Genomic DNA, 110,773 nt, shown 5'->3' with positions numbered 1-110,773 from the left:
CCTGCAGAAACAGGGCGTCACCGACCCGAAGGAGCTCGACGTCAAGGCCAACCAGGCCGGGGCGAAGGAGCTGATCCAGACTGTCGAGAAGCTCACCGGCTCGACCATCGACAACTATGCCGCGGTGAACCTGCTCGGCTTCAGCGACATCACCAAGGCCATCGGCGGCGTCGACGTCTGCCTGAACAACAACGTCAAGGACGAGTACTCCGGCGCGAACTTCACCAAGGGCCAGCACACGATCTCCGGCGTCGAGGCGCTCGAGTTCGTCCGCCAGCGCCACGGCCTGCCGCGCGGCGACCTCGACCGCGTGGTCCGGCAGCAGGTGTTCATGGCGGGCATGGCCCGCAAGGTGCTCTCGGCAGGCACGCTGACCAACCCGTCGAAGCTCAACGACCTCATCGAGGCGATCAAGAAGTCGGTCGTGCTCAACCAGAACTGGGACATCTTCGGGTTCGCCCAGCAGATGAAGGGCCTGACCGGCGGCCAGCTCGAGTTCCGCACCATCCCGGTGAAGAACGTCGAGTACAAGACGCCCGAGGACGGGGTCGCCATCCAGGTCGACCCGGCCGAGGTGAAGCAGTTCGTGCAGGGACTGGCAGGGCCGCCGCCGGGCCAGCAGTCGCCGACGGCGCAGCAGGCCGACACGAACGCCAACAAGGCGACCACGGTCGACGTCCGCAACGCCTCCGGCCGCACGGGCCTCGCGGCGAGCGTCGCCAAGACCCTCGAAGGCAAGGGCTTCACCTCCGGCGAGACGTCGAACGCGACCTCGCGCAAGACGACGGTGATCTGGGTGCCCAAGGGCGGCAAGGACGCCGGCCAGGCCGTCGCGGACGCGCTCGGCGGCTCGCCGACGATCCAGGAGGACAAGAGCGTCCAGTCCGGGCACGTGACGGTGTTCCTCGGCGCCGACTACCAGGGGCCCAGCTCGAACGCCAGTGGTGCCGGCGCGGCCACGGGTCCGACGTCGCAGGCCGCCGCGCCGCCGCCGGACACCGAAGAGGACAAGCCCATCACCGCCGAGGGCGTGCCCTGCGTCAACTGAGCCGGTCGGCCACCTGCCGTTAACCCGTTCGGCCTAACTCGCGCAATAGGTATCAAAGACATGCCCGAAATCGCGTAAGGGCCGGGCCCCAGCGCACTTACATACACGTGAGGGTGCACCTGCACGGGAATTATCACGCCCGTGCGGGGGCCGCGGGAGCGCACGGCAGGGGACATTGATGTGCTGATCGACGCTGAGGAGTACCAGCGGATCCTCGGAGACGAGCTCCGCAAGCTCCGGCGCAGCCGAGGATGGACGCGCAAGGAGCTGAACCAGCACCTGCAGAGCGAGATCTCGCTCCAGACGCTGGCCACCTACGAACTGGGCACCCGGCAGTGTTCCGTGGTGCGCCTGGTCGAGCTCTGCGTGGCGATGGACGAGCTCCCCCAGGACCTGCTGGCGAAGGTGCACCGCCGCGTGTTCGTCGACGAGCCCGGCCGCGTCCGCGTCGACCTGCGCAAGATCGTGGCCGACGCCCCCGCCGACCTCCTCCCGCTGCGCCGCTGGGCCGAGGACCGGCTCCGGCAGGCCGGCGAGCACGAGGCCGCCGAGATCGCCCTCGACCTGCCCGCGCTGGAACGCATGGCCGAGCTGTGCGGGCTGCCGACCGTCGACCTGATCGCGCGCCTGCGCCGCTACGTTTCCCGCTGACCGCGGGCCCTCACCGGCTCCCGCCACCGGTGAGGGCCCGCCCCGGCCCGGGTCAGCCGACCAGAAAGTCCTCGCGCCGCACCTTCCGCGTCTCCAGCCAGTACCGCCAGGTGAAGCCGGGCCAGATCGTGCGGTTGACGCCCTTGGCGTCCAGGTACCAGCTCTTGCAGCCGCCGCGGGTCCAGATGCCCCGCGCCAGCTTGCGCTGGATCCGTTCGTTGAACCGCTCCTGCACCTCGGGCTTCGGCTCGATGGCCCGCCCGCGGGCCAGCCGCAGCGCCTCGGCGATGTAGGAGATCTGCGCCTCGATCATGAACACGACGGAGTTGTGCCCGAGGCCGGTGTTCGGGCCGAGCAGGAAGAACAGGTTCGGGAAGCCGGCGACGGTGATCCCGAGGTGCGTCCGCATGCCCTCGGTCGCCCACTCCTTGCCGAGGTTGCGCCCGTCGCGGCCGACGATCTCCAGGTCGTCGAAGGCGTCGGTGACGTGGAAGCCGGTGCCGTAGATGATCACGTCCGCCGGGTGCTCGACCCCGGCGGCGTCGACGACGCCGTGTTCGCGGACCTCCCGCACGCCGCCGGTCACGACGTCGACGTTGTCCCGCGCCAGCGCCGGGTAGTAGTCGTTGGAGATGAGCACGCGCTTGCAGCCCATGGTGTAGTCCGGGGTGACCTTGCGCCGCAGCTGCGGGTCCTTGATCGCGCGGTCGATGGTGCGCCGGGCCAGCCGCTGGCCGAGCTTCATCACCCACGGCTGCCCGTTGAAGCCGATCGCGCGGGCTTCGAGCAGCCAGTACAGCAGTGACCGGTAGGCGCGCTGGGCCGGCGGGAACGCCCGGAACAGCGTGCGGGTCCGCCCGGACATCTCGTGGTCGGCCTTGGGCATGACCCACGGCGGCGTCCGCTGGAACAGCGTCAGCCGCTCGACGTCCGTGACGATCTCGGGCACGAACTGGATCGCGCTGGCGCCGGTGCCGATCACCGCGACCTTCTTGCCGGTGAGGTCGACGTCGTGGCGCCAGCGTGCCGAGTGGAACGCCGGGCCGCGGAAGTCCTCGATCCCGGGCAGGTCCGGGATCAGCGGCAGGTGCAGGGCGCCGACCCCGGCGACCAGCGCGTCCGCCACGAACTCGTCGCCGCCCCTCGTGGCGACGTGCCAGCGGTTCTCCTCGGCGTCCCAGCGGGCGCCGGTCATCTCCTGGCCGAACCGGATGAACCGGCGCAGGTCGTGCTTGTCGGCGACTTCGCGCAGGTAGCGCCAGATCTCCGGCTGCGGCGAATAGGCCCGCGACCAGCCCGGGTTCTGCTCGAAGGAGAACGAGTACATGTGCGACGGGATGTCGCAGGCGCACCCGGGGTAGGTGTTGTCCCGCCAGGTGCCGCCGACGTCGTGCGCCTTCTCGAGGATGACGAAGTCGTCCCGGCCCTCCTTGCGCAGCTGGATCGCCATCCCGAGACCGGAGAACCCGGTCCCGACGATGACGACGCCGGTCTCCTCGCCCATGACGCCTCCCGGTTCCTGTTACTCGTCGTCCAGCTTACTCAGAGTAGGTTACTACCGGTAGAGTGTTGCCCGTGACCACCGCCAAGCGCAAGCGCATGCCCCGGGCCGAGCGGGAACGGCAGATGATCGAGGTCGCCGAGCAGGTGTTTTCGGCACGCGGCTACGCGGCGGCGTCCATGGACGAGATCGCCGAGCTGGTGGGCGTCTCGAAGCCGATGCTCTACGAGTACTTCAACTCGAAGGAAGGCCTGCTCCTGGCCTGCATCCGGCAGTCGCGGGCGGTGCTGCGCGAGGTCACCGAGCAGGCGACGGTCGGGGCGGCAGACGCCGAGGACGCGCTGCGGCGCGGCCTGCTGGCCTTCTTCGTCTTCATCCGGGAGCGGCGCCAGGCGTGGTCGCTGCTGCGGCACGAGATGGCGCTGATCGGCACGCCCGCCGCCGACGAGGTCGAGGAGACCCGCCGCCAGCAGACCGACCTGATCGCCGCGCTGATGAGCGGCCACTTCGACAGCGAGGACGACCTGCGGGCCGAAGCCGCTGCGGAATTCGTGGTCGGCGCGTGCGAACGCCTCGCAATCTGGTGCGAGCGGCACGAGGAAGTGAGCCCCGAGACAGCCACCGAGTACGCGATGGACGTGCTGTGGAGCGGCCTGCGTGCCCGCGCACGGACGCATTAGGCCATTCGGTCGTTACTCAGCGCTGTCGTGTCTTGTGACACAGAGTTGCTCTACGGTATCGAGGACACGGTAGAAAGTGTGCTGGACTTTCGCGACCGGAGGAGGGGCGCGGGAACCACGTCACGAAAACGCGGTGGCCGAGTCACGGTTGTGTAAGGATGCTGGTGAGGGAGAGGGGCGTGAGGCAGATGGTGGAAACGATCACGGCGACGTACGTCCAGGAAGACGCCGACTGGGCGATCACGGTCAGCGGCCGTGGCAAGGAGCTGACCGCCCGGGCACCCGGCATCATCGCGGCGCGCGACCGGGCCGACCAGCTGGTCGAGCAACTCGCCGACGGCGCGAAGACGACGGTGGTGCACCTGCTCAACGGCAGTGCGCTGGACTTCACCAGCGCATACATGAGTGCCCGGCTGACGCTGCCGAAGCTCCCGCCGCTCGAGGTCCCGCCGCCCGGCAGCGTGCCGAAGCAGCAGACCCCGGCCACGGCGGAGAAGAAGCCGCAGCTGCCGCCGAGCAAGCAGCTCCCCAAGGAGGTCGAGGACCGCAAGGCCCCGGCCGAGCCGGCGCCCGCCGCGGAGAGCAAGGCGCCGGCCAAGCAGGCCTGAGCGCTACTTGAGGAGCTTGCGCACCAGCAGGACGAACACGAGCACGCCCGCGCCGATCAGCGGGTACTTGACCTTGGGGTTGTCCAGCTTGGCGCGCACGCCGTCCTTCGCCGCGTCCGCAAGCTTCTTCGGGTCGGCCTTGACGGTCAGCTGGTCGAGCGTCGCCGCCAGGGCCGTCCTGGCCTGCTCGATCTCACGCTCGATCGTCTCGGGATCGCGGGCCACGTGTCCTCCTCGCCGGCAAGGGACTTGCAGGCCCCAACTTAGTCGACCGCCCCGCCGCCGCCGCACGGGCCACGCCGCACGCTAGGCTTCCGGGTACTGGGGGCCCGTAGCCCAATTGGCAGAGGCACATGGTTTAGGTCCATGCCAGTGAGAGTTCGAGTCTCTCCGGGCCCACTCAGCCGCCGTCGCACAGGCATCGCTCACACGCCTCGACGAAGACACGCACGGCGTGACGTTCCTCCCCCGCCCGCCACACGACCGCGAGTTCGGCGGGTGCCAGGCCGGTGACCGGGCGGCAGACGATGTCGTCCCGCTGGTAGATCTGCGCGTTGCCCGCGGAAAGCAGTGCCACGCCGAGGCCGGAGCCGACGGCTTCGAGGGATTCCTCGGCGGTTTCGGCCTCGGCGACGACCCGCGCCGGCGCCGGGCTCCGGTCGTTTCCCAGCCAGAACTCGCGAAGCGGCCCGGCCGAGCGCGGCAGCGCGATGAACGGCTCCCCCGCCAGCTCGCTCAACGGAACCGCTTCGCGCGTGGCGAGCCGGTGACCGGCGGGCAGCGCGACCCACCGGTCTTCGGTGGCGACGACCTTGCGCGGGAACCCTTCCGGGACCGGCAGCCAGGCGACGGCGACGTCGACCTCGCCGCTGTCGAGCCCCACCGTCGGGTCGCTCCACGCGATCTGCCGGAACAGCAGCCGCCACTGCGGCAGTGCGGTCGCCATGGCCGCGGTGACCCGGGGGAGGAGACCGCGGCCGATCCGGGTGTGGAAGCCGACCGTCAAGGTCCTTCGCTCGGCCGCGGCCGCGTCGGCGAGCGCCCGCTGCGCGGCCTCCCACTGGCCGATGACCTGCCGGGCCTGCGGCAGCAGCGCCGCGCCCGCGGCCGTCAGTGCGACCGTGCGATGGTCGCGGTCGAAGAGCGCGACCCGCAACACCGTCTCCAGCCGGCGGATCTGCTTGCTCAGCGACGGCTGGGCGATGAACAGGCGGACGGCCGCCTTGGTGAAACTCAGCTCCTCCGCCACCGCGACGAAGTACCGCAGGTCCCGGACATGGACATCCATAGCCACAGGCTATGACCACAGGTCTTGGACGCCACCCGCCGGACCACCGGACGATGAACCCGATCAGCGAGTCACGGCGAAGGGCACCAGGGATGGAACTGGGAGTATTCGGACTGAACGCCAAGGCCACCCTCGGCCCGGCCGAGACGGTCCGGCTGGCGCGGCTGGCCGAGGACCTCGGCTATGCGTCGTGGTGGGTGGGCGAGCACGTGGTGCTCCCAAGTCCCCGGGTGCCGGAGTCGCCGATGGACCCGGCGGACCCGATCCTCGACCCGCTGGTGCACCTGTCCTACGTCGCGGCCGTCACGCGGCGGCTGGAACTCGGAACCGGGATCGTGATCCTGCCGCAGCGCAACCCCCTCGTCCTCGCCAAGCAGGCGGCGAGCCTGGACGTGCTGAGCGGCGGCCGCCTGCTGCTCGGGGTGGGTGCCGGGTACCTGGAACCCGAAATGCGCGCGGTCGGGGTGGCGATGGCCGACCGGGGCAGGCGCACCGACGAATACCTCGACGCCATGACCGCGTTGTGGACCGAACCGGCTCCCGCCTACCAGGGCCGGTTCGTCTCCTTCCGCGACGTGGACGCCCATCCGCGCCCGGCGCGGCCGCGGATCGTGGTCGGCGGGCACAGCCCCGCCGCGTTCCGCCGCGCGGTCGCCCGCGGTCACGGCTGGTTCGGCAACGGCACCCTCGAGGACCTGACCCGCCACCTCGCCGGGCTCCGGCGGGCCGCGGACGAGGTCGAGCGCCCGCCGCGGCTGGGCAGGTTGGAGATCACCTTCATGCCGCTCGACCCGGTGGTGGTCCAGCCACGCGACGCCGCGCGGTACGCCGAGCTCGGCGTGGACCGCCTCCTGGTCTACCCGCTGCCGCTGGAGGATCCGGCGGACGTCGCCCGGTTCCTGGAACGCCACGCCACCCTGCGGCCGTGAGCGGCGCTCAGTGCGTTTCGACGGTGACGTGCGGCGCCAGCGCCCGGAGGAAGTCGGCCGCGTCGAACATCTCGCCCGCCGGCGCGAGGCCCTTGACCAGGGTCCGTCCGGACAGGATCCGCTCGACCGCCTCCACCGCCAGCGGTGCCGTCACCGCGTAGATGTCCTTGCCGCGGGCGGTGATCCGGCGTTCCCCGCCGCCCGCGCGGACCACGACGTCCACCACGAACGTCTCCGCGGCGTCCCGTTTGCCGCCTGCCCTCAGGTCGGTGACCGCGTCGACCGTCATGTACGTCGTCACGTCGCGGACCTGCAGGTGGCGCGGGATCGTGATGATGTCGGCCATCGAGAACTCGCCGAAGACCGCGCGGGTGCCCAGCGGCTCCGGGAACTCCCAGTCCAGCGTCGGCAGGGCGTCGTCGCGGTACTCCAGGCGGCCGCCCGCGTAGCGGATGCGCTTGCTGCCCCGGCGTTCCCGGGACACCTCGCCCGAGGCGAGGGTGCCCGCCGTCGGGCGCCAGCCGCTCAGGCCGTACGCGATGTGCACCTCGTCGGCCGACGTCCGGCCGTCCAGCGCCGCCGTCGCCAGGAGGTCGCCCAGGCCGCCGAAGAACGCCATCGCGGGCACCACCACCGTGTCGGTGGTCAGCTCGAAGGTGTCCAGGTTGGCTTCCAGCTCGGCGGCGACGTCCACGTACGGGACGCCCGCGCGGACGGCCGCCTCGATCACCGGTTGGGCCGTCGCGGCGAACGGGCCCGCGCAGTTGATCACCGCCGCCACGCCGTCGAAGGCGCGGTCGAGTGCCGCCGGGTCGTCGACCGGCGCCGGGCGCCCGCCCGGCAGCTTCGCCGCGTCGCGGCCGGAAAGGACCGGGGTGAACCCGCGTTCGCGCAGCTCGCCGACCACGAAGCGGCCGGTGTGTCCGTAAGCGCCGTAAACCAGTACCGAAGTCATGCGGCAATCCTGACGACCGTCCCGCCCCGGCGACAGTGTCCGGAACGACGTGATCCGTACACTTCCGGACATGCACACTGTCGCGCTCGCCGCCACCGACGGGATGCTCGCCTTCGAGCTGACCATCGCCACCGAGGTCTTCGGCGAGAACCCGCGGTACGACTTCGCCGTGTGCGGCGACCACGCCGTCCGGGTCGGCCGGTTCCTGCTGGAGCCGGACCACGGGCTCGACCGGCTCGCGAGCGCGGGCACCGTGCTCGTGCCGGGCTGGGCCGACGTCGACGCCGATCCGCCCGCCGAGCTGGTCGACGCGGTGCGCACGGCCCACGCGCGGGGTGCGCGGGTGGCGTCGCTCTGCACGGGAGCGTTCGTCCTGGCCGCCGCGGGCCTGCTGGACGGCCTGCGCGCGACCACCCACTGGGCGCACACCGACGTCCTCGCCGCCCGCTACCCGCGGGTGACGGTCGACCCGGACGTCCTCTACGTCGACAACGGCAGCGTGCTGACCTCCGCGGGCAAGGCGGCCGCGATGGACCTGTGCCTGCACCTGGTCCGCGCCGACCACGGCCCGTCGGTCGCCAACGCGGCCGCGCGCCGGCTGGTCGTCCCGCCGCACCGGGCAGGCGGCCAGGCCCAGTTCGTCACCACCCCGGTCCCGGCGCGGGACGACCACCCGCTGGCCGCGCTGCTGCCGTGGATCACCGAACGGCTCGACCAGCCGCTGACGGTCGAGGATCTCGCCCGCGAAGCGAAGATGAGCTCCCGCCACCTTGGCCGTCACTTCCGCGCGGTGACCGGCACGACGCCCCTGCAGTGGCTGCTGACCCAGCGCATCCGCCGCGCACAGGAACTGCTGGAGAACACCGACGCGGGCATCGACGTCATCGCAGGCTCGGTCGGCATGGGCACCGCGACGACGTTGCGGCGCCACTTCAGCCGCGCGGTCGGCGTCCCGCCGGACACCTACCGCCGCACCTTCCGCGGCCGGTAGTTCCGATCCGTTCAAGACCGGCGGCCGGGCGGGCTGCCACGCTGGCCGCATGGCTGTGCACCTTTCCGCGGCGGCGTCCTTCATGGCGACCCACGCCCGCCTTCTCGACCGTCGCCGCTTCGAGCTGCTTCGCGGCGAAACCGACGTCAGTGCGGTACTCGCCGCCGTCGACGGATACCGCAATCCCGACGGCGGCTACGGCTGGGGCCTCGAACCGGACCTGCGGGCGCCGGAAAGCCAGCCCGGTGGTGCCCTCCACGCCTTCGAGGTGTTCGAGGAGATCGCGCCGGAGACGAGCCCGCACGCGGGCCGCCTGTGCGACTGGCTGGCGTCGGTGTCCACATCGGACGGTGGCCTGCCCTTCGCACTGCCCGTGGCGGATTCCGCCGGCTGCGCGCCCTTCTGGGTGCAGGCCGATCCCGCGGCGGCCACGCTGCAGAGCACCGCGTTCGCCACGAGCGTGGCGCTGCGCGTCGCGCGGCACGACCGGGCGGTCCGCGAACACCCGTGGACGGCGGCCGCGACGCAGTACTGCTTCCGTGCCATCCGCGAGCTTTCCTCGGCACCGCACGCGATCGCGCTGTCGTTCGCGGTGCGGTTCGCCGACGCGGCCTGCGACTTCCACGCGGAAGCGCCCGCGCTGCTGGACCACCTGGCCGCCTTTGTCCCGGCCGACGGCCTGGTCCCGGTCGAGGGCGGTTCGGACGGCGAAACGCTGCGCGCCCTGGACTTCGCGCCGCTGCCGGACCGTCCGGCGCGCGCGTTGTTCACCGGCAGCGTGATCGACGCCGAACTGCGCCGGCTCGCGGACGGGCAGCAGGACGACGGGGGCTGGCGGGTGGATTTCGCGAGCTTCTCCCCCGCCGCGGCCCTCGACTGGCGGGGCTACGCCACGGTCCGTGCGGTGGCGATCCTGCAGCGCCACGGCCTCGCCTGAAGCTCTACACGGGAGATACCGAGGTTCACTCGACCGTGGGGTATCGACGTTGCTTCGGGTGAGGACGCACCGGTGTCCCGCTGCCGCCGAACGGCCGAACCCGGCGGACGGCTTCCCCCGGCCGTCACGCGGCTTCCGGCGGCCCCGGCCGAACCCGTACTGTGACGGAGGAAGCCGGTTCCCGGAGGTGAAGCATGTCGTCGCGCAACCCGTTGCGCTGGGTCGCCCGCTGGGCCGACTGGTTCGAGGAACGCGGCGTGTACGTGCCGGGGGAAGAGAGCCGCGCGGTCGACCCGGTCCGCGATTTCGGCTGGTTGATGGCCGCGTGGGTGGCCGGGGTGGCGATCTTCATCCTGTTGTTCGCGCTCGCGGTTTAAGTGGCATGTCGGCAGTGATTGTCACCAGCCGTGCCGTTCCGGTCACGGATTGGCCACGGGGTGGCACCAGGTCCGCGACAACCCGCGGTCGCGCCTCGTAACCGCGCGCGATCACGGCCAGAGTGGAGCGGGTTCGCCCGGCAATCCCCCGTTGCCGACGGCACCCGACCCGCCGACTGGAGTACCCGCGATGGCGCTCGCGCGCACGTGCAAGATCATGTTCACCACAGGACTGCTTTCCCTGGCGGTGGCGTGCGGGGTCCCCGCGGCACACGACGGCACGGCGGCACTCGGCGCGGCGGGCTCGCCCGCGGGCGCCGGAGCGACGGCCGCACCGGCGGGCAACGACCTGGAGTTCGGCGCCGACCACCGGTTCGCCACGGGCCTGACGATCTCGGTCGGCGCCCCCACGTCGTTCCGTCCCAGCCCGGCGGCGTACCCGCAGAGCCCCCGCGGCGCGGCCTTCGACGTCCAGCTGACCAACGACGGTTCGACGACGTACAAGCTGTCGGGCCTGGCGGTCACCGCCACCTCCGGCGGGAACCCGGTCCAGCAGGTGGTGGACACGGCGCAGGGCTTCACCGGCATCACCGACGCGGGCAAGGACGTGCTGCCAGGCCGCTCGGTCCACCTGACGCTGGCGTTCGCGGTGCCGAAGGAGCAGACGCAGCTCCGGCTGCAGATCCGCCCGAGCGCGAACGACGCCACGGTGGTCACCTACTGCGGTCCCGCCTGAGCCGCCGCGGTTAGGCTCGGGCCATGACCGAGCGCCTTTCCCCCGGTGACCCTGCCCCGGACTTCACCCTGCCCGACAGCGAGGGCAAGGAGGTGTCCCTGAGCGACTTCCGCGGCCAGTCGGTGGTGGTGTACTTCTACCCGGCGGCGAGCACCCCGGGCTGCACGAAGCAGGCCTGCGACTTCCGCGACAACCTGGCGGAGCTGAACGACGCGGGCTACCAGGTCGTCGGGATTTCCCCGGACACGCAGGCGAAGCTGGCCAAGTTCGTCTCGAACGAAGGCCTGACGTTCCCCCTCCTGGGCGACCCGGACAAGACGGTGATCTCGGCGTGGGGCGCGTATGGGGAGAAGAAGAACTACGGGAAGACCTACCTGGGCGTGATCCGGTCGACGTTCGTGGTCGACCCGGAGGGCAAGATCGCGCACGCCTGGTACAACGTCCGGGCGACCGGCCACGTGGCGAAGCTGATCCGCGACCTCGGCCTGGCTTCTTGACCTCGACCTTGGTGGAGATCAGAGCATGGGGTCATGGCTGATCTCACCCAGGGCGTGACCGAGCTGGTCCTCGAAGCCCGCGACCTGCAAGCCTCCGAACGCTTCTACACCCAGGTCCTCGGCCTCCCGGTGGTCCTCCGCTGGGAGGGCCCGGCCTGGAAACACCGCGAAGCCGTCTGGGTCCAGTCCGGCGACCGGACGCGCATCGGCCTCTGGAAGCCCACGACGGGCATCGCGAACGCCCGGCCGGGAGCCCACGTCCACTTCGCGATGACGGTCGCCGAGGAGGACTACGACGCCGCTGTCGCACGGGCGCGTGCGGAAGGCGCGCACGTCGACGAGGTCTACTTCGGCGACGATCCGGCCGCGCCCGGGCAGCGCAGTGCCTACCTCACCGATCCGGACGGCCACGTCGTCGAACTCTGGACCCGGGACGTCGCCACCCAGGTCGACGCCGGGCCGCCGCACGCCGTCACGCCGGACGTCCCCGGCCTCTAGCGTCCCGCGTCTGAGGTTCGTTGACAGTGGCTGGGCGATGCGCGTCGGCGCCGGACAACGCAGGCCGAAATCCGTCGTCGGTGGACGCGATGGCGTGGGCTGAAAGGCGCTTTCCTCGCATCTGACGAGACGAAAGGCCCGTTCGCTGCACCGGATGAGACGAAGGCGCCTTTCAGCCCACCGGAAGCTGATCTCGCCGCGACAGACCAGGCTCTAGGCCAGTTCCCGCAGAGCCGGGAGCAGGGCGCGCAGCGCCCGTCCGCGGTGCGACACCGCGTCCTTCTCCGCCGGCTCCATCTCCGCCGACGTCCTGGTCTCCCCGTCCGGCTGGAAGATCGGGTCGTACCCGAACCCGTTCGTCCCCCGGCGCGAGCGCACCAGGGTCCCGCGCCACTCACCGCGGACCACGGTCTCCTCGCCCGACGGCAGCACCAGCGCCGCCGCGCAGACGAACTGCGCACCGCGGCGCTCGTCCGGGACGTCGCGCAGCTGGCCCAGTACCAGGTCCAGGTTGGCTTCGTCGTCGCCGTGGCGGCCCGACCAGCGGGCCGACAGCACTCCCGGCATCCCGTTCAGTGCGTCGACCGCGATTCCCGAGTCGTCCGCGATGGCGGGCAGGCCCGTTGCCGCGACCGCGTCGCGGGCCTTCGCCACCGCGTTGCCTTCGAAGTCCGGGGCCGTCTCGGGTGCCTCCGGGAACGGCGGCACGTCCGCCAGACCCAGCACCTCGATGCCGGAAAGGCCTTCCGCCGCAACGATCCGCCGCAGCTCGTCCAGCTTCTTCGCGTTGCGCGTCGCCAGGAGCAGCTTCGTCACTTCGAGCCCTTCTTCTTGTCCGGACGCGGTTCCGGCAGCTCGCCGGGGTACGGCAGCGCCAGCGCCTCGTTCTGCAGCCGGGTCAGTTCCGCGCAGCCCGCCAGTGCCATGTCCAGCATCGTGTCCAAAGTGGACCGGGCGAACGTCGCACCCTCGCCGGTGCCCTGGACCTCGATCAGCGTGCCCGCGTCGGTGGCCACCACGTTCATGTCGACCTCGGCGCGCGAGTCCTCTTCGTACGGCAGGTCCAGCCGCACGCGGCCGTCCACCACGCCGACGCTCACCGCGGCCACCGACGACGACAGCGGCTGCGGGTCGTTGAGCCGGTTCGCCGCGCCCAGCCACGTGATCGCGTCCGCCAGCGCCACGTAGCCGCCGGTCACCGCCGCCGTGCGGGTGCCGCCGTCGGCCTGGATGACGTCGCAGTCGATGACGATCGTGTTCTCGCCCAGCGCCGCCAGGTCGATGCAGGCCCGCAGCGACCGGCCGATCAGCCGCGAGATCTCGTGCGTGCGGCCGCCGATCCGGCCCTTGACCGACTCGCGGTCACTGCGGGTGTTGGTCGCCGACGGCAGCATCGCGTACTCGGCCGTCACCCAGCCGAGGCCCGAGCCGGCCCGCCAGCGCGGCACCCCTTCGGTGACGCTCGCCGCGCACAGCACCCGCGTGTTGCCGAATTCGATCAGCACCGAGCCCGCCGGCCACTGCTGGAACCCCCGGGTGATCTTGATGTCACGGAGCTGGTCGTCGTTCCTGCCATCTTTTCGAGCCACGGGAGCACTCTAGGACCGGCCACCCGGACCGCCGCCACCGCGTCACACCCACAGTAATTCAGCGCACGTTGACTTAGCTCGACCCCGGGTGCAGAATTCATCACACGATGAATTGAGGTGGGGACGATGGTCAAGCGGGTCCTGAAGGTCCTGGGTGTCGCGGCAGTGGGCGTGCTCGCCGTCCTGACCCTGCGCGACAAGCTGCCGGCGCCGTCCGACGTCCTCACCGCGCTACGCGGCGGCGACACCGGCTGGCTGCTGGCCGGCGCGCTCGCCGAGTTCGCCTCGATGGCCATGTTCGCCCGCCAGCAGCGCCGCCTGCTCATCGCCTTCGGCGTGCGGCTGCCCCGCCACCGCGCGCTCGCGCTCTCCTACAGCCGCTCCGCGATCTCGATCAGCCTGCCCGCCGGGTCGGCGGTGTCGGCCGCCTACGCCTTCCGGCAGTTCCGCGCGGGCGGCGCCGACCGCGCGGCCGCGACGTCGGTCATGGTGCTCTCCGGCCTGCTGTCCTTCGCCGGGCTGGCCCTGCTGTACGTCACCGGCGGCCTGCTGCGCCTCGGCGTGGCCCCGGCGGCCGCCGTGCTGCTCGCGGCCGCCGCGGGGGCCTGGGTACTGAGCCGCCGCCCGCCGCGCCCGCGGAAGGTCCACAAGGGACGCCTGGCGCCGCTGTTCGACGCTCTCGCCACCGCACGCGACGTCGCCCCGCGGCACTGGACGCTCGCCCTCGCCGCGGCCGCCGCGAACTGGCTCACCGACCTGCTCTGCCTGGCCGCCGCGGCCCGCGGGTTCGGCCTGCCGCTGAGCCTCGCCCAGCTCGCCGGCGTCTACCTGACCGTCCAGGTCATCCGCCAGATCCCGCTCACTCCGGGCGGGATCGGCGTGATCGAGGCGAGCCTGCTGGCCGGGCTGGTCTCGGCGGGCGCCGCGCACCCGGCCGCCGCGGCCGCCGTGCTCGCCTACCGGCTGCTGTCCTGCTGGCTGATCCTGCCGCTCGGCCTGGTCAGCTGGCTGGTGCTGCGCCGCTCAGACGTCGTAGACGGCGCCCTGCTTGACGACCTCGGCCCCGGGGAAAGCCGCCGAGGCCTCGGCGAGGACCGCGCCCGCGTCCGTCCACGGCGCGATGTGCGTGAGCAGCAGCCGCCCGACACCGGCGTCGCGCGCCAGCTCGCCCGCCTGCTTCCCGGACAGGTGCACCCCGGCGGGCCGCTCCGCCGAGTCCGTCCAGGACGCCTCGGCCAGCAGCAGGTCGACGCCGTCGGCCAGCTCGTTGAGCGCCGGGCACGGCGCGCTGTCGCCGGTGAAGGCCAGGATCCGGCCGCCGTAGGAGATGCGCAGGCCGTACGCCGGGGTCGGGTGGTAGACCTCGGCCGCGACGATGTCGAACGGCCCGATCCGGAACGCCTCGGCCCGCAGCGGGTGGAACTCGTAGACGTCCGTGAGGTCCGTCATGGCCCGCTCGGTCTCGTTGGGCGCGTACGCGTTCGCCAGCCGGACCGGCGCGTCATGGGGCGCGTACAGCGGCAGCAGCCGCGGCCGCGCGGGGTACGGCGGCGCCGGATGGTAGCGCCGCAGGACGGTGAGCGCGCTGACGTCGGCGCAGTGGTCGGGATGCAGGTGCGTGAGCACGAGCGCGTCCAGGTCGAACGGGTCGGTCACGGCCTGCAGCTGCGCCAGGGTGCCGTTGCCGAGCTCGAGGCCGAGCAGGAAGCCCTCGGCCTCGACCAGGTAACCGGACGCCGCGGCGTTCGGCCCGGGGATGCTGCCGGAGCATCCGAGGATGGTCAGTCGCACGACGACACCCTAAGCGCACGCGGCGCCGATCACGCAGTGGTGGGAGCGAGGACACCCGGGGCGAAGCCCATGAACCGCTGCGCGAGCCGGGTGAACGGCTCGGCCGAGCCGGTGGCGAGGAACTCGTGCCGCGGCGGCGTGTCCCTGGTGGTCAGCAGATCCCGCTCGGTGAGCACGCGCACGACGTCCTTCGCGGTCTCCTCCGCGCTGCTCACCAGGGTCACCTCCTGGCCCATGACGATCTGCAGCACCCCCTGCAGCAGGGGGTAGTGGGTGCAGCCGAGCACGAGCGTGTCGACCTGGGCGTCCAGCAGCGGCTGGAGGTAGCCCTGCGCGAGCCCGAGCACCTGGCGCCCGGAGGTGATGCCGCGTTCGACGAAGTCCACGAACCGCGGGCAGGCGACGCTGGTGAGCGTGATGTCCGGCGCCGCGGCGAAGGCGTCTTCGTAGGCCCGCGACCGCACGGTGCCCTCGGTGCCGATCACGCCGACGCGGCCGGTGTGCGTGGCGACGACGGCGCGCCGCGCGGCGGGCAGGACGACCTCGATCACCGGGACGTCGTAGCGCTCGCGGGCGTCGCGCAGGCAGGCCGCGGACGCCGTGTTGCAGGCGATGACCAGCGCCTTCACGCCGCTTTCCACGATCTCGTCGAGCGCCGCGAGCGCGTAGCTGCGGGCGGTGGCGATCGGCAGCGGACCGTACGGGTTGTGCGCCGTGTCGCCGACGTAGCGGAGCTGCTCGGCGGGCAGCTGCTCGAGGATCGCCCGCGCGACCGTCAGCCCGCCGACGCCGGAATCGAACACGCCGATCGGGGCATCAGCGGGCGGAGACGTCACACCCCGAGGTTACCCGGCGCGGCGGGGACGGCTTTGCGGGACTTGCCCGTGCGGCTGGTCAGCCACGCCGCGAGGACGCCGGCCAGCGCACCGAAGACGTGCCCCTGCCACGAGACACCGGGGTTGCCCGGCAGCAGGCCGGCCAGCATGCCGCTCCACACGCCCAGCAGGACGACGGCGAGCAGGATCTGCCCGGCCGCGCGGTTGAAGATGCCGCGGACCAGCAGGTAGGCCAGCCAGCCGAAGGCCAGCCCGGACGCGCCGACGGTGACACCGTTCGCCGGCCCGATCAGCCACACGCCGAGCCCGGAAACCACCCAGATGATGGCCGTGACCAGGGCGAACCGGCCGATCCCCGCGGCCATCGCGAGGAAGGAGAACACCAGCACCGGCACCGTGTTCGCGAACAGGTGCGACCAGCCGGCGTGCAGCACCGGCGCGAACAGCACGCCGTCCAGCCCGGAGAGGGCGCGGGAGTGGATGCCGCCCTGGTCGAGGTCGCCGGGCAGGATCACGTCCACCAGCTCGACCAGGTAGAGCAGCAGCGTGAACGACAGCGAGACGAGGGCGGCCGCCTTCGGTTTCGGGGGCAGCACGCGCTTGGCGGCGTCGGTTTCCGGGGCGGGGATCGGTGTGCTCACGATTCGAGGCTACGTCGGGCACCGGGCGGCCCGCCTCGGGTGAAATCCCTGATCCGCGGGTTTTGTCGGGGGTCGCCGCTAACGTGCCGGGCATGGACGTCAACGGTTACCTCGCGCGGCTCGGCCTGGATCCCGAGCCGCCGGGACTGGAGGCGCTGCGGCGGCTGCACGCGGCGCACGTCGAACGCGTGCCGTACGAAGCACTGGAGATCCAGCTCGGGCGGCCGACCCCGCTCGAGCCGTCCGCCTCGCTGGCGCGGATCCTGCGGGGCCGCGGCGGGTACTGCTACCACCTGAACGGGGCGTTCTCGGCGTTGCTGGCGGCACTCGGCTACCAGGTCACCCGGCACGTGGGCGGCGTGCAGGGCAGTGCTGCGGACGCGCCGAACGTCGACGGCAACCACCTGGCGCTGACCGTCACCGGGCTGCCCGACTCCGCGGAGGCGTGGCTGGTGGACGCCGGGCTCGGCGACGGCCCGCACGAGCCGCTCCCCCTCCGGGAAGGCACCTACGTGCAGGGGCCGCACACCTACCGGCTCCGGCCGTCGGAGGTCGCGCCGGGCGGCTGGCGGTTCGAGCACGACCCCTCCGGCAGCTTCACCGGCATGGACTTCGCGCCCGGCGCCACGCAGCTGGCCGGCTTCGCGGCGAAGCACGAGTGGCTGTCGACGTCCCCGGAGTCGGGGTTCGTGCGGGTGTGCGTGATCCAACGGCGGGACGCGAACGGCGTGGACTGCCTGCGCGCGCTCACCCTGGACCGGCACGGCGTCAAGGAGCTGATCGAGTCACCCGGCGACTGGTGGGCGGCGGCGGGTGACGTGTTCGGCATCCCGGCAGCGCAGTTCACGGAGGAGGAACGCGAGCGGCTGTGGCGCCAGTGCGTCGCCCAGCACGAGGCTCACGTCGGCGAGAAGGGGAGCGAGGTGGTGCCCAGCGCGTAGTCCACCGCCGCTTCGGCGTGCAGGCGGGTCGTGGGGAACGTCGGCACCGGTGAGTCCTCTGCCCCGACGAGCAGCTCGATCTCCGTGCAGCCGTAGATGACCCCCTCGGCGCCCGCTTCGACCAGACGCGCGATCACGCCGCGGTAGGCCTCGCGGGATTCGGGCTTCACCACGCCGTGCACCAGCTCGTCGTAGATGATCCGGTGCACGAGGTCGCGGTCGCCGGCGTCCGGCACGAGCACGTCGAGCCCGTGCGCGGCGAGGCGGTCGCGGTAGAACGGCTGCCCCATGGTGAACCCGGTCCCGAGCAGGCCGATCCGGTGGACCCCGGCGGCCTTGACGGCCGCGGCGGTCGTGTCGCCCAGGTGCAGCAGCGGGATGCCGAGGCCGGCTTCGAGCCGGTCGGCGACCTTGTGCATGGTGTTGGTGCAGAGCACGACGAAGTCGGCACCGGCCGCTTCGAGCGCCTTGGCGGCGCGGTTCAGCTCGGCACCGGCGTCGTCCCAGCGGCCGCCGGCCTGCATGCGCTCGATGGCGGCGAAGTCGACGGAGTAGAGCACCGTGTGCGCGGAGTGGTACCCGCCGAGGACGGTCCGCACGCGTTCGTTGACGAGCCGGTAGTACTCGATGGACGACTCCCAGCTCATACCCCCCAGCAGTCCGATGACCTTCATGTCACCAGGATGCCTACGCCCAGAGCTGCCCGTCGAGCCGTTCGGCCGCCTCGTCCAGCGAGCCCGAGTAGGCGCCCGTGGACAGGTACTTCCACCCGGCGTCCGCGACGACGAAGGCGACGTCGGCCGGTTCGCCGCGGGCAGCGGCCTTCTCGGCCACCGCCAGTGCGGCGTGCAGCACCGCGCCCGTCGAGATGCCCGCGAAGATGCCTTCGTGCTCCAGCAGCTCACGGGTGCGCCGCAAAGCGTCGTACGCGCCCACCGAGTAACGCCCGTTGAGCACCGAAGCGTCGTACAGCTCCGGCACGAAGCCTTCGTCGAGGTTGCGCAGGCCGTAGACCAGCTCGCCGTAGCGCGGCTCGGCCGCGATGACCTGGACGTCCGGCTTCGCCTCGTGCAGGTACCGGCCGACGCCGACCAGCGTGCCGGTCGTGCCGAGGCCGCCGACGAAGTGCGTCAGCGTCGGCAGGTCCTTGAGCAGCTCGGGGCCGGTGCCGCGGTAGTGCGCGTCGGCGTTGGCCGGGTTGCCGTACTGGTAGAGCATCACCCAGTCCGGGTTCGCCTCGGCCAGCTCCTTCGCCCGCCGGACGGCCTCGTTCGAGCCGCCCGCGGCCGGGGAGAAGACGATCCGCGCGCCGTAGGCCTGCAGCAGCTGCTTGCGCTCGGTGGAGGTGTTCTCCGGCATCACGCAGACCAGCCCGTAGCCCTTGAGCTTGGCGGCCATGGCCAGCGAGATCCCGGTGTTGCCCGACGTCGGCTCCAGGATCGTGGAGCCGCGCCGCAGCTTGCCTTCGCGCTCGGCGGCTTCGATCATGGCCAGCGCGGGCCGGTCCTTGACCGAGCCGGTCGGGTTGCGGTCCTCCAGCTTCGCCCACAGGCGCACGTCGTGCGTCGGCGAGAGCCGGGGCAGCCCGACCAGCGGGGTGCCGCCGAGCGCGTCGAGCAGGGACTCGAAGCGAGCCATCGATCAGCCACCGGCCACGGCGGGGAGGATGGTCAGGGTGTCGCCGTCCTTGACCTCGGCCTCAAGCCCGCCGGCGAAGCGCACGTCCTCGTCGTTGACGTAGACGTTGATGAAGCGGTGCAGCTTCTCCTCCTTGACCAGGCGCGCCTTGATGCCGGCGTGCCGGGACTCGACGTCGTCGATGACCTCGAGCACGGTCGTGCCCTTCGCCTCGACGGACTTCTCGCCGCCGGTGTGGGTGCGCAGGATCGTCGGGATGGAGACGGTCACGGCCATGGGTTCTTACCTCCGGTGGGTTCTTACTCGCAGACGCCGGTGGCGCGGCGGTTTATTCCGAGCCGGTCAGTCGATGATCTCGACCGGCTCCTCGGTGATCACGGCGTCCACGATCCGGTACGACCGGAACTCGTGCACCTCGGGGTCGCGGGTGGAGACGAGCACGTAGTGCGCGTCGGGCTCGGCGGCGATGGACGCGTCGGTCCGCGACGGGTAGGCCTCGGTCGCGGTGTGCGAGTGGTAGATGACCACCGGCACCTCGCCGTTCGCGTCCAGTTCGCGGTAGAGCTTCAGCAGGTCACCCGAGTCGAATTCGTAGAACGTCGGCGAGCGGGCGGCGTTCAGCATGGGGATGAACCGCTCGGGCGAATCGGAGCCCTCGGGCCCGGCGATCACCCCGCACGCCTCGTCGGGGTGGTCACGGCGGGCGTGGGCGACGATCTCGTCGACGAGTTCACGGCGGATCCGGAGCACACCGACATCTTAGGTGGTGGACAAAGCCGGTCCAGATGCTGAGACATAGGCCTCACCAGCGCGTTTAGTCGAACGCCTCGGGCCACACGTCCCGGTAGGCCGGCACCCCGCCGGCCGTGGTCGCCGCCAGCAGGCCGTGCACCATCGCCCGCGCGAACACCCGTGCCGCCGCCGAGCACAGCGCGTCCAGCGCCGCCGGGCGGGCCGCCGCGCCGAACGGGCCGCTCGCGTCCGGCAGCTCACGCGCTCCCGTGGCCAGCGCGAACACCGTGTCGCCGTCGAACATCGTGTGCGCGGGCCGTACCGCCCGCGCGAGCCCGTCCTGCGCCGCGACGGCGAGCCGCCGCGCTTCGGCCTTCGACAGGGCCGCGTCGACCGCGACCACGCCGATCGTCGTGTTGAGGTCCGTCCGGCGGGACGGCAGGTCGGCGGGCCGTGAGGGCCACGTCACGCCGAAGTCGCCGTGGTCGGCCGCGTACGCCCGGCCGGTCGCGAGGTCCACGGCTTCGCCTGCCGCGTTGACCGCGGCCAGCGCGCCGACGGTGAACTCGCCGACGACCTCGCTCGCCGAGCCGATCCCGCCTTTCAGGGACCCCACAGCGGCACCCGCGCCGGCGCCGACCGTCCCCTGGGCGAAGGAGCCCGAAGCCGCTTCGCAGGCCGCGTAGCCGAAGGACGCGTCGGGCCGGTTGCCCCAGTCGCTGCGCGGCAGGTCGAACAGCACGGCCGCGGGCACGATCGGGACGACTTCGTGCGGCTCGGTCCCGACGGGAAAGCCCTGGTTGCGTTCGGCGAGCCAGCGCATCACGCCGTCGGCCGCGGCCAGGCCGTACGCGCTGCCGCCGGAGAGGCAGACGGCGTTGACCCGCTGCACGAGGTTCTCCGGTTCGAGGAGGTTCGTCTCGCGCGTCCCGGGCGCGCCGCCGCGCTGGTCGACCGCGCCGACCGCGCCTTCGGGCACCAGGACCACGGTCGTGCCGGTGGCCCACCCGTCGCCGACCCGCTCGTGGTGCCCGACCAGGACGCCGGGGACGTCGGTGATCATCCGGTCAGCGCCTGGATCAGCGTCTCCTGCACCCAGGTCAGCCAGTGGTAGACGCCGAGGTGCGGCGCCCGCGGGTCGTCCTCGGGCAGCTCGTCGGGCATGTCCTCGGTGACGTCGAGTGCGGTGCCCAGCGCCAGCCGGACGTCGTTGAGCGCGCCCAGCCAGGCGTCGGCCTGCTCCTCGGTCAGCCGGACGTGGCCGCCGTCGCGGGGCAGCGTGTCGAGCACGATCTTCGCCACGCCGACCTTGATGTCCAGCAGCTCCGGCTCGTGCAGCGAGCGCATCGCCGCGGCCGAGTCGATGTCCTCGCGCGAGGGGTTGTCCGGGTCGAGCTTGTGGAAGTCCGGGAGCAGCCGCGAGAGCACCGGGTCGTCGGGCGACTCGGTGGGCCCGGTGCGGATGCCGGTCAGCTCGGCCAGCTCGTCCTGCGGCGCCTCCTCGGCGCGCGCGGTGAGCATGTCCTCGAGCTGGCTGACCAGGCCACGCAGCACCGCCGCTTCCTGCTGCTCGAACCCCGCGTGGATCACCGCGCCCTTGCGCCGCCAACCGTTCACGAGGGCTGCTCCATGGTGGCCCACAGGCCCGCCGCGTGGAGTTTCGCCACGTCCGTCTCCACCTTCTCCTTGCTGCCGGACGACACGATCGCCTTGCCCTTGTGGTGCACGTCGAGCATCAGCTTCGTGGCGTGGTCGCGGCTGTAGCCGAACAGCTTCTGGAAGACGTACGTCACGTACGACATGAGGTTGACCGGGTCGTTCCAGACCACGGTCCGCCACGGGGTGTCCGAGTCGGCGACCTCGGCCCCGATCGGATCGACCTGCGTCTGTTCGGATGCGACAGGCGTGGACATGCACCCCATGGTGTCACGGAGGTGACGGGGTACGCCGCGCCAGGTCCGGCCATGTGGGTGAATAGGCTTACCCCATGGGTTCACCGGAGCAGGCCACGGCCAGCACTGCGCTGCTCACCGACCACTACGAGCTGACCATGCTGGGCAGCGCGCTCGCCGACGGGACGGCTGAGCGGCCCTGCGTGTTCGAAGTCTTCGCCAGGAGACTGCCGGACGGGCGGCGCTACGGCGTCGTCGCGGGCACGGCCCGGGTGCTCGACGCGATCGCGGACTTCCGCTTCACCGACGCCGAGCTGGCGCAGCTGGAAGCGACCGCGGTGGTCGACGACGCGACGCTGTCCTGGCTCGCGGACTACGAGTTCTCCGGGGACATCGACGGCTACCCGGAGGGCGAGCTGTACTTCCCCGGCTCGCCGATCCTCACGGTCAGCGGCTCGTTCGGCGAGTGCGTGCTGCTGGAGACGCTGGTGCTGTCGATCCTCAACCACGACAGCGCCGTCGCGTCCGCGGCCGCCCGGATGTCCGGCGCCGCGCACGGCCGCCCGATCATCGAGATGGGCGGGCGCCGCACGCACGAGTACGCCGCCGTCGCCGCCGCGCGCGCCGCCTACCTGGCGGGCTTCGCGACGACGTCCAACCTCGAAGCCGGGCGCCGCTACGGCATCCCGACCCGCGGCACCGTCGCGCACGCCTTCATGCTGCTGCACGACAGCGAGGAAGCGGCGTTCCGCGCGCAGGTCGGCAAGATGGGCGCGGACACGACGCTGCTGGTCGACACCTACGACATCACCAAGGGCATCGAAACCGCCGTCCGCGTCGCCGGGCCGGAGCTGGGCGCGATCCGGATCGACTCCGGCGACGTCGGCCCGCTGGCCCGCCGCGCCCGCGAGCAGCTGGACGCCCTCGGCGCGAAGGACACCCGGATCGTGGTCTCCGGCGACCTCGACGAGCACGCCATCGCGGCGCTGCGCGCGGAGCCGGTGGACGCGTACGGCGTCGGCACCTCGGTGGTCACCGGCTCGGGCGCGCCGACCGCCGGCATGGTCTACAAGCTGGTCGAGGTGGACGGCAGGCCGGTCGCCAAGCGCAGCGCGCACAAGGAGTCCCGCGGCGGCCGCAAGTCCGCGCTGCGGCGGCACCGCGGCACCGGCACGGCGGTGGAGGAGGTCGTCTGGACGGCGGCGGGTCCCGCGCCCGAGCCCGAGCCGAACGACCGGCCGCTGCAGATCCCGCTGATCCGCGCTGGCCGCCCGGTGCCGGACCTGCCTACGCTCGACGACGCGAGGCAGCGGCTGCGCCGCGGCCTGGTCAGCCTGCCGTGGGAGGGCCTCAAGCTCTCGCACGGCGAGCCCGCAATTCCCACTCTCTTCCTGTGAAACGGAGTTCGACCATGGGGACCGCGCTGATCGTGGTGGACGTGCAGAACGACTTCTGCGAAGGGGGTTCGCTCGGCCTGCCGGGCGGGGCCGCCGCGGCCGCCGCCATCTCCAAGCAGGCCGCCGAAGGCGGCTACAGCCACGTCGTGGCGACCCGGGACAACCACATCGACCCGGGTGACCACTTCAGCGAGACGCCCGACTTCAAGGACAGCTGGCCGCCGCACTGCGTGGCCGGCACGCCGGGCGCGTCGTTCCACCCCGCGCTCGACGTCGTCCCGATCGGCGAGGTGTTCTCCAAGGGCGAGTACAGCGCCGCGTACTCGGGCTTCGAGGGCGCGGCCCGCGACGGGAAGTCCCTGGAGGCGTGGTTGCGCGAACACGACGTGACCGACGTCGACGTCGTCGGCATCGCGACGGACTTCTGCGTCCGGGCGACGGCGCTGGACGCGGCGAAGGCCGGGTTCGGCGTGCGTGTGCTGCTGGACCTGACCGTCGGCGGCTCGCAGCCGACGGTCGACGCGACGCTGAAGGACTTCGACGAGGCGGGTGTCGCCTACACCGGCACCGCCGTCGTCGGGACGGCCGGATGAAGGACCTGCAGGCCGCGCTGGCGGAACACCGGCTGGTCGCGATCCTGCGCGCGGCCGACGCGACGCGGTTCGGCGACGCGGCGATGGTCCTGCACGCGGCGGGCGTCCGTCTCATCGAAGCGACGCTGACCACGCCGGGCGCCCCCGCGGCGATCACGGCCCTGCGCCTGGCGCTGGGCGACGACGCGCTGATCGGCGCGGGCAGCGTCCGCGAACCGTCCGATGTGGACAAAGCGGTGGACGCGGGCGCGGCGTACCTGGTCACGCCGACGGTCAACCCGGCGGTCCTGGAACGGGCGGCGGAACGGGAAACGCCGGTGCTCTGCGGCGCACTGACGCCGACGGAGATCGACCAGGCATGGCGCCTGGGCGCGGCGGCGGTGAAGGTGTTCCCGGCCGCGGCGGTGGGCGGCGTGGCCTACCTGCGCGCGGTACGGGCCCCCCTCCCGGACGTCCCGCTGGTCCCGACCGGCGGCGTCCACCTGGCGGACGTCGAGGCATACCTGAGGGCGGGCGCGATCGCGGTGGCGGCGGCAACACCGTTGCTGGGCGACGCCCTGTCCTCCGGCGGCAGCCTCCCGGACCTGGCCGCCCGGGCAGGCGAGTTCGTCGCGGCCGCCGCCCGCTTCGCCACCGCCTGACCCCGCCCTGCCCCTGCCCCTGGCTCCGGTCCTGGCCCAAGCGCCCCAAGGTGGCCTTGGTTGCGTTGACCGCACCCAAGGCCACCTTGGGTGCGTTCAACGCACCGAAGGCCACCTTGGGGCGCTTACGGCTTCCCGCCGAACGGGTCGCAGGCGGCCGTCCCCAGGTAGATGTCCCCGCTCGCCGGGCCGCCCTGCGGGAACAGCCTGATGTGCAGCGCGTGCGTCACGAGGCTGCCGTCCGGCGGGTCGGGCGTGACGGTCTCGTTGAGGGTCACCGTCGCCAGCGCCGTGCCCGCGGCGCCGCCCGGGATGACGATCCGGTGGTTCGGCGGGATCTGGTCCGGCACGGTGATGCCCTGCACGGCGCCGATCTCGACCTCGCCGAGGCTGCCGGTGTCGGTGGTGGCGCACTTCGCCGAGAACGTACGGACAGTGATCACCGGGCCGCCGTAGCGCTTGAGCACGGTGGCCTCGAAGCGGTGCCCGGCCGCCTGGGCGACCGACACCGCGCCGGAGCGCCCGCAGCCGGTGTCGCCCGCACCGAACGCGGCGATGTCGCCGGTCGTGCCGCCGGTGGTCCGCGCGCTGTAGGGGCCGTCGACCGTGCATTTCGCCAGTTCACCGGTGACGACGTGCTCGTTGTCGATGGTCACGTCCACCGAGCCGGAAGACGCCCATCCGGTGGACGTGACGGGCGCCGCGGCGGCCAGGAGCGGCGCGGCCAGCGTGGTCACCGCCAGCACCCGGTATGTCCTCTTCCTGGCGTTCCGCATGCACCGGCCTCCTCGGTTCCGTGACAGTTCGCAGTCACCCACTTCGTCATCGGCAGGTCCGGCGCCTTCCCTGATCGGGTCCACCCGGACGAGTGGCCGGTGAGGAACGCAACTCGAGCGGTCCGCGAGGCGGTAACGAGCGTTAACCTCGATCGTCGCGAGTATCCGTCCTGGGAGGTTTCGTGTCTTCGCTGTCCTTCGCCGCCAAGCGGCCCGTGCTGGCCGACCTGGTGCCCGGCTCGCTCGTCCGCGACATCGCGCTGGTCGCGGGCGGTGCCGTGCTCACCGGCGCCGCCGCGCAGCTGACCATCCCGGTGCCGGGCAGCCCGGTGCCGATGACCGGCCAGACGTTCGCCGCGCTGCTGGTGGGCGCGTCGCTCGGCATGTCGCGCGGTGCCGCGTCCATGCTGGTCTACCTGCTGGTCGGCGCGGCCGGCGTGCCGTGGTTCCAGCACGGCACCGCGGGCCTGTCCGGCGCGAGCGCGGGCTACATCGTCGGGTTCGTCTTCGCCGGTGCCCTGGTCGGCGCCCTCGCCGGCCGCGGCGGCGACCGGACGCCGCTGCGCACCGCGGGCACGATGGTGCTCGGCAACGTGGTGATCTACGCGTTCGGCGTGCCGTGGCTGATGGCCGCGACCGGCTTCGACCTGGCCACGGCGTTCGCCAAGGGCGTCACGCCGTTCCTGATCGGCGACGCGCTCAAGATCGTGGTGGCCGCGGGCCTGCTGCCGCTGACCTGGAAGCTGGTCTCCGGCCGCCGTTCCGAGGACTGACGTGCGCTGAAGGGCACCTTCCTTGCATCCGATGCAAGGAAGGTGCCCTTCGGCACGCGGCGCGAGTGGCCCGTTCGCGGCGGATCACCGATCTCTGTCGGGGGTGGCGGCTAATGTGTGTCGCTGTGCCCGCCCGAACTGATTTCCCCGGCGTCCTCGAACTCCTCACCCACGCAGTGGAGTCCGTCGGCGGTGCCGAACGCCCAGGGCAGGTCAAGATGGCCGACGCCGTCGGCCGCGCCATCCGCACCGGTGAGCACCTGGCCGTCCAGGCAGGCACCGGCACCGGCAAGTCGCTGGCCTACCTCGTGCCCGCGATCCGCCACGCCGTCGAGAAGGAAGCCACCGTCGTGGTCTCCACGGCGACGATCGCGCTGCAGCGCCAGCTGGTCGACCGCGACCTCCCGCGCCTGGCGAAGGCGCTGAAGAAGCCGCTGGGCCGCGAACCGACGTTCGCGATCCTCAAGGGCCGCCGCAACTACATGTGCCTGCACCGGCTGGATTCCGGCGCGCCGGACGAGCCGGAGGACGCCCAGCTCTTCGACCCGTTCGCGGTGTCGCGGCTGGGCAAGGAGGTCACGCGGCTGCGGGAGTGGGCCTCGGACACCGAAACCGGCGACCGCGACGAGCTCGTCCCCGGCGTCTCCGACCAGGCGTGGCGCCAGGTCTCGGTGACGGCGAAGGAATGTCTCGGCGCTTCGCGCTGCCCGATCGGCACGGACTGCTTCGCCGAGAAGGCCCGCGCCGAGGCCGGCCGCGCCGACGTCATCGTCACCAACCACGCGCTGCTGGCGATCGACGCGCTGCAGGGCTACCAGGTGCTGCCGGACCACGACGTGGTGATCATCGACGAGGCGCACGACCTGGTCGACCGGGTCACCTCGGTCGCCACCGGCGAGCTGACCAGCGCGATGTGCGCCGCGGCCGCGCGCCGCTGCGGCAAGCTCATCGACGCCGACATCGCCGACCGCCTGCTGGAGGCGGGCGACGGGCTGGCGCTGATCGTCGACGACCTGCCGCCGGGCCGGATGGACGAGCTGCCCCGGCCGCTCAAGGGCGCGATCCCGGCGATCCGCGACGCCGCGCACGCGTGCATCACGGCGCTGGGCTCCGACCGCAAGGAGGACGTCGAGGAGGCCACCGCGCGCAAGCTGGCGCGGTCGCTGCTCGACGAGGTGCACGACACCGCGGTCCGGCTGCTGGAGGCGTTCGACGACGACCAGGCGCACCAGCGCGACGTCGTCTGGCTCTCGGGCGACAAGTTCTCGTCGAAACCGCGGCCGCCGGCGCTGAAGGTGGCGCCGCTGGGCGTCGCGGGGCTGCTGCGCGAGCGCGTGTTCAACCAGCACACGACGATCCTGACGTCGGCGACGCTGACCCTCGGCGGCACGTTCGACACCATGGCGCGCCAGTGGGGCCTCCCGCCGGGCGCGGCCCGCGTCGAGCAGGCCCCCGGCGCGGCGACGGAGAAGGAAGTGCCGTCGGACGACTCGGGCCCGAAGTGGACCGGGCTGGACGTCGGCTCGCCGTTCGACCACCGGCGCAACGGCATCCTGTACCTGGCCAAGCACCTGCCGCCGCCGGGCCGCGACGGCCTCACGCCGTCCACAATGGACGAACTGGCCGAGCTGATCGAGGCCGCGGGCGGGCGCACGCTCGGGTTGTTCTCCTCGATGCGCGCGGCCAAGCAGGCCACCGAGGAGATGCGCGAGCGGCTGGACTTCCCGATCCTGTGCCAGGGCGACGACGCGACGTCGCTGCTGGTCCAGAAGTTCTCCGAAGACGTCCGCACGTGCCTGTTCGGCACGCTGAGCCTGTGGCAAGGCGTCGACGTCCCCGGGCCGTCGCTGCAGCTGGTGGTGGTCGACCGGATCCCGTTCCCGCGCCCGGACGACCCGGTGTCCTCGGCACGGCAGCGCGCGGTGGAAGCCCGCGGCGGCAACGGGTTCCTCACCGTGGCGGCCACGCACGCGGCGCTGCTGCTGGCACAGGGCACCGGGCGGCTGCACCGTGCGGTCACCGACCGCGGCGTGGTCGCGGTGCTGGATTCGCGGCTGGCGAACGCCCGCTACGGCGGATTCCTCCGTGCGTCGCTGCCGCCGTTCTGGCCGACGATGGACCCGAAGGTGGTGCGGGACGCGCTGCGCCGGCTCGACGCAGCCGCGCCCGCGTGACGCGGTCCACCGCCGCGCCCGGTACGGTGAACCCACCGAAGCAGCAAGGGAGCACCGGTTGACCCAGGATTCGTCCAGCGCCCAGTCCCGGACCGTCAGCGTCGACGACACCGGAGTTCGGCGGCGGCTCGCGGACGGCAGCGAAGAGGCCGTCACGTGGTCGGAGCTGTCGTCGGTGATGGTGAGGGTCATCCCCGACGGCCCGTGGAACGAGGACGTCTTCTTCATGCTCGTCGGCAGCGACGGCAAGGGCACCGCGGTCCCGAGCGGCGACCCGGCGGCCGACGCGCTGATCGAGCGCCTGCAGTCGTTGCCGGGCTTCGACAACGAAAAGTTCATCGAGGCCATGACGACCGACGCCGACCAGGCCTACGTGGTCTGGGAATCCGGCAAGAACTAGGACCGGGGAAAGGTCTCCGTCACGGGGATCCCCTTCTTGAGCGTCCGGCTCACCGTGCAGAGCCGGTCGATCGCGCGGTCCACGGCACCGGCCAGCGCTTCCCGCTGATCCGCCGTCAAAGCCGCCACGTCGACGTCGAAAGCGACGTGGACGGCGTCCAGCTCCGAAGCGCCTTCACGCCGGTCGGCGCTCACGGTGACGCGGAACTTCGCGTCGTCGCCGATCCGCCGCGTGATCAGCTCTTCCGCGGTCACCGCGCTGCAGCCCGCCGCGGCGATCTGCAGCAGCTCGGCGGGCGAGAAGGCCCCTTCGGCGCCCTTGCGGCCCAGCCGGACCTCCGCGCCGCGCTCGTTGCGTCCGACGAACGCGTGCTCGCCCGTGCGTTCCACTTCCAGTGTCATGCCCGCTCCAACCGGCTCAGCAGGACGCTTGTTCCGGCGCCCACTGCGCGAGAACCGTGATCGTGCCCGGGTCGACCTCGGTGAACCCGGCGTCCCGCACCGCGATGACGCGGTCGCGCCGCCACGCGCCCTCGGGGTCGTCGCCCGGGTGCAGTTCCTTCCACTGCACGGGGGTGGCCGTGCGCACCGCGACCCGGAACCCCTGCGCCGCCCAGCCGTCCCGCTCGGCGTCGCCCAGCAGCGCGGCGAGGATCATCGTCGCGTGGCCGACCTGCGCGGCGGCCTTGCCGACGGTCATCGGCACGTGCGGGTTGAGCAGCAGCAGCGGGACACCGTCCGGCACCGGGCCCGGCTCGTCGGGCGGCAGTTCGCTGCCGGAGATCTGCAGCCGTGCGACCTCCTTGGGCGTCTCGGTGACCAGGCCCGGCACCAGTGCCCGCGCCTCGGCACCGTCGATCTCGACGGTGATGCCAGGCAGGTCCTGGACGGCCGCCCAGTGCGCGCCCCGCGCCCGTCGCGCGACCTTCCGGATGCGGTTGTCGAGCCACGCGTGCATCGGCTCGGCCCACTCGCCACCGGGCTGGGCGCGCTCGTCGAGGCAGACTGCCAGCGCGGCCGCCGCCGCGGCCTCCAGCAGCGGCGTGCGGCCCGGCGGCTCGGCCCGTTCGATGCGCAGGATGACCGGCATCGCCCGGACTTCCTCCGGGAGCTCGTCGGAGGTGTCGGAGGTGTCTTCGGCCGGGAGCCCGAGCCAGAACGCGTAGCGGGCACCCAGGGGGTCGAGAACGCTGCTCACGGACGCATCAGCTCGAGCCCGTCGGCGGCGTCGGCCGCTTCGACCTCACCGCGGGTGAGACCGAGCACGAACAGCACGGCGTCGAGGTACGGGTGCGACAACGCGGTGTCGGCGACCTCGCGCAGCGCGGGCTTGGCGTTGAACGCGACCCCCATGCCGGCAGCCGACAGCATGTCGATGTCGTTGGCGCCGTCCCCGACCGCCACGCACTGCTCCAGCGGGATGTCGTACTCGGCGGCGAAGCGGCGAAGCACCTTCGCCTTGCCCGCGCGGTCGACGACGTCGCCGACGACCTTGCCGGTGAGCTTGCCGTCCACGATCTCCAGCTCGTTCGCCACCGCGAAGTCGAGCCCGAGTTCCGCCACGAGACCGTTGATGACCTGCGTGAACCCGCCCGACACCACGCCGGTGCGGAAACCCATCCGCTTGAGCGTGCGGATCGTCGTGCGGGCGCCAGGGGTCAGCTCGATCGACGCGGCGACCTCGTCGATCGCCGACGCGGGCAGCCCGGCCAGCAGCGCGACCCGCCGCTCCAGCGACTCGGTGAAGTTCAGCTCGCCGCGCATGGCGGCCTCGGTGATCTCGCGGATCTCCGGCTCCACCCCGGCGTGGGCGCCGAGCATCTCGATGACCTCGCCCTGGATCAGCGTCGAGTCGACGTCGAACACGACCAGCCGCTTCGCCCGGCGCATGATGCCCGCGCGCTCCACGGCGATGTCGATGCCGGCCTCGACCGCGGCGTCGGCGAGGATCGAGCGCAGTGCGGCGTCGGCCTCGGGGGTGTCCTGGTCGACCGAGACGTACAGTTCGAGCCCGGTCACGGGGTAGTCGGCGACGCTGCGGATCGCGTCGATGTTGGCGCCCAGCGACGCCAGGCGACGCGCGACCTCCGAGAAGCCCCGCGCGGTGACCGGGCGGCCCAGGATGACCAGCACGTGGGAGGAGTCGCGGCGGCCGAGCGCGAACGGGTCGTCCCCGATCGCGCTGCCGATCTTGACCTCGACCTGCATGCCGACGGACGCCATCGCCTGCTCGACCGCCTCCTGCAGGCCCTCGGGGTCGCGGTAGACCCCGGCGAGCACGCCGAGCACCAGCTGCCCGCGGATGACCACCTGCTCGACGTCGAGCACGTCGACGTCGTGCCTGGTCAGCACGGCGAACAGCACGGACGAGACGCCCGGCTTGTCGGGGCCGGTCGTCGTGATCAGGACGGGAGTCTGGGTCACTGGTCATCCCTCGTTCGGCAACGCTGCACGGTCAGTCTGCCGGTCCGGGCGCGGACACAAGTAGAGCGCGTGCCCGGCTTCACAAAAGCCGGGCACGCGCTCACTCGTTCAGGTACCTACTTGTCGCCCTGCTCGCTGGCGTTGTCGTTGGAGTGGTCTCCGGGGATCACCGCTTCGGTGAGCAGCTGCGACGGCGCCGCGTGGCTGTTGACCTTCTGCTTGCCGAAGAAGCCGATCTCGCCTTCGGCGTGGATGCGCTCGATCATGTGCGGGTAGTGCAGCTCGAACGCGGGCCGCTCGGAGCGGATCCGGGGCAGCTCGGTGAAGTTGTGCCGCGGCGGCGGGCAGGAGGTCGCCCACTCGAGCGAGTTGCCGTAGCCCCACGGGTCGTCCACCGTGACGATCTCGCCGTACCGGTAGCTCTTGAAGACGTTCCAGATGAACGGCAGCGTCGAGGCACCGAGGATGTACGCGCCGATCGTGGAGATCGTGTTCAGCGTCGTGAAGCCGTCGCTGGTCAGGTAGTCCGCGTACCGCCGCGGCATGCCCTCGGCACCCAGCCAGTGCTGGACGAGGAACGTGCCGTGGAAGCCGATGAACGTGGTCCAGAAGTGCCACTTGCCGAGCTTCTCGTCCATCATCCGGCCGGTGATCTTCGGGAACCAGAAGTAGATGCCGGCGAAGGTGGCGAACACGATCGTGCCGTAGAGCACGTAGTGGAAGTGCGCGACGACGAAGTAGCTGTCCGACACGTGGAAGTCGATCGCGGGCGCGGCCAGCAAGATACCGGTCAGGCCGCCGAAGAGGAACGTGACGATGAAGCCCATCGAGAAGATCATCGGCGTCTCGAAGGACAGCTGGCCCTTCCACATCGTGCCGATCCAGTTGAAGAACTTGATGCCGGTCGGGACGGCGATCAGGAACGTCATGAAGGAGAAGAACGGCAGCAGCACGGCGCCGGTGGCGTACATGTGGTGCGCCCACACCGCGACCGACAGGGCCGCGATGGCCAGGGTCGCCCAGACCAGGCTCTTGTAGCCGAAGAGCGGCTTGCGGCTGAACACCGGGAAGATCTCCGACACGATGCCGAAGAACGGCAGCGCGACGATGTACACCTCGGGGTGGCCGAAGAACCAGAACAGGTGCTGCCAGAGGATCACGCCGCCGTTTTCGGGGTCGAACACGTGCGCCCCGAGGTGCCGGTCCGCCAGCAGGCCCATCAGGGCCGCGGTCAGGATCGGGAAGGCGAGCAGGACCAGGATGCTGGTGACCAGGATGTTCCAGGTGAAGATCGGCATCCGGTACATCGTCATGCCCGGCGCGCGCAGGCAGACCACGGTGGTGATCATGTTGACCGCGCCGAGGATGGTGCCGAGACCACCGATCACCAGGCCGGAGATCCACAGGTCCGCGCCGACGCCCGGCGAGTGGATGGCGTCCGACAGCGGGGTGTAGGCGAACCAGCCGAAGTCGGCGGCGCCACCCGGGGTCAGGAAGCCGGACATCACGATCAGGCCGCCGAAGAGGTACAGCCAGTACGAGAACGCGTTCAGCCGCGGGAAGGCGACGTCCGGCGAGCCGATCTGCAGCGGCAGGATGAAGTTCGCGAAGCCGAACAGGATCGGGGTCGCGTACAGCAGCAGCATCACCGTGCCGTGCATGGTGAACAGCTGGTTGTACTGCTCCTGGGACAGGAACTGCTGCCCGGGCCGCGCCAGCTCGGTGCGGATCAGCATGGCCATCGCGCCGCCCGCCATGAAGAAGGCGAACGACGTGACCAGGTACATGATCCCGATCTGCTTGTGGTCCGTCGTGCGGAACAACCGCAGCAGGTACGAACCCTTAACCGACTCGCGCGCGGGGTACGGGCGCGTGGCGATCGGCTTGGGGGCTACGGCCGTCACTCCTGCCTCCAACAATCGAACCTTGTGGTGGTCATCGTCCGGCCACCGGGGCCCGGGAACGGGCCGGTCCGGCGGCTTAGGGGGATCGTAGCCCTCGCTACCGACAGTCGCGCGCACCGGCTGGCAAGATCGGGGCCCGGCCGGCGGGCACACCGGCGCGGGCCCGCGCGGTGACCTCCGCCAGGCCACCGCGCCGAGGCGGGTGAACGCGCTGGTGAGACCGATCCAGGAGCCGACGAGACGCCCACCGCGCGGGGGTGGCGGCACCCGGCGACGGCGGCGGCCGGACCGCTCGCGCGGGCCGTTCACCGACCGTGGTGTGCGCGGCGTCTCATCCGCGGTGAATTCCCCGGCCGGGCCGCGTTTCGCAGGGCGACGGCCGGTCACGCTCCGGCAGCGGCGGCCCGGTCCTACTCCCCGTGCGTCGCCGGGTACCAGGACAGGATCGCCTCGACCACGCCCGCGGGGTCTTCGAGCGGGGTCAGGTGCCCGGCGCCGGGCAGCACCACGAGCGTCGCGCCGTCCAGCACCCCGGCCAGCTCGCTCGCCGCCGCCACCGGGGTGATCGGGTCCTCCTCGCCGACGATGACCAGCGCGGGGACGCCGCAGCCGCGCAGCAGGTCGAGCGAATCGGGCCGGGTCCGCAGGGCCAGCGCCGTCCACGCGACGCCGCCGGGCGGCTGCGATTCGATGATCTCCCGCACGGTTTCGACGATCTCGGGACGCTGCTCCCGGGTCGAGGCCGCCAGCAGGTTCGGCAGGTTGGCCTCCGCCAGCCACCCCGCGATGCCCTCCCGCTCGACACGGGCCGCGACGTCGAGCCGGGTCTGGGCGGCCTCGGGCGTGTCGGGGCTGCCCTTGGTGTCGATCAGCACCAGCCCGCCGACGCGCTCCGGCGCCAGCCGCAGCACGGCCATCGCGAGGTATCCGCCCATCGAGCAGCCGCCGAGCACCACGCGGTCCAGCCCGAGCTTGTCGAGCAGCGCGACGACGTCACGCGCGGCGTCCTCGAGGCTCGGTTCGCGCGGCGACTCCGGCAGCGGCGAGCGGCCGAGCCCACGCTGGTCCGGCGTGATCACCCGAAGGTGTGAAGCCAGAGGTTCGCGTACCGCGTCCCACATGCGGGAATCCAGGGGAAAGGCGTGGAGGAGGACCAGCGGCAGTTCGGTCATGCCCGCCATTTTGTCGGACCCCCCGGCTAGCTTCGGCGGCGTGTTCACCGACATCGAAACCGGCCGGCTGCTGCTGCGTCCGCTCCACGAGGCGGACCGGCAGGCGATGGTCGACATCCACACGGACCCGCGCACCAACCGCTTCCACCCCGACCCACCCGACGTCCCGCGGGCGTCGGCGATGTTCTCGGCCTGGCTCACGCACTGGGCCGAGCACGGCTTCGGCTACCCCGCGGTGGTCGAACGCGGCGGCACGGAGGTGATCGGCACGTGCGGCGTGCGGCTGCGCGAGTTCCACGGCGAGAAGGTGCTGAACCTCGGCTACCGGTTCCGGCCGTCGGCGTGGGGCAAGGGCTACGCGGTCGAGGCCGGGCAGGCGGTACTGGAGTGGTGCGCCCGCGAGCTGCCGTCCCTGCCGGTGCTGGCGAGCGTGAACGTGGCGAACAAGCCGTCGCTGCGGGTGGCGGAGCGGCTCGGCTTCACCGAGTACACGGAGGAGCTGTACGAGGGCGCGATGTCCCGGCACTACCGGCGCTGAGCGCCGGGTGCTGTTTGACAACTCCAGAGTGAAGAGTCACCAGCGGCGGTGCGGCCGCCGCCGGGCGCGGGCGTCCCAGCAGGCACGGTGCCAGTGCCTGCGGTCGGCGACCGAGCCGGTCTCGTCGGCGGGCCAGACGACGACGTGCGGCGTCCCCGGCCGGATCTCGTGGTCACAGCCGGGACAGCGGTAGACCTTGGTGGCCTGCGCCCCCGGCACGGTCCGCACCAGCCAGTCCCCGTCGGCCCCGGACTCGGCACGCGCCCAGCCGGTCGCGGCACCCAGGTCACGCTCGGGCGGCCCGCCGTCCGAGCGGCGGCCGGGACGGTTACGTCGTGGCACGCCCGAAACGGTATCGCCACCCCACCCGCCCCCGCCGTCCCTCCAACCCACCAGCCTCCCACCACCCGCCCCACCCCGCGATGCCCCGCCAATCACGCGAGATGCCCCTCCAATCACGCGAGATGCCTGTCCAGTCACGCGTGATGCCCCTCCAATCACGCGAGTCGTGCGCCCAGGTACGCGAGTCGACCCTCCAGTCACGCGAGTCGACCCTCCAGACACGCGAGCCGACCCTCCAGACACGCGAGCCGACCCTCCAGGCACGCGAGCCGACCCTCCAGGCACGCGAGCCGACCGCCCAGGCACACGAGTCGACCGTCCAATCACGCGTGATGCCCGCCGGTGCTCAGGCCGCCCGGTCCGCCACCCGGTCCCCGGCCTGCAGCCGGTGGACGATCCCGTCGTATCCGAGCCCGGCCCAGCCCAGCCGGTCCAGGGTCCGGCCGGTCCGGCGGAAGTCCTCGCCGCCGAGCACGGACATGATCGTGATGGCGGCGTCGACCATCGGCGTGGCGACGCCCGCGCACCGCGCGAGTGCCTGCAGCGGCACGAGCGTGGAGCGGATGTCCTCGGTCAGGATGCGGTGGTCGAGGCTGGTCGGCGCCGCGATCGTCCGGTACGGCTTCACGGTCCGCAGCGCGTCCAGCAGCGTTGTGGCCGGGCAGCCGTAGTAGCGGTCGAGGAGTTCGGTCATGGGCAGCAGCCGAGCACCGTAGGCCCTGGCCACGGCGGCGAACTCGGCTTCGGTGCGCTCCAGCAGGGCGATCGTGCGCGGGGAAACGCCTTCGACGTAGAAGAGCAGCTCCTCCGCCCGATCGATGGGGCCGAGGTTGGCGAGCGCGATCGGCACGTGGGCGACCGCGCCGAAGTCGTGCAGCCCGCGCTCCACCGGGTTGCGGGCGATCTCCAGCATCGGGAACCACTCGCGCAGGAGCCCGGCGCGGCGGCCGACGGCGGCCGACGTGCTGCCGGAGACCAGGTTCCAGCCCTTGACGCCCAGCACGTTCACCCCGCCGGTCCCGGACGGCCGGGCGGCGAACAGCGCGTCGGTCTCCACGACGTCGACCTCGGGCGCTCCGGCGGCGGCGAGCGCGTGGGCGAACTCGACGCTCCCGCAGAGCTTGCTCGAGAACAGCACCACGACCTGCCCGGCGGTCAGGTGCGGCGCAAGCCGGGCGGCGACCTCCGGATAGGCGGTGGTCACGGTGGCGACCAGCACGACGGCGCGGCCCGCCAGCCCGGCCGGGTCCGCGGTCACCTCCCGCAGCGGGAAGCGCCCGTCGAGCACCCCGTGGGCGGCGATCTCCCGGTGGCGCACGATGTCCGCGACGGCTCGCAGGTCGCGCGTGTAGAGGTGCACGGGCAGCTCCCGCGCGGCGAGGTAGGCGGCCACGGCCCGTCCCTCGCCGCCCGCCCCGACGACCCCGATCCCGTCCAGCACGCTCATTCCCACTCCCGTCAGTCCGTCCGCAGTGGACAGGTCGGCACCGGGCGGCGGAAAGTTCCCGGGCGGGCCCGGGTCAGCCCTGGACGAGCGCCAGCGGAACGAGCTGCTCGGCGGTGGTGAGCGAGCCGTGCTGGCCGATCAGCGACGTCTCGACGGCCTCCGCGAGCCCGCGCACCATCCCGAACCGGCCGCGGGCCGCGGCGACGACGTCACCGATGCGCGGCAGCACCCGGTCGCTCACGGTGTGCCCGAACCAGCCCTCCGCGACGGCTTCCTCCCGGGACCGCACCCACGCGCGCTCACCCAGCACCGACCGCCAGGCCGCGAGGACATCCGCGGCCGCGCCCGGCTCGGTGTAGACGTGCCGGGCCCGGACTTCGCCCCCGAACGTCCGGACGCCCTCCAGCAGCTCCGGCGCGTCTTCGAGGTCGAGCTTGTCGTCGACGGTCACCATCCCGTGGTCGGCCACCACGGCGAGCAGCGCACCGGGTGGCAGACCGTCCACAAGGGACTCGACGAGCCGGTCGACCTGCCGCAGCTGCAGGCGCCAGGCGGTCGATCCAGGACCGTAGACGTGCCCGACGAGGTCGAGTTCGCTGTGGTAGGCGTAGCAGAACGCCTTCCCTTCGAGCACGGACAACGTCCGCGCGGCGAGGTCGCCCAGCGCGTGCACGCCGGCGTAGCGCGCTCCGCTCTGGGTAGCCCGGGTCAGTGCCGTGTCGGCGAACTTGGCGGCCGACACGACCGCGGCGTCGATCCCCGCCGCGGCGGCCCGCTCGAACGTCGTCGGCAGCGGCTGCACCTCGCGGGGCGGCAGGGCGCCGCGGAGATCGCCGCCGTCGTCATGGCTGCACCACCGAAGCGCGTTGAGCACGCCCGTGCCCGGCATCTCGAAGGTGTAGCCGACCATCCCGTGCTCCCCCGAGGCAAGCCCGGTCCCGATCGCGGCCACCCCGGCGGCGGTCGTCGACGGGAACCCGACCCGCAGGGGTTCCCGGACGAGCGCGGTCAGCACCGGGGCATCCGCGGCGTGCTCGGTGAGCAGTTCCCAGCCGAGCCCGTCGACAAGCAGCACGCCGGCACTGCGTGCCTCGGGCAGTGACAGCGAGTTGACGCAGCCGGGCACCCCGAGCACGGCGAGCAGGGACGGGACGACCTGGCCGAGGTGCGAGACATCGGCAAGCAAAGGCGGCTGCACGCGCCCAGCTTCCCACTGGGGCAGCGGCGGTACGGACAAGGCCGGGACTGGCACGGCAGCGGCACGGGCTGCCACAGCAGCGGCACGGGCAAGCCCGGGGCTGGCGTGGCGGCCGGATCCGGCGATAATCACCGCATGCCGACCTACGCCTACCGTTGCCGCGAGTGCACCGAGACCTTCGAGCTCCTGCGCCCGATGAGCGAATCGAGTGCGCCGGCTTCCTGCCCGGAGGGGCACACCGACACCGTCAAGCTGCTCACCACCGTTGCCCTCACCGGGGCCGCGGGTGGTCCCGCGGCCCCGGCCGGCGGTGGGGGCGGCTGCTGCGGTGGCGGCTGCTGCGGCTGATTCAGCTCGCCTTCAGCGCCTGCTCCAGGTCGGCCCACAGGTCCTCGACGTCTTCGAGGCCGACCGACATGCGGATCAGCTGGTCTGAGACGCCGGCGTCGTGGCGGTCGCCCTCGTCGACGATGCGGTGGCTGATCGAACCCGGGTGCTGGATCAGCGTGTCGACGCTGCCCAGGCTGACCGCCGGCGTGATCAGGCGGACCGCGCCGATGAGGGCGTGCGGGTCGCCGTCGATCTCGAACGCCACCAGCGGCCCGCCCAGCTTGGGGTAGTGGACGGCCGTCACCGCCGGGTGGTCCGCCAGGCGGGCGGCCAGGACCGACGCCGTCGCGGACGCCGCGTTGACGCGCAACGGCAGCGTGGACAGCCCGCGCAGCAACAGGTATCCGGCGAGCGGGTGGAGGACGCCGCCGGTGGCGAAGCGGATCTGGCGCAGACGGGCGGCTTCCTCCGCGTCACACGCGACGATCCCTCCCATCACGTCGCCGTGGCCGCCGAGGAACTTCGTTGCGCTGTGCAGGACCATCCGGGCGCCGTGGCGGCCGGGGCGCTGCAGCACCGGTGTGGCGAACGTGTTGTCCACGGCCAGCGGCACGTCCCCGCACGCGGCGGCCAGCTCGGCGATGTCCACCTCGGCGAGCGTCGGGTTGGCCGGCGTCTCCACGAACACCAGCCCGGTGTCCGGGCGCAGGGCGGCGGCGACGGCGTCCGGCGCGGCCCAGGTGACCTCCGTGCCCAGCAGGCCGGACTCGAGCAGGTGGTCGCTGCAGCCGTAGAGCGGGCGGACCGCGACCACGTGCCGTTTCCCTTGCGCCACCGCGGAAAGCAGGCAGGCCGAGACGGCGGCCATGCCACTGGCGAACGCGACGCCGTGGTCGAAACCCTCCAGCTCGGCGAGTGCGCGCTCGAACCGCTCCACAGTCGGGTTGCTCACCCGGCCGTAGATCGGCGGGCCGTCGAGCTCGGCGCCCGCCGCGAAGTCGTCGATCCGGGCGGCTTCGGCGGCGCTGTCACGGGACGGGTAGGTCGTGGACAGGTCGAGCGGAGCGGCGTGCACGCCCAGGTCCGTGAGGTCGTCACGGCCGGCGTGGACGGCTCGGGTGCGCAGCGAGGAAGTCATGCCAGCATGGTCGACGTTTCCCCGGATCGGGGGCAACAGGCTCGGATATCATTCGGCGATGTCCGCTTCCGTCGAACTGAGTCCGGTCGATCTGCAGATTCTGCGGCTCCTCCAGAACGATGCCCGGATCACGAACAAGGACCTGGCGGCGGCCGTCGGCCTCGCGCCGTCGACGTGTCTCGACCGCGTGGCACGGCTGCGGGAGACCGGGGTCATCACCGGGCAGCACGCGTCGGTCGACGCGGCCAAGCTGGGACGGCCGCTGGAGGCGTTCCTGTTCGTCCAGGTCCGCCCGCACCGGCGGCCGCTGGTGGACGCGTTCGTCGAGCACCTGCTGTCCCTGCCGGAGGTCCGGGCGGTCTACCACCTGACCGGCCCGGACGACTTCCTCGCCCACGTGGCGACCAGCTCCGCCGGCGAGCTGCAGCGCCTGGTCCTCGACGAGCTGACCGCGCGCGACGAAGTCGCCCGCGTCCACACGAACCTCGTGTTCCAGCACTGGAGCGGCGGCCCGCTGCTGCCGCCCGGCGCCTGACGTCACAACGTGGCGAGCCAGCGGCGGGTCTCGCGCGGGGACGTCAGCCGGACGACCGCCGGGCCGGGCGGCTCCGCGGCCCACGCCCGGATGCGGGCCCGCTTGGCCGCGAACGACGTGAAGTGCCAGCGGATGATCGAGTCGGCGGAGAACATCTGGCGGAACGACTCGACGTTGCCGTTGCAGATGCGCTCGCGGGTCACCACGCGGACCAGCGTCCGGCGCACCAGGCGGCTCAGCGAAAGCCAGCGTGGGTAGTCCAGGCCCACGACCAGCTGCGTGCGGGGCAGCACGATGTCCTGCCACTTGCTGTAGACGGCGTCGAGGACCCAGCGCTCCTGCGCGCACACCTCGGCGACCAGGCGGCGCTGCTCGTCGTCGGGGGTGCCGACCCAGCCCGGCTGCCAGCCGATGTCGTCGGCGGAGTGAAACGGCAGGCCGGTCCGGGCGGCGATGGCCCTGGCGAGCGTCGACTTGCCCGAGCCGGTCACGCCGACGATCACGATGCGGTCAGGCGCCGAGGTCACGTGCCGGCTCCTGCGGCCCGCGGTAGGGCAGCGTCTGGCTGTACACCAGGTTCGTGGTCGTGCTGCCGAACTGGGCCAGCTCGTCCACCGTCTGCTCCAGGTGGGCCATGGACGCGGCCGCGATCTTGAGCGTGTAGCAGTCGTCGCCGGTGGTGCGCAGGCATTCCAGGATCTCGGTGCGCTCGGCGAGCAGCTTGTGCAACGGCTCGTGGCGGCTGCCCGGGTACTTCAGGCGGACGACGGCGAGCACCGGGTAGCCGGTCTTGCCGAGGTCCACTTCCGCGCGGTAGCCGGTGATCACCCCGGCGGCCTCCAGCCGCCGGAGCCGTTCGGTCGCCGCGGACGCGCTGAGGTTGACCCGGCGGCCCAGCTCGGTGAGCGGCACGCGGGCGTCGTGCTGGAGCTCGCCGAGAATGGCCCAGTCCGTCGGGTCGAGACTCTCGGTCATCTGCCGAAGATACCGTGGAATCCACGGCGGAAGCGGCCGAACGCCGTGATCGTTCCCTTCCGATCAAAGCCGCGGCGTCGATAGCCTTTCCGGGTGAAGATCGGCGTGAACGTCCCCAACTTCGGCCCCGGCACGGACCCCGGTGTGCTGCGCGCCTGGGCGCAGACGGTGGAAGGTCTCGGCTTCGACCTGCTGATGGTGTCCGACCACGTCGCGATCACCCCGGACGTCGCCGGCCAGTACCCGGCACCGTTCTACGAGCCGTTCACGACGCTGTCGTGGCTCGCGGGCGTCACCCACCGGGTGCGGCTGGGCACCACCGTGCTGGTGGTGCCGTACCGGCATCCGCTGCTGGTCGCGCGGATGGCGGCGAACCTCGACGCGCTCAGCGGCGGACGGCTGGTGCTCGGCGGGGGCGTCGGCTGGGCGAAACAGGAATTCGACGCGCTCGGCGTGCCCTTCGCGCAGCGCGGGAAGCTCACCACCGAATACCTGCGGGCGATCCGCGCGGCCTGGGCCGACCGCGGCGACTACCGCGCGGGGCCGATCCCGCTCTGGCTCGGCGGGCACAGCGAGGCCGGGCTGCGGCGGGCCGTCGAGCTGGGCGACGCGTGGCACCCGCTGCGGCTGACGCTCGCCGGGTTCCGGGAAGGGCTGGCCCGGCTGGAAAAGCTGGCAGGCGACCGGCCGGTGCCCGCTTTCGCGCCGCGGATCCTGCTGCGGGTCACCGAAACGCCGGTGACCGGCCCGGAGCGGCTGGCCGGCGAAGGCACCCTCGGCCAGGTCCTCGACGATCTGGCTCAGCTGCGGGATCTGGGCGCGGACACCGTCGTGCTCGACCCGTTCGACTCGGACCCGGCCGAAACCCTCCACCCGGAGGCGGCGTGGCGGGACCTCGCGGCCGTTGCCGCTTCCTGGAAGGAGAACCGGTGAACGACACCGAAGAAACCCTGCTGCGCCGGGCGATCGAGCTGGCCCGTGAGGCGCGCGAGGAGTACGGCAACCCACCGTTCGGCTCACTGCTGGCCGACGCCGACGGCAACATCCTCGCCGAGGACCGCAACACCTCGCTCACGGACAACGACATCACCGCGCACCCGGAGCTGAAGCTCGCCCGCTGGGCGGCGCAGAACCTGGACTCCGAAACCGCGGCGGCGACGACGATGTTCACCAGCACGCAGCCGTGCGGGATGTGCACCGGCGCGATCGAGCGGTCCGGGCTGGGGCGGGTGGTGTACGCGCTGTCGACCGAGCAGTTCCTCACGCTGCGCCCGCCGATCACCTGGGGCGGCTACAAGCTGGACGGCCCGGCGCTGTTCGACGAGGCACGCGTGCCGGTGGAGGGGTACTACACGTGACCGGCTACACCGTGCACCCGGTGGCGCGGGTGGAATCGCCGCTGACGGACCGGAAAGCGGCCCCGAAGCAGGGCGACGAAGGCGCGCCGCCGGCCCGCGTGGTGTTCGCCCCCGAGTTCCACGCCGCGGCGGCCGACCTCCGCCCCGGCGACCGGCTGGTGCTGCTGACCTGGCTGCACGCGGCCGACCGCGACGTCCAGTCGGTCCACCCGCGCGGCGACCGGAACCGGCCCAGCACGGGCGTGTTCTCGACGCGCTCCCCCGACCGCCCGAACCCGATCGGCCTCCACACGGTCACGGTGACGGCGGCCGGGCCCGGCACGATCACGGTGACCGGCCTGGAGGCGATCGACGGTACCCCGGTCCTCGACGTGAAACCGGTACTGGGCGCGGTGTCCGGGCGCTGACCGGGGCGGGTCAGTAGTCCTTGAAGCCCTTGCCGGTCTTGCGGCCGAGGCGTCCGGCCGTCACGAGGTGCTCCAGCAGGGGCGCCGGGGCGAAGCCCTCTTCGCGGAACTCGTTGTACAGCGTTCGCTGGATGGCCAGGGACACGTCCAGGCCCACCACGTCCAGCAGCTCGAACGGGCCCATCGGGAGGCCGCAGCCCACCTTCATCGCCGTGTCGATGTCGTCGGCTCCCGCGTAGTGGCCCTCCAGCATCTTCACCGCGTCGTTGAGGTATGGGAACAGCAGCGCATTGACGATGAAGCCCGCCCGGTCTCCACAGTGGACCGCGTGCTTGCCCACCGCCGCGCAGACCGCGCTCGCCGTCGCCACCACGTCCGGGGCCGTCGCGATCGTCGACACCACCTCGACCAGCTTCATCACCGGGGCCGGGTTGAAGAAGTGGAGACCGATCACCTCCGACGGCCGGGACGTCGCGGCCGCGCATTCGATCACCGGCAGGGACGACGTCGTCGTCGCCAGGACCGCGCCCGGGCGGACCACCTCGTCCAGTGCCGCGAACACCGCCTGCTTCACCGGCAGCTCCTCGGCCACCGCCTCGACCACGAGGTCGACGTCGGCCAGTGCCTCGAAATCCGTGACCGGGGTGATCCGGGACAGCGCGGCCGAAGCGTCCTTTTCGGACAGCTTGCCCTTGACCACGGCCTTGTCGAGCGACTTCTGGACGCGAGCCACCGAGGCCTGCGCCTTTTCCAGGCTCCGGGCGCGCAGCACGACGTCGAGACCGCGCTTGGCGAAGACCTCCGCGATGCCGGTCGCCATCGTGCCGGTACCGACCACGCCGACCCGCGACACCGGCCGCGGCGGCGCGCTGTCCACAGTGGACGACGAGACGCCGTCCGCGACCACGGTCGGCGAATCCGGCGCGTCGTAGGTGTAGAAACCGCGGCCGGTCTTGCGGCCGAGCAGGCCCGCCGTGATCATCTGCTTGAGCAGCGGTGCCGGTGCGTGGAGGCGGTTGCGGGACTGGTGGTACATCGTGTCGAGGATTTCGTACGCGGTGTCGAGCCCGATCAGGTCGAGCAGGGCCAGCGGACCCATCGGGTAGCCACAGCCGTAGCGCATGGCCGCGTCGAGGTCCTCGCGGGTGGCGTAGCGCTGCTCGTACATCCGCACCGCGTGGTTCAGGTAGCCGAACAGCAGCGCGTTCGCGATGAACCCGGCCCGGTCGCCGATCACCACCGGCACCTTGCCGAGCCGCTCGGCGAACGCCACGACCTCGGTGACCACCTCCGGCTCGGTCACCACCGTCTTGACGATCTCGACGAGCTTCAGCACCGGCGCCGGGTTGAAGAAGTGCATGCCGACGACCTTGCCGGGACGCGTGGTGTGCACGCCGATCTCGGTGATCGACAGCGACGACGTGTTGGACGCGAACACGACCTCCGGCCGGGTGATCTTGTCCAGCTCGGCGAAGACGTCGGCCTTCAGCTCCAGGCTTTCCGGGATCGCCTCGATCACGAGGTCCACTTCGGACAGATCCGACAGTGAGGTGCCGTACCGGATCCGGCCCAGCAGCGCGGCGCGCCCGGCGGCGTCGAGCTTGCCGCCGGCGAGCGCCCGCTCGGTGGAGTGCTCGAGGTGCCCGCGGCCGCGGGCGACTCCGGCCTCGTCGAGCTCGACCGTGACGACGTCGAGCCCGCTGCGCGCGAGCACTTCGGCGATCCCGGCCCCCATGGTGCCCAGGCCGATCACACCGACCGTCGAGATGTCCCGCGCCATCGAGGCCTCCAGAGATGTTACTCGCTGGTAATTGCCCCGATACTGCCACGCGGGTCCGCCGGAAGCCCAGACGGAATCGAGTCAGTACCGCCGAAGTCACCCGGACGGAAACAGCGGCTTCACTCGCCGAAATTGCCGTCGACCAGCTCTTTCGCCTTCTCCAGCGCCGCGGCCGCCTGCGGGCCGCCGGCCCGGACGCGGATGCGGTCGCCCTGCCGGGCGCCGAGGGACATCAGTGCCAGCACGCTGTGGCCGTCGGCCTCCTGCTCGCCCAGCCGGACCGAGACCTCGGCGTCGAACTCGCTGAGCGCGCGCACCAGCAGCGCCGCCGGCCGCGCGTGCAGCCCGACGTCGTTGCGCAGCTCCAGCTCGATTTCGTCGCCGCCGTCCGCGGGCTCGCCGAGGGAGAGGTCGTCGGGCACGCCCGCCGCCGCGGCGGCCTCCGCCACCGCCTTGCGGTCCTTGCCCGCCTGCGCCGCGACCGCCGCCGCGATCGCGCCCTCGACCAGCGGGCCGTCGGCGACGACCGCGGCCGACGGGTCGGCCAGCGACTCGACCGCGAGCTCGGCGGTCATCTGCGCGCTGCCGAGGTCGTAGAGCAGCACGACGCCGTCGCCGGAGTCGGCGCGCTGGGTGGCGGCGACGACCTCGTCGTAGTCCGTGCCGATCGAGCCGTCTTCGAGGCCGCCCGCGGGCACGATCCGGACGTCCGGCGCCATCTGGGCGGCCAGCTCGGCCAGCCCCTCCGCCAGCTTGGCGCTGTGCGACACGAGCACGATTCCCACGCTCACCGGGCGGCCTCCGCGAACGCGCGCAGCAGCAGCGCCGACGACCGCGCACCGGGGTCCAGATGGCCCACCGCGCGCTCGCCGAGGTAGGACGCGCGGCCCTTGCGCGGTACGAGGTCCACTGTGGACTCCGCGCCGCGGTCGGCGGCGTCGGCGGCCGCGGTCAGCACCGCGGCGATGTCCCCGCCGTCCCCGGCCGCCTTCTCCGCGGCCGAAACCGCCGGGATCAGGGCGTCGACCATGGTCGCGTCGCCGCCGACGGCCTTCCCGCGCGCCTGGACGCCTTCGAGCGCGGCGCGCAGCGCCTCCAGCAACGCGGGAACGTCGAGGTCCGACGCGGCACCGAGCTTGGCCGACGCGCGCAGGAAAGCCGTGCCGTACAACGGACCCGCGGCGCCGCCGACCTTCGAGATCAACGTCGTCGCGACGAGCTTCAGCACCCCGCCGGGAGTGTCCGGGACAGCGGAATCGAGTGCCGCGACGACGGCGGTGAACCCGCGGTTCATGTTCTCGCCGTGGTCACCGTCGCCGATCGCGCGGTCGAGGTCGACCAGTTCCGCGCGGTGCTCGGCGATCACCGCCGCGGCCGCGCGCACGGCCGCGGCCACCCCTTCGGCCTTGCAGGTCATCACATCCCCCAGCGCAGGGCCGCGGTGTTGACCGGGGCGTCCCAGAGCTCGGTCAGCTCGTCGTCCAGTTTGAGCAAGGTCAGGCTCATCCCCTGCATCTCGAGGCTGGTGATGTACGGGCCGACCAGCCGGCGTTCGACCACGATCCCCCGCTCGGCCAGCAGCCGCTCGGCGATGCCGTGTGCCAGGTACAGCTCGACGAGCGGGGTGCCGCCCATCGAGTTGGTGAACAGCAGCACGCGGTCGCCGGAAGTGAACGGCAGGTCCGTCACGATCGCGTCGACCATCCGCGCCACCAGCGCGTCGGCGGGCTCGGCCGGGATCCGCTCGCGGCCGGGCTCGCCGTGGATGCCGATGCCGAACTCGACCTCGCCGTCGCCGAGGTCGAAGCTCGGGGTGCCGGCGTGCGGCACGGTCGGCGCGGTGAGCGCGACGCCGATCGACCGCACCTGGCCGATCACCTTCTGCGCCAGCGCGGTCACCGCGTCGAGCGAGTCACCACGCTCGGCGGCCGCGCCGGTGATCTTCTCCAGCAGCACCGTGCCGCCGACCCCGCGGCGGCCCGCGGTGTAGGTCGAGTCCTTGACGGCGACGTCGTCGTCGATCACGACGCTGCGGACCTCGAGGCCCTCGGCGGCGGCCAGCTCGGCCGCGGTCTCGAAGTTCAGCACGTCACCGGTGTAGTTCTTAACGATGAGCAGCGCGCCCGCGTCGCCGGTGGTGGCGGTGACCGCGGCCTGCACGGCGTCCGGCGTCGGCGAGGTGAACACCGCGCCCGGCACGGCGGCGGCGAGCATGCCGTGGCCGACGAAGCCGCCGTGCAGCGGCTCGTGCCCGGAACCGCCGCCGGAGATGACGGCGACCTTGCCCGCGACCGGCGCGCCGGCCCGGACGACGACGTCCGGGTCGTACTGGACGCGGAGGATGTCGGCGTGGGCCGCGGCGAGCCCCCGCAACGACTCCGCGACCACGTCCGCGGGATCGTTGATGATCTTCTTCACGGCAGCCTCCGGCACATCGGCGGGTGGGGTGTCCCCTTCCTACCGTCCCGCGCGGCCCGCCGCCAGATCAGGCCTTCGGGAGCTTGCCGGCGACGTTCTTCGCGACGGTGACCGCCTTGCCGCACGGATCGTCGGTCTCCGGCTTGGCGTCGTAGCTGCTGTAGTCCACGACGGCCAGTTCGACGTCGTCGCCCTGCCACGGCCGGTGCTGCCATTCCACAGTGCACTTCGAGGAGTTCGTGTCCTGCTTGCGGAAGCCGGTGACGCCGTTGCCGAGGTCGGCCTTGGTGTAGCCGTCGCCGGCGATCGGGGGCAGGCCGGGCCGGAACCGGACGGTGATCGTCGGGTCGGTGCCGTTGCTCTTCCAGTCGCAGGAGTGCAGGGCCGAGAGCGCGGACTTCGCCGAGGGCACGACGGTGGCGACCACCGCGGTGTCGGCCATCGCGCACGGGTCGGCGGTCAGCACGGTGCCCGGCGGCGTCGCGTACTTCTCCGGCGCGTTGTGCAGCTTGCCGACCGCGGCCTCCAGCACCGCCTGGCCGGGACGGCACGGGTCGCCGGGGTAGGTGACCGTGACCGTGAGCGCCATGTCCGGGTTGAGCGCCGTCATGGCCGCCACGGTGCAATCGTTGTCGCCGCTCTTGTTGACCCGCAGCGGCAGCCCGCCGACCTGCCCGGTGGTCTTGTCGGCCCGCAGCATCAGCAGCAGGGTGCTGCCGACCTCCACCTGCAGCCGCATCTTCTTGCCGCCGGGGTCCTTCACGTTGTTGCTGCAGCCGTCGAAGGCGATCGACGACGGCGACGGGTCCTCCTCCACCGTGCCGAGGCCGAGTGCCCCGAGGGCGTCCTTGGTCAGGAACTGGCACGGCTTGATCGTCCGCAGCACGTTCGCCGCCACCGCGGCGTCGGTGATGGGCCCGTCGGCGGGCTGGCCGGTGCCGGCCGCCGCGGGCACCGTCGTCCGCGCGAAGTTGGACTTGCCGAGGTCCTGCCCGCACGCGGTCAGCGGCAGCGCGAGGGCGGTGACCAGCAGGAACAGCTTCGGGAGACGGCGGCGCCGAACGTCTGGGAACACGCGAAGCACGGTAGCGGCAACCGCTTGCCGCTGTCCGGACAACCCGGCTATTCGCCCGCGCCGGACGGTGTGCCGTCGGTCTCGGTCTCGACCGGGACGAGCAGCGGCCGCACCTTGGCCCAGATGACGAACAGCGCGGCCACCACCAGCATGCCGATGCCGGCCCACAGGTTGATGTTCGTGCCCGCGGCCTTGGCGATCTCCTCGTCGGAGGTGAAGCCGATGCCCATGACGGTGAGGATGACGCCGTAGACGCCGATCAGCAGGGCGATGATCAGCCGGATGTCGAACGCGCCCGCCTTGTGCGCTCGCGGCTGCGACTCGGTAGCCATTTCCGGCCTCCTAGAAGATGGCGTTGAGGGCGATGGTCAGGATGAGCACGATGCCCGCGAGCAGGCCCGGCTTGCGGTACCAGCCCGCGTTCTCGCCGGTGTTGTCGTGCTGGCGCGTTTCCTTCGGCGTCAGCGAGTAGACCAGGCCGACGAGTTCCTCGTCCGGCTTCGGCTTGGTCGCGAGCGACACGACGACGCTCACCACGATGTCGACGACGAACGCGACCCCGGCGGCGACGAAGCTGGTGCCCTGGCCCTTCAGGCCGAGCACGCCGGTCTGGGAAAGGGCCCAGATGGTGATCGCGGACGCCGTGCCGAGCACCAGGCCGCTCCAGCCCGCGTGCGGGGTCATCCGCTTCCAGAACATGCCGAGGATGAACGTGGCGAACAGCGGCGCGTTGAAGAACGAGAACAGGTCCTGCAGGTAGTTCAGGATGTTGCCGGAGTTCGACGCGATGAACGCGGTGCCGATCGCGGCGACCGTGCCCAGCGACGTCACCACGCGGCCGAGGTTCAGGTAGTAGTGGTCCGGCTTGTCCTTCTTCACGTACGTCTGCCAGATGTCGTACGTGAAGACGGTGTTGAACGAGCTGAGGTTCGCCGCCATGCCCGCCATGAACGAGGCCAGCAGGCCCGCGATGGCGATGCCGAGCATGCCGTTCGGCAGCAGGTCGCGCATCAGCAGCAGGAGCGCGTTGTTGAACGTGACACCGCTGGGCGCCGTGCCGCCCTCCAGCAGGATCTGCTTGTCCTTGACGTACTCGGACACGGTGACCGCGGCGATCATGCCGGGGATGATCACGATGAACGGGACCAGCATCTTCGGGAACGCGCCGATGATCGGCGTGCGCCGCGCCGCCGACATGCTCTTCGACGCCATCGCGCGCTGGACCTCGACGAAGTTCGTCGTCCAGTAGCCGAAGGAGAGCACGAAACCGAGGCCGAAGACGATGCCGAGGACCGACAGCAGGCTGTTGCCGAAGCCGGTCAGGTTGTCCCCTGGCCACGAGTGCAGCTGCGCCGAGCCGCCGGGGCTGTTGGTGACCTTGTCGACCAGTCCCTGCCAGCCGCCGACCTTGACCAGGCCGACGATGGTCAGCGGGACCAGCGCGATGACGATCACGAAGAACTGCAGGACCTCGTTGTAGATCGCCGCGGAGAGGCCGCCGAGCGCGGTGTAGGACAGCACGATCACGGCGGCGACGATGATCGACACCCAGATCGGCCAGCCCAGCAGCAGGTTCACCACGCTGGCCAGCAGGAACAGGTTCGCGCCCGCGATCAGGATCTGGGCGGCGGCGAAGCTCACGCCGTTGACCAGGTGGGCCGGCTTGCCGAAGCGCCGCCGCATGAACTCGGGGACGCTGCGGACCTTCGAGCCGTAGTAGAACGGCATCATCACGATGCCGAGGAACAGCATCGCCGGGATGGCGCCGATCCAGAAGTAGTGCACGGTCGGCAGGCCGTACTGGGCGCCGTTGGCCGACATGCCCATGACCTCGACCGCGCCGAGGTTCGCCGAAATGAACGCCAGACCGGTGACCCAGGCCGGCAGCGAGCGGCCGGACAGGAAGAAGTCGAGACTGCTCGACACCTGCCGTCGCGCCAGATACCCGATGCCGAGCACGAGGGCGAAGTAGAACGCCAGCTCGATGTAGTCGATCACGCTCGCGTCGAGACGCAGGTTCGCATCGGCCAGAACGAGCACCCGACCCACCTCCGGCAGTTCCTCTTGAACAGGACAACAACCGACAGGAATCACCAGCACCCTGTCGGATCCGGACAGTACTGCATGGATTCAGGGTCGGCACGCCGACGGGTCCAAAGTGGCCGGAGGGCGCGTTTCCCCGGCGTTGACCTGGGAAAACGCGCCCTCCGGCAGACGCCGCGGGAACGGCCTTGGCTCAGCGGTCGGTCGGGACCGCGATCTCGCCCTCCTCGTCGATCAGCCGGGCGAGCACTTCGTCGGGCAGGTAGGTCCGGTGCGGGTAGCCCGGGCCCCACGAGTTGAGGATCGGCACGGCACCGAGCTCGTCGGCCCGCGGGTTGGCGAGCACGGAGTGGACGTCGTCGACCGTCTTCGCCCAGCGGAAGGCCTTGATGCCCTGCTTGGCCTCGGGGGTGTACTTCTCGCGGGCCTGCCAGTCGTCGTTCGCGTAGGAGTCGTCCCACAGGACGTGCCCGGTGTCCTTGAGCACCTCGGCCGCGGCACGCACCGACGTGCCGTTGTCGTCACCGGGGTTGGTCTCGGGCCATTCGTCGCGCTTCTTGGCCGCGTCCCACAGCCAGCGGGCCGTGTACTCGCTGCCGTTGAAGATCGACATGCAGCGCGACCAGCCGAAGCCGACGCAGGCACCTTCGCGGCCCTGGTCGTAGAAGGCGTACCAGGCGTCGGTGTCCGGGGTGCCGCCCGGTTCGAGGCACACGCAGTGCCCGCCGCGGATCCGCCCGAGCTTCTTGACGCCGTCCTTGGCAATGAAGAACTCACCGGAGGTCCCGTCCTGCTCCGGCTCGTCGAAAGCGGAGTACCAGTTGACCCCGATGACAACCGGCGACCGGCTGGGCCGGTCGTCGTCGGACAGCGCGGACAGCGGGTACCTTTCCACGTGCCGCCAGTCGTCCGGAATGAACCGGCCCAGCCGCGGGTCGGCGGGATCGGAACCGAGTGGGCGATAGCGCATGACATCCTCCTCCGGACAGCCGAAAATCGCGCGCACACCGGCCGGCTGACATGCGCACACCAGGCTCGAAGGCGGACTGAAACGTTGGCACGACAAAGAAAGACGGCCGAGCGCACCACCCTCCGGCCACGCCGGACGCACCGGCGGAACCCCTCGAAATCGAGTGTCCCACGAGAACGGCTCGAAGGATCCGGAACTCACCCGAACAGCGCATAAAGGGGAGAAGCGAAATCACTTCGGGCCGCACTATCGGGTCAAAGATTTCCGGCGGAGTATTCGACAGGCAATCAGATACCGCAATTCGGCATCGATTCGGTATCGGCACTCCGGGCCGCCCCTTCGGGCAGCCGGACGGCCGGTTTTCCACCGTGTGAATTCAGTCCGTCACGCGCCGGAACCGCGGCACGGCACCATCAGGCGTCGAAACGGTCTCGGTGAACATCGCCTTCGGCCGCACCCACAGGCCGCGCTCTCCGTAAAGGGCGCGGTACACCACCAGTTCCTCTTCCGTCTCGCTGTGGCGGGCCACGCCGAGGACTTCGTACTCGCCGCCCTTGTAGTGGACGTACCGGCCCGGCTGCATCTCAGAACAGCCGGAACTCGTCGGACTCGATGCCGCGTAGCTCGTCGTAGTCCAGGGTCAGGCAGCGGATGCCGCGGTCCTCGGCCAGGGTGCGGGCCTGCGGCTTGATGATCTGGGCCGCGAACACTCCCTGGACCGGTGCCAGCAGCGGGTCGCGGTTGAGCAGCTCCAGGTAGCGGGTGAGCTGCTCGACGCCGTCGATTTCGCCGCGGCGCTTGATCTCGACCGCCACCGCGCGGCCCTCCGCGTCGCGGGCCATGATGTCGACCGGGCCGATCGCCGTCGGGAACTCGCGGCGGACCAGCGTGTAGCCCTCGCCGAGGGTCTTGATGTGCTCGGCCAGCAGTTCCTGCAGGTGCGCCTCGACGCCGTCCTTCTGCAGGCCCGGTTCCGCGCCGAGTTCCTGGGCGTGGTCGTGGAAGATCTCGTCGATCGAGATCACCAGTTTCTCGCCCTGCTTGTTCTCGACGATCCAGAGCTTTCCGTCCTCGATCAGCCAGCAGGGCGGGCTCATCCAGTTCAACGGCTTGTACGCACGGTCGTCGGAGTGCACCGACACCGAGCCGTCGGACTTGACGAGCAGCAGGCGGGTGGCCATCGGCAGGTGGGCGGTCAGCCGGCCGGCGTAGTCGACCTGGCACCGCGCGATCACGAGACGCACCCGAGGAGGGTAGGACAGGTCCGGGATACTGGGCGGGTGGACCCCATTCAGCGTGTCGCGTCCCGCGAGGTGTACCGGAACAACTGGATGACCGTGCGGGAGGACGAGATCCGCCGCCCGGACGGCTCGCCCGGCATCTACGGCGTGGTCGACAAACCGACCTACGCCCTCGTCGTCGCCCGGGACGACGCCGACCGGTTCCGGCTGGTCGAGCAGTTCCGCTACCCGCTCGGTGAACGGCGCTGGGAGTTCCCGCAGGGCACTGCACCCGGCCGCGCCGACGTCCCGCCCGCCGAGCTGGCCGAACGGGAGCTGCGCGAGGAGACCGGGCTGCGCGCCGGCTCGATGACCGTGCTCGGCAAGCTCGACGTCGCCGCGGGCATGAGCAGCCAGCGCGGCTGGGTGTTCCTCGCCACGGACCTCACCGAGGGCGAGCCGGAGCTCGAGCACGAGGAGCAGGACCTGCGCAGCGCGTGGTTCGCCCGCGCCGACGTCGAGAAGATGATCCTCACCGGCGAGATCACCGACGCGCAGTCGATCGCCGCCTGGGCGCAGCTCATGCTGTACGAGCGCACCCAGGGCTGATCAGTCCGGCCAGGACGGCTTGCGCTTCTCCAGGAACGCCGCCATCCCCTCGCGGGCGCCGGGCAGCTGCGACGCCGCCGCCATGACCTCCAGCGCGATCGCGTACGCGTCGGCTTCGGGCCGGTCCAGCTGGGCGTAGAGGGTCACCTTGCCCATCGCCTTGCTGGCCCGGCTGCCGCGCGTGGCCCGCGCCAGCAGCTCCGCGACGGCTTCGTCGAGCTGTTCGTCCGGCACGACCCGGTTGACCAGTCCCCAGTCGAGCGCGGTCGCCGCGTCGACGACGTCGCCGGTCAGCGCCAGCTCCATCAGCCGCTTGCGGCCGATCGACCGCGCCACCGGGACGGCCGGGGTGTGGCAGAACCAGCCGCCCTTGCCGCCGGGCAGCGCGAAGCCCGCCGATGCGGCCGCCACGGCGAGGTCGCACGACGCCACGAGCTGGCAGCCCGCCGCGGTGGCCAGTCCGTGCACGCGCGCGATGACGACCTGCGGGATCGACTGCATGGTCTTCATGACGTCCGTGCACAGCGTCAGCAGCTCGCGCACGCCGGTCAGGTCGCGCGCGGCGACGTCGGCGAAGTCGTGCCCCGCGGAGAACACCGGGCCGTCGCCGGCCAGCACGACCCCGGTCGCGTCGGTCGTGCCCGCCTCGCGGAACGCGGCGAGCAGCTCGGCGAGGTGCCCGGCGGACAGCGAATTGCGCCGGGCCGCCCGGTTCATGGTGATCGTGACGGTGTCGCCGTCCCGCTTCACCAGGATGTGCTCGTACTCGGTCATGTCCCGACGGTAGTACGTCCGCCGCGCTCAGCCGAGGCCGTGCCGCTCCCGGACGAGGCCGACGATGCCGTCCATGATCCCGGTCAGCTCGTAGTCCTTGGGCGTGAACACCCGCGCGATGCCGCGTTCGAGCAGCAGCGCGGCGTCGTCCGGCGGGATGATGCCGCCGACGATCACCGGCACGTCGCCCGCGCCCGCGGCCCGCAGGCCGTCCACGACGTTCGGGACGACCTCCAGGTGCGAGCCGGACAGCACCGACAGCCCGACCACGTGCACGCCCTCCTGCACCGCGGCCGCGACGATCTGCTCCGGTGTCAGCCGGATGCCCTGGTAGACGACCTCGAAGCCGACGTCGCGGGCCCGGACGGCGACCTGCTCGGCGCCGTTGGAATGGCCGTCCAGCCCCGGCTTGCCGACCAGGATCCGCAGCCGTTCGCCGAGTTCGGCTTCGGTCTCGCGGACCCGCGCGCGCACGCGCTCCAGCTCCGGGTCGCCCGTGCCGGCGACGGCGGCCGCGGAAACCCCGGTGGGCGCCCGGTATTCGCCGAACACCTCGCGCAGCGCGCCGGCCCACTCGCCGGTGGTGACGCCGGCCCGCGCACACTCCAGAGTGGCCTCGAAGAGGTTTTCCGTCGTCTGCGCGCGTTCCTTCAGTGCGGCCAGCGACCGCGCGACGGCGTCGTTGTCGCGCTGTGCCCGCCATTCCTCGATCGCGGTGACGGCGGCCTTCTCGACGGCGGGGTCGACCGTCTCGATCGCCTTGGCACCCTCGGCCTGCAGCGGCGACGGCTCGGTCGTCTCGAACTTGTTGACCCCGACCAGGATCCGCTCGCCGCTCTCGACGCCGCGGCGGTACTCGGCCAGCGAGGCGACCAGCTGCGACTTCATGTAGCCGCTCTCGACCGCGGCGACCGCGCCGCCGAGGTCCTGCACGCGGGCGATCTCCTCGCGCGCGCCGGCCATGATCTCGTCGACCTTGGCCTGGATGACGTGCGAGCCGTCGAAGATGTCCTCGTACTCCAGCAGGTCGGTCTCGAACGCGAGCACCTGCTGCATGCGCAGTGCCCACTGCTGGTCCCACGGCCGGGGCAGGCCGAGCGCCTCGTTCCAGGCGGGCAGCTGGATCGCGCGGGCGCGGGCGCCGCGGGACAGCGACACCGCCAGCATCTCCAGCACGATCCGCTGGACGTTGTTCTCCGGCTGGGCTTCGGTGAGCCCGAGCGAGTTGACCTGGACGCCGTAGCGCAGCCGCCGCGCCTTCGGATCCGTTACGCCGTAACGATCCCGCGTGAGCTCGTCCCAGAGCGCGGTGAACGCGCGCATCTTGGCCATCTCCTCGACGAACCGGACGCCGGCGTTGACGAAGAAGGAAATCCGCGCCACGACCTTGGCCATGTCGGCCGCGCCGACCTGGCCGGAGTCGCGGACGGCGTCGAGCACGGCGATCGCGGTGCACAGCGCGTAGGCGACCTCCTGCGTCGGCGTCGCCCCGGCTTCCTGCAGGTGGTAGCTGCAGATGTTGATCGGGTTCCACTTCGGCACGTGGTGCACGGTCCAGGCGATCATGTCGGTGATCAGCCGCAGGCTCGGCCCCGGCGGGAAGATGTAGGTCCCGCGGGACAGGTACTCCTTGATGATGTCGTTCTGCGTGGTGCCGGTGAGCTTCGCGAGCACTTCGTCGACGTCGCGGCCCTCGGCCTCGGCCTGCTCGCGCGCCACGGAGACGTACAGCGCGAGCAGCCACATGGCGGGCGCGTTGATCGTCATCGACGTGTTGGCCTCGGCGAGCGGGATGCCGTCGAACAGGCGCCGCATGTCGCCGATGTGCGACACGGGCACGCCGACCTTGCCGACCTCACCGCGGGAGAGCGGGTGGTCCGGGTCGTAGCCGGTCTGGGTGGGCAGGTCGAAGGCGACCGAAAGGCCGGTCTGCCCCTTGGCGAGATTGCGCCGGTACAGCTCGTTCGACGCGGCGGCGGACGAGTGCCCCGCGTAGGTCCGCATCACCCACGGGCGGTCTCGTTCGCGGTCCGTTGGGTAGGGCACGGGACACCTCCGGCGGTGGACGTTTCGTCGAGTGTACCGGCCGGTAACTTATGGGGGCAGTGGAATCGGCCACGTCCGGGTGAGGCCGCGGCAGACCACCTGGGCGGTGGCCTCAGGCGGCCGAGGTGTCCGCTTCCGGCGGTGCCTGGCGGGCGCCTGCCTCGTCGATGGCCTTGACGAGCAGGTCCCGCACCCGCTTCGGCTCGCCGATCCCCATCAGCGTCACCGATCCCGCTCCGCCGAAGCCGATGGTGCCGGTGCGGGACGGGCCGGGCTTGAGCACCGGTGCCGGCAGGCCTGCCAGTTCCGTCGAGCGCTCCTTCTGCCGGAACAGGCCCGAGCGCGCGATGATCCGGCTGTCCGTGACCGCGTACGTCGTGCGCCCGAGCGCGAGGTAGCGGACCACCGACCGGCCGGCCGCGCCGTAGAGGCCGAGCGCCAGCGCGACGACCGCGGCAGCCATCGGCAGGCCGCTCGGCTGCTTCGCCAGCACGAACCAGACCGCGGCGGCGGCGAGGACCAGTCCGGCCGGGGCGATCACCCCGTCCGCGGCGACGTAGAGCGGGCGCTGGACCGGCTCTCCCGCCCAGAGCACGCGCTCACCGGGCTGAAGCTCGATTTCCCCTGCTGACATGGCCGAACACTACTGCGCCGGACGCCCGCCCGCCGAGTTCCGCACCCTCCGTGTCCGGCCGGGCACTGTGACCGAAAACCGCGAGACCAACGGCCTCGGCGTCGATTAGCGTGGGCAGCCGTGACGTGGAGTGTGTACGGAAGCTACCTGGTCATCGTCGTCCTGATCGTGCTCGCGCCGGGACCCGACACGATGGTCATGCTCAAGAACGCGCTGTCCGGCGGGTTCCGCGGCGGGCTGCTCGCGTCGCTGGGCATCTTCACCGGCAACGCCGTGCAGGGCAGTGCCGCGGCGCTCGGGCTCGGCGTCGTCATCGCCCGCTCGCAGCCGGTGTTCCTCACCCTCAAGTGGGCCGGTGCCGCCTACCTCGTCTTCCTGGGCTTCCAGGCGCTGCGCGGTGCCTTCCGCGGCAACTACGCCGTCGTCGAGGACGTCCAGCGCCGTCGCGGCGGCGGCTTCCGGCGGTTCCGCGAAGGGTTCCTCTCCAACGTCACCAACCCGAAGGTGCTGGTGCTCTACCTGTCCGTGCTGCCGCAGTTCCTGACGGCCGACTCGAGCGTCGGGGACTCGCTGCTGCTGGCCTACACCGTCGCCGTGCTCGGCGGGGCGTGGCTGCTGGTGCTGCTGCTGTTCGTGCACCGCGTCCGCGCCTGGCTCGGCCGCCGCCGGGTGCGCCGTACCCTCGACGGCGTCACCGGCACCGCGCTGCTCGGCTTCGGCGCCGCTCTCGCCTTGGAGTCCTGATGACGTGGAGCACCTACGCCGGCTTCGCCGGGATGATGGCGTTCCTGGCCATGATGCCGGGACCGGACACGATGGTCGTGCTGAAGAACGCCCTGACCGGCGGCGCCCGCGGCGGCGGCTGGGCGTGTGCCGGCATCAGCGTCGCGAACTTCCTGCAGGGCACCGCGGCGGCGCTCGGGCTGGGCGCGGTGCTGACGCGCTCCCAGCCGGTGTTCGAGACGGTGAAGTGGCTCGGCGCGGCCTACCTGGTGTTCCTCGGCATCCAGGCCCTGCGCGGCGCGTGGCGCGGTGACTACGCCGCCCTCGACGTCCGGAAGGCCCGCGCCTCCCGGGGACGGCGGTTCCGCGAAGGCTTCCTGTCCAACCTGACCAACCCCAAGGTGATCGTGCTGTACCTGTCGGTCCTGCCGCAGTTCCTGACGCCGTCGTCGAGCGTCGCCGACTCGCTGCTGCTGGCGTACACGGTCGCGGCGCTGGGGCTGGTGTGGCAGGTGCTGCTGCTGTTCTTCGTGCACCGGGTCCGCGACTGGCTGCAGCGCCGCCGGGTGCGCCGGGTACTGGACGGCGCCACGGGAACGGCCCTCGTCGGCTTCGGCGCGGCACTGGCCCTCGAAGGCTGATCTAGCCTGGCCTCATGACCTGGGGAACTTATGGCGCCTTCGTGCTCTTCGTGGTGCTCGTGCTCGTCGTGCCGGGGCCGGACACCGCGCTCGTGCTCAAGAACTCCCTCGCCGGCGGGAAACGCGGCGGGATCCTGACCGCGCTGGGCGTCGGGTCGGGAAACCTCGTCCAGGGCCTCGCGGCCGCACTCGGGCTCAGCGCCGTCCTCGTGCGCTCCGAACCCCTCTTCCTGGCGGTGAAGTGGGCAGGCGCGGCGTACCTCGCCTTCCTCGGCGTCAAGACGCTGCTCGCCGCCTGGCGCGGGAACTACAGCGCGCCGGAGACGGCCAAGCCGCGCGGCGGACGGCGGTGGCGGGAAGGGTTCCTGTCGAACGTCACCAACCCGAAGGCGCTCGTGTTCTACCTGTCGATGCTGCCGCAGTTCCTGTCCCCCGGCTCGACGACGGCCGACTCGCTGCTGCTGGCGGCGACGGTCGCGGTGCTGGCCACGCTCTGGCAGTTCGTCGTGGTCGCCGGCGTGCACCGGATCCGGGTCTGGCTGCAGCGCCGCCGCGTCCGCCGCACCATGGACGGCGCGACGGGCGCGGCACTCGTCGGCTTCGGGGCGGTCCTCGCCGTCGAGGGCTGAGTCAGCGGATCTCTTCCCGCACAAAGGTTTCGAACGACCGGGCGGGGCGGCCGGCGACCTGCTCGACGGCCGGGGTGACGCGGTCTTCGGCACCCCGCCGGATGTCCTCGTCCAGTGCGGCCAGCACGGCGGCGAAGTCCGCCGGAAGTCCCGAAGCGGTCAGGAAAGCCGTGTACTCGGCCGGGCCGGCCGCGCGGTGGCGGACCGGGCGTCCGGTGTGCCTGGCCACGATCGCGGCCGCTTCGGCGTAGCTCAGTGCGGCCGGGCCGGTCAGGACGTGTTCGGTGTTGTGCGGCTCGGGATCGGTCAGCGCGCGGACGGCGACCGCCGCGATGTCTCCGGCGTCGACGAACGCGACCCGGGCGTCGCCGGTGGCCGTGACGATCTCGCCGTCGCGGACGCCCTGGGCGACCAGGTGCTCGCCGGTGAAGTTCTGCATGAACCACGACGGCCGCAGCACCGTCCACTCCGGAGCCTGGCGCACCAGCCGCGGCAGCTCGCCGAGGCCCGGGGTCTCGTCGGTGACCGCGGACGAGCCGAGCAGGACGACCCGGCGGACTCCCGCGTCGAAGGCGTCGGCCAGGAACGGGGCCACCAGCGCCGCCGGTTCGGCCTCGCCGATCGGCGCGACCAGGTAGACGGCGGTGGCTCCGCGCAGCGCGCCGGCGTGGGTGACGCGGTCGGTCCAGTCGAACCGGACCTGCCCGGGTTCGTGCGGTTTGCGGGTCGCCACCCGTGCCGGGACGCCGTTGGCGCGCAGGCCCGCGACGACCCGGCGGCCGGTGGTGCCGGTGCCGCCGAGCACTAGGACGTCAGCCACGGCCGCTCCCAGCCGACATCGCGGTCAGGTCGCCGAGGATCTCGGCCGCGGCGGCCGGGCTCCAGTAGTCGCGGTAGTGGCGGATCTCGCCGTTCTCCACGGTGATCACGGCGATGTAGGCCAGCTCGTACGGCCGCTGCGTCGCGACGGCGACGCCGGCGAGGGTGAACTCGGCGACGACCACGGCCGGATCCACGGTCCGGTGCACGGTCTTCGCCGTCACCTCCCGGACGTCCAGCAGGTCCGGGTAGCCACGCAGGTATTCGCGGATGGCGTCGCGGCCTTCGACACGGCGGGGGTAGCCCGGGCCCGCGAACGGGAACTCGAGGACGCCGTCCTCGGCCCAGAGCCCGGCGAACCCGGCCATGTCGTGCTTCAGCAGCAGGTCGAGCGCTCGCTCGACGAGGTCGTGCATCGGATGCTCCTTCTACGTTTGGACGAGACGGTACCGTCCCGACGTCAGGTTAGACGGGACGGTACCGTTCCGTCCACCCGCTAGACTGCGCCCATGGCACGCACCCCGACCGGCGCCGCGGTCCTCCAGCCCGAAGTCACCCAGGCCATCACCGACGCCGTGCTGACCGAACTGGCCGAGCAGGGCTACGGCAGGCTGTCGATGGAAGCCGTGGCCAAGCGGGCAGGCGTCGGCAAGAGCGCGCTGTACCGGCGGTGGCGGTCGAAGCAGGAAATGATCACGGCGGTCATCGCGGAGTTCAGCGTGAACCGCGCGGGCGTCGAGGACACCGGCTCACTGCGCGGCGACCTGCGCGCGACCATGCAGGCGGTCCTGGACTGGCTCACGCACCCGCTGTTCTCGCGGATCCTGCCCGACCTGGTCGCCGAAGGAGCCCGCAACCCGGAGACGGCCGAGAGCACCCGCACGAGCATCGGCGGCCCGCGCCGCGACCTGGCGGAGGTGATGCTGCGCCGGGCAATCGACCGGGGCGAGCTGCCGCCGGACACCGACCTCGAACTGGCGCTCGACATCCTGGCGGCACCGATCTACTGGCGTCTGGTGGTCCGCCAGGCTCCGGTGGAGCCGGGCTACCTGGACCGGCTGGTGGAGCACACCCTGCGTGCCCTGGGTGCCCGGGAAAAGCCGTGAATGCCACATCGAGGGACTCGATGTGGCATTCACGGACGCTCAGCTGCGGTCGGGTTCGCCGCTCACCCGCTTGATGTTCGCGCCGAGGCGGTTGAGGTTCTCGACGAAGTGCGGGTAGCCGCGGTCGATGTGGAAGACGTCCCAGACCTCGGTGACGCCGTCCGCGCACAGGCCGGCCAGCACCAGGCCCGCGCCCGCGCGGATGTCCGAGGCCCACACCGGTGCGCTCGACAGCTTCTCGACGCCGCGGACCACCGCGTGGTGGCCGTCCGTGCGGGCGTCGCCCGACAGCCGGACCATCTCCTCGATGAAGCGGAAGCGGGCCTCGTACACGTTCTCCGTGATCATCGACGTGCCTTCGGACACCGCCGACAGCGCCACCGCGAACGGCTGGAGGTCGGTCGCGAACCCGGGGTACGGCAGCGTCACCCAGTCGACCGCCTTCGGGCGCTCCGGCTGGACCACGCGGAAGCCCTTGTCGCCGAACGTCTCGACGTCCGCGCCCGCCAGCTGGAGCTTGTTCAGCACCAGGTCCAGGTGGTGCGGGTTGACGCCGCGGACGGTGATGTCGCCGCGGGTCATCGACGCCGCGAACGCCCAGGTCGCGCCCACGATCCGGTCACCGATCACGCGGTGCTCGGTCGGGTGCAGCTTCTCCACGCCGTGGACGGTCAGCGTCGAGGTGCCCGCGCCCTCGATCTTCGCGCCCATCTCGGTGAGCATCGTGCAGATGTCGGCGATCTCCGGCTCGCGCGCCGCGTTGTCGATCACCGTGGTGCCCTCGGCCAGCACGGCCGCCATCAGGATGTTCTCGGTCGCGCCGACGCTCGGGAAGTCCAGCCAGATCTGCGCGCCGACCAGCGTCTCGGCCTTCGCGACGACGCAGCCGTGCTCGATCGTGCTCGTCGCGCCCAGCTTGCGCAGGCCGTTCTGGTGCATGTCCAGCGGGCGGGAGCCGATCGCGTCGCCGCCCGGCAGCGCCACGACGGCCTGCTTCAGCCGCCCGACCAGCGGGCCCAGCACGCACACCGACGCGCGCAGCTTGCCCATCGCCGGCGAGTCCGCGCGGTGCGACAGCTCGGCAGGCGTCGTGATGGTGGCCGTGTCGCCCTCGATGACGACCTCGCAGCCGACGCTCCGCAGCACGTCGCCCATCAGCGGGACGTCGAGGATCTGCGGGCAGTTCGTGATGGTGGTGGTGCCCTCCGCGAGGAGGGCGGCGGCCATCAGCTTCAGCACGCTGTTCTTGGCGCCGACCACGTCGACCTCGCCGACCAGCCGGGCTCCGCCATGCACGTCGAAGTGCTCGCTCATGGCCGCCAATCATGCCCTCTCGCCCGGATTCGGCCCGGGCGGGGGCGGCTATGGTGGGTTCATGGTCGTTCGCATCAACCGCGTCTACACGAAGGTCGGCGACAACGGCACGACCGCGCTCGGCGACGGTTCCCGCGTGCCCAAAACCTCGGCCCGCCTCGGCGCGTACGCGGACACCGACGAGACGAACTCGGTGCTGGGGCTGGCGATCGCGGTCGGCGGGCTGAGCGGCGAGATCGCGGACGTCCTGCGTACGGTGCAGAACGATCTTTTCGACGTCGGCGCCGACCTGTGCCTGCCGATCTCCGACGACCCGCCGTACCCGCCGCTGCGGATCACAGAGAAGTACGTCGAGCGCCTGGAAGGCTGGTGCGACGAGTTCAACGAGCGCCTGCCGAAGCTGACGTCGTTCATCCTGCCCGGCGGCACCCCGGGCGCGGCGTTCCTGCACCAGGCCCGGACCGTGGCGCGCCGGGCCGAGCGGTCGGCGTGGGCGTTGTACGAGGCGGAGCCGGAGACGACGAACCCGGTGGCCGTGAAGTACCTGAACCGCCTGTCGGACCTGCTGTTCATCCTCGCCCGGCTGGCGAACCCCGACGGTGACGTGCTGTGGCAGCCGGGCGGGCAGCCCTAGCCGAGCCTGCCCTGCTCCTGCACCGCCCAGTAACGCTCCAGGTCGACCTCCGGCGTCCCGTCGAACGCGGGATCCACGGCCTGGGTCGTGACCATGTCCTCCGGCTTCACCCGCTCCGGCAGCCTGGCCCAGCGGTTCTCTTCGGCCATCAGATCCCCCAGCTCTCCCGCAGGGCCCCCAGCGCCTGGTGGAAGCCGGGGAACGTCTTCTTCACACACTCCGGGTCGTCCAGTGTCACGCCCTCGGTCAGCAGGCCCGTGATGCTGAACGCCATCGCGATCCGGTGGTCCCGGCGGCACTTCACCAGTGTGCCCGACGGGCGGCCCGGCCGGATCTCGATCCAGTCTCGGCCCGTCTCGACGTCGATGCCCATCGCGCGCAGGTTCTCCTCGCAGGCGTCGAGGCGGTCGCATTCCTTGATGCGCGTGTTGTAGACGTCCTCGATGCGCACCGGCCCGGACGCGAACGGCGCGATCGCCGCCAGGGTCGGGACGGTGTCGGAGATGTCGCGCATGTTCACCGTGATGCCGCGCAGGCCGCCGGAGGGGCCCGCGACCGTCACCGAGTCCGGCGTCAGCTCCACGTGCGCGCCCATCTGCTCCAGGACGTCGGCGAACCGGACGTCGCCCTGGAGAGCGTCCGAGCCGAGCCCGGGGATCGTCACCGTGCGGCCGGTGACGGCGGCCGCGGCGAGGAAGTAGCTCGCCGTCGACGCGTCCGGCTCCACCGGGTACTCGCACGCGCGGTACGGCTGGGCCGGGACCACGAACGTCCGGCCCTCACGGCGGACGTCGACGCCGAAGCGGCGCATCATCTCCAGCGTGATCTCGACGTAGGGCACCGAGACGAGGTCGGTGACCGTGATCCGCAGCCCTTCCGCGGTCAGCGGCCCGACCAGCAGCAACGCCGTCAGGAACTGCGAGGACAGGCCCGCGTCCAGGGTCAGCTCGCCGCCCTTGATGCCGTTCGCGCGCACGGTGAGCGGGTGGTGGCCCGGCTCGCCCTCGAAGGTCAGGTCGACGCCCAGCTCCTGCAGCGCGTCGGTCAGCGGCCCGAGCGGGCGGCGGCGCATCTGGTCGGAGGCGTCGAAGCGGAAGGTGCCGGTGCCGGCCGCGGCCAGCGCGGGCAGGAAGCGGGCGGTGGTGGCGCCGTCCCGGCAGAAGACGTCGGCCTCGGCCACGCCGGGACCCGCGGGGCGGCCCTCGATGGTCCAGGCGCCGGGCTGCCGGTCGACGCGGTAGTCGAGCTTGACCAGGCCCTCGGCGAAGCCCTCGGTGTCGTCCGAGTGCAGCGGACGGCCGAGCACGGTGGTCCCGTGCGCGGCGGCGGCCAGGAACAGGCCGCGGGCGGTGACGGACTTGGAACCGGGGATCTCGACGAGGGTCACGGCCCAAGTCTACGGACGGCGGAAACCCGGAACTCACGTGATCCGGCGCGTCACTCGCGTGCTTGAAGGGGCATCACGCGTGACTGAACAGGCATCACGCGTGATGGGAGGGGCATCAGGCGGTCAGGAGGCGCGCGGGAGACGTCGGCCGGGTGGGGCCGACTCCAGCCAGGACAGGAAGCCGGTCAGGGCGCCCGGGCCCATGGCGATCTCGATCGCCTCCTGGGTCTCGGACTCGCAGCGCAGCACCGTCGAGCCTTCGGGGACCGCGTACGCCTCGCTGCCGGACGGGTCGCGGCGGTCGGCGATCTGCATGCTTTCGCGCTGGAACACCCGATCCGGGCCGGTCCGCAGGCTCCACACGCGGTACCAGACGAACTCGTCGCCCTCGTAGCGGCCCAGCCCCAGGTGCCAGCCGGACCGCGGGTTGTCCGGACGCCACCGCAGCGCGACGCTCACGCCACCGCCGCGGCGCATCCGGATCCAGCGCTGGCCGTACCAGGCGGCCAGCACGGCGAGCACGACCAGGAGCCCCACTACGACCACGGTGATCTTCACGGCCCGGCTCCTGCCCGTCTCGCGCTCAGGCCGTCTGACCCGCTGCGCGGAGCTGGGCCGAGGCCCTCGCCCGCTCGGTCTCGTCGTCCCCGGTCAGTGCCCTCTTCGCCGCGTCGACGTCGATCTCGTCGGACAGCTCGGCGCTCTCGGCGAGGATGCTCACCCCGGTCGCCGTCACCGACAGGAACCCGCCGTGCACGGCCGCGCACACCGTCTCGCCGTCGGTGGTCGTCACCTTGACCACGCCACCCTCGACGAGCTGCCCGAGCACGGGCTCGTGACCGGCCATGATGCCGATCTCGCCCTCGGTGGTCTGCGCCACCACGAAAGTGGCGGTACCCGACCAGAGACGGCGCTCGACGGCCACCAGCTCCACGGACATCTCGGCCACGTAGCACTCCTTAGCTCGGGGTGTTACTCCCGAGTGTAATAGGTCTGACTCAAGCTATGAGAACGGCGGGGGCCCGGGTCCACACAGGACACTGCCCCCGCCGTCGTCAGAGGATCACTTCTTGGTGATTTCCTTGTACTTCTTCTCCAGGTCTTCGAGGCCACCGATGCCCAGGAACGCCTGCTCCGGGTAGTGGTCGAAGTCGCCCTTGGTGATGCGGTCGAACGACTCGATCGTCTCCGACAGCGGCACGGTCGAGCCCGGCTGGCCGGTGAAGGCCTCCGCGACCAGCATGTTCTGCGACAGGAACCGCTCGATGCGGCGCGCGCGCTGAACGGTCAGCTTGTCCTCTTCCGAGAGCTCGTCCATACCGAGGATCGCGATGATGTCCTGCAGCTCCTTGTACTTCTGCAGGATCCGGATGACCTCGGAGGCCACGCGGTAGTGGTCCTCGCCGACGATGGACGGGTCGAGGATCGTCGACGTCGACGCCAGCGGGTCCACCGCCGGGAAGATGCCCTTCTGGAACACCGACCGGGAAAGCTCGGTGGTGGCGTCCAGGTGGGCGAACGTCGTCGCCGGGGCCGGGTCGGTGTAGTCGTCCGCGGGGACGTAGATCGCCTGCATCGAGGTGATCGACCGGCCACGGGTCGAGGTGATCCGCTCCTGCAGCTGACCCATCTCGTCGGCCAGCGTGGGCTGGTAACCCACGGCCGACGGCATGCGGCCCAGCAGGGTCGACACCTCGGAGCCGGCCTGGGTGAACCGGAAGATGTTGTCGATGAACAGCAGCACGTCCTGGTTCTGGACGTCGCGGAAGTACTCCGCCATGGTCAGCGCCGACAGCGCGACGCGCATACGCGTGCCCGGCGGCTCGTCCATCTGGCCGAAGACCAGGGCGGTGTCGTTGATGACGCCGTCCTCGGACATCTCCAGGAAGAGGTCGTTGCCCTCACGGGTGCGCTCGCCGACACCGGCGAACACCGAGGTACCACCGAAGTTCCGGGCGACGCGGGTGATCATCTCCTTGATGAGCACCGTCTTGCCGACGCCGGCACCGCCGAACAGGCCGATCTTGCCACCCTGGACGTACGGGGTGAGCAGGTCGACGACCTTGAGGCCGGTCTCCAGCATCTCCGTCTTGCCCTCGAGCTGGTCGAAGGACGGCGGGTTGCGGTGGATGCCCCAGCGCTCGAGGTCCTCGCCGTAGCCGGGCTCGTCGAGGCACTCGCCGAGGGCGTTGTAGACGTGGCCCTTGACCTTGTCGCCCACCGGGACGGTGATCGGGCCGCCGGTGTCGGTGACCTCGGCGCCGCGCACCAGGCCGTCCTGCGGCTGCAGGGAGATGGTGCGGACGAGGTTGTCACCGAGGTGGCTGGCGACCTCGAGGGTCACGGTCTTGCGCAGCTGCTCGAACTCGATGTCGACCTTGAGCGCGTTGAACTGGTCGGGAACGGAACCGCGCGGGAACTCGACGTCGACGACCGGCCCGGTCACCGAGACGATGCGCCCCTTGGCGCGCGGGGCTTCAGTACTGGTCATCAGTCATCACTTCCTGCTGCGGTGAGCGCGTTCGCGCCACCGACGATTTCGGAGATCTCCTGGGTGATCTGCGCCTGGCGGGCCTGGTTCGCCTCCCGCGTCAGCGTGTTCACCAGTTCGTTCGCGTTGTCCGACGCCGACTTCATCGCCGTCCGGCGGGCGGCCAGCTCCGAAGCCGCCGCCTCCAGCAGCGCCGCGTAGATGCGCGTGTTGATGTACTTCGGCAGGAGCGCGTCCAGCAGCTTGTCCGCGCTCGGCTCGAACTCGTAGCTGGGGAGCAGCCCCGCGGGCTTCTGCTCCTCGTCCTCGGAGTACTCGACCTCGAGCGGCGCGACGCGCTTGGCGGTCGGGCGCTGCGTCAGCATCGACACGAACTCGGTGTAGACGATGTGGATCTCGTCGACACCGGTGATGCCGTCGGCGTTGCCGCCGGCGTCGTCCGCACCGCGCATGAACGACTCGACCAGGGTCTCGCCCGCGGCGGCCGCGTTGGCGTAGCCCGGCTGGTCGGAGAAGCCCGTCCAGCTGTCCTCGACCGGGCGGTTGCGGAACCGGTAGTAGTTCAGCCCCTTGTTCCCGGTGACGTAGACCTGCGGCTCCTTGCCCTCTTCGCGGAGCAGGGCGAGCAGCTCTTCGGTCGCGCGCAGGACGTTGGAGTTGTAGCCACCGCACTGGCCCTTGTCACTGGTCACGACCAGGACGGCGGCCCGCTTCGGGTTCGGGCGCTCGACCAGCAGCGGGTGGTCGAGGTTGGCCGCCGCACCGGCCAGCGCCGAGAGCACCTTGGTGATCTCGTCCGCGTACGGCCGGGAAGCGGCGACCTTCGCCCGCGCCTTCGTGATGCGCGCGGTGGCGATGAGCTCCATCGCCTTGGTGATCTTGCCGATCGACTTGGTCGCCTTGATGCGCGACCGGAGTTCCCGGAGTTGTGCGGCCATGAGCTATCAGCTCACTTCTTCGGGGCGGGCTTGTTGACCTTGACGGTCTCGTGCCCGACCTTGTCGGCGTCCATCGCGTCGGCGTCCGCCTCGACCAGGGACTTGCCCTCGGACGTGGTGAACTCCTTCTTGAACTCGTTCACCGCGGCGACCAGCTTGTCGGCCGTCTCGTCCTCGAACTTGCCGGTGTCGCGGATCGCGCCGAGCACGTCGGCGTGCTTGCGGCGGGCCGACTCGATGAACTCGTGGTTGAAGCGGCGCACGTCCTCGACCGGGACCGAGTCGTAGTGGCCGTTGGTGCCCAGGTACACCGTCGCGACCTGCTCCTCGACCGGGATCGGCGAGTACTGCGGCTGCTTGAGCACCTCGTACAGGCGGGCACCACGCTCGAGCTGCGCCTTGGAGGCGTCGTCGAGGTCGGAGGCGAAGGCCGCGAAGGCCTCCAGCTCGCGGTACTGCGACAGGTCGATCCGGAGCGAGCCGGAGACCGACTTCATCGCCTTGACCTGCGCGGCACCACCCACGCGGGACACCGAGATACCCACGTCGATGGCCGGGCGCTGGCCCGAGTTGAACAGGTCCGACTGGAAGAAGCACTGGCCGTCGGTGATCGAGATGACGTTGGTCGGGATGTAGGCCGACACGTCGTTCGCCTTGGTCTCGATGATCGGCAGGCCGGTCAGCGAACCGCCGCCCAGCTCGTCCGACAGCTTCGCGCAGCGCTCCAGCAGGCGGGAGTGCAAGTAGAAGACGTCGCCGGGGAACGCCTCGCGGCCCGGCGGGCGGCGCAGCAGCAGCGAGATCGCGCGGTAGGCGTCGGCCTGCTTGGTCAGGTCGTCGAACACGATGAGGACGTGCTTGCCCTCGTACATCCAGTGCTGGCCGATGGCCGAGCCGGTGTACGGCGCGATCCACTTGAAGCCGGCGGAGTCCGACGCGGGTGCCGCGACGATCGTGGTGTACTCCAGCGCGCCGGCGTCCTCGAGGGACTTCTTCACGGCGGCGATCGTGGAGCCCTTCTGGCCGACCGCGACGTAGATGCAGCGGACCTGCTTCTTCGGGTCGCCGGTCTCCCAGTTGGCCTTCTGGTTGATGATGGTGTCCACGGCGACGGCGGTCTTGCCCGTCTTGCGGTCACCGATGATCAGCTGGCGCTGGCCGCGGCCGATCGGGGTCATCGCGTCGATCGCGGTGATGCCGGTCTGCAGCGGCTCCGACACCGGCTGGCGCTCGACCACCGAGGCGGCCTTGAGCTCCAGGGCGCGGCGGGTGGTGGTCTCGATCTCGCCGAGGCCGTCGATCGGCTGGCCCAGCGGGTTCACGACGCGGCCGAGGTAGCCGTCGCCGACCGGCACCGAGAGGACCTGGCCGGTGCGCTTGACCTGCTGGCCCTCTTCGATGCTCTCGAAGTCACCGAGGATCGCGGCACCGATTTCGCGGGCGTCGAGGTTCAGCGCGACACCCAGGACGCCGCCGGGGAACTCGAGCAGCTCGTTCGCCATGGCCGAGGGGAGGCCCTCGACGTGGGCGATGCCGTCACCGGCGTCGACCACGACGCCAACTTCTTCCCGGCTCACGTCCGGGGCGTAACTCGAGACGTAGTTCTCGATCGCGCTACGGATCTCATCCGAGGAGATCGTCAGCTCGGCCATGTCTTTCCCGCTCTCGCTTCGTTCTTGCCAGTATGCAAAGTCTTGTGTGACCTGGAGCTATGCCCGGGCCAGCCGCCTGCGCAGCGCCGCCAGCTGTCCCGCCGCGCTGCCGTCGATGACCTCGTCGCCGACGCGGACGACGAGCCCGCCGCCGAGCCGGGGGTCGACCTCGACGTGCAGCGCGATCGGCCGCCCGTAGATGTCGTTGAGCTTCGCGCCCAGCTGGGCGGTCTGCTCGTCGGTCAGGGCGTTCGCGCTGGTCACGTACGCGACCGAGCGTTCGCGGCGTTCGGCGGCCAGCTTGACCAGCTTGTCGAGCCCGACGCCGACGCCGCGGCCCTTGGCCCGGCGCACGACCTGCTCGACGAGGGTCTCGGTGACCACGTCCACCTTGTCGGCGAACAGCCCGCGCACCAGCGCGCGCTTGGCGTCGGCGGGACCGGCCAGGTCCGACAGCGCCGTCTCGAGCTCCGGGTGACCGGCCACGACCCGCGCGACCTGGAACAGCTGGGACTCGACGGTGTCGACGTTCCCGGTCTTCTCGGCGGCGGTGAGCAGTGCCGAGCGGCCGAGCTCCTCGAGCCCGTCCACCAGCTCGCGAGGGCTGGACCAGCGGCTGCCCGCCACGACGTCGAGCACCTTGAGGGCCGGTTCGGACAGCTTGCCGTCGAACAGCCGGCGCACCAGCCCGGTGCGCGCCTCCGGCGTCGCCGAGGCGTCGCTCACCGCCCGGCGCAGGCCGATCTCCCGGTCCAGCAGGTCGACGACCGAGAGCAGCTCGTCGCCGACCGTGGCAGCGTCGGCTCCCGCGTCGGCCAGAACCTCGCCGAGGCGTTCCTCGGCGAGGCCGAGCGCTTCACGGCTCGCAGCATGCAGCGTCATTTCTGGTCTACTTCCCCGCTCCGGTGGAGGCTCCGGCGGACTCCAGCTCCGCCAGGAACCGGTCGACGGTGCCGCGGCGGCGCGCCTCGTCCTCGAGCGACTCGCCGACGATCCGGCTGGCCAGCTCGACGGCGTTGCGGCCCATGTCGGCCCGCAGCTCGGCGATGATCTGCGCCTTCTGGGCCTGCAGCTGGGCCTGGCCCTGGGCGACGATGCGCTGGGACTCGGCCTCGGCCTCGGCCCGCAGCTCCGCCTTGATCTGCTCGGCTTCGAGCCGGGCGTCGTCGCGGATCTTCGCGGCCTCGGTGCGGGCCTCGGCCAGCTGCGCCTTGTACTTGGCCAGCGCCTCTTCGGCCTCGGCCTGCGCCTTCTCGGCCTTCTCGATGCCACCCTCGATCTTCTGCGCACGCTCTTCGTACGCGGCCTCGAAGCGAGGGACGACGTACTTCTTGAGGATGAACAGCAGGATGAGGAAGGCGACGATGCCGAGGATCAGCTCCGAAATGTCGGGGATGATCGGCAGTGGCGTCTCCGACGCCAGCACCAGTTCGTTCGTCACGGCAAGGCCTCCTTAAACGATGAGCGGATGACTCAGGCGGAGGCGATGAAGTAGATGACGATGCCGATCAGGGCGAGCACCTCGGTCAGAACGAAGGTCGAGAAGCCGATGCCCTGCAGCTTGCCCTGCGCCTCCGGCTGACGCGCGGTGCCGTTGATGACGGCGGCGAAGATCAGGCCCACACCGATGCCCGGGCCGATCGCGCCCAGGCCGTAACCGATGGCGGCGAGACCCTTGTTGAGGTTGACGGTCTCGGCGGCCTGCTGGGCCAGAACGATGTTGCTCACGTGCATTTCCCTTCACTTCGGTCCACGCGCTCGCGTGGATCGGGGGCTTGTGTTCTCAGTGCTCCGACGCCAGCGCGGCGCCGATGTACCCGGCCGACAGCAGGGCGAAGATGTAGGCCTGCAGCACCTGGATGAAGGCCTCGAGGAACGTCATGGCGATGGCGGCGATCCAGGCCACCAGCGAAACCGGCTTCAGCGCCCAGCTCGACGTCTCGGTCGCCAGGAAAGTGCCGCCGAGGGTGAACACCGCCAGGATCAGGTGACCCGCGAACATGGCGGCGAAAACACGGATGGCGAGCGTGAGCGGGTTGAGGAAGAACTTCTCCGCGAACTCGATCAGCGAGAACAGCGGGAGCACCGCGCCCGGAACACCCGGCGGGGCGAGTTCCTTCTTGAAGTAACCCTTGAAGCCGTGCCGCTTGAACCCGACGTAGTGGTACACCGGGTAGACGACGAGAACCGACAGGGCGACCGGGAACCCGAAGCGCGCCATGGTCGGGAACTGGAGGAACGGGATGATCCCGTACAGGTTGTTCACCAGCACGAAGGTGAACAGCGCGAAGACGAGCGGGACGAACGGCTTGAAGTCCTTCGAGCCGATCTGCTCCCGCGCGATGTTGTTGCGGCTGAAGTCGTAGATCGACTCCGCGACGAACTGCCCCTTGCCCGGCACGACCTTCAGCTTGCGGGTCGCCAGCAGGAAGTAGGCGGCGATGATCACGACCGAGAGCACGACGAGCACCATCGGCTTGGTGACGTGGCCGAAAATCGGCGGCAGGATGAAGCTTTCGGCGCCGGGGGGGTTGAACACCGCACCCTCGGTCAGTACCAGCGCGCCCACTGGGCTCCTTCCGGTTCTCCCGGCCGGCGTTCACTCCGCCGGGGGAATCGTCACGATCTGGACTTAACGTACCCGATACGTATCGGGACGTCGGAGGCGGCTGCCCCACTGTGCGATGAACACGGCTTCACGTTCTGCACACGGGGTTGTCTCGCGTGAACACTGCCCTGCGGTCTACTTCGGACCAGCGGCCGGGAGGCGGAACTACACGGTCGCCACACTGCTGATCGCGGTTCGTCTTAGGGAGTGCGCGGCCGAGGCCGCCACCCTTGACGCGGACCATACCAGCAGGTCAATCAGTGCCGGACAGGCGTACTCCTAACCAACCGATCAGCCCAGGACTTAGGTCCCGGGTGGTCCCGGGACCCAGGTCCGGAGCGGGCCGGGACCGGCCAGGCAACGACGCAGGCGGCGGCTGTGGCGGGGTCCCGGGGCCGCGCGCGAAAGCGCACGTCAGTGGCACCGGTCACACTCCGGCGGCCCTGTCCCGGTTCACCGTCCGTAACGGAACCGGCGGGCAAACCGGACAGCGTCAGGACGGGATGATCGTCGGGATCTTGGTCTTGCGGAAGGCGGCGAACTCGGCCGCGGCGGCCAGCATGATCGCCACGATCATGGTGATGCCCAGCGACATCGGGTGCAGCGCCGTGACGCCCTTCAGCAGCGTCAGCGCGCCGAAGAGCAGGACGATCTTCACGACGTACCCGCCGAGCGCGATCACCATGACGAACATCGGGTCCTGGCCCGCGCTGAACCGCATCAGGCCCAGCGTCGACAGCGAGGCGAGCAGCGCCAGCACCCCGCCGACGAGCGAGCCCAGGAAGCCGGGCAGCCCGTTGAGGATGCTGAAGAGCGCGATGCACACCAGCACGGCGGGCGGGGTGATCAGCAGCGAGGCCTTCGTCATCGCGCGTGCGGCCTGCAGCACCACCTTGGCGTGCGGGTTCTCCTGCTCGTGCGGTTCGGTTTCGCTCACACCTGGCTCCCTGCTCGGTTCCACCCGAGTGTAGAGACCCCGGCGGGTCAGGTGCCGGGCTGGTTGCGCGAGCGCAGCCGCGGCACGATCGAGACCACCGCCGCGAAGACCAGGCCGATCCCGATGATCCACAGCGCGGCGGCGTCGTCGAACAGCGTCACCGACACCGCGCCGAAGGCGAGGATGCCCGCCCACAGGTAGATCAGCAGCACCGCGCGGCGCTGGGAGTGGCCGATCTCCAGCAGCCGGTGGTGCAGGTGCATCTTGTCCGCCGCGAACGGGCTTTCGCCGCGGCGGGTGCGCCGCACGACCGCCATGATCAGGTCCAGCATCGGCACGAACAGCACGGCCGCGACGACCACCAGCGGCGACAGCAGCGCGATCGCGTCCTTGGCGCTGAACTGGGTGTACGGCACGCGCCCGGACGCCGACGTCGTCGCGCCCGCGAGCACCAGGCCGATCATCATCGAGCCGGAGTCGCCCATGAAGATCTTCGCGGGCTGGAAGTTGTACGGCAGGAAGCCGAGGCAGGCGCCGGCGAGCGTGGCCGCGATCAGCGCGGGCGGGTAGGTGCCGACGTCGCCGCCGGAGCTGTCGAGCAGGCCGAGCGAGAACGCGCACGTCGCGGCGGCCGCGATGAAGCCGAGCCCGCCCGCCAGCCCGTCGAGGCCGTCGACGAAGTTCATCGCGTTGACCATCACCACGACCATCACGACGGTGAGCAGCGCGCCCTGGTTCTTGTCGAGCACCAGCACCGAGCCGAACGAGCCGCCGGTGCCGCCCCACGGCACCCAGAACGACACCCACTGCACGCCGAAGATGACCAGGATGCCCGCGCACATGACCTGGCCTGCCAGTTTCGTCCAGGCGTCCAGCTCGAACCGGTCGTCGAGCGCGCCGATCAGCGAGATGACCCCGGCCGCCAGCAGCACGCCGACCGAGTCGAAGGAGGCGTCGAAGCCGTGTGACAGCGCGGGCAGCTGGTGGGCCAGTCCCATCGCGCCGGCGACGCCGAGGTAGATGCCGACCCCGCCCATCCGCGGGATCGGGGCGACGTGGACGTCGCGCGCGCGGGGGTTGGCGATCGCGCCGACCCGGATCGCGACCCGGCGCACGACACCGGTGAGCAGGTAGGTCACGGCGGTCGCGGTCAGCGCGACGAGGATGTATTCCCGGATGGGGAGAAGACCGGATGTGGGCGGCACGGGTACGTCACGCTCGCGGGGTCGGGGTCACCCGCGACACGCTATCGTGCCGCGGATTCGATCGTGATCCGGCTTCAGGCCAAGGATTCCGCGGGCACACCGAGCACCTCCGCGACCGCCGTCTTCGTGACCGAGCCCTCCCGGAGCACGACCGGATCGGTGCCGGTGAGGTCCACAATGGTCGACGCGACGGGCTCACCGCTCGACCCGCCGTCGAGGTACACCGCGACGGAGTCCCCGAGCTGCTCCTGAGCTTCCTGCGCGGTGCTGGCAGGCGACCGCCCGGAGACGTTCGCACTCGAGACGGCCATCGGCCCGACGTCCCGCAGCAGCTCCAGCGCGACGGGGTGCAGCGGCATCCGGAGCATCACGGTGCCGCGGGCCTCGCCGAGGTTCCACTGAAGGCTCGGCGCGTGCGGCAGCACGAGGGACAGATCACCGGGCCAGAAGGCTTCCATGAGCGCCCGCGCCTGCGGCGGCACCCCGAGCACCAGCCCGTCCACAGTGGACCACGAGCCGACGAGCACCCCGACGGGCATGTCCGGGCCCCGGTTCTTGGCACGCAGCAGAGCCTGGACGGCGCCGGCGTCGAAGGCGTCGGCCCCGATGCCGTAGACCGTGTCGGTCGGCAGGACGACCAGCCTGCTCGACCGCACCGCACCCGCGGCCGCGGCCAGCCCGTCGGCCCGGGATTCGCGCTTGCTGCAGTCGTAGACCACGCTCATGACGGCCAAGGGTAGTCCGGCCACCTGTGGAGGCGTTCGCGGCGTCATACCGCTGCCCGGGGTGTCTGCCGCTGCCGGGGCTGGACCCTGCCGGGTGTCTTGAACGGGTCGATCAGGGGTGCGGCCGGGTGCGGGTGTCGCGAATGAGCCATAGGGACCTGCGAGGTCCTGAATGAGCCATTGGGGGCCTTGCACCGTCCCGGAGGAGTCATTCGCGGCCCCGGCGGCACTGCCGCTCGCTCGCCATCCGCCCGGCGCAACCCCGGCCTCGCCGGAATCCCGCCCCGCCCCTGCCTGGTTCCGGCAAAGTCGCGCTGTGCCGCCGTTCTGAAGGTGCCCTTCGGTGTATCTGACGCGGTGAAGGGTCCCTTCCTCGCGTCTGACGTCAGCAAGGGGCCCTTCGGCTCAGCGTGAGCCAGCCGGACCTCCACCCCCACGTCATGAACGACTCTTTCCTGTCGTCAGACGAGGTGAACGACTCGTTCATGACGTCCGCTCACCCCGCGGCACAGCGACTTCGCCGGGATCCTGCCCACCCCGCCCCTGGGGGCGCCCCCCGTCTTCCACATTACCGGCGGGCACCGACAGTTTCCCGCGTTCCCGGTGCGCTCGCCCGAAGTTGTCCACAACGTTCCCCGCGGGCGGGGTGACAAACCGGCCAGACTTTCGTCGTGGGGCAAGCGGGTAAACCTCCCGTCGCGACAGAACTCCGGCAGTGCGGCTCAATACGGTCGATCACCGGGAACCCACCAACCCCGCGGGTTCCCAGTGAAGGAGCCGCAGATGCGTTCCAGAACCCCGAAAGCGCTCGCCCTGCTCGCCGCGGTCACCGTGCTGACCGGGCTCGGGGCGGGCACCGCCGCGGCCGAGCCGCTCACCCGTGGCTGGCCCGCGCCGATCGATGCCGCGCGGTGGGAGAACCAGGACCACATGACGTGGTCGGACTACCGGAAGGTGCCCGGCACGAACTGGGCCGATCCCTCGCTCAAGCCGACCCAGCGCACCTTCAAGGGCGCCGTGGTCCTCGCCGACTACCCCGACCAGGACTTCGTCGTCACGCGGCCCGCGCGCTCGACCGTCTTCGGCAACCCCGCGCCCACCGCGTCGGACCTTCCGCGGGCGCAGGTCGCGCAGTACTACCAGGACTTCCTCAACAAGCCCGAGGCCCTCAACAACGGCCACACCATCAACGAGTACTGGATGGAGGACTCCGGCGGCCGGTTCGGCGTGCAGCTGACCGCGTTCGGTCCCTACCGGATGCCCGGGAAGTCCTACGAGTACGGCATGGAGTTCCAGCCGGGTGCCTGCCCGCCCGGCGCGAACTGCACCCGCGACCTCCGCAAGGACGCCGGAGACGCCTGGCGCGCCGACGTCGGCGACACCGCGAAGCAGTTCGACTTCGTCTTCTACCTCTCCGCCGGCCAGGACGAGAGCTCGACCTGGCAGGAGTTCGGCGAAATGAAGTTCGGCACGAAGGAGAACGTGCCCGACGCGTTCGGGCCGCCGAACCACGACCTGCCCAACTACGCCGCCACCCGGTACGTGCCGTGGACGTCGTGGGCGTCGGCCGCCAGCATCTGGCCGAACGCGCAGGACGGCAGCTCGGTGCAGGCCGAAAGCTCCGGGCAGTCGACCTACGCCCACGAGTTCAGCCACATCCTGGGCATCGGCGACAACTACAACAACCCGTTCGGCAACCCGCCGTCACGCAGCTACAGCGGGCCGTGGGACATGCTGTCGCGCGGGACGTTCAACGGCCCGGGCGGCCCGCACACCCGCTGGCAGATCCCGGCGACGCAGGGCAGCTCGATGGGTGCCCAGCACCAGCTGCGCAACAAGCTGAAGCTCGGCATCGTCGACCCGGCGGACGTGCTGCAGCTCGACCGCAACGAACTGGCCAGGACCGGTCCGGTGTCTGTGCGGCTGACCGCGCGGGAGGCCGAGGCGCAGCCGGGCGCGTTCACCGGGCTGAACATCAAGCTCACCGGCGGCGACAAGGCGCCGAAGTGCGACCGGTCGAAGGACCCGTTCTGCGACGGCGGCGGCTACGACAACTACACCGTCGAGGTCGTCGACCGGATGGGTTCGGACTCGTTCACCCCGGACTCGGGCGTACTGATCACCAAGACGAAGAACAAGGACGACGCGCCGTTCGACTGGGTGATCGACGCGAACCCGCAGGACATCGGCATCACCGACTACACGAAGCCGGACGGAACCCCGGTCAAGATCACGATCGGCGACTACCGGCAGCTCAACGACGCCCTGTTCAAGGCGGGCACGCAGGCGTCGAGCCCGTACGAGTACACCGACCAGGCGAACCGCCTGCGGTTCCTGATCACGGACGTGGCCAGGGACCGGACCGGGATCCTGTCGTACTCGGTGACGGTGGCCTCCCTGGACGGCTCGGGCAGCCAGTCCCGCGGCGCGGCGGTGACCCCGGCCCCGCCGGCGTTCGCCCGCGGCGGCCTGGCCACCTGCGACTTCGGCCTGCTCAACACGGGTTCGGCCCGCGGCGCGCAGGCACCGTACGACACGGACACGTACCGGCTGAGCATCTCGACGGACGCGAAGGGCTGGGAGGTCCGCCTGCCGAACGAGCTGGCCACGGCCAGGTTCGGCGGCCACGTGAAGGTGACGGCGTACGCCAAGCGCGGCGCGGGCGCCGACCTGGCGGCAAGGGTGAAGCTGACGGCAACGTCGATCAGCGACCCGTCGAAGACGGCCACGGCAGGCTGCACGGCGTTCGGCTTCTAGCGACGTCGCGAATGACTCATCCGGGACTTCGCAGGTCCCGGATGAGTCATTCGGGACCTCCGGGGCGCTCGCCGCCGATGTGGACAACTCCGGTCGCCCCCGCCCGGAACCCGCGAAACTGTCGGCCGTCCCCGGTAGCGTGGAAAACGGGGGCTGCTCAGGCCAGGTCGGACTCGCGGATCACCCGCATGAGCCCCGCCGCCTGCGCCGCGACGAAGACGCCGAGCCGCCAGGAACTCCCGCAGCCGGGCCGCCAGGTCCCGGTCGGCGACGACCCACGGCAGGTGCGCGCCACTCGGCATCCAGGCCGGGCCCCCGGCTGGCCTGAGGACGAACCCGCGTCAGCCCAGCCGGCGGGCAGTCACGAACCGAGCCCGGCCCGTCAGGTCCGTGTGGTCCTCGACGCCGGTCAGCACCCGCCGCGCGCGGACCAGGGCCGGGACCGCCGATCCGTGCGTGTCGTCGTGCTCGATCGCCAGGCCGCCGCCCGGGCGCAGGAGGCGGGCTCCCGCCGCGATCGCGTGGCGGATCACCGCCAGGCCGCTCTCCTCCGCGAACACCGCGCGCGGCGGGTCGTGCTCGGCCACCTCGGGGGGCACCGGCGTGCCCTCCGGGACGTACGGCGGGTTGCACAGCACCAGGTCGACGAGCCCGTCGAGCTCGGCGAACATCGTCGGGTCGCCGATGTCGCCCGAGTACAGGCGGATCGGCGTGTTGCCCGCTTCGGCGTGGACGTCGGCGTTGTGGCGGGCCCACGCCAGCGCCTGCGGGTCGACGTCCACCGCGTAGACCACCGCGTCCGGCCGGGCGTGCGCGACCGCCAGTGCCAGCGCGCCCGAGCCGGTGCACAGGTCGACCACCACCGGGAACTCGCGGCCCTGCAGGAACTTCAGGCCCCACTCCAGCAGCAGCTCGGTCTCCGGTCGCGGCACGAACACCCCCGCGCCGACCGCGACCGTGATGTCGCCGAGCGCGGCCCAGCCGGTCAGGTACTGCAGCGGGATGCGCTTCGCGCGCTGCTGGACGAGCTGGCCGATGGCCTCGATGACCGGCGGGTCGACCAGCGGCACCATCGGCAGCCGCCCGCGTTCGACCCCGAGCACGTGCGCGGCGATCACCTCGGCGTCGAACCGCGGCGAGGCGACGCCCGCGCGCTCGAGGATCCGGGTGGCCTCGATGATGGCCAGGCGCAGCGGCTGCCGATTCACTCGTCGTCCTTCACCTCGTCAAGCCTGGCACACCAGGCGGAACTCCCCCGTCAGGACACGCGCCGGTCCCACGCCGCTCAGCGTATCGAGGCACCCTCAGCGCCCGACGGACAAGTACCCGGCCAGCGTGCTGCGCCGCCGCTGCAGCGCGCCGATCCGGTCGTCCATCGCGGTCAGCTCGCGGTGCAGCACGCCGACCAGCTCCGGGCACAGCTCCAGGTGCGCCTCCTCGCCGCTGGCGCACTCCAGGGCCGAGGAGATCACCTCGGTGTTGAGGCCCGCCGCGAGCAGGCGGCGGATCTGCCGGACCCGCACGACGGCGTCCTCGCCGAAGCTGCGGTAGCCGTTGCTGTCGCGCGCCGCCGTCAGCAGGCCCTGTTCCTCGTAGTAGCGCAGCAGCCGCGTGCTGACGCCGGTGCGTTCCGCGAGCTCGCCGATCCGCATCTGACCCCCGAAAGGTTGACCTTCACACCGATGTGAATGCCTAACGTCGCCGGCATGACCGAACATTTCCGTCATGTCGTCCGCGGGTCCGGCCCGGGTCTCCTGCTCGCTCACGGAGGCGGCGGCAGCATCGAGGGCAACTTCGGCCCGATCCTCGACGACCTCGCGCGCACGCACACCGTCGTCGGCCCCGACTACCCCGGCTCCGGCGCGACGCCCCGCAGCGACCGCCCGCTCGACCTCGACGAGGTCGCCGACGAGCTGGTCGCGATCGCCGTCGGCGCCGGGTGCGAGCGGTTCGCGATCCTCGGCTACTCGCTCGGCACCGCGGTGGCCGTCCGCGCCGCGACGCGGCACCCGGACCGCGTCACCGCGCTGATCCTGACCAGCGGGTTCGCCCGGCTCAACAACCAAATGCGGCTCGCCGTGGACGTCTGGGCGTCGCTGCTGCACGACGACCCGAGGCTGCTCGCGAAGTTCCTCACGCTGGCCGGGACCGGCGCCCGGCACCTGGAATCGCTGACGCCGGAGCAGCTCGCCGCCGCCGTCGACGAGCTGGCCGCGTTCATTCCCGAGGGCAGCCCGGAGCAGGTTCGCCTGGTCGCCGAGGTGGACACCCGCGCCGAGCTGGCCGCGATCACCGTGCCCGCCCTCGTCGTCGCGACCACCCTGGACGGGCTCGCCTCACCCGCGTTGTCGCGCGAACTCGCCGAGGGGCTCCCCCACGCGGAACTCGTCGAGATCGAGGCCGGGCACAACATCGCCGTCGAGGCTCCGGACGCGTGGCTCGCCGCGATCGAGAAGTTCCTCCGGAGCCTGTGACGCGCACCAGTGTTGACAGCACTGTTGCACGCACCGCTCGCATCGGTGGGGCAGGTCGCCACACTCACGCGCATGACTAACAGCCGCGAAACACGGCTCACCGCCAGAATGGAGGGCGACGGGACCGATCTCGCCGCCGCCATTGCGCAGTTCCGCGCGTATATCCTGGCGGGGGCGGACCCCAGGATGCCCCAGACGCCGACCCGCGGGAGCGCAAGTGGAGACCGAGCCGACCGAGCGCCGCCGGGTCGCGTTCATCTTCCCGATCTTCGACGAGGAAGGGAACATCGACCTGCTGCACCGCACGGTCGACGAGGTCACCACGCCACTGTCCGGGCGGTACGAGTTCAGCTTCCTCTACGTCGACGACGGCAGCCGCGACGGCTCACTGGCCCGGCTCACCGAGCTGGCCGCCCGCGACGACCGGGTCACGGTCATCGAGCTGTCGCGCAACTTCGGCCACCAGATGGCCGTCACCGCCGGGCTCGACCTGGTCGACGCGGACGCCGTGATCGTCATGGACAGCGACCTGCAGGACCCGCCGCGGGTGGCCCTGGAGCTGCTGGAGAAGTGGGAAGAGGGCTACGACGTCGTCTACGCGCAGCGCCGGTCGCGGCAGGATTCGGCGTTCAAGCGCTACACCGCGAGCGCGTTCTACTGGTTCCTGCGGAAGATGGCCGCGGTCGACATCCCGAAGAACACCGGCGACTTCCGGCTGATCGACCGGAAGGTGGTCGACGAGCTGCGCAAGTACCGCGAACGCGACCGGTTCCTGCGCGGGCTGGTCAGCTACGTCGGGTTCAAGCAGACCGCGGTGCTGTTCGACCGCGACCGGCGGCACGCGGGCGTCACCGGGTACCCGCTGACGAAGATGCTGCGGTTCGCCGCCGACGGCATCCTCGGGTTCTCGGTGACGCCGCTGCGGATGATCACGCGGATGGGGTACCTCATCTCGCTGCTGAGCTTCCTCGGCGTGCTCTATGTCGTCGGCGTGAAGCTGTTCGCGCCGGAGACCGCGGTGCCCGGCTGGGCGTTCATCACCATCGCGATGTTCTTCCTCGGCGGCATCCAGATCATCATGCTCGGCGTGCTCGGCAGCTACATCGGCCGGACGTACTCGCAGGTGCAGAACCGGCCGCTGTACACGGTGGCGTCGGTGCGCACGGGCGTTCCCGAGCCCACCGAAGCGGACGAGGACCGCCGGAGCGCCGCCCGATGAGGCTCGTCACGGCCACGCAGGTGCGCTTCGGGATCGTCGGGATCGGCAACACGCTGGTCGACGCGCTGGGCTACGCGCTGCTGGCGACGCTCGGCGTGCCGACGTTCCTGGCGAACTTCGTCTCGACGACGGCGGGCATGCTGCTGTCGTTCACGCTGAACCGGAACTTCACCTTCCGGGCCGGGGACGGCGACGTCCGCCGCCAGGCCCTGCTGTTCTTCGGCGTCACCGCCTTCGGGCTGTGGGTGGTGCAGTTCTTCGTGATCCGGCTCGTGGGCCACCTGTTCCCCGGGGTGAACCTGCTGGTGCCGAAGGGCGCCGCGATCGTCGTCGGGCTGTTCTGGAACTACCTGCTCTACCACTACGTCGTGTTCCGGCACCGCCCGGTGAGCCCGGTTCCCGGTGCCGGGCCCGCCGACTCAGCGTGATCTCGTACGCTCTTCCGGGTGCGATCCCGTGAACTGCGCTTCGGCCTGGGCGTCTTCGTCCTGTCCCTCGGCGTGCTGCTGCTCCGGTTCCTCGTGCCGAGGCCGGTCGGGATGGCCGACAACGGCGACGGCTGGCGCCTGCTGTGCGACCTCGGCGGGCGGCACCCGGAGCTCAAGTCCGAGTTCTACGTGCACTTCAGCTACGGGCCGGGCTCGGCGTGCAAGAGCGACTACATCTCCAGCCAGGCCTGGCTGGACTGGTTCGCGAGCAAGCTGGGGAAGGTGCTCGGCTCGTCGGCGGAGCTGAACCTGCTGGTGCTGGGCGCAATCACGTGCGTGCTGGTCGCGGCGGGGGTCGCGGCGACCGTGCTCGGCCTGGAGCTGAGCCGCCGCAACCGCGTCATCGCCGCCGTCCTGCTGCTGCTGGTGATGGCCGACTCGGCGTTCTTCGGCTACTTCGCCTCGGTGCTCAGCGAGGGCGCCGGCTTCCTGGGGATGCTGCTGACCGCGGGCGGGCTGCTGCTGATGCACCGCACGGGCGCGTGGCGGTACTGGGGCGCGGCGCTGACCGTGGTGGGCGCGCTGATCGGCATCAACGCGAAGTCGCAGACGCTGCTGCTGATCCCGCTGTTCGTCCTGGCGCTGGCGCTGGTCCGGCCCGCGGGCGCGCGGGGCCGCGCGCGGTGGCTGGTGCCGCTGGGCGTGCTGGTAATCGTCGGCGCGGGCACGGCGGTCGTGCAGTCCCACGGCGACCCGGCGAACGCCGAGTACCGCGAGGCGAACATGTTCCACGTCGTGTTCGACAGCATCGTCGACGGCAAGCACGACACCGACGCCGACCTCGCGGCGCTGGGCCTGCCGCCGAGCGCGAAGAAGTTCATCGGCAAGGGCTGGTGGGAAGCGAGCCCGTGGCGGGACGCGGACTACAACACCTACCGCGACAAGATCAGCCGCCGCAACGTGGTCGCGTACTACGCCTCGCACCCGGCGCGCACGCTGCAGATCCTCCAGCAGGGCGCGGTCGACACGCTCACCGCGCGCCCGGCCCGGCTGGGCAGCTTCGCCGAGAGCGCGGGGCTGGAGCCGATGGCCAAGGAGTACCGCGTCCCGGTGTTCTCCGGGCTGACCGCGCTGGTGGCGCCGCTCGGGCTGTTCGTGCTGGTCCCGTTCTGGCTGCTGATCGGCTGGGTGGGCGTGCGGGCGTTCCGCCGCCGCGCGCGCGAGTACGGGATCGTGGTGTTCTTCCTGCTGCTGTTCGCGGTGGGCCAGTTCGGGCTGTCCGCGCTGGGCGAGGGCGTCGAGGGCGTGAAGCACCAGCTGCTGACGCTGTTCCCGACGGTGCTGGCCGCGGTGTTCGCGGCGCTGAGCCTGTTCCCCCGGCCGCGTCCGGCCGAGCCTGCCGAACCGGTCACCGAGGTCATCGAGGCCGTGCCGGAGGAGCCGGCCGTCCGCTGACGGCCGGCTCCCGGCGCGGTCACCGCAGATCGGCGAGCAGGTCGTCGAGGGCCTGGCGGAGTGCCGCGGAGTTGTTCTCGCCGAACCAGGTGGTGCGGATGCGCTCGTTGCTGCCGTTCGGGGTTTCGTGGTCGGCGGCCAGCTGCTGCAGCGAGCGCGTCTCGTCGCCGAGGGAACGGCCGACGCCCTGGAAGAGCCCGCGGACGTAGCGCTCGGCCTCCTCCGGGGCGATGCCGTGGCCGGCCGCCCACGACGCCAGGGTGGCGAGGTACGCGTAGTGGGTGGTCAGCGTGCCGGTCAGCGCGGAGAAGACGGCGAAGGCCGCCTCGTCCGCGACCGGGAGCACTCCGCCCAGCCGTGCGAAGAGCGCGGAATGGCTCGCACCAGCGGCGCTTCGGTCCCGAGGGTGGCGCGCAGCTCGTCGTGGCCGACCCCGGCCATCACGTTGACCACGATCTTGCCCGCGTCCACCCGCAGGCCCTCGAGCGCTTCCCGGTAGCCATGGCGGCGCACGGCGATGATCACCAGGTCGGAGCGGTCCACCACCGCCTGGTTGCTCTCGCACACCCGCACGTTTTCGTGGCGCTCGGCCAGTTCCGCGGCCGTGCGGGCGCTGCGCGGTGAGAGGAACACCTCCGGCTGTTCTCCCTCGCCGATGCGCTTCACCGGGCGGTCCCCATCGCCAGCCGGGTGAACTCCGCGAGCGCGTGGTCGATCGGGTGCGGCTGCGGCCTGCCCGCCGCGTCGAGCCGGTTCCACCGCTGCAGGTTCACCGCGACCGCCATCCGCCGCCGCCCGTCGGCGCTGACCACGGCCAGCGTCCCGCCGCCCCAGACGGTGCCGCCGTGTCCCCACACCGGGCCCGCGCCGGGAATCTCCACCGGGTGCATGCCGAGGCCGTAGTCGATCAGCTTGCCTTCCTGGGAGATGATCCGGACGGTGCGCTGCATCTGCGCCAGCGACTCCGGGCGGACGATCTCCCCGGCGAACAGCAGGCCGAAGAAGCGGTTCAAGTCCGCGACGGTCGAGACCAGCCCGGCCGCGGGGCCCACGAAGGACATGTCGTAGACGCTGTAGTCGCGCGGCGGGTCGATCATGCCGAACCACGACTCGTAGAGCCGCGCGTGCGGGCCCTCGATGTGCGGGCCGGCAGGCAGTTCGGTGTCGCGCAGCCCGGCGGGTTCGAAGACGCTCTCGGCGAGGCACTTGCCCGCGTCGATGCCGGTGACGTGCTCCAGCAGTTCGCCCAGCAGCAGGTAGTTGGTGTTGGAGTAGACCCCGGGCGTGCTGCCCGGCGCGCCGGTGGCGGGCGCGGCGACGCCCAGCGCGATCAGCTCGGCGGCGTCGAAGCGGGTGAACCGGTGGTCGTCGAGGCTCTCCGGCCGCGTCTTGGCCGGGTCGGGAAACCCGCGCAGCGAGGGGTAGGCGTACGGCAGGTACTCGGCGAGGCCGCTGGTGTGGTTGATCAGCATCCGGACGGTGATCGCCGCGCCGCGTTCGCCGGGGACCAGCCGCGGCAGGTAGTGCCCGATCGGCGCGTCGAGGTCCAGCAGGCCCTGCTCGGCCTGCCGCAGCACCGCGGCCGTGGTGAACGTCTTGCTGACGCTGCCGATGCGATGCCGCAGGTCAGCGGTGACGGGACGGCCGGTACCGACGTCGGCGACCCCGGCGGCACCGCGCCAGGTGTCGTCGCCGTCGTGCACCTCGGCGAACACGCCGGGCACGCCGGCGCGGTGGATGTTTTCGAGTGCGGAATCCAGTGAGCTGGTCATGGCAAGTCCTTTCGACCCCAGATGTCCTCATTATGCACGCAGTGCGTGCAACAGCAAGTGCATCGCTACACTGACCGCGGACGAGAGGGGCGAGATGACAGGCCGCAGGCGCTGGTCGACCGAAGAGATCCTGGACACGGCGGCGGAGCTGCTGCGCACGAGCGACGCGGAGTCGTTCAGCGTGCGCAAGCTCGCCGCGGCGCTGGGGACCGACTCCTCGAGCCTCTACCGGCACTTCCGCACCAAGACCGAGCTGCTCCGGGCGGTCGCCGACCGGACGCTCGAGGACGCGATGGAGGGCTACCGTCCCGAGGGCGACTGGCAGGAGCGGCTGATGGGCCTCGCGCTGCGCCTGCGGGAGGCGTTCGCGCGGCAACCACAGATCGCCGCGGTCTGGGGACGTTACGCGTCGAGCGGGACCGGCTCCCGGATCGTCATGGAAGAGGTGTTGCAGGCGCTGCGCGCGGCGGGCCTGCCGGAAGACCGCATTCCGGCGGCGTACCACCGGCTGGTCATCCTGATCTCCGCGCTGATCGCCGCGGAAGCGGGGGTCGGCACCCTCAGCCCGGAGGAGCGAGAGCAGGGCATGGAGCTGTTCCGCGTCGCGGTGCTGGGCGCGGACCCCGAGCGCTTCCCGGCGCTGGCGCACTTCGCCCGCGACGTCCAGCCCCTCGGGGCGGACCGGCGCGCGGCGTTCCTGGAACTGTTCGTCGCACAGCTCACCTGGATCGAAGGGAAGATTCCGTGATGCGGATCCGGCACCAGGTCGTCACGTTCGACGCGGCCGACCTCGCGGCCGAGAGCCGCTTCTGGGCGGGCGTCCTCGGCGGCGAGGTCGACGAAGACGGCGACTGGCACATGGTGCTGGTGGACGGCGCACCACGCATCGGCGTGCAGCTCGCCCCGGACCACGTGCCGCCGCAGTGGCCGGACGGTCCCGCCCAGCAGCAGATCCACCTGGACCTGTGGGTCGAGGACTTCGCCGAAGCCCACGAGCACGTCACGGCACTGGGCGCGCGAGTGCTGAAACCGGCGGCGGGAAACACCTCCGGCGACGACTTCCAGGTGTACGCCGACCCGGCCGGGCACCCGTTCTGCCTGTGCTGGCTGGTGTGACGGCCGTGTCGACCCTTTAGTCACGCGTGTCGACCCCGCAATCACGCGTGTCGACCTCCGGCTCACGGGCCGGAAGGGTCGGCTCGCGTGCCTGGAGAGTCGGCTCGCGTGCCTGGAGAGTCGGCTCGCGTGCCTGGAGAGTCGGCTCGCGTGCCTGGAGGGTCGGCTCGCGTGCTTAGAGAGTCGACTCGCGTGCTTGAAGGGTCGACACGCGTGTCTGGAGGGTCGACACGCGTGTCAGCTGGACTGGGCGGCCAGGCGTTCTTCGCGGTCTGCCGTGGCGAGGGCGTCCAGGACGCCGTCGAGGTCGCCGTCGAGGACCTGGTCGAGGTTGTACGCCTTGTAGTTCACCCGGTGGTCCGAAATGCGGTTCTCCGGGAAGTTGTACGTCCGGATCCGCTCCGAGCGGTCCACCGTGCGGACCTGCGAACGGCGGGCGTCGGACGCCTTGGCCGCCGCCTCCTCCTCGGCGATCGCCTGGAGGCGGGCCTGCAGCACCTGCAGGGCCCGGGCGCGGTTCTGGATCTGGGACTTCTCGTTCTGGCAGGACACCACGATGCCGGTCGGCAGGTGGGTGATCCGGACCGCCGAGTCGGTCGTGTTGACGCTCTGGCCGCCCGGGCCCGACGAGCGGAACACGTCGATGCGCAGGTCGTTCGGGTCGATCTCGACCTCGACCTCCTCCGGCTCCGGGTAGATCAGCACCCCGGACGCCGACGTGTGGATGCGGCCCTGTGACTCCGTCGCCGGCACGCGCTGGACGCGGTGCACGCCGCCCTCGAACTTCAGGCGGGCCCACACTCCGTCGACGTCGGCCGTCTTGCTCTTGATCGACAGCGTGACGTCCTTGAAGCCGCCGAGGTCGGAGTCCACCGAGTCGAGGACCTCGGCCTTCCAGCCGTGACGCTCGGCGTAGCGCAGGTACATGCGCAGCAGGTCGCCGGCGAACAACGCCGACTCCTCGCCGCCCTCGCCGGACTTGATCTCCATCACGACGTCGGAGCCGTCGTACGGGTCGCGCGGCAGCAGCAGCTCGGTGAGCTTCGCCTCCAGCTCGGGGATCTTCGCGGCCAGCTCCTCGGCTTCCGCGGCGAACTCCGCGTCCTCCGCGGCCATCTCCCTGGCCGCGGCGAGGTCGTCGCGGGCGGTGTCCAGCTCGCGGACGGCGCGCACGACCGGGGTCAGCTCCGCGTAGCGGCGGCCGAGCTTGCGGGCCCGCGCCTGGTCGGCGTGCACCGCGGGGTCCGCCAGCTGCTGTTCCAGCTCCGCGTGCTCGGCGAGCAGCCCCTTGAGCGAGCTCGAATCCACCTCTGCCACCTCTCAGCCCGAAGGTACGAACCACAAAAAACGACGCCCACCCGCGCAGGCGGGTGGGCGTCGTCGGAAAAGCTACTTGGCGTCGGCCTTCTTCTGGCGCTTGCCGTAGCGAGCCTCGAAGCGCGCGACCCGGCCACCGGTGTCCATGATCTTCTGCTTGCCCGTGTAGAACGGGTGGCAGTTGGAGCAGATCTCGACGTGGATGTTGCCGGAGGTCTTGGTGCTGCGCGTGGTGAAGCTGTTGCCGCAGTCGCAGTTCACGTTCGTGACCACGTACTCGGGGTGAATGCCGCTCTTCATGGTGTCCTCTCTCGTTGGCTCCGGGTCCCCAGTCGTTCACGGGGTGAACCGGCGCCGGACTTCAGCGGGTAATTCTGCCAGACGGGCAGACGCTCACTGGAACGCACCCCGCTGACCAGCTATTCCCGGCGGCGGGTCACGCCGGGGAGCGGCCGACGAAGGCCAGCAGCTTGGCCTGCGGGTCCGCGCCCGGCGGCGGGGGCACGCGGGGCCCGAACGTGTCCGGTGTGCGGGTGATGATCAGCCGGGCGACGGAGAACGACGGCGCGACCAGGTCGGGCTCCATGCGCACGTCCTGGCCGAGCGCGGAGCCGATGTCCCAGGTGTGGACCAGCGTGTCGAAGGTCGCGATCGAGAGGAAGTCCCGGATCGTCGCGTCGGGCCGGTTCTCGGTGAGCCGGGGCGGCGCGGGCCGGTCGAGCACCTCCTCGGTGAGCACGGCGGCCGTGGCCCCGCGGGCGGCACGCCACCCGGCCAGGGGATCGTCGCCGGCGAGTTCGCCGGGGTGCAGCGAGCCCGGCGGGCCGGTCCGTCCGGTGTACTCCTGCCCGGTCAGGTGGTGGCGCAGCACCTCCAGCCCCCAGATGACGTGGCCCACCACGTCGCGCACCGTCCAGCGCTCGCACGCCGACGCCGCGTCCCACTTGTCCGGCGGCACCGCCGCGAGCACGGCGTCGAAGCCGTTCTCGGCGCGCCGGTACCGCTCCAGGATCTCGTCGGGTTCCATGACTCTCCGATGTCCGTTCGTCAGTCGTCTGCCGCCAGGACCGCTTCGACGGCCTTCGTCAGCTGCTCCGCCCCCGGTACCAGCGCCCGGTCGAGCGCCAGCGAGTACGGGATGACCGTGCCGTCCGGCCTGCTGACCCGCCGCGGCGGTGCCACCAGGTCGAACTCCTCGGCCGCCGTCGCGAGCACCTCCGCGCCCAGCCCGCACATGCGGTTGGAGTCGTCGATCACGACCAGGCGCCCGGTCTTGCCGACCGACTTGCGCAGGCAGTCCCAGTCGAAGGGGTAGACCGTCCGCGGGTCGACGATCTCCAGGTCGGCCCGGTCGCTCAGCCGGTCGGCAACCTCCAGGGCGGTGCCGACGCACTGGCCCACCGCCACGACCGTCAGGTCGCTGCCCTCGCGGACGACGTTCGCGGTGCCGAGCGGCACGATCTCCTCGGACCCCGGGTCGGGCACGGCCGTGGACTCCAGCAGCGCCGACGGGGCGAACACGGCCACCGGGTCGGGGTCCTGGATCGCCGCGCGCAGCAGCCCGTAGGCGTCCTCGGGCCGTCCCGGGACCACCGTCTTGACCCCCGCGTGCGCGAGCAGGCTGTAGGGGTTGTCCGAGTGCTGGCCCGCCCAGCCGTACCGCGATCCCGTTCCGGAGATGAGGTAGGTGACCGGCACCCGGACCTGCCCGCCGGTCATCAGCGAGAACTTGTGGGCCTGGTTCACGATCTGCTCGAAGACCAGGTAGATCAGCGAGGAGATCTGGAACTCGATCACCGGCCGCCGCCCGGACATCGCCGCGCCGGTGCCGAAGCTGGTGAAGGACTGCTCGGACAACGGCGTGTCCAGCACGCGTTCCGGGCCGAACCGGGTCAGCAGTCCCGCGGTGACCCCGCTCGCGCCGACCCCCACGTCCTCGCCGAGCAGGAACACGGTTTCGTCGGCGGCCATCTCGGCGTGCATCGCGCGGTTGAGCGCGTGCAGGTAGCCGAAGTCCGCCGGATCGGGCAGCCCGCTCACAGGATCACCCCCGGCCGGACCGCGGCCGGGCCCGCGTACAAGTACATCAGCGCGTCCTCCACATCGGGTGTTTCGGCGTTCTTCGCGAACTCGACCGCTTCGTCGATCTTTTCCCGGATCGTGGCGTCGATTCCGGCGACCACGTCCTTGCCCAGCTTTTCGCCCAGCGCCAGGATCGGATCGCGCTCGCGCCAGGCGGCGACTTCGGCCCGGTCGCGGAATTCGACGCCGAGCTGTTCGAGCACGGAATGGTGGCCGAAGAACCGGTAGGTCCGGCATTCGAGGAACGCCGGGCCCGCCCCGTCGCGGCACCGCGCGACCAGTTCCGCGGTCGCGTCGGCCACGGCCTCGACGTCCATGCCGTCGACCGAGCGCGCCACCATCCCGAAGCCCTCCGCGCGCCTCGCCGCGCTGCCCGCGAGCCCCGAGTCGAGCCGGAGGCTCGTCGCGTACATGTTGTTCTCGCAGACGAACAGCATGGGCAGCGACCAGATGGCGGCGAGGTTGAACGCTTCCAGCAGGACGCCCTGGCTCATCGCCCCGTCGCCGAAGAAGCTGACGACGACCTCCGAGCTGCCGCGGCTCTTCGCGGCCCAGGCGGCACCGGCGGCGATCGCGCCGCCCGCCCCGACGATCCCGTTGGCGCCCAGGATGCCCAGCCGCATGTCCGCGGCGTGCATCGAGCCGCCGCGGCCCTTGTTGAACCCTTCGACGGTGCCGAGCAGCTCGGCGAGCAGCCGCCGCGGCTCGGCGCCCTTCGCCAGCACGTGCCCGTGCCCGCGGTGGGTGCTGGTGATGAGATCGCGGTCGGTCAGGTTCGCGCAGACGCCGGCCGCGACGGCCTCCTGCCCGATGTAGGGGTGGATGCCCCCGATGATCTCGCCGGAAATCGCCATCTCCAGGCAGCGTTCTTCGAATTCCCGGATCAGTTTCATGGACGAGTACAGGTCGATCTGACGCTTGAGGTCGGTTTTCACCACAGTCCTTCGCAATCTACGACGAGACGGGCCGGCGGAGCATTTTGTCGACGTAGCGGAGCAGCGCGCGGTCGTCGGGACCCGGCGCGACGATCGGGGTGAAACCGTCGTCGGGCCAGGCGACGGCGTCGCCGGGCGGGGAATCGAAGAGCAGCTTGAGAATCGCGTGCTCCTCGGGCAGCCGGGTCTCCAGCAGCGCCAGCCAGTCCGCCACCGGCAGGGTGTCGAGGGGCGTGCCCGTGCCGCGCACCAGCTCCACCAGGTGCGCGAGCCGGACCGGCTGCCGGCTGGTCAGCACGAACCGGTGCCCGTCCGACGGCCATTCGACGCCGAGCCGGGCCAGCAGGCCCGCGGTCTCGTCGACCGCGATCCACGGTTCCGCCAGCTCGGTGTCGGGTGCCGCGCCCAGCTCGATGATGGTCCGCAGCACCCGCAGCATGATGTCGCGGGTGTTGCCCTGCCCGGTGCGCGAATCCCCGACGATCCGGGGCAGCCGGTAGATCGCCGACGGCACTCCTTGCTCGTACGCGGCGGTGACCAGCTGCTCGGCGTGCGCCTTGCTTTCGGCGTACCCGGTGCGGCCGTCGCGGTCGCCGGCGGCGGAAATGGTGGACACGAACTGCACCGGCTTGAGCCGCGTGGTGACGGCCAGCCGGATCAGCTCGCGGGTGCCGCCCACGTTGGCCCCTTCGAGCTGTTCGTAGCTGGACAGCGCGTCGACGCGGGCACCGTTGTGGCAGATCAGGTCGATGCCCGCGGCCAGCCTGCCGAAGACCTCCGCGGGGAGGCCCAGCCCGGGTGCCGCGAGATCGCCGGGCACGACCGCGACCCGCTCGAGGTCGACCTCGTCCCCGAGGCCGTAGCGGTCGAGGTTCGCGCGCAGCCGGTCCCACGCCGTGGGCTCGTCGGCGGCCCGGACGAGGCAGTGCACGCGCCCGCCGGTCCTGGCCAGCAGCTCGCGGACCAGGTAGGCCCCGACGAAGCCGGTCGCTCCGGTGAGCAGGACGTCCGAGACGCCGCCGGGCGAGCGCGGCGGCAGCGGGCCGGGAACGATCCCGCGCAACGCGGCCACGGGGTCGAACGAGCGGGCGGACGGCGTACTCGCCTGCCCGCTGTCCAGCTCCTCGGCCAGCTTCGCGATCGTCGGCCGCTCGAACAGCGCCCGCAACGGCAGTTTCGTCCGGAACGCGGCCTGGATCCGGACGGCGAGCTGGGCGGCCTTCAGCGAATGCCCGCCGACGTCGAAGAAGCTGTCGTCGCGGCCGACGCTGTCGAGGCCGAGCACCTCGGCCCAGATCGCGGCGAGTGCTTCCTCGGTGGCGTTCCGCGGGCCCTCGGCGGGGGTCGCCCGGGTGCTGCCGCCCGGCTCGGGCAGGGCACGGACGTCGAGCTTCCCGTTGGGGGTCAGCGGGAGTTCGGGCAGGGCCACGAACGCCGCGGGCACCAGGTATTCCGGCAGCCGTGCACGCAGGTGAGCACGCAGTGCGTGCTCGGCGAACTTCGCCCCGCCGGCCAGCGTGACGTACCCGACGAGCGTCTTCTGTCCCGGAGCGGATTCCCGCGCCACGACCGCGGCCTGGGCGACGTCCGGATGGGTCCGCAGCGCGGCTTCGACCTCCCGGGGTTCGATGCGGTAGCCGCGGATCTTGACCTGGTCGTCGACGCGCCCGAGGTATTCGAGGTCGCCGTCGGCGTTGTGCCGGACGATGTCCCCGGTCCGGTAGAGCCGGTCGCCGCTGCTGTGGACGAACTGTGCCGCGGTGAGTTCCGGCTGTCCCCGGTAGCCCCGGGCGACCCCGGGCCCGGCCACGTGCAGTTCTCCCGGCACCCCGGCGGGGGTGAGCCGGCCGTGGCCGTCGAGGACGTACCCGCGCGTGTTGCCGATCGGACGGCCGATGGGGATGCCGGTGGCGTCTGCGGGCACCGGGCCGGTGATCGGGTGGCAGGTGGCGAACGTGGTGCATTCGGTCGGGCCGTAGCCGTTGAAGAACCGCGTTTCGGGCAGGGCGGCGACGGCGCGGCGGACGTGGCCCACCGACAGCGCCTCGCCGCCGACGAGCAGGTTGCGGACTCCGGCCAGCGCGCCGGTGTCCTCGTCGACGATGTGGTTGAACAACGACGACGTCAGCCACATCGTGGAGATCCGGTGGCGCGTGATCACGTCGGCGAGCGGCCGCGCGGTGAGGACGCGCTCGGTGGAGACGACGCAGGTGGCGCCGGTGAGCAGGGCTCCCCACACTTCGAAAGTGGCGGCGTCGAACGAGATCGCCGACGCGTGCAGCACCACTTCGCCGGGGCCGAGGATGCCGTCCGGCAGCCCGGTGACCAGGCGGGCGATCGCCCGGTGCTCGATCTCGACGCCCTTGGGCCGCCCGGTCGAGCCGGACGTGTAGATGACGTAGGCCAGGTCCCGGGCGTCCACCGGCTGCCCGACCGCGGTCTCCGGCTCGTCGCCGAGGGCGGGATCGCCGGTCAGCTCGGGCGTGACGACCAGGCGGGCTTCGCTTTCGGTCAGCAGGAGCCGACGGCGTTCCTCGGGGTACTCCGGGTCGATCGGGAGGTACGCGGCCCCGGTCTTCAGCACCGCGAGCAACGCGGTGACCAGGTCGACCGAGCGCGGCAGGCACACCCCGACGACGGTGCCGGGCCCGGCACCCCGGCCGCGCAGCCGGTGGGCGAGCCGGTTGGACCGGCGGTCCAGCTCGGCGTAGGTCAGCGACGTGTCCCCGCAGACCAGGGCGGTCGCCTGCGGACGGCGGGCGGCCTGTCCGGCGAACATCGCGGTCACCGTGGCCGGCTCCGGCAACGTCTTCGCCGTGTCGTTCCAGGTTTCCGCCAGCCACCGGGCCTCGGCCTCGCCCATCATCGGCAGGGCCGACAGCGGGCGGTCCGCGTCGGCCGCGACCGCGCCGAGCAGCTGCCGGAAGTGCTCGGCGAACCGCTCGATCGTGACCCGGCCGAACAGGTCGGCGCGGTAGTGCAGCCGCGCCTCAAGCGCGTCCGGCCGGTCCGTCATCCGGAGGTCGAGGTCGAACGGCTCGGCGTCCGCATCGTCGTCCGGCCGCGGCCCCAGCCGGAAGGCGGCCTGGGCGAGCGGGCGGCGGCTGAAGTCCCGCCGGGGCGCCAGTTCCGCCACCAGCCGCTCGAACGGGACGTCCTGGTGCGCGTACCCGCCCAGGGTCGTCTCGTGCACCCGCGCCAGCAGCTCCGGAAAGGCGGGCTCACCGGCCAGGCCGGTGCGCAGCACCAGGGTGTTGCCGCCGGTCTCGGCGGGCACGCCCACCGTCACGTCATCGGTGCGGCCGTAGCGGGACAGGACGACGGTGTACGCCGCCAGCAACGTCGTGAACAGCGTGACGCCATGGCGGCCGCTCAACTCGCGCAACCGGACGGCGACCTCGGAATCCACGGTGAAGGCCAGCGAATCGCCCGGCCCGGACGGCACCGGCGGGCGGACGCGGTCCGTCGGCAGGTCCAGCACCGCGGGCGCACCGGTGAGCTGCTGGCGCCAGTACTCCAGCGGTTCGCGCAGCGCGCCGAAGAGCGGCTCGTCAGGGTTCTCCAGTCCCTGCTCGACGAGCCGGACGAACCGATGCGCGAGACGCTCCACTGTGGACCGATGGAACAGCGCGGCGCGGAAGGTCAGCGTGCCGTAGAGCTTCCCGCCCTGCAGGTGGGTGACCAGCTCCAGGTCGAAGCGGGTGTTCACGCCCGCCCACGGCAGCAGCGTGACCTCGCCTTCGGACGGCACGGCCAGTTCGCCGTTGTGCACCACCACGACGTCGAAGATCGCGTTGCGGCCCGGTTCCCGTTCGGGCTGGACCTCGGCGACCACCTGCTCGAACGGCGCCTTCTGGTGGGCGTAGGCCGCGGCCACCTTGGCGTGCGCCAGCTTGAGCAGCTGCCGGAACGACGTCGACGGCGTGATTTGACTGCGCAGCACCACGGTGTTGACGAAGAAGCCGAGGACGTCGGCGAACCGTCGGTCGTCGCGGCCGGCCAGCACCGTCCCGATCGTCACGTCCTCCTGTCCGGTTTGGACGGACATCAGCGCCTGGAACACCGCGGCCATCACGCTCGAGAGCGCACACCGGTTCCGCAGGGCGAAGCTGTTGAGCGCCGCGGTGAGGTCGGCAGGCAGTTCGAAGTAGACGTGGTCGCTGGCGAACGCGGGCCCGGCCGGACGCGGCCGGTCGGTCGGCAGCTCCAGCTGCTCGAAGCCGTCGAGTTCCTTGCGCCAGTACTCGACGTGCTCCGCGACGGTCTCGGCGCCGGCCGCGGCCCGCTGTGCCGCGACGAACTCCTGGTAGGTCACCTCGGTCGGCGGCGGGGCAGGCGACCGGTACCAGGAAATGAGGTTCTCGGTCACGATCTGCAGGGACCGGCCGTCGATGACGATGTGGTGGAACACCAGGCACAGCACGGCAGAGCCGTCCGCGCAGTCGACCGCCACGGCCCGCACGGGCGGGGCCGCGGTCAGGTCGAACGGCTGGGCGGCCAGCTCCCCCGCGTGCACCTGCCAGTCGTGTTCGCCAGGCCCGGCGGTCCGCCGGGTCACCGGGATGCGGAAGCCGGTCACCTCGGTGGCGGCGGGCAGCCCGGAGTCGTCCACGGCGAACGTCCAGCGGAGCACGGGGTGGGCGGCGACGAGCGCGTCGAGGGCCTCCTCGAGCGCGGCGTGGTCGATGCCGTCGCGGAAGCGCAGCACGATCGGGATGTTGTACGCGGCGCTGCTCTGGTCGAGCTGCTGCAGCAACCACAGCCGCTCCTGCCCGAGAGACAACCTCATCGGGTCCTCCTCCATCAGGCGTTCACCGGGCGCTTGCCCCGGATCGCGGATTCGATCAGGACTTGTTCGTCGGCTTTTCCGTTGCGGGTCAGCGGAATCTCGTCGACCACGACCCACAGCCCGGGGATCGCGTAGTTCGGCAGCCGGTCGGCCAGGTACGCGCGGAACGACGGCACATCGGCGTCGGCACCGGGCTGCACGACGACGGCGGCGACGAGCTGGGGGCTGCGGCCCGCCTGCCGGGACACGACGATCACGGCGTCCCGGACGTCCGGGTGCCCGGCCAGCAGGGTGCTGATCTCCTCGGTCTCGATGCGGTGCCCGTCGAGCTTGATCTGGTTGTCCGCGCGGCCGAGGAAGACCAGGTTGCCGCGCGGGTCGAGGCGGACGAGGTCCCCGGTGCGGTACAGGCGTTCGCCGACGTCCGGGGAGAAGTGCCCGAACCGGCTGCCGGTCTCGGCTTCGTCGCCGAGGTAGCCGTCGGCCAGCCCGGCCCCGGCCGCGTACAGCTGGCCGACCCCGCCCGGCGGGACGAGCCGGGCGTTGTGGTCCAGCACGAAGACCCGGGTACCGGCGATCGGCCTGCCGATGGGCAGCGGCCCGGTGACCTCCTCGCCGGAGCGCACGGTGTACGTGGTCGTGAACGTGGTGTTCTCGGTGGGGCCGTACCCGTTCGTGAGCAGCAGCCCGGGATGCAGCTCGAACAGCTTCGCCACGCAGTCGTGCGGCACGACCTCTCCCCCGCTGACGAGCCAGCGCAACCCGGTCAGCGCCCGCGGCCGGGACGTGACGACCAGCCGGAACAGGCTGGCCGTCAGCCAGGCGACCGTGACTTCCCGCTCGGCGAGGAACTTCTCGAGCTTGCCGACCGTGGGGAGCTTCCCGGGAAAGGCTTCCAGGGTCGCGCCGTTGAGCAGCGTCACCCAGATCTCGTAGGTGGACGCGTCGAACGCCAGCGGTGCCATGCGCAGCACGCGGTCGCCGGGCCGCATCCGCAGCTCGGGCGTGCACGCGAGCCGCGTCACCGCCCGGTGCGGCACGACGACGCCCTTCGGTTCGCCGGTGGATCCGGAGGTGAACGCGACGTACGCCGGGCGCCCGGGATCGGTGTGCTCGCCGGGCCGGAAGTCCGGGCCGGCCTGCCCCGGCTGCCAGACGTCGACGCGGGTCACCTCGCGCAGGGCGGGATGCCCGGACGTCCCGGAGTCGGTCACGGCCACCGTCGGCGCCAGCTTGCCGATGATCCGCCGCAGCCGGGCTTCCGGCGCGTCGTCGTCGAAGCCCGCGTAGGCGGCGCCGAGACTGATGATCGCGAGCAGCGCCACGACTTCGCCTGCCGACCTGCGGGTCGCGACGAGCACCGTGTCCCCGGGCCGGACCCCGGCGTGCCACAGGACTCCGGCGTACTCGTCGGCGGCCCGCGCGAGCTGCCCGTAGGTCAGCTCGACGGCCGCGTCGCGGACCGCGACGGCGTCGGGCCGCTGCCGCACCTGCTCGCGGAACAGGGTGCCGATGTCGGCCGCGGGCACGTCGGCGCCGGCCAGCCCGTCGAGGATGCGACGGCGCTGCGGGGCAATGCAGCGCACGTCCTCGAGCGGGCCGTCGAGGGAGGTCAGCTCGGTCACCGCGGCGGCGACGTCGGCGGTGAACCCGTGCTCGGCGTCGGGGACCTCGACGCCGAACCGGACTTCGCCGGACCGCAGATCCGCGTGCGGGGACGCGAGTTCGAGGTCCGCGGGCCCGTCGGCGGCCGGGTGCACCGTCCGCAGGAAGTCGCCGACGCGGACGCGGTCGTCGACGCGGACCCGGACCACCCGGCCACCGGCCGCGACCGTCGCTTCGGACGCCGCGGTCCACCGGCACAGCGTCAGCGCGAACGCGGCGACGACGACGGCGGCACGGTCACCCGTGGTCCCGAGCGCGGCGGTGAGGTCGTACGGAGCGGCTCGCGCGTCAGGCATCGGCCCTGCTTCCGCTCGCCACTGCGTCCGCGGGCCGGCGCAGCAGCCGGACGTGCAGGTGGTCGGGACGGCGGAAGATGTGGCCGCGTTCGCGCAGCCGCCAGAATCCCGGCCGGACGCCGTCGAGCGAGCCGCTGAGCCGGACGCCGCCGAACCGCTGCGACAGCCGCTCGAACAGTGTGTCGAACTCCGCGAGGGCGAGCTGGATGCCCAGGCAGGTGTGCGGCCCGGACGAGAAGGCCAGCAGCCGCTGGTCCGGCCGTCCCGGCCGCCACACGTCCGGGTCCTCGAACGTCCGCTCGTCGCGGCTCGCGCTGCCCAGCGACAGCAGGAGCGTGGACCGGCGCGGGACGTCCACCCCGTGCAGGGTCAGATCCCGCGACGCGTACCGCAGGATGGTGTGGCTCGGGGGTTCCCACCGCAGCGTTTCGCGGACGACCTGGTCCCGGTAGGCAGGGTCGGCCAGCGCGGACAGCTCGACGTTGTGCGCCAGCACGGCGTACATGATCTTGCCGATGGTGGCGACGCTGGTTTCCGTGCCCGCCAGCAGGAACAGCGTGGCCGTGCCGAGCAGGGACTCGTCGAGCGGCTCGCCCGGCGGGAAGGCGAGGTCGAGGAAGGGCATCCGGTCGCCCTCGCGGCGGCGCGCGAGCTTCTCCTTGAGGTAGGCGATCAGCTCCGCCTTGGCCGCCAGTGCCGGGTCCAGCGCGGTCGCCGGGAACTCGATCGCGCCGGCCAGCGGCAGCACCCGCGGACGCAGCCAAGCCGCATCCTCCGGCGGCACGCCGAAGAGCCGCGTGACCATCGCGTAGGGCACGCCGACCGCGACGCGCTCCATGAATTCGATGTCGACGTCGGGCGCGGACCCCATTTCGGCCTCGATCGAGTCGAGCACCTGGTCCACCGCCGGGACGAGGATCTCCGAACGCAGCCGCTTCACCGAGCCACCCACGAACAGCGGCGTGAACAGCTTCCGCAGCTCGCGGTGGCGCGGCCCGTCGGCGTCCAGCAGCGTCGGGCCGAACAGCCGGCGGCTGCTGCGCATCGGGAACCCGCTCACCACCTGACGGTCGGTCAGCAGCTCGACGACGTCTTCGAACCGGGTGACCAGGAACGCCCGGAACGCCTCCGACCAGTGCACCGGATCGGACCGGCGCAGCTCCTTGTAGATGGGCCACGGGTCGGCGAGGAACTCGTCGGACCCGAAGTCCAGCCGCACTTCCGCGGTGCTCATCGCGTACCTCCGCCACTCATCGCCTCGGTCCGGCGCTTCATCTGACGGCTCGCCTCTTCCGCCGTCAGCTTCATGGACTCCGCGGCGCCATCGGAGCCGCCGAAGAGCGCGGGCAGGACCTCCTGCGCGATCCCCGTCAGCTGCTCGCACGTCGCCTGGTGCGAAATCCATTCGGGGACGAAGAAGTTGAGCGACACGGGATCGCCGAGGCGGTCGAGCAGTTCGCGCACCTTCTGCGCGCACGTCGGGGCGTCGCCGATGATGAACGCGCCCGAGTCGACCAGGCTCTCCAGCGTCTTGCGGTGTGCCACCGGGGAAGCCGGGATCGGCATGCCGAGCACTTCGCGGTACAGGCCGGTGCGCAGTGCGGAAAAGCCGTCAAGCAGCTCGTCGATGCCCGCGGCCGCGGAGTCGGCGATGTGGACGAAGACGTTGCACCGCACGCGCGTGCCGCCCTCGGACTTGTTGCGGTAGGCCTCGACGCGCTCGATCAGGGCGCCGACGGGGTCCTTGTCCATCCCGGGACGGATGGCGCCCCACGGCGGCACCACGTGCACGGTCGGGGTCGTCGCGGTGTCGGCGAGCAGCTCGATCCCGGCGTCGCTCAGCGAGGACGCGACCACCGTCTCGATGGCGCCGCGCAGCGGCCTGAGCTGCAGGACCGCCTTCTTCACGGTGAACCACGGGGTCGTGGTGTCGACCGTCTCGCCGTTGAGCAGTGCCTGCACGACTTCCAGCGCCGCGCGGAAGTGCGCGCGGACGGTGTCCGGGTCCACGCCGGTCATTTCCATGTCGTGGACGTAGGTCCCGGTCCCGACACCGAGAATGGCCCGGCCCGCCGTGAGGTGGTCGAGCAGCACCATCCGTTCCGCGACGTGCAGGGGGTGGTGGTAGGGCAGCGGGATCACGCCGGTGGCCAGCCGGATGCGGCGGGTTTCGCGGGCCACCGCCGCGATGAAGACGTCGGGGGAGCTGAGCGTGCTCCACCCGCTGGAATGGTGTTCACCGATCCAGAACTCGTCGAACCCCAGGTCGTCGGCCAGCCCGCAGACCTCGAGGTCGTGCCGCAACGCCGTGTGCGGGCTGACCGCGGGGTTGTGGAACGAGGGCAGGAAGCAGCCGAATGCCTTTTCGGACATGAAGAAAACCCCAAATCTCTTTTCAGCGGACGGTGGCCGCGTCTCAGGCGGAAGGCACTTCCTTGAGCAGCAGGTCGCAGAACTTGTCGACCGTGGTGAGGTCCTGGTTCTCCTCGAGGTCGATGAAGACGTCCAGGCGCGTCTCGATCTTCTCGATGAACGCCAGGTACTCGATCGAGCTCATGCCCGTCTCGGGGAACTCGGTGTCCGCTTCGATTTTCTGGTTGGCCAGAATGCTTCCTGCAACTTCGTTCAGCACCTCGAAGATCTGCTCGCGCAGTTCCTCTCGGGCATCTTTCGCAGTCATATGGGACCCATTTTCTGTGGCGTACCAGCGATGGAATTCGGCGTCCGCCTTGACGTGCGCGCACACTTCAGGGCGCGAGCGACCCGCTTGCCCGCAAGGAGTCCGGCGCGAAAAAAGGCACCACAAAAACTATCGATACCCCCAGGCGGCACAGCACACGATTTCCCGCTGGACGCAGAGTTTTCGCGCGCTTTCAAGCCCCCCAGTCCGTGCCGCTCGAACCTCCCCCCGAGAGCACTCAGTGCATGCCGACTTCACCCCAGAGCACTTGGTGCACATCAAAGACCTACCCACTATATGCGCGCCTCGTTGGTAATTGTCAAGGTCGGCCGGGCGCCACCGACGTGGGTTGCAGTGAGTAGCAGGCCCTCGATGACCGTCACCCGTCCGTGCACGACGGGCACGTCGAACCCTTCCGTCAACGGACCGCTGAGCCTTCGATTACGGCGTGACAGCCGCTGGAAACCGCGTTTCGGCTGGCCAGAACGCCGGAAGTCCACGATCGGCGCAGAAACACGGCCATCGGCGAACGGGCGGCAGGTCATCACCGTGCGTGACGATCTCGGCGGCCGACGCGCCGCCGAAAGGCCGGATCCAAATTGGCCGCCGCCCGGGAGTTCACTCGATGGTCGTAAACGAAACGGCGCCCACCGGAAACCGGTGGGCGCCGTCGATCAGGCGTTTCGAGCGTGGTTTCAGTCGTCTTCGCCGCCGCCACCGAGGGCGGTCTTGGAGACCTGCATGAGGAACTCGACGTTGCTCTTCGTCTTGCGCAGCCGGGAGATCAGCAGATCGATGGCCTGCTGCGAGTCCAGCGCGTGCAGCACCCGGTGGAGCTTGTGGGTGACCGCCAGCTCGTCCGGGGAGAGCAGCAGCTCGTCCTTCCGGGTGCCCGACGGGTTGACGTCGACCGCCGGGAACATCCGGCGCTCGGCGATCTTCCGGTCGAGCTTGAGGTCAGCGTTGGCGGTGCCCTTGAACTCCTCGAAGATGACCGTGTCCATCGTCGAGCCGGTCTCGACCATCGCCGTGGCGAAGATGGTCAGCGAGCCGCCGTTCTCGATGTTGCGTGCCGCGCCGAGGAACCGCTTCGGCGGGTACAGCGCGGTCGAGTCGACACCACCGGACAGGATCCGGCCGGACGCCGGCGCCGCGAGGTTGTACGCGCGGCCGAGGCGGGTGATCGAGTCGAGCAGCACGACGACGTCGTGGCCCATCTCGACCAGGCGCTTGGCCCGCTCGATCGACAGCTCCGCGACCGAGGTGTGGTCGGACGGCGGGCGGTCGAAGGTCGAGGAGATGACCTCGCCCTTCACCGACCGCTGCATGTCGGTGACCTCTTCCGGACGCTCGTCGACCAGGACGACCATCAGGTGGCACTCGGGGTTGTTCGTGGAGATCGCGTTCGCGATGTCCTGCATGATCGTCGTCTTGCCCGCCTTCGGCGGCGACACGATCAGCGCACGCTGCCCCTTGCCGACCGGCATGATCAGGTCGATCACGCGGGTGGTGAGCTTGTGCGGCTCGGTCTCCAGCCGCAGGCGCTCGTTCGGGTACAGCGGGGTCAGCTTGGTGAAGTCGGGGCGGCGCTTGGCCTCGTCCGGGTCCAGGCCGTTGATCGAGTCGACGCGCACCAGCGGGTTGAACTTCTGCCGCTGCTGCTCGCCCTCGCGCGGCTGGCGCACGACACCGGTGATGGCGTCACCGCGGCGCAGGCCGTACTTGCGGACCAGCGACAGCGAGACGTACACGTCGTTCGGGCCGGCGAGGTAGCCGGAGGTGCGCACGAACGCGTAGTTGTCGAGCACGTCCAGGATGCCCGCCACGGGCAGCAGGACGTCGTCCTCGCGGATCTCGGTGTCCGGCGAGCCGCCTTCGCCCCGGCCGCCGCCGCTGCCCCGGCGACGGCGGTCGCGGAAGCGACGGCCGCGACGGCCGCCTTCCTCGTCGTCGTCCTGCTGGGCGCGGTTGTCCCGGTTGCCGTCCTGGCCGCCGCCGCGGTTGCCGTCCTGCTGCTGGTTGCGCTGGCGGTTGCCGTCCTGCTGCTGGCGGTTGTCGTTGCGGTTGCCGCCCTGGCGCTGCTGGTCGCGGTTGCCGCCCTGCTGGCGGTCGCCCTGGCCCTGCTGACGGTCACCCTGCTGACGGTCGCCCTGCTGGCCGTCGGGCGATCCGGCGGCGCGGTTCGAGCCGCGGCGGCGCCGGCTGCGGCCGCCCTCCTCGGGCTGGCCGTCCTGGCCCTGCTGGCCGTCCTGCTTGTCCTGCTGCGGGCGCTCGGCCTGCGGCCGGTCGTCCGACGGCGCGGAGGCGGGCGCCTCGGCCTTCGGCTCCGGCCGGGTCTCGGCCGGCGCAGCGGGGGCTTCGGCCTTCGCCTCGGCCTTGGCGGCCTTCGGCGCCTCGCCCACGCCCTCCAGCGGCAGCGTCTCCGCGGTCGCCCGCGGCTTGCGGGACTTGCCCTGGCGCTCGCGGATCGCGGCGATCAGGTCGCCCTTGCGCATGCCCGTCGTCTCGCCGACGCCGAGCTCCCCAGCCAGCGAACGCAGTTCGGCGACGGTCTTACCGGTCAGCCCGCCGACCGTCCGCTTGGGAGCGGGGGCGGTGCCGTTCGTCTCGGCCGTGCCGCTCACGTCGCTCAAAAGATCGGTGTTGCTCACACATGTCCTTCCTGACCGATCCACGCCTCCAGGTGGATCAGCGGACTGCCGGTCGCTTCTGATCGCGAACCGGCGTAGTTGCCCCCCGATACGCGAGATGAGCTCTTCGGCCGTGCGGAACACAGCTGGAGCGCCTCCACCACAGGGGTTTGCGTCCTCCAAACGGAGGACACGGAATTCGGCACCGCCGAAACCGGAAACCCGCCTACGTTCCTCCGCGCCCCGCAGCTCATGCGGTGCGGATTCGGCGGACCGACGAAGGATGCGATCCCGGGGGACCGGCATCGGGTGCGGAAACGCACGGTGATCGAACGCCCCCGAGGGTAGACCGCGGCGGTGCCGGGTGCAACAACCACCCCCCGCGTGGCGGGCGTGGCGGCGGGCACGTGACCCACCCTTTACTGAGCCGCAACCTGCACACCCGCCGGATCGACGGGCAGTTCGAGGACGTCGAACCCCTCAACGCCGACGTCGGGCGGGAGTATTCCCGTCGTGGTCAGCGCGAGCACGGTCGGCCCGGCCCCGGAGACCGCGGCGGCCACTCCCCGTGCACGCAGCGTCGCCACCAGCTCCGTGCTCGCCGGGTACGCGGGCGCGCGGTAGCTCTGGTGCAGCCGGTCCTCGGTGGCGGCCAGCAGCAGCTCCGGTTTGTCCGTCAGGGCGTGTACGGCGAGGGCGGCCCGCCCGGCGTTGTGGGCGGCGTCCGCGTGCGGCACGGACGGCGGCAGCAGGCCGCGCGTGGTCGCGGTGGCCGAGCGCACCGCGGGCACGGCCACGACCGGCCGGATCGACGGGTGCGGCGTGAGCCGCTCGGCGTGGAACTGCCCGCCGTCGCACCAGGCCAGGACGAAGCCGCCGAGCAGGCTCGCCGCGGCGTTGTCGGCGTGGCCTTCGAAGCCCGCGGCCAGCTGCAGCGCGCCGAACGGGTCGATGTCCCGCCCGGCCAGCGCGTATCCGGCGGCCACGCCGGACACGACGGCGGCCGCGGACGAGCCCAGCCCGCGGGCGTGCGGGATGGCGTTGGCGCAGCGCAGGTGCAGGCCGGGGACGTCGACGCCGAGGTGCTCGCAGGTCCGCCGGATCGCCCGCACGACCAGGTGGGTCTCGTCGGTCGGGACGTCCTCCACACCCCCGGCGCCGGCATCGGTCACCTCGACCTTCAGCCCGCCGTCGGTGACCCGCACCTCGACGACGTCGTACAGGCCCAGCGCCATCCCGAAGGCGTCGAACCCGGGCCCGAGGTTCGCGGTCGAGGCGGGGACGGTGATCTTGAAAGCGGTCACCGCAGGTCCAGCGCCGTCGCCACGGCCGAGGGGTCCACGGCCAGGGGTTCGACCTCGACGTTGCCCGCCAGTGCCGTCTGCGGGTCCTTCAGGCCGTGCCCGGTCACCGTGCACACGACGCGCGAGCCGCGCGGGAGCCGTCCGTCGGCGGCCGTGGCGAGCAGGCCCGCGACGCTCGTGGCCGACGCCGGCTCGACGAACACGCCTTCGCGGGCGGCCAGCAGGCGGTACGCCTCGAGGATCTTCTCGTCGGTGATGGCCTCGAAGAGCCCGTTCGACTCGTCCTTCGCCTTCACCGCGGACGTCCACGACGCCGGGCTGCCGATCCGGATCGCGGTCGCGACCGTGTCCGGGTCGCGCACCGGCTCGCCCAGCACCAGCGGCGCCGCACCGGCCGCCTGGAAGCCGAACATCCGCGGCGTGTTCTTCACCACACCGTCGGCCGCGTACTCCGCATAGCCTGCCCAGTAGGCGGTGATGTTGCCCGCGTTGCCGACCGGCAGGCAGTGGATGTCCGGCGCCGTGCCCAGCACGTCGCAGATCTCGAACGCCGCGGTCTTCTGCCCCGCGATGCGCACCGGGTTGACCGAGTTGACCAGAGTCACCGGGTAGTCGGCCGCGGTCTTGCGGGCCAGCTCCAGGCAGTCGTCGAAGTTGCCGTCGACCTGCAGGATCCGCGCGCCGTGCAGGACGGCCTGGGCGAGCTTGCCCATCGCGATCTTGCCCTGGGGCACCAGCACCGCGCAGGTGAGGCCCGCGCGGGCGGCGTAGGCCGCGGCCGAGGCGGACGTGTTGCCGGTCGACGCGCAGATCACCGCCTTGAGGCCGCTGGCGAGCGCGTGCGTGATGGCCACGGTCATCCCGCGGTCCTTGAACGAGCCAGTCGGGTTGGCCCCTTCGACCTTGAGGTACACCTCGCAGCCGGTCAGCTCGGACAGGTGGTGGGCGGGCAGCAGCGGCGTGTTGCCCTCCCCGAGCGTGACGACCCGCGCCCCGTCCGGGACCGGGACGCGGTCCCGGTACGCCTCGATGAGTCCCGGCCAGGGGTGCCTGATCACTGGTCTTCGCCTTCCACGCGCATCACGCTGACAACTTCGTGGACGACGTCGAGACGGCCGATTTCATCCACAGTGGACTGGAGGGCGGCGTCCGGCGCCTGGTGGGTCACCACGACCAGGCTCGCGCGGTCGCCGACGTCGCGCTGCCGCACCGCCGCGATGCTGACGTCGTGCGCGGCGAACGCCTGCGCCACCTGGGCCAGCACACCGGCGCGGTCGGCGACGGACAGGCTGACGTGGTAGCGGGTCGGCGTCTGGCCCATCGGCCGCACCGGCAGCGCCGCGTGCGCGGATTCGCGCGGGCCGCGGCCGCCTGCGACCCGGTTGCGGGCCACCGCGACGAGGTCGCCGAGCACCGCGCTCGCGGTCGGCGCGCCGCCCGCGCCCTGTCCGTAGAACATCAGCTCGCCCGCGGCGTCGGCCTCGACGTAGACGGCGTTGAACGCGCCGCCGACGCCGGCCAGCTGGTGGCTGCGCGGGATCATCACCGGGTGCACGCGGGCGGAAACCGACTCGACGCCGTCGTCGTCGGTGACTCGCTCACAGATGGCCAGCAGCTTCACCGTGCGGCCGAGCATCCGGGCCGCGGCCAGGTCCGCGGCGGTGACGTCGGCGATGCCCTCGCGGTGCACGTCCGACGCCGTCACGCGGGTGTGGAAGGCGAGCGAGGCGAGGATCGCGGCCTTCGACGCGGCGTCGTAGCCGTCGACGTCGGCGGTCGGGTCGGCCTCGGCGTACCCGAGCCTGCTGGCCTCGTCGAGCGTCTCGGCGTAGCCGGCGCCGGTGGCGTCCATCGCCGAGAGGATGTAGTTGGTGGTGCCGTTGACGATGCCCATCACGCGCGTGATGCGGTCACCTGCCAGCGACTCGCGCAGCGGGCGCAGCAGCGGGATCGCCCCGGCCACGGCGGCCTCGAAATAGAGGTCGGCGCCCGCGGCGTCGGCCGCCCCGAACAGGTCGGCCGAGTGCTCGGCCAGCAGCGCCTTGTTCGCGGTGACCACGGACTTGCCTGCCTTGAGCGCGGCCAGCAGCCAGCCGCGCACCGGCTCGATCCCGCCGACCAGCTCGACGACGACGTCGATGTCGTCGCTGGTCACGAGCTGCTCGACGTCGGCGGTCAGCAGCTCCGGCGGCAGCTCGGGGTGCTTGTCCGGGCGGCGGACCGCGATGCCGGCCAGCTCGACCGGCGCGCCCGCGCGGGCGGCCAGCTCGCCTGCCTGCTCGGTGAGCAGCCGGGCGACCTCGCCGCCGACGGTTCCGCAGCCGAGCAGGGCGACCCTGATCGGACGTCGTTCCGGTGCAGACACGGTGTCTCAGACCTCCAGGCGCAGCATGTCGTCGGTCGTCTCCCGCCGCAGCAGCAGCCGGGCGCTGCCGTTGCGCACGGCGACCACGGCCGGGCGCGGCTGCCGGTTGTACGTGCTCGCCATCGAGTAGCAGTAGGCGCCGGTCGCCGCGACGGCCAGCAGGTCGCCCGGAGCCAGCGTGTCGGGCAGCCAGCAGTCCCGGACGACGATGTCGCCGGACTCACAGTGTTTTCCCACGACCCGGGACAGCACCGGCTTGACCGGCCGGTCGGCCTCGTCCGCGGAGCGGGACACCAGCCGGACGTCGTACACCGCGTCGTAGAGCGCGGTGCGGATGTTGTCGCTCATCCCGCCGTCGACGCTGACGTACCGGCGCGCCGACTCGTCACCGAGCGAGACGTCCTTGATGGTGCCGACCTCGTACAGCGTGATCGTGCCCGGACCGGCGATGGCGCGGCCCGGCTCGCCGGCGATCCGCGGCACCGGCAGGCCCGCGTACGCGCACTCCTTGCGGACGATCTCGCGGATCTGCGTGATCATCTGCGCGGGCGGCGGCGGGTTGTCCTTCTCGGTGTAGGCGATACCGAAGCCGCCGCCGAGGTCGACCAGGCTCAGCTGGTCGAGCAGCTCGGGGCCGTGCTCCTTGGCCAGGTCGCCGAGCAGCCCGACGACGCGGCGGGCGGCGACCTCGAAGCCGTCGGCGTCGAAGATCTGCGAGCCGATGTGGCTGTGCAGGCCGACGAGCTTGAGCGACCGCGCGTTGAGCACCCGGCGGACCGCCTCGGCGGCGTCGCCCGAGGCCAGCGAGAACCCGAACTTCTGGTCCTCGTGCGCGGTGGCGATGAACTCGTGGGTGTGCGCCTCGACACCGACGGTGACCCGGATCAGCACCGGCTGCACGACGTCGTGGCGGGCGGCGATGTCGGCCAGCCGCGCGATCTCGAAGTACGAGTCGAGCACGATGGTGCCGACGCCGGCGGCGACCGCGGTTTCCAGCTCCGCGGGCGACTTGTTGTTGCCGTGGAAGGTGATCCGCTCGGCCGGGAAGTCCGCGTGCTGCGCCACGGCCAGCTCGCCGCCGCTGCAGACGTCCAGGCTCAGCCCCTGCTCGGCCACCCAGCGGGCGATCTCGATGGACAGGAACGCCTTGGACGCGTAGTGCACCAGCGACGGGTCGTCGAACGCCTCGGCGTAGTCGGCGCAGCGGGACTTGAAGTCGGCCTCGTCGACGACGAACAGCGGCGTCCCGTACTGCTCTGCCAGCTCCCGGACGTCGACCCCGGCGATCCGGACGACGCCGTCACCGGCGCGGAAGGTGTTGCGCGGCCACACTTTCGCGGGCAGCTTGTCGAGTTCCTCGACCCCCGAAGGCTGGTGCCCGGAAGTGTCGGCGTGGGGGTAGACGTCGGCGTGCCTTGGGCCCGCGGGGTGCGCCATTTCTGCTTACATCCGTTCCGGAGCGGTGACACCGAGGAGGGCGAGGCCATTGGCGAGCACCTGGCGGGCCGCCCCGTACAGCGCGAGCCGCGCGTACGTCAGCGGCGTCGCTTCCTCGTCGCCCTGCGGCAGCACGCGGCTCGAGTTGTAGGACTTGTGGAAGGCGCCCGCGAGTTCTTCGAGGTAGCGCGCAATCCGGTGCGGCTCGCGCATTTCGGCGGCGCGGCGCACGGTTTCCGGGAACTGGCCGATGGTGCGGATCAGGTCGCCCTCGGCGGCGGAGGTCAGGAGTCCGTAGTCGACGTCCGAAGTGGACTTGAGGCCGAGGTCGCCTGCCGCGCGCTCGATCGAACGGATCCGGGAGTGGGCGTACTGGACGTAGTAGACCGGGTTGTCGTTGGAGTGCTTGCGCAGCAGGTCCAGGTCGACGTCCAAAGTGGAGTCCACGGAGTAGCGGATCAGCTCGTAGCGGGCCGGGTCGACGCCGACGGCCTCGACCAGGTCCTCCATGGTGATCACGGTGCCCGCGCGCTTGGACATCCGGACCGGCTTGCCCTCGCTGACCAGGTTGACCATCTGGCCGATCAGCACCTCGACCGTCGCCGGGTCGTCGCCGAAGGCCGCGGCCGCCGCCTTGAGCCGGGCGATGTAGCCGTGGTGGTCCGCACCCAGCATGTAGATGCACAGGTCGAAGCCGCGGTTGCGCTTGTCCTTGAAGTAGGCCAGGTCGCCGGCGATGTAGGCCGGGTTGCCGTCCTGCTTGATGACGACGCGGTCCTTGTCGTCGCCGTACTCGGACGACTTGAGCCACCAGGCGCCGTCGTTGAAGTAGAGGTTCCCGGAGTCCTTCAGCTGCTGGACGGCGGCCTCGACGGCGCCGGACTTGTGCAGCGAGTCCTCGTGGAAGTAGACGTCGAAGTCGGTGCCGAACTCGTGCAGGCTCTGCTTGATCTCGCTGAACATCAGCTCGATACCGATCCGGCGGAACGTCTCGTGCCGCTCGGCCTCCGGCAGCGACAGCGCGCTCGGCTCGGCCTTGAGGACGTTGGCCGCGATGTCGTTGATGTAGCCGCCGGCGTAGCCGTCCTCCGGCGCGGGCTCGCCCTTCGCGGCGGCGATCAGCGACCGCACGAACCGGTCGATCTGCGCGCCGGCGTCGTTGAAGTAGTACTCGCGGGTGACGTCGGCGCCCTGCGCGGCCAGCACGCGGCCCAGCGCGTCGCCGACCGCGGCCCAGCGGGTGCCGCCGAGGTGGATCGGGCCGGTCGGGTTCGCCGAGACGAACTCGAGGTTGATCTTCGTGCCGGCCAGCGCGTCGCCGCGGCCGTACGCGGCGCCGGCGTCGAGCACCTGGCGGACGATGTCGCCCTGCGCGGCCGCGGCGAGGCGGAAGTTGAGGAAGCCCGGCCCGGCAACCTCGGCCGAGGCGACGCCGTCGTCCGCCGAGACCGCCTCGGCCAGCGCCTCGGCGAACTCGCGCGGCTTCAGCCCGGCCTTCTTGGCCACCTGCAGGGCGAGGTTCGTCGCGTAGTCGCCGTGGTCGGGGTTGCGCGGGCGTTCGATGGTCACCTGCTCCGGCAGCACGGCGTCGTCGATGCCACGTGCGGCGAGTACCTGCACGGCGGAGCTGCGGACCAGGTCGGCGAGAGCGGCGGGAGTCACTCGCGGAATTCTAGGTGCGGCCAGGTCCGGCGCTTGCATCGGTCTCGAACACGTCACGGTGGGTGGGTGCGCGAGGTGTTAACGGTGATCAGACGGGTGACCCCTACACTGGCCGGGGCGGGAATCCGTCCGCAGCCATCAGAGGGAGAACGCGGGAGCCATGGCGAACGGGACAACTCGGAAAAAGGCGTCGGCGGTGAAGGCGGCCCGCGGTTCCGTCGTGACGAAGAAGGGCACGCCGTGGGGCACGATCATCGCGGTCGTGGCCGTCGTCGCCCTGCTCGGCGCCGTGATCACCTACTACATGGTGAAGTCCGCCCCGAAGCGTGACCAGGCCGACCGCGAGGCGGCGGCCGCGTCGTACGCGCCGACCGCGGCGGACCCGGACCCGTCCAAGCGCATCCCCGGCGTGGTGACCGCGAACTACTCCGGCAGCGTGCACGTCCTCCCGAGCGAGCGCGTGGCCTACGACAAGACCCCGCCGTTCGGCGGCCCGCACGACCAGACGTGGGCCACCTGCACCGGCACGGTGTACCCGAACGCGGTCCGGACCGAGAACATGGTCCACTCGCTGGAGCACGGCGCCGTCTGGATCGCCTACAACCCGCAGCAGATCACCGGTGACGCGCTGAACCTGCTCAGCGTCCGGGTCAAGGGCAAGCCGTACACGATGATGTCGCCGTACCCGGGCCTCGACAAGCCGATCTCGCTGCAGTCGTGGGGCCACCAGCTGAAGCTGGACGACCCGAACGACGCCAGGATCGACGAGTTCATCGCGGCGCTGCGCAGCAACCCGAACGGCGTGTACCCCGAGGTCGGCGCGTCCTGCGACGCCGTCCCGGGCTCGTTCGACCCGGACAGCCCGCCGCCGTTCGACCCGTCGAAGCCGGGCCCGGACGCCAAGCCGATGGACTACAAGGGCAGCACGGGCGCGCAGACCGACCAGAACGGCGGCATGGGCCAGCAGTCGACCGGTGCCCCCGCGCCCTCGACCGCGCCGACCAAGTGAGTTCTCCCGGGCAGCCCACGTGGTCGCGCTGGGTGATCATCGGCGGCACCCTGCTGGCCGTCCTGCTGATCGGCGCGACGGCGGGGATGTTCGTGACGCGGGCGGTGGACGACGACCCGGCGGCCGCAGCACCGGCGGCCGGGTCGGTCGAGGTGGGCTTCGCGCAGGACATGTCGACCCACCACCTGCAGGCGGTCACGATGGCGGGCATCGCCCGTGACCGCACGACCGACCAGGAGATCAAGCAGCTGGCGTTCGACATCGAGCGCACGCAGCTCGAGCAGATCGGCCGCATGAAGGGCTGGCTCATGCTCTGGGACCAGCCGGAGCAGTCGATCGGCGCGCCGATGCAGTGGATGAAGGAGCCGATGCCGGGCCACGACGGCATGGCGATGGCCCCGTCGTCGGTCAACCCGTCCGGCGGCGCGCTGATGCCGGGCATGGCGACGGACGCGGACCTGACGAAGCTGCGCGGCCTGTCGGGCCGCCCGTTCGACGTGTTCTTCCTGCAGCTGATGCTCCGCCACCACCAGGGCGGCACGGCCATGGCCGAGTACGCGGCGGCGCATTCGAGCCTGCCGGCACTGAAGGCCCTGGTGAACAGCATGCTGACGTCCCAGGGCGCGGAAATGGACCAGATGAAGCTGATGCTCTCCGGGCGGGGCGCCCAGCCGCTGCCCGCCTAGGGCCCTCCTACCAGGAGAGTTCCTGGCAGCGGCGGGCGCACTGCGGCGCCTCGACCTGCAGGGTCGCGTGCTCGATCGCGTACCGGGAGGCCAGCAGGTTCTGCGCCTCGGTCAGCACGTCCGACTGCTTCGCGGGCGGCGCGAGCGTCAGGTGGGCCGAGGCCACCTCCATGCCCGAGGTGAGCGTCCAGACGTGCAGGTCGTGCACGTCCGCCACGCCCGGCAGCGCCGCCAGCTCGGCGTTGATGGCTCCGACGTCGACGCCCTGTGGCGCGTGCTGGAAGAGGATGCGCAGGGCCCGGCGGGCCAGCGTCCACGTGCGGGGCAGCACGAACAGCCCGATCGCGACGCCGATGATCGGGTCGGCGTAGCGCCAGCCCGTCAGCAGCGTCAGCGCGCCGCTGACCAGCACGCCGACCGAGCCGATCAGGTCGGCCAGCACTTCGAGGTAGGCGCCGCGGACGTTGAGGCTTTCCTTCGCCCCCGAGCGCAGCACGGCGAACGACACGACGTTGGCCACGAGACCGGCCGCGGCGGCCAGCAGCACGGGCAGGCCCGGCACCGCGGGCGGGTCGCCGATCCGGCCGATCGCCTCGACCAGGACGTAGCCGGCGACGCCGAACAGCAGGACGGCGTTGGCGAGCGCGGCCAGCACTTCCGCCCGGTAGAGGCCGAAGGTGCGGCTGACGGTGGGGCTGCTGCGGCGCGCGAGGACGATCGCCGTCAGGGCCATGCCGACCCCGAGGACGTCGGTGAACATGTGCGCGGCGTCGGAGATCAGGGCCAGCGAGCCGGTCGTGAAGCCGACCACGAACTCGAGCACCATGAAGCCGGCGCCGACACCCAGGGCGATGCCCAGGCTGCGCACATACCGGCCCGACGCGCTCGACGGCGCCATCGTGTGCCCGTGGCCGTGTCCGTGCCCCATTCCGCCTCCGTTCCCCGTTCACCAGCCCGGCAAACATATAGTCGGATGCGCATATATGCAACAGAGGGCACCCTAAGTTCACCCACCCGAAAGCTACCCCGGAGGCCGTCGC

General features: G+C 71.4%; 120 protein-coding genes, 1 tRNA gene and 1 pseudogene (1 of these 122 cut by a window edge). 41 read left to right on the top strand and 81 right to left on the bottom strand.

Annotation, left to right across the window (positions count from 1 at the left end):
• A protein-coding gene (locus tag ABJI51_RS22800) for an LCP family protein (RefSeq protein ID WP_489617904.1) crosses the window boundary here: on the top strand, positions 1-1,048 show its 3' portion. The gene continues 608 nt to the left of window position 1, outside the view; the window shows 1,048 of its 1,656 coding nt (coding positions 609-1,656); the start codon falls outside the window, past its left edge; it ends in the stop codon at positions 1,046-1,048.
• 180 nt (positions 1,049-1,228) lie between these two features.
• Positions 1,229-1,699, top strand: coding sequence for a helix-turn-helix domain-containing protein (locus tag ABJI51_RS22795; RefSeq protein WP_348953303.1), 471 nt, complete (start codon positions 1,229-1,231; stop codon positions 1,697-1,699).
• A gap of 52 nt (positions 1,700-1,751) precedes the next feature.
• Here the strand turns inward: ABJI51_RS22795 and ABJI51_RS22790 are convergent, their stop codons facing one another.
• Positions 1,752-3,203, bottom strand: coding sequence for a flavin-containing monooxygenase (locus tag ABJI51_RS22790; protein ID WP_348953302.1), 1,452 nt, complete (start codon positions 3,201-3,203; stop codon positions 1,752-1,754).
• 71 nt (positions 3,204-3,274) lie between these two features.
• On the opposite strand from ABJI51_RS22790, the gene ABJI51_RS22785 reads away from it, so the two are divergent.
• Positions 3,275-3,880, top strand: coding sequence for a TetR/AcrR family transcriptional regulator (locus tag ABJI51_RS22785; protein ID WP_348953300.1), 606 nt, complete (start codon positions 3,275-3,277; stop codon positions 3,878-3,880).
• Positions 3,881-4,068: 188 nt separating this feature from the next.
• The gene (locus tag ABJI51_RS22780; RefSeq protein WP_348953532.1) at positions 4,069-4,488 is read left to right on the top strand and encodes a hypothetical protein; all 420 of its coding nucleotides are present in this window, start codon (positions 4,069-4,071) and stop codon (positions 4,486-4,488) included.
• Positions 4,489-4,491: 3 nt separating this feature from the next.
• On the opposite strand, the gene ABJI51_RS22775 is transcribed toward ABJI51_RS22780, so the two are convergent.
• Positions 4,492-4,713, bottom strand: a complete 222-nt coding sequence (locus ABJI51_RS22775; protein WP_348953298.1) for a DUF3618 domain-containing protein — start codon at positions 4,711-4,713, stop codon at positions 4,492-4,494.
• 100 nt (positions 4,714-4,813) lie between these two features.
• Here ABJI51_RS22775 and ABJI51_RS22770 point away from each other — a divergent pair.
• A tRNA-Leu gene (locus ABJI51_RS22770) sits at positions 4,814-4,887 on the top strand.
• A 1-nt stretch (position 4,888) separates the two neighbouring features.
• Here ABJI51_RS22770 and ABJI51_RS22765 read toward each other — a convergent pair.
• Positions 4,889-5,776, bottom strand: a complete 888-nt coding sequence (locus tag ABJI51_RS22765) for a LysR family transcriptional regulator (protein WP_348953297.1) — start codon at positions 5,774-5,776, stop codon at positions 4,889-4,891.
• Between the two features lie 92 nt (positions 5,777-5,868).
• On the opposite strand from ABJI51_RS22765, the gene ABJI51_RS22760 reads away from it, so the two are divergent.
• Positions 5,869-6,705: an LLM class F420-dependent oxidoreductase gene (locus ABJI51_RS22760; RefSeq protein WP_348953295.1), complete on the top strand. Its 837-nt coding sequence runs from the start codon at positions 5,869-5,871 to the stop codon at positions 6,703-6,705.
• A gap of 7 nt (positions 6,706-6,712) precedes the next feature.
• Here ABJI51_RS22760 and ABJI51_RS22755 read toward each other — a convergent pair whose 3' ends face one another.
• Positions 6,713-7,660: a saccharopine dehydrogenase NADP-binding domain-containing protein gene (locus ABJI51_RS22755; RefSeq protein WP_348953293.1), complete on the bottom strand. Its 948-nt coding sequence runs from the start codon at positions 7,658-7,660 to the stop codon at positions 6,713-6,715.
• Positions 7,661-7,730: 70 nt separating this feature from the next.
• Between ABJI51_RS22755 and ABJI51_RS22750 the strand changes: the two genes are divergently transcribed.
• From ABJI51_RS22750 to ABJI51_RS22725, 6 genes are all read left to right on the top strand, one after another.
• Complete coding sequence (locus tag ABJI51_RS22750; protein WP_348953291.1) at positions 7,731-8,651, top strand: helix-turn-helix domain-containing protein; 921 nt, start codon at positions 7,731-7,733, stop codon at positions 8,649-8,651.
• 49 nt (positions 8,652-8,700) lie between these two features.
• Positions 8,701-9,588 carry a hypothetical protein gene (locus ABJI51_RS22745; RefSeq protein WP_348953289.1) on the top strand — a complete coding sequence of 296 codons (888 nt, stop codon included), beginning with the start codon at positions 8,701-8,703 and terminating at the stop codon, positions 9,586-9,588.
• A gap of 194 nt (positions 9,589-9,782) precedes the next feature.
• On the top strand, positions 9,783-9,965 hold the full coding sequence (locus tag ABJI51_RS22740) for a hypothetical protein (protein WP_348953288.1): 183 nt from the start codon (positions 9,783-9,785) through the stop codon (positions 9,963-9,965).
• Positions 9,966-10,155: 190 nt separating this feature from the next.
• Positions 10,156-10,701 (top strand): hypothetical protein, encoded by a 546-nt coding sequence (locus tag ABJI51_RS22735; RefSeq protein WP_348953287.1) that lies wholly within the window; start codon positions 10,156-10,158, stop codon positions 10,699-10,701.
• Positions 10,702-10,724: 23 nt separating this feature from the next.
• Positions 10,725-11,198, top strand: a complete 474-nt coding sequence (bcp, locus tag ABJI51_RS22730) for a thioredoxin-dependent thiol peroxidase (protein ID WP_348953286.1) — start codon at positions 10,725-10,727, stop codon at positions 11,196-11,198.
• A gap of 33 nt (positions 11,199-11,231) precedes the next feature.
• Positions 11,232-11,696 (top strand): VOC family protein, encoded by a 465-nt coding sequence (locus ABJI51_RS22725; RefSeq protein WP_348953285.1) that lies wholly within the window; start codon positions 11,232-11,234, stop codon positions 11,694-11,696.
• Positions 11,697-11,909: 213 nt separating this feature from the next.
• Here ABJI51_RS22725 and rdgB read toward each other — a convergent pair whose 3' ends face one another.
• Entirely contained in the window at positions 11,910-12,512 is a 603-nt protein-coding gene (rdgB, locus tag ABJI51_RS22720) for an RdgB/HAM1 family non-canonical purine NTP pyrophosphatase (protein WP_348953283.1), read from the bottom strand.
• Positions 12,509-13,285, bottom strand: coding sequence for a ribonuclease PH (gene rph, locus ABJI51_RS22715; RefSeq protein WP_043776727.1), 777 nt, complete (start codon positions 13,283-13,285; stop codon positions 12,509-12,511). Before rph ends, rdgB begins: the two co-directional genes overlap by 4 nt.
• A 126-nt stretch (positions 13,286-13,411) precedes the next feature.
• Between rph and ABJI51_RS22710 the strand changes: the two are divergent.
• Positions 13,412-14,221 (top strand): annotated as a pseudogene (locus tag ABJI51_RS22710) (lysylphosphatidylglycerol synthase transmembrane domain-containing protein); the annotation flags it as partial.
• A gap of 87 nt (positions 14,222-14,308) precedes the next feature.
• Here the strand turns inward: ABJI51_RS22710 and ABJI51_RS22705 are convergent.
• From ABJI51_RS22705 to ABJI51_RS22695, 3 genes are read right to left on the bottom strand one after another with little or no spacing between them, the layout of a single operon-like run.
• The gene (locus ABJI51_RS22705) at positions 14,309-15,076 is read right to left on the bottom strand and encodes an MBL fold metallo-hydrolase (RefSeq protein ID WP_348953282.1); all 768 of its coding nucleotides are present in this window, start codon (positions 15,074-15,076) and stop codon (positions 14,309-14,311) included.
• Between the two features lie 29 nt (positions 15,077-15,105).
• Positions 15,106-15,912, bottom strand: coding sequence for a glutamate racemase (gene murI / locus ABJI51_RS22700; protein WP_348953281.1), 807 nt, complete (start codon positions 15,910-15,912; stop codon positions 15,106-15,108).
• Positions 15,909-16,553, bottom strand: coding sequence for a rhomboid family intramembrane serine protease (locus tag ABJI51_RS22695; protein WP_348953279.1), 645 nt, complete (start codon positions 16,551-16,553; stop codon positions 15,909-15,911). Before ABJI51_RS22695 ends, murI begins: the two co-directional genes overlap by 4 nt.
• Before the next feature lie 92 nt (positions 16,554-16,645).
• Here ABJI51_RS22695 and ABJI51_RS22690 point away from each other — a divergent pair, with 92 nt between their 5' ends.
• A complete protein-coding gene (locus ABJI51_RS22690; RefSeq protein WP_431605653.1) occupies positions 16,646-17,494 on the top strand; it encodes an arylamine N-acetyltransferase family protein in 849 nt (282 codons plus the stop codon).
• Here ABJI51_RS22690 and ABJI51_RS22685 read toward each other — a convergent pair.
• The 7 genes from ABJI51_RS22685 to clpS all read right to left on the bottom strand — a co-directional run bounded on the left by ABJI51_RS22685 (position 17,452) and on the right by clpS (position 21,777).
• Positions 17,452-18,168 (bottom strand): aspartate/glutamate racemase family protein, encoded by a 717-nt coding sequence (locus tag ABJI51_RS22685; RefSeq protein ID WP_348953276.1) that lies wholly within the window; start codon positions 18,166-18,168, stop codon positions 17,452-17,454. The genes ABJI51_RS22690 and ABJI51_RS22685 overlap by 43 nt on opposite strands.
• A gap of 13 nt (positions 18,169-18,181) precedes the next feature.
• Positions 18,182-19,132 (bottom strand): PLP-dependent cysteine synthase family protein, encoded by a 951-nt coding sequence (locus tag ABJI51_RS22680; protein WP_348953275.1) that lies wholly within the window; start codon positions 19,130-19,132, stop codon positions 18,182-18,184.
• Positions 19,133-19,135: 3 nt separating this feature from the next.
• Positions 19,136-19,408, bottom strand: coding sequence for a MoaD/ThiS family protein (locus tag ABJI51_RS22675; protein WP_348953274.1), 273 nt, complete (start codon positions 19,406-19,408; stop codon positions 19,136-19,138).
• Between the two features lie 66 nt (positions 19,409-19,474).
• Entirely contained in the window at positions 19,475-19,882 is a 408-nt protein-coding gene (locus tag ABJI51_RS22670) for a M67 family metallopeptidase (RefSeq protein ID WP_348953273.1), read from the bottom strand.
• Between the two features lie 64 nt (positions 19,883-19,946).
• Positions 19,947-20,927: a P1 family peptidase gene (locus ABJI51_RS22665; RefSeq protein WP_348953272.1), complete on the bottom strand. Its 981-nt coding sequence runs from the start codon at positions 20,925-20,927 to the stop codon at positions 19,947-19,949.
• Entirely contained in the window at positions 20,924-21,481 is a 558-nt protein-coding gene (locus tag ABJI51_RS22660) for a DUF2017 domain-containing protein (RefSeq protein ID WP_072476732.1), read from the bottom strand. Before ABJI51_RS22660 ends, ABJI51_RS22665 begins: the two co-directional genes overlap by 4 nt.
• The gene (clpS, locus tag ABJI51_RS22655) at positions 21,478-21,777 is read right to left on the bottom strand and encodes an ATP-dependent Clp protease adapter ClpS (protein ID WP_348953271.1); all 300 of its coding nucleotides are present in this window, start codon (positions 21,775-21,777) and stop codon (positions 21,478-21,480) included. The genes ABJI51_RS22660 and clpS overlap by 4 nt, the downstream gene beginning before the upstream one ends.
• 74 nt (positions 21,778-21,851) lie before the next feature.
• Between clpS and ABJI51_RS22650 the strand changes: the two genes are divergently transcribed.
• The 3 genes from ABJI51_RS22650 to ABJI51_RS22640 are packed head-to-tail and all read left to right on the top strand — an operon-like array spanning position 21,852 to position 24,387.
• Positions 21,852-23,153 carry a nicotinate phosphoribosyltransferase gene (locus ABJI51_RS22650; RefSeq protein ID WP_348953270.1) on the top strand — a complete coding sequence of 434 codons (1,302 nt, stop codon included), beginning with the start codon at positions 21,852-21,854 and terminating at the stop codon, positions 23,151-23,153.
• A gap of 14 nt (positions 23,154-23,167) precedes the next feature.
• Positions 23,168-23,746 carry an isochorismatase family protein gene (locus ABJI51_RS22645; RefSeq protein ID WP_348953269.1) on the top strand — a complete coding sequence of 193 codons (579 nt, stop codon included), beginning with the start codon at positions 23,168-23,170 and terminating at the stop codon, positions 23,744-23,746.
• Positions 23,743-24,387 (top strand): bifunctional 4-hydroxy-2-oxoglutarate aldolase/2-dehydro-3-deoxy-phosphogluconate aldolase, encoded by a 645-nt coding sequence (locus tag ABJI51_RS22640; RefSeq protein WP_348953268.1) that lies wholly within the window; start codon positions 23,743-23,745, stop codon positions 24,385-24,387. The genes ABJI51_RS22645 and ABJI51_RS22640 overlap by 4 nt, the downstream gene beginning before the upstream one ends.
• A 125-nt stretch (positions 24,388-24,512) precedes the next feature.
• Here the strand turns inward: ABJI51_RS22640 and ABJI51_RS22635 are convergent, their stop codons facing one another.
• Positions 24,513-25,133, bottom strand: a complete 621-nt coding sequence (locus ABJI51_RS22635) for a choice-of-anchor P family protein (RefSeq protein WP_348953531.1) — start codon at positions 25,131-25,133, stop codon at positions 24,513-24,515.
• Positions 25,134-25,345: 212 nt separating this feature from the next.
• On the opposite strand from ABJI51_RS22635, the gene ABJI51_RS22630 reads away from it, so the two are divergent.
• The 3 genes from ABJI51_RS22630 (at position 25,346) to ABJI51_RS22620 (ending at position 28,510) form a co-directional block, all read left to right on the top strand.
• Positions 25,346-25,936 (top strand): biotin transporter BioY, encoded by a 591-nt coding sequence (locus tag ABJI51_RS22630; protein WP_348953267.1) that lies wholly within the window; start codon positions 25,346-25,348, stop codon positions 25,934-25,936.
• Between the two features lie 125 nt (positions 25,937-26,061).
• The gene (locus ABJI51_RS22625) at positions 26,062-28,110 is read left to right on the top strand and encodes an ATP-dependent DNA helicase (protein WP_348953266.1); all 2,049 of its coding nucleotides are present in this window, start codon (positions 26,062-26,064) and stop codon (positions 28,108-28,110) included.
• Positions 28,111-28,168: 58 nt separating this feature from the next.
• Positions 28,169-28,510 (top strand): hypothetical protein, encoded by a 342-nt coding sequence (locus tag ABJI51_RS22620; RefSeq protein ID WP_348953265.1) that lies wholly within the window; start codon positions 28,169-28,171, stop codon positions 28,508-28,510.
• On the opposite strand, the gene ABJI51_RS22615 is transcribed toward ABJI51_RS22620, so the two are convergent.
• The 5 genes from ABJI51_RS22615 to ABJI51_RS22595 form a co-directional block, all read right to left on the bottom strand.
• On the bottom strand, positions 28,507-28,911 hold the full coding sequence (locus ABJI51_RS22615; RefSeq protein WP_348953264.1) for an OsmC family protein: 405 nt from the start codon (positions 28,909-28,911) through the stop codon (positions 28,507-28,509). The genes ABJI51_RS22620 and ABJI51_RS22615 overlap by 4 nt on opposite strands.
• A gap of 16 nt (positions 28,912-28,927) precedes the next feature.
• Complete coding sequence (locus ABJI51_RS22610) at positions 28,928-29,707, bottom strand: peptidyl-tRNA hydrolase (RefSeq protein WP_348953263.1); 780 nt, start codon at positions 29,705-29,707, stop codon at positions 28,928-28,930.
• Positions 29,704-30,933, bottom strand: a complete 1,230-nt coding sequence (serB, locus tag ABJI51_RS22605) for a phosphoserine phosphatase SerB (protein ID WP_348953262.1) — start codon at positions 30,931-30,933, stop codon at positions 29,704-29,706. The genes ABJI51_RS22610 and serB overlap by 4 nt, the downstream gene beginning before the upstream one ends.
• Before the next feature lie 116 nt (positions 30,934-31,049).
• The gene (ctaD, locus tag ABJI51_RS22600; RefSeq protein ID WP_348953261.1) at positions 31,050-32,837 is read right to left on the bottom strand and encodes an aa3-type cytochrome oxidase subunit I; all 1,788 of its coding nucleotides are present in this window, start codon (positions 32,835-32,837) and stop codon (positions 31,050-31,052) included.
• Positions 32,838-33,247: 410 nt separating this feature from the next.
• On the bottom strand, positions 33,248-34,009 hold the full coding sequence (locus tag ABJI51_RS22595) for an alpha/beta fold hydrolase (protein WP_348953260.1): 762 nt from the start codon (positions 34,007-34,009) through the stop codon (positions 33,248-33,250).
• Here ABJI51_RS22595 and ABJI51_RS22590 point away from each other — a divergent pair.
• Positions 34,008-34,547, top strand: coding sequence for a GNAT family N-acetyltransferase (locus ABJI51_RS22590; protein WP_348953259.1), 540 nt, complete (start codon positions 34,008-34,010; stop codon positions 34,545-34,547). The two genes, ABJI51_RS22595 and ABJI51_RS22590, sit on opposite strands and share 2 nt — an antisense overlap.
• A gap of 36 nt (positions 34,548-34,583) precedes the next feature.
• On the opposite strand, the gene ABJI51_RS22585 is transcribed toward ABJI51_RS22590, so the two are convergent.
• The 3 genes from ABJI51_RS22585 to ABJI51_RS22575 form a co-directional block, all read right to left on the bottom strand.
• A complete protein-coding gene (locus ABJI51_RS22585; protein ID WP_348953258.1) occupies positions 34,584-34,889 on the bottom strand; it encodes a hypothetical protein in 306 nt (101 codons plus the stop codon).
• A gap of 346 nt (positions 34,890-35,235) precedes the next feature.
• Positions 35,236-36,336, bottom strand: a complete 1,101-nt coding sequence (locus tag ABJI51_RS22580; RefSeq protein ID WP_348953257.1) for an NAD/NADP-dependent octopine/nopaline dehydrogenase family protein — start codon at positions 36,334-36,336, stop codon at positions 35,236-35,238.
• A gap of 73 nt (positions 36,337-36,409) precedes the next feature.
• Complete coding sequence (locus tag ABJI51_RS22575; RefSeq protein WP_348953255.1) at positions 36,410-37,534, bottom strand: alkaline phosphatase family protein; 1,125 nt, start codon at positions 37,532-37,534, stop codon at positions 36,410-36,412.
• A gap of 135 nt (positions 37,535-37,669) precedes the next feature.
• Here ABJI51_RS22575 and ABJI51_RS22570 point away from each other — a divergent pair, with 135 nt between their 5' ends.
• Entirely contained in the window at positions 37,670-37,882 is a 213-nt protein-coding gene (locus tag ABJI51_RS22570; RefSeq protein WP_348953253.1) for an FmdB family zinc ribbon protein, read from the top strand.
• 1 nt (position 37,883) lies between these two features.
• Here the strand turns inward: ABJI51_RS22570 and ABJI51_RS22565 are convergent, their stop codons facing one another.
• Entirely contained in the window at positions 37,884-39,002 is a 1,119-nt protein-coding gene (locus tag ABJI51_RS22565) for a trans-sulfuration enzyme family protein (protein ID WP_348953252.1), read from the bottom strand.
• Positions 39,003-39,060: 58 nt separating this feature from the next.
• On the opposite strand from ABJI51_RS22565, the gene ABJI51_RS22560 reads away from it, so the two are divergent.
• Positions 39,061-39,537, top strand: coding sequence for an Lrp/AsnC family transcriptional regulator (locus ABJI51_RS22560; RefSeq protein ID WP_348953251.1), 477 nt, complete (start codon positions 39,061-39,063; stop codon positions 39,535-39,537).
• A gap of 2 nt (positions 39,538-39,539) precedes the next feature.
• Here ABJI51_RS22560 and ABJI51_RS22555 read toward each other — a convergent pair whose 3' ends face one another.
• The gene (locus ABJI51_RS22555) at positions 39,540-40,064 is read right to left on the bottom strand and encodes a P-loop NTPase family protein (protein WP_348953249.1); all 525 of its coding nucleotides are present in this window, start codon (positions 40,062-40,064) and stop codon (positions 39,540-39,542) included.
• Positions 40,048-40,512 carry an Lrp/AsnC family transcriptional regulator gene (locus ABJI51_RS22550; RefSeq protein WP_348953247.1) on the bottom strand — a complete coding sequence of 155 codons (465 nt, stop codon included), beginning with the start codon at positions 40,510-40,512 and terminating at the stop codon, positions 40,048-40,050. Before ABJI51_RS22550 ends, ABJI51_RS22555 begins: the two co-directional genes overlap by 17 nt.
• A gap of 93 nt (positions 40,513-40,605) precedes the next feature.
• On the opposite strand from ABJI51_RS22550, the gene ABJI51_RS22545 reads away from it, so the two are divergent.
• Genes ABJI51_RS22545 through tsaA form a run of 3 tightly spaced genes read left to right on the top strand, consistent with a single transcriptional unit; the run spans position 40,606 to position 42,277 of the window.
• Complete coding sequence (locus ABJI51_RS22545; protein WP_348953246.1) at positions 40,606-41,445, top strand: LLM class flavin-dependent oxidoreductase; 840 nt, start codon at positions 40,606-40,608, stop codon at positions 41,443-41,445.
• Positions 41,442-41,870 carry a nucleoside deaminase gene (locus tag ABJI51_RS22540; RefSeq protein ID WP_348953244.1) on the top strand — a complete coding sequence of 143 codons (429 nt, stop codon included), beginning with the start codon at positions 41,442-41,444 and terminating at the stop codon, positions 41,868-41,870. The genes ABJI51_RS22545 and ABJI51_RS22540 overlap by 4 nt, the downstream gene beginning before the upstream one ends.
• The gene (tsaA, locus tag ABJI51_RS22535) at positions 41,867-42,277 is read left to right on the top strand and encodes a tRNA (N6-threonylcarbamoyladenosine(37)-N6)-methyltransferase TrmO (protein ID WP_348953243.1); all 411 of its coding nucleotides are present in this window, start codon (positions 41,867-41,869) and stop codon (positions 42,275-42,277) included. The genes ABJI51_RS22540 and tsaA overlap by 4 nt, the downstream gene beginning before the upstream one ends.
• A 10-nt stretch (positions 42,278-42,287) precedes the next feature.
• Here tsaA and ABJI51_RS22530 read toward each other — a convergent pair whose 3' ends face one another.
• The 10 genes from ABJI51_RS22530 to nucS form a co-directional block, all read right to left on the bottom strand.
• Positions 42,288-44,057 carry a 3-hydroxyacyl-CoA dehydrogenase family protein gene (locus ABJI51_RS22530; protein WP_348953242.1) on the bottom strand — a complete coding sequence of 590 codons (1,770 nt, stop codon included), beginning with the start codon at positions 44,055-44,057 and terminating at the stop codon, positions 42,288-42,290.
• A 119-nt stretch (positions 44,058-44,176) separates the two neighbouring features.
• Positions 44,177-44,848 (bottom strand): dihydroxyacetone kinase phosphoryl donor subunit DhaM, encoded by a 672-nt coding sequence (gene dhaM, locus ABJI51_RS22525; RefSeq protein ID WP_348953240.1) that lies wholly within the window; start codon positions 44,846-44,848, stop codon positions 44,177-44,179.
• Entirely contained in the window at positions 44,845-45,474 is a 630-nt protein-coding gene (dhaL, locus tag ABJI51_RS22520) for a dihydroxyacetone kinase subunit DhaL (RefSeq protein ID WP_348953239.1), read from the bottom strand. Before dhaL ends, dhaM begins: the two co-directional genes overlap by 4 nt.
• Positions 45,474-46,475 (bottom strand): dihydroxyacetone kinase subunit DhaK, encoded by a 1,002-nt coding sequence (gene dhaK, locus ABJI51_RS22515; RefSeq protein ID WP_348953238.1) that lies wholly within the window; start codon positions 46,473-46,475, stop codon positions 45,474-45,476. The genes dhaL and dhaK overlap by 1 nt, the downstream gene beginning before the upstream one ends.
• Before the next feature lie 67 nt (positions 46,476-46,542).
• Positions 46,543-47,550, bottom strand: coding sequence for a DUF3558 family protein (locus tag ABJI51_RS22510; RefSeq protein WP_348953237.1), 1,008 nt, complete (start codon positions 47,548-47,550; stop codon positions 46,543-46,545).
• A 47-nt stretch (positions 47,551-47,597) separates the two neighbouring features.
• Positions 47,598-47,882: a hypothetical protein gene (locus ABJI51_RS22505; RefSeq protein WP_348953235.1), complete on the bottom strand. Its 285-nt coding sequence runs from the start codon at positions 47,880-47,882 to the stop codon at positions 47,598-47,600.
• Between the two features lie 10 nt (positions 47,883-47,892).
• The gene (locus ABJI51_RS22500) at positions 47,893-49,590 is read right to left on the bottom strand and encodes a sodium:solute symporter family protein (protein WP_348953234.1); all 1,698 of its coding nucleotides are present in this window, start codon (positions 49,588-49,590) and stop codon (positions 47,893-47,895) included.
• Between the two features lie 196 nt (positions 49,591-49,786).
• The gene (locus tag ABJI51_RS22495; RefSeq protein ID WP_348953233.1) at positions 49,787-50,563 is read right to left on the bottom strand and encodes a hypothetical protein; all 777 of its coding nucleotides are present in this window, start codon (positions 50,561-50,563) and stop codon (positions 49,787-49,789) included.
• Positions 50,564-50,939: 376 nt separating this feature from the next.
• Positions 50,940-51,146, bottom strand: a complete 207-nt coding sequence (locus tag ABJI51_RS22490; RefSeq protein ID WP_348953231.1) for a DUF1653 domain-containing protein — start codon at positions 51,144-51,146, stop codon at positions 50,940-50,942.
• 1 nt (position 51,147) lies between these two features.
• Complete coding sequence (nucS, locus tag ABJI51_RS22485; RefSeq protein ID WP_348953229.1) at positions 51,148-51,807, bottom strand: endonuclease NucS; 660 nt, start codon at positions 51,805-51,807, stop codon at positions 51,148-51,150.
• 36 nt (positions 51,808-51,843) lie between these two features.
• Between nucS and ABJI51_RS22480 the strand changes: the two genes are divergently transcribed.
• Entirely contained in the window at positions 51,844-52,392 is a 549-nt protein-coding gene (locus ABJI51_RS22480) for an NUDIX domain-containing protein (RefSeq protein WP_348953227.1), read from the top strand.
• Here ABJI51_RS22480 and ABJI51_RS22475 read toward each other — a convergent pair whose 3' ends face one another.
• The 3 genes from ABJI51_RS22475 to ABJI51_RS22465 form a co-directional block, all read right to left on the bottom strand.
• Complete coding sequence (locus ABJI51_RS22475) at positions 52,393-53,166, bottom strand: enoyl-CoA hydratase-related protein (RefSeq protein ID WP_348953225.1); 774 nt, start codon at positions 53,164-53,166, stop codon at positions 52,393-52,395.
• A gap of 27 nt (positions 53,167-53,193) precedes the next feature.
• Positions 53,194-55,212, bottom strand: a complete 2,019-nt coding sequence (locus tag ABJI51_RS22470; RefSeq protein ID WP_348953224.1) for a protein meaA — start codon at positions 55,210-55,212, stop codon at positions 53,194-53,196.
• A 112-nt stretch (positions 55,213-55,324) separates the two neighbouring features.
• Positions 55,325-55,846: a PH domain-containing protein gene (locus ABJI51_RS22465; RefSeq protein WP_348953223.1), complete on the bottom strand. Its 522-nt coding sequence runs from the start codon at positions 55,844-55,846 to the stop codon at positions 55,325-55,327.
• Between the two features lie 120 nt (positions 55,847-55,966).
• Here ABJI51_RS22465 and ABJI51_RS22460 point away from each other — a divergent pair, with 120 nt between their 5' ends.
• Genes ABJI51_RS22460 through ABJI51_RS22450 form a run of 3 tightly spaced genes read left to right on the top strand, consistent with a single transcriptional unit; the run spans position 55,967 to position 57,839 of the window.
• On the top strand, positions 55,967-56,590 hold the full coding sequence (locus ABJI51_RS22460; RefSeq protein WP_348953221.1) for a LysE family translocator: 624 nt from the start codon (positions 55,967-55,969) through the stop codon (positions 56,588-56,590).
• Positions 56,590-57,210 (top strand): LysE family translocator, encoded by a 621-nt coding sequence (locus ABJI51_RS22455; RefSeq protein ID WP_348953219.1) that lies wholly within the window; start codon positions 56,590-56,592, stop codon positions 57,208-57,210. The genes ABJI51_RS22460 and ABJI51_RS22455 overlap by 1 nt, the downstream gene beginning before the upstream one ends.
• Before the next feature lie 14 nt (positions 57,211-57,224).
• Positions 57,225-57,839 (top strand): LysE family translocator, encoded by a 615-nt coding sequence (locus ABJI51_RS22450; protein ID WP_348953218.1) that lies wholly within the window; start codon positions 57,225-57,227, stop codon positions 57,837-57,839.
• Position 57,840: 1 nt separating this feature from the next.
• Here ABJI51_RS22450 and ABJI51_RS22445 read toward each other — a convergent pair whose 3' ends face one another.
• Together ABJI51_RS22445 and ABJI51_RS22440 are read right to left on the bottom strand one after the other, a co-directional pair.
• Positions 57,841-58,659: an NmrA family NAD(P)-binding protein gene (locus ABJI51_RS22445; protein ID WP_348953217.1), complete on the bottom strand. Its 819-nt coding sequence runs from the start codon at positions 58,657-58,659 to the stop codon at positions 57,841-57,843.
• Positions 58,652-59,074 carry a nuclear transport factor 2 family protein gene (locus ABJI51_RS22440; RefSeq protein ID WP_348953216.1) on the bottom strand — a complete coding sequence of 141 codons (423 nt, stop codon included), beginning with the start codon at positions 59,072-59,074 and terminating at the stop codon, positions 58,652-58,654. Before ABJI51_RS22440 ends, ABJI51_RS22445 begins: the two co-directional genes overlap by 8 nt.
• A 93-nt stretch (positions 59,075-59,167) precedes the next feature.
• Here ABJI51_RS22440 and ABJI51_RS22435 point away from each other — a divergent pair, with 93 nt between their 5' ends.
• A complete protein-coding gene (locus tag ABJI51_RS22435; RefSeq protein ID WP_348953215.1) occupies positions 59,168-59,764 on the top strand; it encodes a TetR/AcrR family transcriptional regulator in 597 nt (198 codons plus the stop codon).
• A 39-nt stretch (positions 59,765-59,803) separates the two neighbouring features.
• On the opposite strand, the gene murA is transcribed toward ABJI51_RS22435, so the two are convergent.
• Complete coding sequence (murA, locus tag ABJI51_RS22430) at positions 59,804-61,078, bottom strand: UDP-N-acetylglucosamine 1-carboxyvinyltransferase (protein ID WP_348953214.1); 1,275 nt, start codon at positions 61,076-61,078, stop codon at positions 59,804-59,806.
• 61 nt (positions 61,079-61,139) lie between these two features.
• On the opposite strand from murA, the gene ABJI51_RS22425 reads away from it, so the two are divergent.
• Positions 61,140-61,712, top strand: coding sequence for a cob(I)yrinic acid a,c-diamide adenosyltransferase (locus ABJI51_RS22425; protein ID WP_348953213.1), 573 nt, complete (start codon positions 61,140-61,142; stop codon positions 61,710-61,712).
• Here ABJI51_RS22425 and ABJI51_RS22420 read toward each other — a convergent pair.
• The 14 genes from ABJI51_RS22420 to ABJI51_RS22355 form a co-directional block, all read right to left on the bottom strand.
• On the bottom strand, positions 61,709-61,861 hold the full coding sequence (locus tag ABJI51_RS22420; RefSeq protein WP_348953212.1) for a hypothetical protein: 153 nt from the start codon (positions 61,859-61,861) through the stop codon (positions 61,709-61,711). The genes ABJI51_RS22425 and ABJI51_RS22420 overlap by 4 nt on opposite strands.
• Positions 61,861-63,099: a 3-phosphoshikimate 1-carboxyvinyltransferase gene (gene aroA, locus ABJI51_RS22415; RefSeq protein ID WP_348953211.1), complete on the bottom strand. Its 1,239-nt coding sequence runs from the start codon at positions 63,097-63,099 to the stop codon at positions 61,861-61,863. Before aroA ends, ABJI51_RS22420 begins: the two co-directional genes overlap by 1 nt.
• A gap of 123 nt (positions 63,100-63,222) precedes the next feature.
• Positions 63,223-63,657, bottom strand: coding sequence for a DUF2550 domain-containing protein (locus ABJI51_RS22410; RefSeq protein WP_348953209.1), 435 nt, complete (start codon positions 63,655-63,657; stop codon positions 63,223-63,225).
• Between the two features lie 25 nt (positions 63,658-63,682).
• Positions 63,683-64,048, bottom strand: a complete 366-nt coding sequence (locus ABJI51_RS22405; protein WP_348953208.1) for a F0F1 ATP synthase subunit epsilon — start codon at positions 64,046-64,048, stop codon at positions 63,683-63,685.
• A gap of 114 nt (positions 64,049-64,162) precedes the next feature.
• The gene (gene atpD / locus ABJI51_RS22400) at positions 64,163-65,590 is read right to left on the bottom strand and encodes a F0F1 ATP synthase subunit beta (RefSeq protein ID WP_348953206.1); all 1,428 of its coding nucleotides are present in this window, start codon (positions 65,588-65,590) and stop codon (positions 64,163-64,165) included.
• On the bottom strand, positions 65,590-66,528 hold the full coding sequence (locus ABJI51_RS22395; RefSeq protein WP_348953205.1) for a F0F1 ATP synthase subunit gamma: 939 nt from the start codon (positions 66,526-66,528) through the stop codon (positions 65,590-65,592). Before ABJI51_RS22395 ends, atpD begins: the two co-directional genes overlap by 1 nt.
• A gap of 11 nt (positions 66,529-66,539) precedes the next feature.
• Positions 66,540-68,180: a F0F1 ATP synthase subunit alpha gene (atpA, locus tag ABJI51_RS22390; protein WP_348953204.1), complete on the bottom strand. Its 1,641-nt coding sequence runs from the start codon at positions 68,178-68,180 to the stop codon at positions 66,540-66,542.
• A 57-nt stretch (positions 68,181-68,237) separates the two neighbouring features.
• Positions 68,238-69,062 (bottom strand): F0F1 ATP synthase subunit delta, encoded by an 825-nt coding sequence (locus ABJI51_RS22385; protein WP_348953203.1) that lies wholly within the window; start codon positions 69,060-69,062, stop codon positions 68,238-68,240.
• A gap of 7 nt (positions 69,063-69,069) precedes the next feature.
• Positions 69,070-69,621, bottom strand: coding sequence for a F0F1 ATP synthase subunit B (locus ABJI51_RS22380; RefSeq protein ID WP_348953202.1), 552 nt, complete (start codon positions 69,619-69,621; stop codon positions 69,070-69,072).
• A 32-nt stretch (positions 69,622-69,653) separates the two neighbouring features.
• On the bottom strand, positions 69,654-69,908 hold the full coding sequence (locus ABJI51_RS22375; RefSeq protein WP_348953201.1) for an ATP synthase subunit c family protein: 255 nt from the start codon (positions 69,906-69,908) through the stop codon (positions 69,654-69,656).
• 55 nt (positions 69,909-69,963) lie between these two features.
• Positions 69,964-70,749: a F0F1 ATP synthase subunit A gene (gene atpB, locus ABJI51_RS22370; RefSeq protein WP_348953200.1), complete on the bottom strand. Its 786-nt coding sequence runs from the start codon at positions 70,747-70,749 to the stop codon at positions 69,964-69,966.
• 532 nt (positions 70,750-71,281) lie between these two features.
• Positions 71,282-71,725 (bottom strand): Cg1360 family ATP-synthase-associated protein, encoded by a 444-nt coding sequence (locus tag ABJI51_RS22365; RefSeq protein WP_348953199.1) that lies wholly within the window; start codon positions 71,723-71,725, stop codon positions 71,282-71,284.
• A gap of 47 nt (positions 71,726-71,772) precedes the next feature.
• Positions 71,773-72,930, bottom strand: a complete 1,158-nt coding sequence (locus tag ABJI51_RS22360) for a glycosyltransferase family 4 protein (protein ID WP_348953198.1) — start codon at positions 72,928-72,930, stop codon at positions 71,773-71,775.
• A 74-nt stretch (positions 72,931-73,004) separates the two neighbouring features.
• Positions 73,005-73,655: an L-threonylcarbamoyladenylate synthase gene (locus ABJI51_RS22355; protein ID WP_348953197.1), complete on the bottom strand. Its 651-nt coding sequence runs from the start codon at positions 73,653-73,655 to the stop codon at positions 73,005-73,007.
• Between the two features lie 783 nt (positions 73,656-74,438).
• Between ABJI51_RS22355 and ABJI51_RS22350 the strand changes: the two genes are divergently transcribed.
• Positions 74,439-76,412: a M6 family metalloprotease domain-containing protein gene (locus ABJI51_RS22350; protein WP_348953196.1), complete on the top strand. Its 1,974-nt coding sequence runs from the start codon at positions 74,439-74,441 to the stop codon at positions 76,410-76,412.
• 157 nt (positions 76,413-76,569) lie between these two features.
• Here the strand turns inward: ABJI51_RS22350 and ABJI51_RS22345 are convergent, their stop codons facing one another.
• The 3 genes from ABJI51_RS22345 to ABJI51_RS22335 form a co-directional block, all read right to left on the bottom strand.
• Positions 76,570-76,707 carry a hypothetical protein gene (locus ABJI51_RS22345; protein ID WP_348953195.1) on the bottom strand — a complete coding sequence of 46 codons (138 nt, stop codon included), beginning with the start codon at positions 76,705-76,707 and terminating at the stop codon, positions 76,570-76,572.
• A gap of 46 nt (positions 76,708-76,753) precedes the next feature.
• Entirely contained in the window at positions 76,754-77,620 is an 867-nt protein-coding gene (gene prmC / locus ABJI51_RS22340; protein ID WP_348953194.1) for a peptide chain release factor N(5)-glutamine methyltransferase, read from the bottom strand.
• 96 nt (positions 77,621-77,716) lie between these two features.
• The gene (locus ABJI51_RS22335) at positions 77,717-78,064 is read right to left on the bottom strand and encodes a MerR family transcriptional regulator (RefSeq protein ID WP_348953193.1); all 348 of its coding nucleotides are present in this window, start codon (positions 78,062-78,064) and stop codon (positions 77,717-77,719) included.
• Between the two features lie 54 nt (positions 78,065-78,118).
• Here ABJI51_RS22335 and ABJI51_RS22330 point away from each other — a divergent pair, with 54 nt between their 5' ends.
• The 4 genes from ABJI51_RS22330 (at position 78,119) to wsfD (ending at position 81,988) form a co-directional block, all read left to right on the top strand.
• Positions 78,119-78,886 carry an alpha/beta fold hydrolase gene (locus tag ABJI51_RS22330; protein ID WP_348953192.1) on the top strand — a complete coding sequence of 256 codons (768 nt, stop codon included), beginning with the start codon at positions 78,119-78,121 and terminating at the stop codon, positions 78,884-78,886.
• A 217-nt stretch (positions 78,887-79,103) separates the two neighbouring features.
• On the top strand, positions 79,104-80,105 hold the full coding sequence (locus tag ABJI51_RS22325; protein WP_348953191.1) for a glycosyltransferase: 1,002 nt from the start codon (positions 79,104-79,106) through the stop codon (positions 80,103-80,105).
• The gene (locus ABJI51_RS22320) at positions 80,102-80,533 is read left to right on the top strand and encodes a GtrA family protein (protein ID WP_348953190.1); all 432 of its coding nucleotides are present in this window, start codon (positions 80,102-80,104) and stop codon (positions 80,531-80,533) included. Before ABJI51_RS22325 ends, ABJI51_RS22320 begins: the two co-directional genes overlap by 4 nt.
• A gap of 18 nt (positions 80,534-80,551) precedes the next feature.
• Positions 80,552-81,988 carry a glycan biosynthesis hexose transferase WsfD gene (gene wsfD, locus ABJI51_RS22315; RefSeq protein WP_348953189.1) on the top strand — a complete coding sequence of 479 codons (1,437 nt, stop codon included), beginning with the start codon at positions 80,552-80,554 and terminating at the stop codon, positions 81,986-81,988.
• 19 nt (positions 81,989-82,007) lie between these two features.
• Here wsfD and ABJI51_RS22310 read toward each other — a convergent pair whose 3' ends face one another.
• From ABJI51_RS22310 to ABJI51_RS22300, 3 genes are read right to left on the bottom strand one after another with little or no spacing between them, the layout of a single operon-like run.
• Positions 82,008-82,334 (bottom strand): pyrroline-5-carboxylate reductase dimerization domain-containing protein, encoded by a 327-nt coding sequence (locus ABJI51_RS22310; RefSeq protein WP_348953188.1) that lies wholly within the window; start codon positions 82,332-82,334, stop codon positions 82,008-82,010.
• Positions 82,286-82,654, bottom strand: a complete 369-nt coding sequence (locus ABJI51_RS22305) for an NAD(P)-binding domain-containing protein (protein ID WP_348953187.1) — start codon at positions 82,652-82,654, stop codon at positions 82,286-82,288. The genes ABJI51_RS22310 and ABJI51_RS22305 overlap by 49 nt, the downstream gene beginning before the upstream one ends.
• Positions 82,651-83,760, bottom strand: coding sequence for a serine hydrolase domain-containing protein (locus ABJI51_RS22300; protein ID WP_348953186.1), 1,110 nt, complete (start codon positions 83,758-83,760; stop codon positions 82,651-82,653). Before ABJI51_RS22300 ends, ABJI51_RS22305 begins: the two co-directional genes overlap by 4 nt.
• 94 nt (positions 83,761-83,854) lie before the next feature.
• Between ABJI51_RS22300 and ABJI51_RS22295 the strand changes: the two genes are divergently transcribed.
• Positions 83,855-84,508, top strand: a complete 654-nt coding sequence (locus ABJI51_RS22295) for a TetR/AcrR family transcriptional regulator (RefSeq protein ID WP_348953185.1) — start codon at positions 83,855-83,857, stop codon at positions 84,506-84,508.
• Entirely contained in the window at positions 84,508-84,876 is a 369-nt protein-coding gene (locus ABJI51_RS22290; RefSeq protein ID WP_348953183.1) for a VOC family protein, read from the top strand. The genes ABJI51_RS22295 and ABJI51_RS22290 overlap by 1 nt, the downstream gene beginning before the upstream one ends.
• A 237-nt stretch (positions 84,877-85,113) precedes the next feature.
• On the opposite strand, the gene prfA is transcribed toward ABJI51_RS22290, so the two are convergent.
• The 16 genes from prfA to argS all read right to left on the bottom strand — a co-directional run bounded on the left by prfA (position 85,114) and on the right by argS (position 108,038).
• The gene (gene prfA, locus ABJI51_RS22285; protein WP_348953182.1) at positions 85,114-86,184 is read right to left on the bottom strand and encodes a peptide chain release factor 1; all 1,071 of its coding nucleotides are present in this window, start codon (positions 86,182-86,184) and stop codon (positions 85,114-85,116) included.
• A gap of 81 nt (positions 86,185-86,265) precedes the next feature.
• Complete coding sequence (gene rpmE, locus ABJI51_RS22280) at positions 86,266-86,493, bottom strand: 50S ribosomal protein L31 (RefSeq protein ID WP_003102730.1); 228 nt, start codon at positions 86,491-86,493, stop codon at positions 86,266-86,268.
• Between the two features lie 136 nt (positions 86,494-86,629).
• Complete coding sequence (locus ABJI51_RS22275) at positions 86,630-87,220, bottom strand: TIGR03086 family metal-binding protein (RefSeq protein WP_348953180.1); 591 nt, start codon at positions 87,218-87,220, stop codon at positions 86,630-86,632.
• Positions 87,221-87,240: 20 nt separating this feature from the next.
• Positions 87,241-88,233 carry an alpha-ketoacid dehydrogenase subunit beta gene (locus tag ABJI51_RS22270; RefSeq protein ID WP_348953179.1) on the bottom strand — a complete coding sequence of 331 codons (993 nt, stop codon included), beginning with the start codon at positions 88,231-88,233 and terminating at the stop codon, positions 87,241-87,243.
• Positions 88,230-89,210: a thiamine pyrophosphate-dependent dehydrogenase E1 component subunit alpha gene (locus tag ABJI51_RS22265; protein WP_348953178.1), complete on the bottom strand. Its 981-nt coding sequence runs from the start codon at positions 89,208-89,210 to the stop codon at positions 88,230-88,232. The genes ABJI51_RS22270 and ABJI51_RS22265 overlap by 4 nt, the downstream gene beginning before the upstream one ends.
• A gap of 16 nt (positions 89,211-89,226) precedes the next feature.
• Positions 89,227-93,999, bottom strand: a complete 4,773-nt coding sequence (locus ABJI51_RS22260; protein ID WP_348953176.1) for an amino acid adenylation domain-containing protein — start codon at positions 93,997-93,999, stop codon at positions 89,227-89,229.
• Between the two features lie 14 nt (positions 94,000-94,013).
• The gene (locus ABJI51_RS22255) at positions 94,014-95,960 is read right to left on the bottom strand and encodes an amino acid adenylation domain-containing protein (RefSeq protein ID WP_348953175.1); all 1,947 of its coding nucleotides are present in this window, start codon (positions 95,958-95,960) and stop codon (positions 94,014-94,016) included.
• Positions 95,953-97,194: a cytochrome P450 gene (locus ABJI51_RS22250; RefSeq protein WP_348953174.1), complete on the bottom strand. Its 1,242-nt coding sequence runs from the start codon at positions 97,192-97,194 to the stop codon at positions 95,953-95,955. Before ABJI51_RS22250 ends, ABJI51_RS22255 begins: the two co-directional genes overlap by 8 nt.
• Positions 97,191-98,333, bottom strand: a complete 1,143-nt coding sequence (locus ABJI51_RS22245) for an LLM class flavin-dependent oxidoreductase (RefSeq protein WP_348953173.1) — start codon at positions 98,331-98,333, stop codon at positions 97,191-97,193. The genes ABJI51_RS22250 and ABJI51_RS22245 overlap by 4 nt, the downstream gene beginning before the upstream one ends.
• Positions 98,334-98,376: 43 nt before the next feature.
• Entirely contained in the window at positions 98,377-98,640 is a 264-nt protein-coding gene (locus tag ABJI51_RS22240) for an acyl carrier protein (RefSeq protein WP_348953172.1), read from the bottom strand.
• Between the two features lie 695 nt (positions 98,641-99,335).
• Positions 99,336-101,291: a transcription termination factor Rho gene (gene rho / locus ABJI51_RS22235; protein ID WP_348953171.1), complete on the bottom strand. Its 1,956-nt coding sequence runs from the start codon at positions 101,289-101,291 to the stop codon at positions 99,336-99,338.
• A 398-nt stretch (positions 101,292-101,689) separates the two neighbouring features.
• A complete protein-coding gene (gene thrB / locus ABJI51_RS22230; RefSeq protein WP_348953170.1) occupies positions 101,690-102,574 on the bottom strand; it encodes a homoserine kinase in 885 nt (294 codons plus the stop codon).
• Complete coding sequence (gene thrC / locus ABJI51_RS22225; RefSeq protein ID WP_348953168.1) at positions 102,571-103,632, bottom strand: threonine synthase; 1,062 nt, start codon at positions 103,630-103,632, stop codon at positions 102,571-102,573. Before thrC ends, thrB begins: the two co-directional genes overlap by 4 nt.
• Positions 103,629-104,939: a homoserine dehydrogenase gene (locus tag ABJI51_RS22220; RefSeq protein ID WP_348953167.1), complete on the bottom strand. Its 1,311-nt coding sequence runs from the start codon at positions 104,937-104,939 to the stop codon at positions 103,629-103,631. Before ABJI51_RS22220 ends, thrC begins: the two co-directional genes overlap by 4 nt.
• A 6-nt stretch (positions 104,940-104,945) precedes the next feature.
• A complete protein-coding gene (lysA, locus tag ABJI51_RS22215) occupies positions 104,946-106,376 on the bottom strand; it encodes a diaminopimelate decarboxylase (protein WP_348953166.1) in 1,431 nt (476 codons plus the stop codon).
• A gap of 6 nt (positions 106,377-106,382) precedes the next feature.
• Positions 106,383-108,038, bottom strand: coding sequence for an arginine--tRNA ligase (argS, locus tag ABJI51_RS22210; protein WP_348953165.1), 1,656 nt, complete (start codon positions 108,036-108,038; stop codon positions 106,383-106,385).
• 196 nt (positions 108,039-108,234) lie between these two features.
• Between argS and ABJI51_RS22205 the strand changes: the two genes are divergently transcribed.
• A complete protein-coding gene (locus ABJI51_RS22205; RefSeq protein WP_348953164.1) occupies positions 108,235-109,047 on the top strand; it encodes a thioredoxin-like domain-containing protein in 813 nt (270 codons plus the stop codon).
• The gene (locus ABJI51_RS22200) at positions 109,044-109,733 is read left to right on the top strand and encodes a DUF305 domain-containing protein (RefSeq protein WP_348953163.1); all 690 of its coding nucleotides are present in this window, start codon (positions 109,044-109,046) and stop codon (positions 109,731-109,733) included. The genes ABJI51_RS22205 and ABJI51_RS22200 overlap by 4 nt, the downstream gene beginning before the upstream one ends.
• A gap of 7 nt (positions 109,734-109,740) precedes the next feature.
• Here the strand turns inward: ABJI51_RS22200 and ABJI51_RS22195 are convergent, their stop codons facing one another.
• On the bottom strand, positions 109,741-110,661 hold the full coding sequence (locus ABJI51_RS22195) for a cation diffusion facilitator family transporter (RefSeq protein ID WP_348953162.1): 921 nt from the start codon (positions 110,659-110,661) through the stop codon (positions 109,741-109,743).
• Between the last annotated feature and the right edge of the window lie 112 nt (positions 110,662-110,773).

The sequence above is a fragment of the Amycolatopsis melonis genome (assembly GCF_040064235.1).
In the GTDB taxonomy this organism is placed as follows: domain Bacteria; phylum Actinomycetota; class Actinomycetes; order Mycobacteriales; family Pseudonocardiaceae; genus Amycolatopsis; species Amycolatopsis melonis.
The sequence above is the reverse complement of the archived record's forward strand: the minus strand, read 5'-3'. Positions and strand labels throughout refer to the sequence as shown.

Excerpts from the sequence above, each read along its gene's own strand:
- clpS (WP_348953271.1), bottom strand. The coding sequence starts at position 21,777 with ATGTCCACGCCTGTCGCATCCGAACAGACGCAGGTCGATCCGATCGGG.
- ABJI51_RS22565 (WP_348953252.1), bottom strand. The coding sequence starts at position 39,002 with ATGACTTCCTCGCTGCGCACCCGAGCCGTCCACGCCGGCCGTGACGAC.
- ABJI51_RS22615 (WP_348953264.1), bottom strand. The coding sequence starts at position 28,911 with ATGACACTGGAAGTGGAACGCACGGGCGAGCACGCGTTCGTCGGACGC.
- ABJI51_RS22255 (WP_348953175.1), bottom strand. The coding sequence starts at position 95,960 with ATGCCTGACGCGCGAGCCGCTCCGTACGACCTCACCGCCGCGCTCGGG.
- ABJI51_RS22650 (WP_348953270.1), top strand. The coding sequence starts at position 21,852 with ATGGGTTCACCGGAGCAGGCCACGGCCAGCACTGCGCTGCTCACCGAC.
- ABJI51_RS22250 (WP_348953174.1), bottom strand. The coding sequence starts at position 97,194 with ATGAGCACCGCGGAAGTGCGGCTGGACTTCGGGTCCGACGAGTTCCTC.
- atpD (WP_348953206.1), bottom strand. The coding sequence starts at position 65,590 with ATGACCAGTACTGAAGCCCCGCGCGCCAAGGGGCGCATCGTCTCGGTG.
- ABJI51_RS22455 (WP_348953219.1), top strand. The coding sequence starts at position 56,590 with ATGACGTGGAGCACCTACGCCGGCTTCGCCGGGATGATGGCGTTCCTG.
- ABJI51_RS22765 (WP_348953297.1), bottom strand. The coding sequence starts at position 5,776 with ATGGATGTCCATGTCCGGGACCTGCGGTACTTCGTCGCGGTGGCGGAG.
- ABJI51_RS22780 (WP_348953532.1), top strand. The coding sequence starts at position 4,069 with ATGGTGGAAACGATCACGGCGACGTACGTCCAGGAAGACGCCGACTGG.
- ABJI51_RS22350 (WP_348953196.1), top strand. The coding sequence starts at position 74,439 with ATGCGTTCCAGAACCCCGAAAGCGCTCGCCCTGCTCGCCGCGGTCACC.
- ABJI51_RS22790 (WP_348953302.1), bottom strand. The coding sequence starts at position 3,203 with ATGGGCGAGGAGACCGGCGTCGTCATCGTCGGGACCGGGTTCTCCGGT.
- ABJI51_RS22505 (WP_348953235.1), bottom strand. The coding sequence starts at position 47,882 with ATGGCTACCGAGTCGCAGCCGCGAGCGCACAAGGCGGGCGCGTTCGAC.
- ABJI51_RS22645 (WP_348953269.1), top strand. The coding sequence starts at position 23,168 with ATGGGGACCGCGCTGATCGTGGTGGACGTGCAGAACGACTTCTGCGAA.
- ABJI51_RS22395 (WP_348953205.1), bottom strand. The coding sequence starts at position 66,528 with ATGGCCGCACAACTCCGGGAACTCCGGTCGCGCATCAAGGCGACCAAG.
- ABJI51_RS22560 (WP_348953251.1), top strand. The coding sequence starts at position 39,061 with ATGTCCGCTTCCGTCGAACTGAGTCCGGTCGATCTGCAGATTCTGCGG.
- rpmE (WP_003102730.1), bottom strand. The coding sequence starts at position 86,493 with ATGAAGAGCGGCATTCACCCCGAGTACGTGGTCACGAACGTGAACTGC.
- ABJI51_RS22425 (WP_348953213.1), top strand. The coding sequence starts at position 61,140 with ATGGTCGTTCGCATCAACCGCGTCTACACGAAGGTCGGCGACAACGGC.
- ABJI51_RS22750 (WP_348953291.1), top strand. The coding sequence starts at position 7,731 with ATGCACACTGTCGCGCTCGCCGCCACCGACGGGATGCTCGCCTTCGAG.
- ABJI51_RS22295 (WP_348953185.1), top strand. The coding sequence starts at position 83,855 with ATGACAGGCCGCAGGCGCTGGTCGACCGAAGAGATCCTGGACACGGCG.
- ABJI51_RS22490 (WP_348953231.1), bottom strand. The coding sequence starts at position 51,146 with ATGCAGCCGGGCCGGTACGTCCACTACAAGGGCGGCGAGTACGAAGTC.
- ABJI51_RS22385 (WP_348953203.1), bottom strand. The coding sequence starts at position 69,062 with ATGACGCTGCATGCTGCGAGCCGTGAAGCGCTCGGCCTCGCCGAGGAA.
- ABJI51_RS22675 (WP_348953274.1), bottom strand. The coding sequence starts at position 19,408 with ATGGCCGTGACCGTCTCCATCCCGACGATCCTGCGCACCCACACCGGC.
- ABJI51_RS22440 (WP_348953216.1), bottom strand. The coding sequence starts at position 59,074 with ATGCACGACCTCGTCGAGCGAGCGCTCGACCTGCTGCTGAAGCACGAC.
- ABJI51_RS22355 (WP_348953197.1), bottom strand. The coding sequence starts at position 73,655 with ATGAGCGTGGTCTACGACTGCAGCAAGCGCGAATCCCGGGCCGACGGG.
- ABJI51_RS22475 (WP_348953225.1), bottom strand. The coding sequence starts at position 53,166 with ATGACCGAGTACGAGCACATCCTGGTGAAGCGGGACGGCGACACCGTC.
- ABJI51_RS22290 (WP_348953183.1), top strand. The coding sequence starts at position 84,508 with ATGCGGATCCGGCACCAGGTCGTCACGTTCGACGCGGCCGACCTCGCG.
- lysA (WP_348953166.1), bottom strand. The coding sequence starts at position 106,376 with ATGGCGCACCCCGCGGGCCCAAGGCACGCCGACGTCTACCCCCACGCC.
- ABJI51_RS22465 (WP_348953223.1), bottom strand. The coding sequence starts at position 55,846 with ATGTCAGCAGGGGAAATCGAGCTTCAGCCCGGTGAGCGCGTGCTCTGG.
- ABJI51_RS22495 (WP_348953233.1), bottom strand. The coding sequence starts at position 50,563 with ATGCGCTATCGCCCACTCGGTTCCGATCCCGCCGACCCGCGGCTGGGC.
- murA (WP_348953214.1), bottom strand. The coding sequence starts at position 61,078 with ATGAGCGAGCACTTCGACGTGCATGGCGGAGCCCGGCTGGTCGGCGAG.
- ABJI51_RS22745 (WP_348953289.1), top strand. The coding sequence starts at position 8,701 with ATGGCTGTGCACCTTTCCGCGGCGGCGTCCTTCATGGCGACCCACGCC.
- ABJI51_RS22450 (WP_348953218.1), top strand. The coding sequence starts at position 57,225 with ATGACCTGGGGAACTTATGGCGCCTTCGTGCTCTTCGTGGTGCTCGTG.
- ABJI51_RS22195 (WP_348953162.1), bottom strand. The coding sequence starts at position 110,661 with ATGGGGCACGGACACGGCCACGGGCACACGATGGCGCCGTCGAGCGCG.
- ABJI51_RS22685 (WP_348953276.1), bottom strand. The coding sequence starts at position 18,168 with ATGAAGGTCATCGGACTGCTGGGGGGTATGAGCTGGGAGTCGTCCATC.
- ABJI51_RS22260 (WP_348953176.1), bottom strand. The coding sequence starts at position 93,999 with ATGAGGTTGTCTCTCGGGCAGGAGCGGCTGTGGTTGCTGCAGCAGCTC.
- ABJI51_RS22300 (WP_348953186.1), bottom strand. The coding sequence starts at position 83,760 with ATGACCAGCTCACTGGATTCCGCACTCGAAAACATCCACCGCGCCGGC.
- ABJI51_RS22245 (WP_348953173.1), bottom strand. The coding sequence starts at position 98,333 with ATGTCCGAAAAGGCATTCGGCTGCTTCCTGCCCTCGTTCCACAACCCC.
- ABJI51_RS22740 (WP_348953288.1), top strand. The coding sequence starts at position 9,783 with ATGTCGTCGCGCAACCCGTTGCGCTGGGTCGCCCGCTGGGCCGACTGG.
- ABJI51_RS22640 (WP_348953268.1), top strand. The coding sequence starts at position 23,743 with ATGAAGGACCTGCAGGCCGCGCTGGCGGAACACCGGCTGGTCGCGATC.
- ABJI51_RS22420 (WP_348953212.1), bottom strand. The coding sequence starts at position 61,861 with ATGGCCGAAGAGAACCGCTGGGCCAGGCTGCCGGAGCGGGTGAAGCCG.
- ABJI51_RS22530 (WP_348953242.1), bottom strand. The coding sequence starts at position 44,057 with ATGGCGCGGGACATCTCGACGGTCGGTGTGATCGGCCTGGGCACCATG.
- ABJI51_RS22755 (WP_348953293.1), bottom strand. The coding sequence starts at position 7,660 with ATGACTTCGGTACTGGTTTACGGCGCTTACGGACACACCGGCCGCTTC.
- bcp (WP_348953286.1), top strand. The coding sequence starts at position 10,725 with ATGACCGAGCGCCTTTCCCCCGGTGACCCTGCCCCGGACTTCACCCTG.
- ABJI51_RS22680 (WP_348953275.1), bottom strand. The coding sequence starts at position 19,132 with ATGGCTCGCTTCGAGTCCCTGCTCGACGCGCTCGGCGGCACCCCGCTG.
- ABJI51_RS22330 (WP_348953192.1), top strand. The coding sequence starts at position 78,119 with ATGACCGAACATTTCCGTCATGTCGTCCGCGGGTCCGGCCCGGGTCTC.
- ABJI51_RS22240 (WP_348953172.1), bottom strand. The coding sequence starts at position 98,640 with ATGACTGCGAAAGATGCCCGAGAGGAACTGCGCGAGCAGATCTTCGAG.
- atpA (WP_348953204.1), bottom strand. The coding sequence starts at position 68,180 with ATGGCCGAGCTGACGATCTCCTCGGATGAGATCCGTAGCGCGATCGAG.
- ABJI51_RS22580 (WP_348953257.1), bottom strand. The coding sequence starts at position 36,336 with ATGAGCGTGCTGGACGGGATCGGGGTCGTCGGGGCGGGCGGCGAGGGA.
- ABJI51_RS22725 (WP_348953285.1), top strand. The coding sequence starts at position 11,232 with ATGGCTGATCTCACCCAGGGCGTGACCGAGCTGGTCCTCGAAGCCCGC.
- ABJI51_RS22590 (WP_348953259.1), top strand. The coding sequence starts at position 34,008 with ATGCCCGCCATTTTGTCGGACCCCCCGGCTAGCTTCGGCGGCGTGTTC.
- ABJI51_RS22275 (WP_348953180.1), bottom strand. The coding sequence starts at position 87,220 with ATGGAACCCGACGAGATCCTGGAGCGGTACCGGCGCGCCGAGAACGGC.
- ABJI51_RS22760 (WP_348953295.1), top strand. The coding sequence starts at position 5,869 with ATGGAACTGGGAGTATTCGGACTGAACGCCAAGGCCACCCTCGGCCCG.
- ABJI51_RS22320 (WP_348953190.1), top strand. The coding sequence starts at position 80,102 with ATGAGGCTCGTCACGGCCACGCAGGTGCGCTTCGGGATCGTCGGGATC.
- ABJI51_RS22665 (WP_348953272.1), bottom strand. The coding sequence starts at position 20,927 with ATGATCACCGACGTCCCCGGCGTCCTGGTCGGGCACCACGAGCGGGTC.
- ABJI51_RS22735 (WP_348953287.1), top strand. The coding sequence starts at position 10,156 with ATGGCGCTCGCGCGCACGTGCAAGATCATGTTCACCACAGGACTGCTT.
- ABJI51_RS22690 (WP_431605653.1), top strand. The coding sequence starts at position 16,646 with ATGGACGTCAACGGTTACCTCGCGCGGCTCGGCCTGGATCCCGAGCCG.
- ABJI51_RS22570 (WP_348953253.1), top strand. The coding sequence starts at position 37,670 with ATGCCGACCTACGCCTACCGTTGCCGCGAGTGCACCGAGACCTTCGAG.
- ABJI51_RS22595 (WP_348953260.1), bottom strand. The coding sequence starts at position 34,009 with ATGACCGAACTGCCGCTGGTCCTCCTCCACGCCTTTCCCCTGGATTCC.
- dhaL (WP_348953239.1), bottom strand. The coding sequence starts at position 45,474 with ATGACCTGCAAGGCCGAAGGGGTGGCCGCGGCCGTGCGCGCGGCCGCG.
- ABJI51_RS22435 (WP_348953215.1), top strand. The coding sequence starts at position 59,168 with ATGGCACGCACCCCGACCGGCGCCGCGGTCCTCCAGCCCGAAGTCACC.
- ABJI51_RS22335 (WP_348953193.1), bottom strand. The coding sequence starts at position 78,064 with ATGCGGATCGGCGAGCTCGCGGAACGCACCGGCGTCAGCACGCGGCTG.
- ABJI51_RS22550 (WP_348953247.1), bottom strand. The coding sequence starts at position 40,512 with ATGACCGAGAGTCTCGACCCGACGGACTGGGCCATTCTCGGCGAGCTC.